A 110862-nucleotide genomic window follows, 5' to 3' on the forward strand; every position below is an offset into this window, starting at 1 on the left:
AGAGAAGCTGCGCTTCGCCATCCGTGAAGGCGGCCGCACCGTCGGTGCCGGCATCGTCGTCACCATCAAAGAGTAATTTGGACTTAAACCGATCTGTCGCGGGCGCTGCCCGCGCCGCGCCAGAACAAGGAAGTGACGCATGAACGGACAGAATATCCGCATCCGCCTGAAGGCGTTTGATCACCGGGTGCTTGACGCCTCGACGCGGGAAATCGTGTCGACGGCCAAGCGCACCGGCGCCAACGTCCGCGGCCCCATTCCGCTGCCGACGCGGATCGAAAAGTTCACGGTCAACCGGTCGCCTCACGTCGACAAGAAGAGCCGCGAGCAGTTCGAGATGCGCACGCACAAGCGTCTGCTCGACATCGTCGATCCGACCCCGCAGACGGTCGACGCTTTGATGAAGCTCGATCTTGCCGCCGGTGTCGACGTCGAGATCAAGCTCTAAGGAACCAGAGCGGCGGGGCGACTCGGAACTCTGAAGGAACAAGAGGCGTGGAGGGGCGACAAGCCCCGACAGGGAACTCTGAAGGAACAAGAGGCGTGGAGGGGCGAAAGCCCCGACAGGGAACTCTAAAGGAATGAACCGATGCGTTCAGGTGTGATTGCAAAGAAGGTGGGAATGACCCGCATCTACAACGATGCCGGGGAACATGTTCCCGTCACCGTTCTCCAGATGGAGAACTGCCAGGTCGTGGCGCAGCGCACGCAGGAGAAGAACGGCTATACCGCCGTCCAGCTCGGCGTTGGCCTTGCCAAGGTGAAGAACACGTCGAAGGCGATGCGCGGCCATTTCGCGACCGCTTCCGTCGAGCCGAAGGCCAAGGTTGCCGAGTTCCGCGTCTCCGCCGACAACATGATCGATGTCGGCGCCGAGATTACCGTCGATCATTTCGTCGTCGGCCAGAAGGTCGATGTGACGGGAACCACGATCGGCAAGGGTTTCCAGGGCGTCATCAAGCGGCACCACATGGGCGGCGGCCGCGCGACCCACGGCAACTCGGTCTCGCACCGTACGCACGGCTCGACCGGCCAGCGCCAGGACCCGGGCAAGGTGTTCAAGGGCAAGCATATGGCCGGCCACATGGGTGACACCCGCGTCACCACGCAGAATGTCGAGGTCGTCTCGACCGATGCCGATCGCGGTCTGATCCTGATCCGCGGCGCGGTTCCCGGTTCGAAGGGCGCCTGGATCCTGGTCCGTGACGCAGCCAAGGTTGCGCTGCCGGCCAATGCGCCGAAGCCCGCCGCAATCCGCGCCATTGCAACCAATGATGGCGCCAAGAACGATGCCCCGGCCACAGTAGATGCCCCGGCCACAGAGGGAGCGGAATAATGGACATCAAGATCACAACGCTTGGCGGCAAGGACGCCGGCAAGGTGAAACTCTCCGAGGAGATTTTCGGCCTTGATCCGCGCGAGGACATCCTGCAGCGCGTCGTGCGCTGGCAGCTTGCCAAGAAGCAGCAGGGCACGCACAAGACCAAGGGTCGCGCCGAGATCTCCCGCACCGGCGCCAAGATGTACAAGCAGAAGGGTACGGGCCGCGCCCGTCACCATTCGGCACGCGCTCCGCAGTTCCGCGGCGGCGGCAAGGCCCACGGCCCGGTCGTCCGCAGCCACGAGCACGATTTGCCGAAGAAGGTGCGTGCGCTGGGCCTCAAGCATGCTCTCTCGGCCAAGGCCAAGAGCGCCTCGCTCATCATCATTGATGAGTTGATGCTGACCGAGGCCAAGACCAAGGCGCTGATCGCGAATTTCGCGACGCTGGGCCTGTCCAACGCCCTGCTGATCGGCGGCGCCGAGCTCGACAAGAACTTTAAGCTGGCGGCGACGAACATCCCGAACATCGACGTGCTGCCCATCCAGGGCATCAACGTCTACGACATTCTGCGCCGCGGCACGCTGGTCCTTTCGAAGGCCGCCGTCGAGGCTCTCGAGGAGCGCTTCAAATGACCGACCTTCGTCACTACGACGTGATCGTCTCGCCGGCGATCACCGAAAAGTCGACCATGGCTTCCGAGCAGAACCAGGTCGTCTTCAACGTCGCCAAGATGGCGTCGAAGCCGGAAATCAAGGCTGCCGTCGAAGCGCTGTTCGGCGTCAAGGTGATGGCCGTGAACACGCTTGTCCGCAAGGGCAAGATCAAGCGCTTCCGCGGCACGATCGGCCGCCAGAGCGACGTCAAGAAGGCGATTGTGACGCTGGCCGACGGCCAGTCGATCGACGTCGCGACGGGTCTCTGAGCAAGACCGCGAGGACAACAGACATGGCACTGAAAAAATTCAACCCGATAACGCCGAGCACCCGCCAGCTGGTCATCGTCGACCGCTCGGGCCTCTACAAGGGCAAGCCCGTCAAGGGCCTGACCCAGGGCCTGACCAAATCGGGCGGCCGCAACAATTACGGCCGCATCACGGCCCGCTTCATCGGCGGCGGTCACAAGCGTACGTACCGCATCATCGACTTCAAGCGCCGCAAGTTCGACATTGTCGGCACGGTCGAGCGTATCGAATACGATCCGAACCGCAGCGCCTTCATCGCGCTGATCAAGTATGATGATGGCGAGCTGTCCTACATCATCGCTCCGCAGCGCCTTGCTGCCGGCGACAAGATCGTGGCCGGCGAAGCGGTCGACGTGAAGCCGGGCAATGCGATGCCGCTGGCCTCGATGCCGGTCGGCACGATCGTCCACAACATCGAGCTGAAGCCGGGCAAGGGTGCCCAGGTTGCCCGTTCGGCTGGCGGTTATGCCCAGCTCGTCGGCCGTGACCAGGGCATGGCGATCCTGCGCCTCAACTCCGGCGAGCAGCGTGTCGTCCACGGCTCGTGCATGGCCACTGTCGGCGCCGTGTCCAACCCGGACCACGGCAACATCAATGACGGCAAGGCAGGCCGCACGGTATGGCGGGGAAAACGTCCGCACAACCGCGGCGTGACCATGAACCCGGTCGACCATCCGCACGGCGGCGGCGAAGGCCGCACCTCGGGTGGCCGCCATCCGGTTTCGCCTTGGGGCAAGCCGACCAAGGGCAAGAAGACGCGGTCCAATAAGGCGACCGACAAGTTCATCCTGCGCTCGCGCCATCAGCGCAAGAGCTAAGAAGAGGTAACGCCAAGTGACTCGTTCGATTTGGAAAGGCCCCTTCATCGACGGCTACCTTCTCAAGAAGGTGGACAAGGTTCGTGAAGGTGGTCGCAATGAGGTGATCAAGATGTGGAGCCGTCGCTCCACCATCCTGCCGCAGTTCGTCGGCTTCACCTTCGGTGTTTACAACGGCCAGAAGCACGTTCCCGTTTCGGTGAACGAGGACATGGTCGGCCACAAGTTCGGTGAATTCGCTCCGACCCGGACCTATTACGGTCACGGCGCGGATAAGAAGGCGAAGAGGAAATAATCATGGGCAAGGCCAAAGCTCCGCGCAGGCTTGCTGACAACGAAGCGCGCGCCGTGTTGCGCACGATCCGTATCAGCCCGCAGAAGCTGAACCTGGTTGCCGCGCTGATCCGCGGCAAGAAGGTCGCGACAGCGCTTTCCGATCTCGAATTCTCGGCCAAGCGGATTTCCGGCACGGTCAAGAAGACGCTGGAATCGGCGATCGCCAACGCGGAAAACAACCACGACCTCGACGTCGATGCGCTGATCGTGGCGGAAGCCTATGTCGGCAAGTCGATCGTCATGAAGCGGTTCCATGCCCGTGGCCGTGGCCGCGCCAGCCGTATCGAGAAGCCGTTCTCGCACCTCACGATCGTCGTTCGTGAAGTCGAAGAAAAAGTGGAGGCCGCATAATGGGCCAGAAAATCAATCCGATCGGTCTGCGTCTCGGCATCAACCGCACCTGGGATTCGCGCTGGTTCGCCAACACCGGCGAGTACGGCAAGCTGCTGCATGAGGACATCAAGATCCGCAACTATCTTGAGAAGGAACTCAAGCAGGCTGCGATCTCGAAGGTCGTGATCGAGCGTCCGCACAAGAAGTGTCGCGTCACCATCCATGCGGCGCGTCCGGGCCTGATCATCGGCAAGAAGGGCGCCGACATCGAGAAGCTTCGCAGGAAGCTGATGGAGATGACGAAGTCCGAGACGCATTTGAACATCGTCGAAGTGCGTAAGCCGGAGATCGACGCGACGCTGGTCGCCCAGTCGATCGCCCAGCAGCTCGAGCGCCGTATCGCGTTCCGCCGCGCCATGAAGCGCGCCGTGCAGTCGGCGATGCGCCTCGGTGCCGAAGGCATCCGCATCAACTGCGCCGGCCGTCTCGGCGGCGCCGAGATCGCGCGCATGGAATGGTATCGCGAAGGTCGCGTGCCGCTGCATACGCTGCGCGCCGACGTCGACTACGGCACGGCCGAAGCACACACCGCCTACGGCATCTGCGGTGTCAAGGTCTGGGTGTTCAAGGGCGAGATCCTCGAGCACGACCCGATGGCTTCGGAGCGCCGCGCCACCGAGGGCGATCATGCGCATGGCGGTGGTGGTGAGCGCGAACGCGGTCGCCGTCGCGAAAACGCCTGAGACAGTTGAGAATTTGGAGTTAGAACGATGCTGCAGCCAAAGCGCACAAAGTTCCGCAAGCAGTTCAAGGGTCGTATCCATGGTGCCGCCAAGGGTGGCACCAATCTGGATTTCGGCGGTTTCGGGCTGAAGGCGCTTGAGCCGAACCGCGTCACTGCGCGTGAGATCGAGGCGGCCCGCCGCGCGATCACCCGCGAGATGAAGCGCGCCGGCCGCGTCTGGATCCGTATCTTCCCGGACGTGCCGGTGACGTCGAAGCCGACCGAAGTCCGCATGGGCAAGGGCAAGGGCGCGGTCGATTACTGGGCGGCGCGCGTCAAGCCCGGCCGCATCATGTTCGAGATCGACGGCGTCAATGAGGAAACCGCCCGTGAGGCGCTGCGTCTCGGCGCGGCCAAGCTCTCGGTCAGGACGCGCTTCGTACAGCGCATCGCAGAATAAGGACGGGCTGATCATGAAAGCCGAAGACATCCGGACCAAAACCCAGGACCAACTGACCGACGAATTGGCCAGCCTGAAGAAGGAGCAGTTCAACCTGCGCTTCCAGAAGGCCACCGGCCAGCTCGAGAAGACCGCGCGCGTGAGGCAGGTCCGCAAGGACATTGCGCGTATCAAGACCATCGCTGCGGAAAAGTCCGCGGCTAAGAAGGCTTAAGGACGAAAACCATGCCAAAGCGCATTCTGCAGGGCACCGTCGTCAGCGACAAAAACGAGAAGACGGTTGTCGTCAAGGTCGAACGGCGCTTCACGCATCCCGTGATGAAGAAGACCGTGCGCATGACCAAGAAGTACAAGGCGCACGACGAGAACAACGCCCACAAGGTCGGCGATCAGGTGTTCATCCAGGAATCGAAGCCGATTTCCAAGGACAAGCGCTGGACCGTCGTATCTTCGGACCAGGCGTAAACAACGAATTTTGGACAGACCGGGGAGGGGCTTTGCGCCCGTCCCGTTAGAAGAGAAGAAGGCGGCCAGTCATGATTCAGATGCAAACAAACCTCGACGTCGCGGATAATTCCGGCGCCCGTCGTGTCATGTGCATCAAGGTGCTGGGCGGCTCGAAGCGGAAATACGCTTCCGTGGGCGACATCATCGTGGTGTCGATCAAGGAAGCCATCCCGCGCGGCCGCGTCAAGAAGGGCGATGTGATGAAGGCGGTCGTGGTTCGCACGGCCAAGGACATCCGCCGCCCGGACGGCAGCGTGATCCGTTTCGACAAGAACGCGGCCGTTCTCGTCGACAACAAGAAAGAGCCGATCGGCACGCGTATCTTCGGACCGGTTCCGCGCGAACTCCGCGCCAAGAACCACATGAAGATCATCTCGCTCGCGCCTGAAGTGCTGTAAGGAGCCGGACCAATGCAGAAGATTAGAAAAGGCGACAAGGTCGTCGTGCTGGCCGGCAAGGACAAGGGCCGTTCGGGCGAAGTCCTCTCGGTACAGCCGAAGGAAGACACCGCGCTGGTGCGCGGCGTCAACATGATCCGTCGTCACCAGAAGCAGTCCCAGTCCCAAGAGGGCGGGATCATCACCAAGGAAGCGCCGATTCAGCTGTCGAACATCGCGCTGGCCGACCCCAAGGATGGCAAGCCGACCCGCGTCGGCTTCATCTTCCAGAAGGACGGCAAGAAGGTGCGCGTCGCCAAGCGCTCGGGAGAAGTCATCAATGGCTAAGGCTCAAACCAAGCAGGCGACTGCCCAGAACACGCCGCGCCTCAAGCAGGTCTACAACGAGACCATCCGCAAGGCGCTGCAGGAGCAGTTCGGCTACGAGAACGAGATGCAGGTTCCGCGCATCGACAAGATCGTGCTGAACATGGGCGTCGGCGAAGCGACCGGCGATTCGAAGAAGCCTTCGATCGCGGCGGAAGATCTGGCGCTGATCGCCGGCCAAAAGGCCGTCGTCACCCACGCGCGCAATTCGATCGCCGGCTTCAAGGTCCGTGAAAAGATGCCGATCGGCGCCAAGGTCACGCTGCGCAAGGAACGCATGTACGAGTTCCTCGACCGCCTCGTGAACATCGCGCTGCCGCGCGTCCGCGACTTCCGCGGACTCAATCCGAAGAGCTTCGATGGCCGTGGCAACTATGCCATGGGCATCAAGGAACACATCGTGTTCCCGGAGATCAACTACGACAAGGTTGATCAGATCTGGGGCATGGACGTCATCGTTTGTACGACTGCGAAGACGGACGACGAAGCCAGGGCATTGCTCAAGGCCTTCAACTTCCCCTTCCGCCAGTAACGGCAGCGAGAAAAGGAAAAATCTGAAATGGCAAAGACCAGCTCAGTCGAGAAGAACAACAGGCGCCGCAAGCTTGTGGACCAGTACGCTGCCAAGCGTAAGGTCCTCAAGGCGATCATCATGGATCAGTCCAAGCCGATGGAAGAGCGCTTCCGCGCTCAGCTGAAGCTTGCGGCACTGCCGCGCAACTCGGCCAAGATCCGCATCCGCAACCGCTGCGAAGTCACCGGACGTCCGCGTGCCTATTATCGCAAGCTCAAAGTATCGCGCATCGCGCTTCGTGATCTCGGCAATAACGGCCAGATCCCGGGCCTGGTCAAGTCGAGCTGGTAAGGAGGACATAACATGTCATTGAGCGATCCTCTCGGCGATATGCTGACCCGCATCCGCAACGCCTATGGCCGCAAGAAGTCGAGCGTTTCGACGCCGGCCTCGCGCCTGCGCACCCGCGTCCTCGACGTGCTGAAGGCGGAAGGTTATATCCGCGACTACAGCCAGACCGACTTCGACAACGGCAAGTCCGAAATCGAGATCGAGCTGAAGTATTTCGACGGTGCGCCGGTGGTGCGCGAAATCGCCCGCGTCTCGAAGCCGGGCCGTCGCGTTTACGTTTCGGCGAAGTCGATCCCGCACGTCGCCAACGGCCTCGGCATCGCCATCCTTTCGACGCCGAAGGGCGTGATGGCCGACCACGAAGCGCGTGAACAGAATGTCGGCGGGGAAATCCTCTGCCAGATCTTCTGATCTGGAGCGCGATCCCGAACCGAACCACGCAGTGAAAAGTGGAACCCGGATTCGGACAAGATCACGCTCGAAACAGAGACCTGAAACAAGAGAAGTGACGAGGACAACAAAATGTCTCGTATTGGAAAGAAACCCGTTTCGCTGCCGCAGGGCGTGACCGCGACCGTCGACGGCCAGACCGTCACGGCGAAGGGCCCCAAGGGTGAGCTGAAGTTCGTGGTCAACGACGAAGTGCTGGTCAAGATGGAAGGCAGCGAGATCGCTGTCCAGCCACGCGACCAGACCAAGACCGCCCGTTCCAAATGGGGCATGTCGCGCACGCAGATCGTCAACATCCTGCAGGGCGTCAAGGACGGTTTCGAAAAGAAGCTCGAGATCACCGGCGTTGGCTATCGCGCCGCCATGCAGGGCAAGAACCTGCAGCTGGCGCTCGGCTTCAGCCATGACGTCGTCTACGAAACGCCGCAGGACATCACCATCACCGTGCCGAAGCCGACGGAAATCACCGTGACCGGCATCGACAAGCAGAAGGTCGGTCAGGTCGCTGCCGAGATCCGCGAATATCGCGGTCCTGAGCCGTACAAGGGCAAGGGCGTTCGTTACGCTGGCGAGAAGATCGTCCGCAAGGAAGGCAAGAAGAAGTAATTTCGTCAATGGTGAATGGTGAATGGTAAAATGGCAGTAGGATAGAGCAGGAGCCGGACGGCACCTGGTTTCTACCTTTCACCATTTTTCCATTCACCATTCACTGCAAATCAACGCCGCGGGGAGCGGTCGCGGGAGGCTTGTCCTACCGCACAGGGTTGCCCCCGTTTTTTGAAGGCAAGGAACTGATATCATGGGCTCGAAAGACTCCACCCAACGCCGCGCTCAGCGCGTCCGCCGCCAGATCAAGAAGGTCGCTGGCGAGCGTCCGCGTCTGTCGGTCCACCGCACGTCGAAGAACATCTACGTCCAGGTCATCGACGACGCCAAGGGCCACACCATCGCTGCCGCCTCGACGCTGGAGAAGGACCTCAAGGGTTCGCTCAAGACCGGTGCCGACACTGCCGCCGCTGTGGCAATCGGCAAGCTGATTGCCGAGCGCGCTTCGAAGGCCGGCGTCAAGGAAGTCGTCTTCGACCGCGGACCGTACATCTATCACGGCCGCGTCAAGGCGCTGGCCGAGGCCGCCCGTGAAGGTGGCTTGAGCTTCTAAAGCATGATCCCGAACCGGAGGTCAGCGCAGCAATAAGTTGCAGACTTTTCGGATAAGATCATGCGAAGGGAAAAATGAGTTTCGCTCCCGGCAACCCATAGAGGGAACCGGATATCATCATCAACCGTGCTTCCGGAAAAAAACAAGGAACAGGATATGGCACAGGAACGTAGGGATAGCGGCCGCGGCCGTGATCGCGAAGAGCGCGACGACGGCATGGTGGACAAGCTCGTCCACATCAACCGCGTCGCCAAGGTCGTCAAGGGCGGCCGGCGCTTCGGCTTTGCAGCACTCGTCGTCGTCGGCGACCAGAAGGGCCGCGTCGGCTTCGGTCATGGCAAGGCGCGCGAAGTGCCGGAGGCGATCCGCAAGGCGACCGAATCGGCCAAGCGCGACATGATCTTCGTGCCGCTGCGCTCGGGCCGTACGCTGCATCACGACGTCGAAGGACGCTGGGGCGCCGGACGCGTTCTGCTGCGCGCTGCCAAGCAGGGTACCGGCATCATCGCCGGCGGCCCGATGCGCGCCGTCTTCGAGACGCTCGGCATGCATGACGTGGTCGCCAAGTCGATGGGTTCGTCGAACCCCTACAACATGGTTCGCGCCACCTTCGACGCGCTGAAGAGCCAGATGCATCCCAAGGATGTGGCTGCCGCGCGCGGCATCAAGTATTCGACCCTTCAGGCCCGCCGCGGCACCGCCGTTGCGGCCGAAGAATAGTCGCGCTGACCAGGGATATTGACCATGGCCAAGAAAGCAACCAAGACCATCACCGTCGAGCAGATCGGTTCGCCGATCCGCCGGCCGAAGGAGCAGCGCGCGACGCTGGTCGGCCTCGGCCTCAACAAGATGCACAAGCAGCGCACGCTGGAGGACACCCCCTCCGTGCGCGGCATGATCGCTGCCGTCCAGCATCTCGTCCGCGTCGTGGACGAGGGCTGAACCAGAGCGCAGGAGAACTCAGATGAAACTCAACGATCTGCGTGACAAGGACGGCGCGACGCATTCCAGGAAGCGTCTCGGCCGCGGCATCGGTTCCGGCTCGGGCAAGACCGCCGGTCGCGGCGTCAAGGGCCAGAAGGCGCGCTCCGGCGTCGCCGTCAACGGCTTCGAGGGTGGCCAGATGCCGCTCTACCGGCGCTTGCCGAAGCGTGGCTTCAACAACATCTTCGCCAAGAGCTTTGCCGTCGTGTCGCTGGCCCGCATCCAGGCTGCGCTCGATGCCAAGAAGCTCGACGCCAAGACGACCGTGACCGCCGAAGCGCTGGTCGCGGCCGGCGTCATCCGCCGCGTCAAGGACGGCGTGCGCATCCTCTCCGACGGCGAGATCAAGTCGAAGCTTGCCTTCGACGTGGCCGGCGCCTCCAAGGCTGCCATCGAGAAGATCGAAAAGGCCGGCGGTTCGGTGAAGCTGCCGGAAAAGGCAGCAGCCGAGTAACGGCGATTTGAAGCGCGATCGGCAGAGCGGGACACGTTTCGCTTTTGATTGCGCTTTGATCTGCTCAATATGGCGGCCGCGTCAACGCGGCCGCTTGCATGTTTGCAGTCCGGAGCTTATCTCGTGAGCTTCGGTGACACGCGCCGCCTGAGTTGCGGGCCATCGAGCGTGACCAAGCGGAGAATCAGGCATGGCTTCGGCTGCTGAACAACTAGCCTCGAATCTGAATTTCTCGGCCTTCGCCAAGGCGGAGGATCTGAAGAAGCGCATCTGGTTCACCGTTGGTGCGTTGCTGGTCTACCGCCTCGGCACCTATATCCCGCTGCCCGGCATCAATCCCGACGCTTTCGCCCAGGCCTTCTCGTCGCAAAGCAAGGGCGTGCTTGGCATGTTCAACATGTTCGCCGGTGGCGCCGTCGAGCGCATGGCGATCTTTGCCCTCGGCATCATGCCCTATATCTCCGCTTCCATCATCATGCAGCTGATGACCTCCGTCATCCCGTCACTGGAGTCGCTGAAGAAGGAAGGCGAGCAGGGCCGCAAGGTCATCAACCAGTATACTCGCTACGGCACCGTGCTTTTGGCGCTGGTCCAGGCCTACGGCATTGCGGTCGGCCTGGAAGGCGGCAGCGGCATCGTCAGCGATCCCGGCATGTTCTTCCGCATCTCGACCGTCATCACGCTGGTCGGCGGCACCATGTTCCTGATGTGGCTCGGCGAGCAGATCACCGCCCGCGGCATCGGCAACGGCATTTCGCTGATCATCTTTGCCGGCATCGTCGCTGGCCTGCCGCAAGCCATCTCCGGTACGCTGGAACTTGGCCGTACCGGCGCGCTGTCGACCGGCCTGATCCTGGCGATCATCGTTCTGGCCGTCGTCGTCATCGCGCTGATCGTGTTCTTCGAGCGCGCCCAGCGGCGCTTGCTGATCCAGTATCCCAAGCGCCAGGTCGGCAACCGCATGTTCCAGGGCGACACCTCGCACCTGCCGCTCAAGCTCAACACGGCCGGCGTCATTCCGCCGATCTTCGCCTCTTCGCTGCTGTTGCTGCCGGCCACGGTCGCCGGCTTCTCGCAGACGACCAACATGCCAGCCTGGGCCAGCACCGTCCTGGCGGCACTCGGTCATGGCCAGCCGCTCTACATGGCGTTCTATGCGGCGATGATCGTGTTTTTCGCCTTCTTCTATACGGCGATCGTCTTCAACCCGAAGGACACCGCCGACCAGCTCAAGAAGCATTCGGGTTTCATTCCGGGCTACCGTCCGGGCGAGCGCACCGCGGATTACATCGACTATGTCCTTACCCGCATAACTGTCGTCGGCGCCATTTATCTGGTGCTGGTGTGTCTGCTGCCCGAGTTCCTGATTTCAGCGACTGGCGTACCATTCTACCTCGGTGGCACATCGCTTCTGATCGTGGTCAGTGTAACGCTCGACACGGTGGCGCAAATTCAGGGTCACCTGATCGCGCACCAGTATGAGGGCCTGATCAAGAAGTCGAAGCTGCGCGGGGGGAAGAAAGCCAGATGAGGTTGATATTGCTTGGGCCGCCAGGGGCGGGCAAGGGGACGCAAGCACAAAGACTGGTAGAAAAATACGGCATTCCCCAACTCTCGACGGGCGATATGCTGCGCGCTGCTGTCCAGGCCGGCACCGAAGTCGGCAAACGGGCCAAGGCGGTGATGGACGCTGGCGAACTGGTTTCCGACGCCATCGTCAACGCTATCGTCGCCGAGCGTATCGATCAGGCCGATTGCGCAAGGGGATTCATCCTTGACGGATATCCGCGAACCCTGGTGCAGGCGGACGCGGTTGAATCGATGCTCTCGGCTCGCCGCCTCACTCTCGACGCCGTCATCGAACTTGTCGTCGACGACAAGGCGCTGGTTGGCCGAATCGGCAAGCGCGCCGAAGAGGCCAAAGCCGCGGGTCTGCCGGTGCGCAAGGACGACAATCCGGCGGTGTTCGAAGAGCGCCTGAAGGAGTACTACAAGAAGACGTCGCCGCTGATCGGCTATTACTATGCCAAGGGCAAGCTGAGAGGTGTCGACGGCATGGCCGACATCGATGCGGTGACGCGGCAGATCGAAGCGGTGCTCACGGCTGCGATCCCAGCGGCGGCGCAACGGTCTGCGAACGGAAAATAAACGATTGCGCTTGACTGGAGCGGTTCGCTGGGGTATGGCGGCCCGTCTTCCTATCAGGCATGAGGCTTGCTTGCCCGCAAGGGCAAGGCAGCCGCTTTGAACTGGAAACTCCCGCATGGGCCGGCCTCCACCGGACGCGGGGCAACTTTGACAGCGCCGGCTTGTCCGGCCCACATGGAGAAGAGAAGAACATGGCTCGTATAGCCGGCGTCAACATTCCGACCAACAAGCGCGTCGTCATTGCGCTTCAGTACATTCACGGCATTGGCAAGAGCTTCGCTCAGGAGATCGTCGACAAGGTCGGCATCCCGGCCGAGCGTCGCGTCAACCAGCTGACCGACGCGGAAGTGCTGCAGATCCGCGAGACGATCGACCGTGACTACCAGGTCGAGGGCGATCTGCGCCGAGAAGTGTCGATGAACATCAAGCGGCTCATGGACCTCGGCTGCTATCGCGGCCTACGTCATCGCCGCTCGCTGCCGGTTCGCGGCCAGCGCACGCATACCAATGCGCGCACCCGCAAGGGCCCGGCCAAGTCGATCGCCGGCAAGAAGAAGTAATTTAGGGCAGTACGGGAGTAGGGCAGTAAGGCAATAGGATCGGCAGACATACTGCCCTACTGCCGTATTCCCCTACTGCCTTCTCCCTGGTGGAGCCGCTGGCATTACGGCGGTGTAGAGATCAACTGAAAGGACCATCATGGCCAAGGAAGCCACACGTGTTCGCCGTCGCGAACGCAAGAATATCTCGTCGGGCGTTGCCCACGTCAACTCGACCTTCAACAACACGATGATCACCATCACCGACGCGCAGGGCAATTCGATTGCCTGGTCGTCGGCGGGAGCCCAGGGCTTCAAGGGATCTCGCAAGTCGACCCCGTTCGCTGCCCAGATGGCTGCCGAGGACGTTGCCAAGAAGGCCCAGGAACACGGCATGCGCATGCTTGAGGTCGAGGTCTGCGGACCCGGCTCCGGTCGTGAATCGGCGCTGCGCGCATTGCAGGCAGCCGGCTTCACCATCACCTCGATCCGTGACGTGACGCCGATCCCGCACAATGGCTGCCGCCCGCGCAAGAAGCGCCGCGTCTAATGCCTGTTGCCCAAAACGCGCAGCGGTTTTGGGCAACGACATGCATAAAAACAGAGACCTGAAGCGCTACGCGCTTAGGGAAAAAATTACCGAACGCCGCGCGAACGCCATTAGCGTTCCTCCACGGCATTCCAGGTCGCCCGCCACGATTGGATGGTGGCGGGTCAACGGAAGGAAAGCATCATGATCCAGAAAAATTGGCAGGAACTGATCAAGCCGAACAAGATCGAGTTCTCTTCGAAGAAGAAGACGCTGACCACGCTGGTCGCCGAGCCGCTCGAGCGCGGCTTTGGCCTGACCCTCGGCAATGCGCTGCGTCGCGTGCTGCTGTCTTCGCTGCGTGGCGCGGCTGTGACCGCCGTGCAGATCGACGGCGTTCTGCATGAATTCTCGTCGATCGCCGGCGTGCGCGAGGACGTGACCGACATCGTCTTGAACATCAAGGAAATCGCCATCCGCATGGAAGGTGACGGCCCCAAGCGCATGGTCGTGCGCAAGCAGGGACCGGGCGCTGTTCTGGCCGGCGACATCCAGACGGTCGGCGACGTCGAGATCCTCAATCCCGACCACGTCATCTGCACGCTGGACGAGGGCGCTGAAATCCGCATGGAGTTCACCGTCGATACCGGCAAGGGCTACGTGCCGGCCGACCGCAATCGCGCAGAAGACGCGCCAATCGGTCTCATCCCGGTCGACAGCCTCTACTCGCCGGTCAAGAAGGTCTCCTACAAGGTCGAGAACACCCGCGAGGGCCAGGTTCTCGACTACGACAAGCTGACCATGACGATCGACACCGACGGTTCGATCTCGGGCGAGGATGCGGTGGCTTTCGCCGCCCGCATCCTGCAGGACCAGCTTGGCCTGTTCGTCAATTTCGACGAGCCGCAGAAGGAAGTCGCCGCCGAGCAGGTGACCGAGCTTGCCTTCAACCCGGCGCTGCTCAAGAAGGTCGACGAACTCGAGCTTTCGGTGCGTTCGGCCAACTGCCTGAAGAACGACAACATCGTCTATATCGGCGACCTGATCCAGAAGACCGAAGCCGAGATGCTGCGCACCCCGAACTTCGGCCGCAAGTCGCTGAACGAGATCAAGGAAGTGTTGGCGGCGATGGGCCTGCACCTCGGCATGGAAGTGCCGGATTGGCCGCCGGAAAACATCGAAGACCTCGCCAAGCGTTACGAAGATCAATACTGACCGGTGAATTGAGAATGGTGAAATGGTGAATGGTCGTCGGTCGGCGACTTCGGAGAGCTTCCATTCACCATTCACTATTGACCATTCACAAAACGAAACAGCCGGGCCAACCGCCCACAACACCAGGAGAAGAGCCATGCGCCACGGATTTAAAGGCCGCCGGTTCGCCCGCAGCATAAGCCACCGCAAGTCGATGTTTGCCAATCTTGCCGTGTCGCTCATCGAGCATGAGCAGATCCTCACCACCTTGCCGAAGGCGAAGGATCTGCGTCCGATCGTCGAGAAGCTGGTGACGCTAGGCAAGCGCGGCGACCTGCATGCCCGCCGCCAGGTGATTGCCCAGATCGGCAATGAAGGCGTCGTCAAGCGCCTGTTCGACACGATCGCGCCGCGCTACGCCACCCGCAACGGCGGCTATCTGCGCATCATGAAAGCGGGCTTCCGCCACGGCGACAATGCCGCCATGGCGGTCATCGAGTTCGTCGATCGCGACACCTCGGCCAAGGGCGCCGGCGACCGTGCCCGCATCGAGGCAGAAGGCACCGACGAGGAAGCCGCAGCCGCATAAGCTTCGGTTTTTCTAAGAGAGTTCAAAGGGGCCTGTGGGCCCCTTTCGTCTGCCGATCTTTGCCGCCTATCGAAGAATGGTCAGGTAGTCGCGCCCGCTTAGCAGCTTCCAATTGAAAGCACCCGGTATCTCTTCGACCTTCGGGTAGGGATAGGAATAGATACTGTCGAGGGTGGCTCGGGAATCGATATCGCTGACCAATTGCGACATCTCGAAATTGTTCAAGTACCTTTGTGCGTTTTGATCCTCGATGAAGTCGGTATTCACCCGGAAATGTATCTGAATCTGGCCGGCGCAGATGTTGAGCAGGATGTCGTCGCTCACAGCGGCATAGAACACTTTGGCGTCTTCTGAAGCCCACAGGCCTGCAGCCAGGAACTTCGAGGGCTGCGTACCCCCGCTCAACCCATCCAGTGACAGCACAAGGTGATCGGTGAGAACTTCGAAGTCGCCTTCGAGATAACCGGCTCCTTCGATCTGCAACCAGTTCATCTGGTGAGGCGCTTCGTCATCAAAGGAGATTTCGAGCTTTCCGAAAGTCCAATAGACCGGATCGGCGTGCTCAGGTGTGCCGAGTGCGCTGGCAACGTCGGTCATTCTCATAGAAGGGGAAACCGGCCCCAAAGTGCCGGTCTTCAGAAAATCACGGAATGAAACGAGTTGTTTTTTCATGAGGGCCGACGAGGCTTTCCGGTTTCAAACTGACCTATAGCTGCTTTGCTACCCAAAAATAATTCGATTACATCGACTTAGCCTTTCATTTTGCACAATCGTCGGGACAATGGCGCCCGACCCCGGAGGATTCGGAATGCGTGTAAAACGGCTGTCCCTTGTTCTACTCTGCGCCTTGATGGCGGCGGCAGTCGTGCCGGCCGCCAGGCAGGCGCTGGCTCAGGACACCAAGGCCGATCCCGGTCTGTCCGACGTGCTGACCGACATGTTGCGCGGCGCCGAAGGCGAAAATGCCACCTCCGGTCCAGACAAGCGCGTGCCGTTCGGCCGCGAGGAGATGCAACTGTCGTTTGCGCCGCTGGTCAAGCAGACGGCGCCGGCCGTGGTCAATGTCTATGCCTCGCAAACGGCCAGGCTGAGGTCGCCCTTCGACGGCGATCCGTTCTTCGAAGAGTTCTTCGGCCGTTCGCAGCCGCGTGCGCAGTCCTCGCTCGGCTCCGGCGTGCTGGTCGACCCGACAGGCATAGTGGTCACCAATTTCCACGTCATCAAGGACGCCGATCAGGTCAAGGTCGCCACCGCGGACGGGCGTGAATTCGACAGCAAGGTGCTGCTCAAGGACGAAACGCTTGACCTCGCCGTGCTCAAGATCTCCGCCGACAAGCCATTTCCGGTCGTCGCCATCGGCGATTCCGACGCGCTCGAGGTCGGTGACCTGTTGTTGGCCATCGGCAACCCCTTCGGTGTCGGCCAGACCACCACCAGCGGCATCGTTTCGGCGCTTGCCCGCAGCCACATCGGCGTTTCCGATTCCAGTTTCTTCATCCAGACCGACGCCGCGATCAATCCCGGCAATTCCGGCGGTGCGCTGATCAACATGGGTGGCCAACTGGTCGGCATCAACACGGCGATCTACAGCCGCAGCGGCGGCTCGATCGGCATCGGCTTTGCTATTCCCTCCAATATGGTTCGCGCGTTTGCCGATGCGGCCAAGGCCGGGCGCGACTTCTTCGAGAGGCCGTATATCGGCGCCGAATTCGAGCGCGTGACGCCGCAAATCGCCGAATCGCTCGGTCTCGAGACGCCGACCGGGGCACTGGTTTCGTCCATCGACGAAGCCGGGCCGGCGGCCAAGGCGGGGCTCAAGGCCGGTGACGTCGTGCTGTCGCTCAATGGCACGCCGGTCGAGAGCATCGAGGCGCTGGATTACCGGATGGCGACGCTGTCGATCGGCACCAATGCCAGCTTCGCCGTTCTGAGCAAAGGCCAGCAAGCGGCGATGGACATCGCGCTGGAGCGTGCGCCGGAAGGTGCGAAACTCGCGGAAGTGACGCTGCGCGGTCGCAGCCCGTTCTCCGGTGCCAAGGTTGCGGAACTGTCGCCGCGGCTCGCCCAGCGGCTCGGCATTCGCACGGACGTCAAGGGTGTTACGGTGATCGACATCAATCGCGGTTCGCCCGCAGCCGGTTTCGGCTTCCAGCCGGGCGACATCGTTCGCGAAGTCAACGGCTTGACCATCGATACCGCCGCGACCCTGGAGCAGGCAGCCATGCAGGAGACGCGCTGGTGGCGCTTTACCGTCGAGCGCGGCGGGCAGATACTGCGCCAGGTGTTGCGTTACTGAGCCCGAGCGTCGATCCTTCGGACGAGATCGCGCTCCAACGAAAAGACGTGCATGGCCGATCTGTTCAGTGTCGATGAACCGGAAAAGGCGCCGCCCGGCAGGCCGCTGGCCGACCGGCTGCGCCCGCAGAACCTCAGCGAGGTCGTCGGCCAGGAGCATCTGACCGGACCCGACGGCGCGCTGACGCGGCTGATCGGCTCCGGCTCGCTCGGCTCGATGATCTTCTGGGGGCCGCCCGGGACGGGCAAGACCACGGTCGCGCGGCTGCTTGCCGGCGAAACCAGCCTTGCGTTCCAACAGATATCGGCGGTGTTTTCCGGAGTCGCCGACCTGAAGAGAGTGTTCGAGGCGGCGAAGCTGCGCCGCACCAACGGCCGTCAGACGCTGCTCTTCGTCGACGAGATCCATCGCTTCAACCGCGCCCAGCAGGACAGTTTTCTGCCTGTCATGGAAGACGGCACCGTCGTGTTGGTTGGCGCCACCACCGAAAACCCCTCCTTCGAGCTGAATGCGGCGCTACTGTCTCGCGCGCGTGTGCTGGTCTTTCATTCGCTCGGTGAGGACAGCATCGCAAAACTGCTGGCGCGTGCCGAGGAGACCGAGGGCAGGGCGCTGCCGCTCGACGACGAGGCGAGGGCGATGCTCGTCCGCATGAGCGATGGCGATGGTCGTGCGGCGCTGACGCTGGCAGAAGAGGTCTGGCGCGCCGCCAAGTCAGGCGAGGTGTTCAGCGCCGAGGGCCTGCAGCGCATCGTCCAGCGCCGCGCGCCGATCTACGACAAGGGCCAGGACGGCCATTACAATCTGATCTCGGCGCTGCACAAATCGGTGCGCGGCTCCGACCCCGACGCCGCCCTCTATTATCTCGCCCGCATGTTCGATGCCGGCGAGGATCCGCTCTATCTCGGCCGCCGCCTGGTGCGCATGGCGATGGAGGATATCGGGCTGGCAGACCCGCAGGCGCTGGTCGTCGCCAATGCCGCCAAGGATGCCTACGACTATCTGGGCTCGCCAGAGGGCGAACTCGCCTTCGCCGAGGCCACGGTCTATCTCGCCAGCGCGCCCAAATCCAACGCCGTCTACACCGCCTTCAAGGCCGCCACACAGGCGGCTAAGGAGTTAGGCTCATTGCTGCCGCCCAAACACATCCTCAACGCCCCGACCAAGCTGATGAAGGAAGAAGATTACGGCGCCGGCTACCGTTACGACCACGACGAGCCGGACGCTTTTTCCGGACAGGATTATTTTCCGGAAAAGATGGGCCGCCGTAAATTCTATGATCCGCCCGAGCGCGGTTTCGAGCGTGATATCAGGAAGCGGCTCGACTATTGGGCGAAGCTGCGCGGCGAGCGGAAAAAGTAGGCTCGCGCTACTTTCCCGCTCAGGGGCAGGGATTGACCGAGCCACCCTGTAAGGGCAGTAAACGGCGATGATCAATCTCCTCCTCGTTGCTGCGGGCGGCGCTATTGGTGCCGGGCTCCGGCACGTCGTCAATTTCGTTGCGCTGCGTCTTGTCGGCCCGAGTTTTCCCTGGGGCACGATGGCGATCAACATTGTCGGCTCCTTTGCCATGGGCATGTTCATCACGACCCTGGCGCGGCGCTACGGCGGATCGAACGAGCTTCGGCTGTTCGTCGCCACCGGCATCCTCGGCGGCTTCACCACGTTCTCCGCCTTTTCGCTCGATTTCGCGACGCTGTGGGAGCGCGGCGCGACGCTGCCGGCGTTCGGATACGCCCTTGCCAGCCTCATTGGCGCGATCATTGCCCTGTTTCTGGGTCTTTGGCTCGCAAGAAGCCTGCCTTAATGCTATTGCCCCCGCTTGCAGCGCCGCGTGTCCCTCAGGGCGCGCCAAGGACGCTGCAGCTTTTTGATTTGCGCATGACCCTTTCCGAAGATCGATTTCAGGTCATGCGCTAGAAACGGGTAAAAACGAGACAATGGCAGGCGTAGAACAGATCACGGTGGAGGCCGGCGAGGCGGGCATGCGGCTCGATCGCTGGTTCAAGACCCATTTTCCGGGTCTTGGCTTCGGCCATCTCCAAAAGCTGCTGCGATCCGGCCAGATCCGTGTCGATGGCGGCAGGGTTAAGGCCGATACCCGGGTCGAGCCGGGCCAGACGGTTCGCATCCCACCGCTCGAAGTGGACAAGAAGGGCGAGAGCCCGCTCACCGGTCACTCGATCCGCAACCAGGGCGACGCCGACGTTCTGGCCAAGATGCTGATCCATGAAGATCCGAAAGTGTTAGTCTTCAACAAGCCTGCCGGCCTCGCCGTCCAGGGTGGCTCAGGTGTCACCCGCAATGTCGACGACATGCTGGAAGCCTGGCGCAGCCAGAAGGGCGAGAAACCGCGTCTGGTGCACCGGCTCGACCGCGACACGTCTGGCGTGCTGGTCGTCGCCCGCACCAGGCTCGCCGCCATGAAGCTTGCCGAGGCGTTCCGGGCGCGTGAGACCAAGAAGACCTACTGGGCCCTGGTCAAGGGCGTGCCGCCGAAGCGCGAGGACAAGATCTCGACCTGGCTGATCAAGGAACCGACGCCCGACGGCGATCGGGTGCGCGTCGCCAAGCATGGCGAAAAGGGCGCCGACCACGCAGTGTCTTATTACCGGATCGTCGAGCAGGCGGCGCAGACCCTGTCCTGGCTGGAGATGGAACCCTATACCGGCCGCACCCACCAGCTTCGCGTCCATGCCGCTCACATCGGCTGCCCGATCATCGGCGATCCCAAATATTTCGAGGCCGATACCAATTGGGATTTTCCCGGCGGCATGCAGAACCGCTTGCATCTGCACGCGCGCCGCATCGTCATCCCGCATCCCGACAAGGGTTTCATCGACGTCACCGCACCGATGCCGCCGCATATGCGCCAGAGCTGGAACCTGATCGGCTTCGACGACGCCAGCGCGGAGGACTAGGTCCAGTGGGCATGGCCACAGATACGCTCGACCGTCGCGACAGGGTCGACATGGCCGCCGCCGCCATCATGGTCGGGCTGACCTTTTCCTGGGGGCTGAACTACGTCGCCGCCAAGATCTCCTATGCCGGCTACGATCCCGTTTTCCTGTCGATCGCACGGTCGGTCATCGGCGGGCTGTGCGTTCTCGTCTGGTGCCGCTGGCGCGGCATTGCGCTTTTTACCCGCGACGGAACCCTTGTCGCCGGCATTCTGGCAGGCGCGCTTTTTGGTCTCGAGTTCCTGTTTCTCTATGTCGGGCTCGAACAGACGACCGTCGCGCGCAACACCTTGCTGGTCAACACCATGCCGTTCTGGGTGCTGGTCGGCGGGCATTTCCTGCTCAACGAACGCATCACCGCGCGCCGGCTCGTCGGCCTTCTGCTCGCTTTCGCCGGATTGGTCGCGGTGTTCTCCGACCAGTTGAGCGCCGATAACGGTGCGACCCTGATTGGTGATCTGCTCAGTCTCGGCGCCGGCATTCTGTGGGCCTTGACCTACATCGTCATCAAGCGCACGAAACTGGCGGAAACGAGCGCCGAGAAGTTGCTGCTCTACCAACTGGCCGGCGCTGCGATGGTCGGCGCCTTGGTGCTGCCTTTCGCCGGGCCGCCCGTCCGCGACTTCGCCGCTTTGCCGACCTTGGCCTTGCTTTTCCAGGCGGTCTACATCGTCGCCTTCACTTATGTGCTCTGGTTCTGGTTGCTGCGGCGCTATCCGGCATCGGGCCTGTCGAGCTTCACCTTCCTTTCGCCGGTGTTCGGCGTCCTGTGTGGCGCCATCTTCTTGAACGAGCCTCTGACCATCCGTATTTTCCTGGCACTCGGCCTCATCGCAGCCGGTCTGATCATTGTGAATCGGCCGGCCCGAAAACAGATCCCCGGATGAAAGGCTCCGGCATGCGCGATATTCTCAACGACCTCGAAGCGGGAAAGCAGCTTTCCGATCCGGATCCGGTGCGCCGTGCCCAGATCCAGATGAAGACGCACCTGCCGAAACGCTTCTACAAAACCGTCTCGGTCGCACCGGCCGAAGCTGGTTTTGCGGTTCATCTCGATGGCAAGCCGGTCCGTACGCCGGGCAAAGCGCTTCTGATCCTGCCGACCGAAAAAGCCGCCGCTCTGGTCGCCGGCGAGTTCGCCGCGCAAGGCGAGACGATCGACCCGATGACGATGCCGGTCATGCGTCTGGTCAACACGGCCATCGACGGCGTCGCCAGCGACCCGCAGGCGGTTTTGGAAGACATCCTGCGCTTTGCCTCGTCCGACCTGCTCTGCTATCGCGCCGACGCCCCCCAAGGGCTCGTCGATCGGCAGAACGAATATTGGGACCCCGTCATCGATTGGGCGCGGAGCGCGCTCGGCGCCCGGTTTCAACTCGCCGAAGGGGTGATCCATGTCGAGCAGCCGCGCGAGAGCATCGCGGTGCTCGGCGTTCATCTTGCCCAGCGTGCCGACGCGCTCCGGCTTGCCGCCATCCACGTCATGACGTCGCTGACGGGATCGGCACTGCTGGCGCTGGCCGTCGATTTCGGCGAGATCGACGGCGAGGCAGCCTGGGCCGCCGGCCATGTCGACGAGGACTGGCAGGCCGAGCACTGGGGCCATGACGCGGAAGCCGTCGCCCGCCGTGCCCACCGCAAGCGCGACATGATGGCCGCCGTCGGTCTCCTCGAGGCGCTCAAGGGCTGACGGCAATCGCCCCCCCTCAATTCGTTTCGTCTTGCCCATCAGAGCGACGCGCGTCCAGTCGGGCGCACTATGCATCGTGCTTTCCGAACATCGATTCCGATGTTCGGGCCGATGCATTGGACCAAAGTCATAATCCCAAAGACGGGCTGCCTCTGGGCGGCGCTTTCTGTCACTTCTCGCGGCGATGGCTGCCCGAGTTCGTGTCCAGAGGCGACACCGCGCAGCATCAAGCACAGCGAGATGTCACGGGAGGACGAATTCATGGCAATGGCAGCGACCGCCGGCAGAGCAAGCCGCGGAATGACGCGGGAAGAGAAGAAGGTCATCTTCGCTTCCTCGCTCGGCACGGTTTTCGAATGGTACGATTTCTATCTCTACGGCGCATTGGCGGCGGCGATCGGCTCGACATTCTTCAACTCGTATCCGGAAGCGACGCGCAACATCTTTACGCTGCTGGTTTTCGCCGCTGGCTTCCTCGTGCGCCCGTTCGGCGCGCTGGTGTTTGGCCGCATCGGTGATCTCGTAGGTCGCAAATACACCTTTCTCGTCACCATCATGATCATGGGCCTGTCGACTTTCCTGGTCGGCCTGCTGCCTGGTTCGGCAAGCTGGGGCATTGCAGCACCCATTATCCTGATTGCGCTGCGCATGCTGCAGGGCCTGGCGCTCGGCGGTGAATATGGCGGTGCGGCGACCTATGTGGCCGAGCATGCGCCCGACGACCGCCGCGGCTTCTACACATCGTGGATCCAGACGACGGCGACACTTGGCCTGTTCCTGTCGCTGGTCGTCATCCTTATCGTGCAAAATTCGCTGAGCAAGGAGGATTTCGAGGCCTGGGGCTGGCGCGTTCCATTCCTGCTCTCAGCCATTCTGCTCGGCATATCGGTCTGGATTCGCCTGTCGCTTGCTGAATCGCCGACCTTCCAGCGCATGAAGGATGAGGGCAAGGGCTCCAAGGCGCCGCTTACAGAAGCCTTCGGACAGTGGAAGAATGCCAAGATCGCCATTTTGGCGCTTTTCGGCCTTACTGCCGGCCAGGCCGTGGTTTGGTACAACGGCCAATTCTACGCGCTGTTTTTCCTGCAGAACGTGCTCAAGGTCGACGGCCAGTCGGTCAACATCATGATCGCCATCGCGCTGGCGCTCGGCACGATGTTCTTCGTCGTGTTCGGCTGGCTCTCCGACAAGATCGGCCGCAAGCCGATCATCATGGCGGGCCTGGCGCTGGCGATCGTCACCACCTTCCCGCTGTTCAAGGCGCTGACCTGGGCAGCCAACCCGGCGCTCGCCACCGCGCAGCAAAACACCCGTGCCACGATTACCGCTGCGCCTGGCGACTGCAAGTTCCAGTTCAATCCGACCGGAACGCGCAAGCCTCTGACGTCGTGCGATATTGCGACGGACTTCCTTGCCAAGAGCTCGGTGCCCTATGACATTGTCACGACAGCGGCACCGGGGACCGCGGCCAGTGTCAAGATCGGCACCGCAACGGTGGCGTCCTATGATGCCGTGGCAGCCGCAGACAAGGCCACTTCAAGCGACGCCGCGTTCAAGAAGGCAATCAACATCGCATTGCGGGACGGCGGCTATCCGCTGAAGCGTGCTGCGGCCAAGGTCGCCGACCAGAAGCTTGACGCCTTCGTCGCGGCCAATCCGGAACTGAAGCTCGACGCCGCCGCAATCCGCGCCGGCGACAAGACGACGGTTGCGGCCGACCGGGCGGTCAAGGACAAGCTGCTGACGGCCGATGAGGCCGCGGCGGTGCCCGAGATCACCGTCTACAGCGTGCCGGCGGCAGGCGCCTTTGCGATGTTTGCCGACCCTGAACAGGTCAACTGGGCAAAGGTCATCGGCGTCCTGTTCATCCTGGTCATTTACGTGACCATGGTCTACGGACCGATCGCCGCGATCCTGGTAGAAATGTTCCCGACCCGCATCCGCTATACCGGCATGTCGTTGCCCTATCACATCGGCAATGGCTGGTTCGGCGGCCTGCTGCCGGCGACGGTGTTCGCGCTCAGCGCCTACAGCGGCGATATCTATTACGGCCTCTGGTATCCGGTGGTGATCGCGGCGATGTCGCTGGCCATCGGTACGATCTTTGTCAGGGATACGCTGGGAACGGACTTGCACGCCAAGACCTGATCCTTGCCTGACGGCAAAATGAAAAGCCCGGCGCGAGCGATCGCGCCGGGCTTTGCAATTCGTCAAAAGCGATGCGGAGGAAAGGTTAGCTGTTCCGGTCCTGTTTTTCTTCCTCGATGGCCGCTTCGTGATACCAGCCGCTTCCGAAATCCGTACGGTTGCGCAATGAAGCAAGTTCTGCCGCGAACTTAGCCTTTCCGCTTAAATTTAAGGCAGAAGCGCGCGTTGCCACCGGGAACATCAGGATTTTGGCCGACTGACGGGTAGGAGTGATTTCCATTGTCGGTCTCCCTTCTTGAGCAGAGCCTTGCCGATTCAATCTTTCCCCAAGATAAGTTCTGCAATCCAGTTAGGCAATATGATTATAAAAAGATCAGTATCTGCCTGTTATTTATGCAGAGCATGCTTGTGATTGATCCGGACGCATTGCGATTACGCGGCAGCGGATTTGTCGGGATGCGGCGTCAGTTTTGTCGCATCCTTCGCCGGCGAAAATGGCACACGAATTGCTTTTTGATAATCCGGCAGGTCGGCTGCAGGGTGGCTGGCATGCCGGCGCCGTCCAGGTTCGGTGATCAAAGCAACGAGAGGCTAGAATGACGAAATACAAGCTCGAGTACATTTGGCTCGATGGATACACCCCGGTTCCCAACCTTCGCGGAAAGACGCAGATCAAGGACTATGCCGAATTCCCGACGCTCGACCAGCTTCCGCTGTGGGGCTTCGACGGTTCCTCGACCATGCAGGCCGAAGGCCACTCGTCCGACTGCGTGCTAAAGCCGGTCGCCATCTATCCCGACCCCGCGCGCAGCAATGGCGTGCTCGTCATGTGCGAAGTCATGATGCCGGACGGCGTGACGCCGCACGCATCCAACAAGCGCGCCACCATCCTCGACGACGAGGGCGCCTGGTTCGGCTTCGAGCAGGAGTATTTCTTCTACAAGGATGGCCGCCCGCTCGGCTTCCCCGAGAGCGGCTACCCCGCGCCGCAAGGCCCGTACTACACCGGCGTCGGCTACAGCAACGTCGGCAGCGTCGCCAGGCAGATCGTCGAGGAGCATCTCGACCTCTGCCTTGCCGCCGGCATCAACCATGAAGGCATCAACGCCGAGGTGGCCAAGGGCCAGTGGGAATTCCAGATTTTCGGCAAGGGCTCCAAGAAGGCCGCCGACCAGATGTGGATGGCCCGCTACCTGATGCAGCGCCTCACCGAGAAATACGGCATCGATATCGAATACCACTGCAAGCCGCTCGGCGACACCGACTGGAATGGTTCCGGCATGCACGCCAACTTCTCGACCGCTTATATGCGCGAAGTCGGCGGCAAGGACTATTTCGAGGCGCTGATGGCAGCCTTCGACAAGAACCTGATGGATCACATCGCCGTCTACGGCCCGGACAACGACAAGCGTCTGACCGGCAAGCATGAGACCGCGCCATGGAACAGGTTCAGCTATGGCATCGCCGACCGCGGCGCCTCGATCCGCGTGCCGCATTCGTTCATCAACAACGGCTACAAGGGCTATCTCGAGGATCGCCGCCCGAACTCGCAGGGCGACCCCTACCAGATCGCTTCTCAGATCCTGAAGACGATCGCCTCCGTGGACACGGCTGAGAAGAAGGCCGCTGCCTGAGCAATCCACGGCGTAGACGCCCTGCGTCTGCGCCGTGACCGCTCTCCGTCGCGTCGGCGTTCTGCCAGGCGACAACACCAGCTGCTAAGTTGAGTGTTCGCCATCCCAAACAAAACCCCGCCGGAATCGCTCCGGCGGTGTCTCGCGCGTCGGCAGTTGACGGCGATGCCGAGGAAGGATCGCACCTATCGGCATGATTGCATTGCCCTGCGATCGCCCGTGGCAGCGTGGCACATACCGGGATGTTCTCGCCTGCACGCGATCCGTCTTAGTCTAGACGCCAGGTTTGCAGCAACTCTTCCGCGCTGGCGAAAGTTGTGTCGGCCTCGCCATTCGACTTGTCCCGGACTGTGAGCGGCGCGTCGGGAAAGATTTTGGCAAACTGCTTGCCGAACAGCTCTGTCACCCAAGGCTGAGTGATGAGGCCGAAGTGCGGAAGTTCCCAAATGTTCGGATTGCGGATGATTCTCGCGTCATATGCGATGTCTTTTCTAAGTCCTTCGCGCCTGACGCGGCCACGCTCGCTAATGAGCTGAGACAGCTTCACCACGGGGTTACGTGAGTGTTTGAGTTCCAGTGTCAGCTCGTGGACTTCCTGGGGCGACAGGCGGCCGCACCAACGCACATCGCGCTCGATTTGCACTCGGCTCCAGATTTCGTTCTTGGTCATGCTGGTATCCCCTTCGGTCCGGGATGCTATGTCGTCCACTGCCCCGCAAGGCGCCAGGCCACTTAGTGGGCCCCAAAGATTCTAGGCGATCAGCCCTTGTTCGCAATTTCTTTGGCGATGTCCTCGAAAGAACGCTGCGTCGGATCGTCACCGAATTCGATCACGATATAGTCGTCATCGAACTCGTCACCTTGGCTTTCCAAGCGCACGTCACGAATGCAGCGTCCCCCGGTCGAAAGTTCGTCTCTCATTCCGTCTCTGAGTAACGCGATTCGATCGGTCTCAGTGATGTCCCCGGTGAGTAGTTCGACCAACGTGCGGGCAGGCAGTTTCATCCCCGTGACTCCGTTATGTGAAAACCATTTTATGTTTAGTCGAGGCGTCCATGTCTTCTGCCATCGCCGGTCCTGCTCCATTATCGATCGCACCGAATGGGGTTTTCGGAACGTCGGCGGTATCTGGTCCAACGCCCGCGCAAAGCCGGTGACGATTGCAGTCTCGACATCAAAGGGGAGACCCGCGCGAATAAAAGGTTCAACCGACGTGGCGGGGACGTGGTTTGCGTTGGCTGTGAGAGCTATCAAACCTGCCGAGTTCGGCGCAGGCACATCTTTACAGCCGAGCGCAAACACAAAGTCTACGCCGGATTCCTCTACAACGTAGTGAAACATGTCGGCCGCAGACGGTTCAAGTCCTCTATATCGGCGGGGTTCAGAGAACATCGAATTTCCACCGTCACACAAAATCATCCCTATGTAATGCGACGTTTGATATGGGTTCAGTTGCTTACCGCCACGCTTTATCAAATCGACGCTCTGATTGTTTTCGATCGTTTGAAGGATAGCCGGAATAGAGCAAGTCCAATCAAAATAGGGGCGGTTCCAGTTACGTTTCTCGAATTGTGCGCTGATTACTTCTGGAACTTGGATCGTCAGCTTTTCGACGGAACTGTCGAGGAGAAAGCTTGTGAGCTTTTTTCGGAAAGATACGCTCGTGGTCGGATCGTCTGTCGTTGCTGGCTGACGTGGGATAAATTCTTTCGTGCTCCATTCGAAGTAGCGCACATTAACGGTACCGCTTAGCGCCGGTGCAATCGTCCGGGCCAAATCCTCGATCTTCTGTGTGGTCTTGTCCAAGCGTTTCTTGAAAGAGAACGCAACGCCGGACAGCGATTTGACATCGAACATAATGGGCCGATCGAGTCCCAGGTCCACCTCGCCGTCCGGCTGCTTTTGACGTTTGGCACGAATTGGATGGGGAGTGGCATTTAAGGTCGTCACAGTGGCCCAAAGAACGGCGAGTTCCCACGTTGCGGCAATGGCCGTGTCCACATTGCCGTGATCGAGTCTCTCCGCCAATTTTTTGCATTCGCCTGCCGGCAGTTTCGGCCCAAGCTCGCGGAGCATCGATATGATTCTTCGGCGTGGGAATAGCATGGCGGTGACTAACTGTTCCGAGCGAATTCCTTGCTATAACATCGCGCGCGATGCTCTCATATTTTTCGCGAGGGATGCTTTGGGACAATGCCAGGCACCCGGCGCTATCCAGTGTCATGACGCATGTGACGCTTGGAGATGACGACATCAGCTCCTTGATCAAAGAGAAACCCCGGCGTCTCCGCCGGGGTTTTTCTTGATCCCTCGTCCAATCAGACCGAGTAATACATGTCATACTCGACCGGATGCGGGGTCATTTCGAAGCGCATCACTTCGGCCATCTTGAGCTCGATGTAGCTGTCGATCTGGTCGTCGTCGAAGACGCCGCCGGCCTTCAGGAAGCCGCGGTCCTTGTCGAGGCTCTGCAGCGCTTCGCGCAGCGAACCACAGACGGTCGGGATTTTCTTCAGTTCCTTAGGCGGCAGGTCGTAGAGATCCTTGTCCATCGGCTGTCCCGGATGGATCTTGTTCTTGATGCCGTCGAGCCCGGCCATCAGCATGGCGGCAAAGGCGAGGTAGGGGTTGGCGCCCGGATCGGGGAAGCGGACCTCGACACGCTTGGACTTCGGCGACGAGCCGAATGGGATGCGGCAGGAGGCAGAGCGGTTGCGGGCCGAATAGGCGAGCAGCACCGGCGCTTCATAGCCCGGCACCAGGCGCTTGTAGGAGTTGGTCAGCGGGTTGGTGAAGGCGTTGATGGCCTTGGCATGCTTGATGATGCCGCCGATGTAGAACAGGCAGCTCTCCGAGAGGCCGGCATATTCATTGCCTGCGAAGGTCGGCTTGCCGCCCTTCCAGATCGACTGGTGGACGTGCATGCCCGAGCCGTTGTCGCCGAAGACCGGCTTCGGCATGAAGGTGGCCGTCTTGCCGTAGGCGTTGGCGACCTGGTGCACGACATATTTGTAGATCAGCATCTTGTCGGCGTTGCGGACCAGCGTGTCGAACTTGATGCCGAGCTCGTGTTGGGCAGCGGCGACTTCGTGGTGGTGCTTTTCGACACGCACGCCCATTTCGGCGAGCACGGTCAGCATTTCGGAGCGCATGTCCTGCGCCGAGTCGATCGGCGGCACCGGGAAATAGCCGCCCTTGATGCGCGGGCGGTGGCCGAGATTGCCGGTCTCGTAGTCGGTGTCGTCGTTGGACGGCAATTCGGTGGAGTCGAGCTTGAAGCCGGTGTTGTACGGATCAGCCTTGTACTTGACGTCGTCGAACACGAAGAACTCGGCTTCCGGGCCGACGAAGATCTGATCGCCGATGCCTTCCGCCTTCATATAGGCTTCAGCCTTCTTGGCTGTGCCGCGCGGGTCGCGGTTGTAGGATTCTCCGGAGATCGGATCGAGGATATCGCACAGGATGACCATGGTCGACTGCGCGAAGAATGGGTCCATATGCACCGTCTCGGTGTCGGGCATCAGCACCATGTCGGACTCGTTGATCGCCTTCCAGCCGGCGATGGAGGACCCGTCGAACATGACACCGTCGGCAAACATGTCTTCCTCGACCTCAACGACATCCATCGTCACGTGCTGCAGCTTGCCCTTCGGATCGGTGAAGCGCAGGTCAACGAATTTCACGTCGTTGTCCTTGATCTGCTTCATGATGTCTTTGGCTGTCGTCATGTCATGTTTCCCTGTCTGATGACGTTTTTTTCGAGGAGATGATCTGAAATCAGAATCCTCAGACCGCGTCCATCCCTGTTTCGCCGGTGCGGATGCGCACGACTTCCTCGATGTTGGAGACGAAGATCTTGCCGTCGCCGATGCGGCCGGTCTGGGCCGCCTTGCGAATGGCTTCGATCGCGCCTTCGACCGCGTCGTCGCCGAGCACGACCTCGATCTTCACCTTGGGCAGAAAATCCACGACATATTCAGCGCCGCGATAGAGTTCGGTATGGCCCTTCTGCCGGCCAAAACCCTTGGCCTCCGTTACGGTGATGCCTTGCAGCCCGGCCTCCTGAAGCGCTTCCTTCACTTCGTCTAGCTTGAACGGCTTGATGATCGCTTCGATCTTTTTCATGTAAAAAGTGGCCTCCACTGTCAAAAAAGACGGGTTGTGAGCCCCGCTTGCGCCTCTTTCAAGCACGAACTGTGCCAATTTGAGGGGATTCGAAGCGGTATCACGCGATTTCGATGCCACGCCGCGTTGAGGGCTAGATTCGCGTCATTCGCTGCATTGGCTGCGTCATGGATACTGGGAACCTACACATTGTCGGCGCTACCGTCCGCACAATAATTGGGCAGATAGAGCATTTTGCGGGCAATTGTGCTTCGAGGACGCCATTGTCCCTAACGATGTGCTTACAGATCGTGCCATTTCATCGCCGTTTGCTTCGAACCGAAAACTGGACAATGTTTGACTACAGGGATCGGGGTTTGACCACAAGGATCGGGTTTGACCACAGGGATCGGGCTTGAGCCAATGCGGATCGGCATCCATGAGCAATGAAATTCTGTCTCCGGCCGAAATGGCTGAGGCCGACCGGCGGACGATCTCGGCCGGACCATTCGACGGCATTGGCCTGATGCGCAATGCGGGTGGCGCAGTCGCTGCCGTGGTGCTCGCCCATTTTCCGGCTGCCAGGCGTGTCCACGTGCTGTGCGGGCCTGGCAACAATGGCGGCGATGGCTATGTCGTCGCCCGCATTCTTGGGGACAGCGCCGTCGACGTCTTGCTGTGGGCATCCGGCTCGCCCAAAGCCGGCAGCGACGCGGCGCTCGCCGCGTCGGAATGCCCGGTAAGACCCCGGCCGCTGTCGGAATTTGCTGCCGATAAAGGTTCGATCCTGGTCGATGCGCTTTATGGGGCAGGGCTGTCCAAGCCGCTGTCCGGTGATGCCGCCAGGGCGGTCGAGGTTGCGACAGAACTGAACCTGCCTGTCGTCGCGGTCGATCTGCCCTCAGGCGTGTCAGGCGACAGCGGCCAGATTCTCGGCCAGGCATTCCGCGCCCAATTCACGGTAACATTCGCGCGAAAAAAGCCCGGCCATCTGCTGTTGCCTGGGCGCGAGATGTGCGGCGAACTGGTGCTTGCCGACATCGGCATTAGCGACGATATCGTTGCGCAGCTTGAACCGCTCACCTTCGAGAACATCCCGCCGATTTGGCTCGAAAATTTCCCGGTCCCAGCCGTCGACGCGCACAAATACAGGCGCGGCCATGTCGGCGTCTTTTCCGGCGGGCCATCGGCGACGGGTGCCGCACGGCTATCGGCGCTTGCCGCGGCCAGAAGCGGGGCAGGGGCGGTGACCGTGCTGTCGCCGGCGAATGCCGTGCAGGTGAATGGCGCGCATCTGACTTCGATCATGCTGCAAAAGGCCGACAGCATCGCGGACGTGCAGGAATTCATCGACGGCCGCCGGCCATCGGCGTTCGTCCTCGGACCCGGATTTGGCGTCGGCAAAAAAACACGCGATTTTGCCCTCGGCGTGCTGGCCGCCGGAGAGCGGCAAGACGGCAGGGTCGACGGGCTGGTGCTCGATGCCGATGGTATCAGCTCGTTTCGCGATACGCCGAACGTTCTGTTCGAAGCCGCCCGTCGCCCGAACGCACCGGCGCTGGTGCTGACGCCGCATGAGGGCGAATTCGCCAGGCTGTTTGCGGACATCGCCGGAGCCAGGAACCTGTCCAAGCTGGCCAAGGCGCGCTCTGCCGCCGCGCGCGCCGGCGCCATCGTCGTCTACAAGGGCGCGGACACGGTGATCGCGGCGCCCGATGGCAGGGCGGCGATCAACGGCAACGGCGCGCCATGGCTGGCCACCGCCGGTTCGGGCGACGTGCTGTCGGGCATCATCGCCGGCCTCCTGGCGCAAGGCATGCCGGCTTTCGAAGCCGCCTGCGCGGCGGTCTGGGTCCATGCTGAGGCCGGCAGCCGTTTCGGACCTGGGCTGATCGCTGAAGATCTGCCGCTGGCGCTGGTGCCGGTGCTGCGCGAGCTTGCCGAAAATCGCAACGGGATGACCGCTGAATGAACCGTCGGCTCGCCTTGATCGCTGTGATTTTCGCCAATTTATTCTTGGCCAGCCTGGCGCGCGCCGAAGGTCCGGTGATGATCGTCGACGATCCGGCCGTGCTCGCCGCTCTCGACGCCAGGGGTTTTGATTTCGCCGGCATTTTCGATGTCGACGGCAAGGGCGACCTGAAGACGCTCTATGACAAGGCGCCGGCCTATCATCAGATCGTCGAAACGATTGCCGGCGATGTCGCCGCGCTGCGCGCCGAGATGAAGGCTGGCGGGCGGTCGCTCTACGAAGTCACCGACGGCAATGTCGGCCGCATCATCGACATGCGCTGGCTGAAGACCGACGCCGCGCGCTTTCGGCTGGTCGGTGTCGTCAACCGGCTCGATCGGCGTGATTTCGCCGAAATACGAGGCGACGGGGGCTGCGGCGAGGTCCGTTTCATCTACCGTCTTGCCTACAGCTTCAAGAAAAACGGCAAGGTTCTGGCCTCGCGCTTGCCGTTCAATTTCAATGCCATCTATAGCGTCGCGCCGGACGCCGATGGCGGCTGCGTCGGCGTTGCCGGACGCTGGACGCCGCAGCTCGATGAGACCGTCGATATCGGCTGGCTCATCGGCGGGCCGCTTGAAAGGGCCGGGCTGAGCTTCAAGCAGCTCGAGCTCAACGCACAAATGGTGCGCTTTCCCTCCGGCCAGGAGACCGAATTTGGCGGGCAGGCTGCCTACCTCCTGCGGATTTTTGGCATCGATGGAGAGACGGTCAGCGAAAAGCCGCTGGAAAACACGCCGGATGTGGCGCTGCTCTCGGAAGACGCCGCGCTGAAAGCAAAACTCGCCGACTATCTCAGCGCCAATCTCGCGGCGGTCGATCTCGGCGTCTACGAAATCCCCAATGAATTCCTGGCGAAGAAAGTCGTCTCATGGTCGACTTTCGGCAGCGCAAGGCAGGCCAATCACCCGTTCACGCCGCTGTTCCAGCCCGCGGATTTTTCCGGGCTGGACTATTCCGCGCTGAAGCTGCTGCGCACACCGGAAGCGCTGGTCGAGCGGCTCGACAATGGCGCCTGCCAGGGTTGTCATCAGGCTGGTTCGACCGCCGGTTTCCATTTCATCGGCCTCGACGACAAGACGACATCGCCGCTTAACCGCATCGAGGTCGGCATCTCGCCGCATCTTCATGCCGAGATGCCGCGGCGCGAAGCCTGGCTGCGTGCGACCGCCGACGGCAAGGAGCCGAACCGCCTCCGCCCGCTGTCCTTCGCGCCGCCGGCCGCATGGAAAGACGCCGACGAGGTCGCTTATGCACCGGCCGAGATGGCGATGCCGTGTTTGATACCGGAGGATGCGGCCCGCTTCGGCGCGACCTGGCAATGCGGCGGCGGCACCGTCTGCACGGCGCTGGCGACGGCATCGGGGGTGCGGACGAAACTGGCGCAATGCCTGCTGCCCAAGGACAGCGAAAAGATGTTCTCCGGCCATCCATGCCTGACCGGCTCGATCGCCAGCAACGGCACGCAGCCTTTCAATGACCGCTACAGCATTACCGGCCAGTTCGCGGCCTTCGCCACCGACATTTCGCGCACCGCCTACACCTGCCGGCCGCCGAAGATCGGTGTGCCGGCCGGCATCGCCTATCGCGGATGCAATGACAAGGACCGTGCCTTCGCCGGCTTCAAGCCGGGCAAGCCGATGCCGAACGAGATCTGCGGGCTGGTCGGCGGCAAAAAATTCGACATCTGCGTGGCGACCAATAATTTCGACCAGTGCCTGGGCGGCGCCGTCAATCGCGGGAACCGGCCGGCTTGCTCGGCCGATCATTTCTGCCGCGAAGATTACATGTGCCAATCGCTGCCGCCCGACACGCCTGGTATCGGCAAGGTGAAAGGTGTCGGCTTCTGCTCGCCGACCTATTTTATCTTCCAGATGCGCATCGACAATCATGCCACGCCGTGGTCGGGCGCCGTCCGCGCGACGATGGGCGCAGGGTTCGGCGCGGCGGAAGCGGAGTGAGCTTTTGCTGTGGTCGCTTTCGCGACATCAGCGCTTCACAACGGAATGTTGTCGTGCTTCTTCCAGGGGTTTTGCATGTCCTTGTTGCGCAGCATGCGCAGCGCACGCGCAACGCGGCGGCGGGTCGAATGCGGCATGATCACCTCGTCGACATAGCCGCGCTCGGCGGCGACGAAGGGCGACAGGAAGCGATCCTCGTAAGCCTTTGTATGTGCTGCGATCTTCTCAGCATCGCCGATGTCCTTGCGATAGATGATCTCGACCGCGCCCCTGGCGCCCATCACTGCGATCTGCGCCGTCGGCCAGGCATAGTTCATGTCGCCGCGCAGATGCTTCGACGCCATCACGTCATAAGCGCCGCCATAGGCTTTTCGGGTGATCACGGTGATCTTCGGGACGGTCGCTTCGGCATAGGCGAACAACAGCTTGGCGCCGTGCTTGATCAGCCCGCCATATTCCTGCGCGGTGCCGGGCAGGAACCCTGGAACGTCGACGAAGGTGACGATCGGAATCGAAAAACAGTCGCAGAAGCGTACGAACCGCGCCGCTTTGCGGCTGGCATCCGAATCGAGCACGCCGGCCAGCACCATCGGCTGGTTGGCGACGAAGCCGACCGTGCGCCCTTCGACGCGCCCGAAGCCGGTGACGATGTTTTTTGCAAAATCCTGCTGGATCTCGAAGAAGTCACCCTCATCGGCAACTTTAAGGATCAACTCCTTGATGTCGTAAGGTTTGTTGGCATTGTCGGGGATCAGTCGGTCGAGCGACAGATCATGATCGGTGACCGACTGATAACATTCGATCTCGGGGATTTCAGCCGTGTTGGAGGCAGGCAGCAGATCGACCAGCCGGCGCATCTGCAGCAGCGCCTCGACGTCATTGTCGTAAGCGCCATCGGCGATCGACGACTTCGTCGTGTGGACCAAGGCGCCGCCGAGGCTCTCGGCGGTTACCGTCTCGTTGGTGACGGTCTTCACCACGTCCGGCCCGGTGACGAACATGTAGGAGGTGCCGCGCACCATGAAGATGAAGTCGGTCATCGCCGGCGAATAGACGTCGCCGCCGGCGCAAGGGCCCATGATCACTGAAATCTGCGGGATGACGCCGGAGGCGAGCACATTGCGCTGGAAGATCTCGGCATAGCCGCCAAGTGCTGCCACGCCTTCCTGGATGCGGGCGCCGCCGGCGTCGTAGAGGCCGATAATCGGCGCGCGGTTGCGCAGCGCCATCTCCTGCACCTTGACCACCTTTTCGGCGTGGGCCTCGGACAGCGAGCCGCCGAACACGGTAAAGTCCTTGGCAAAGACATAGACCGGCCGGCCATTGACGGTGCCCCAACCGGTGACGACGCCGTCGCCGGCGATCTTGGTCTTCTCCATGCCGAAATCGGTCGAGCGATGCTCGACATACATGTCGAACTCCTCGAACGAGCCTTCGTCGAGAAAGACGTCGACGCGTTCGCGCGCGGTGAGTTTGCCCTTGTTGTGCTGAGCGTCGATACGGGCCTTGCCGCCGCCCATGCGCGCCATGGCGCGGCGGCGCTCGAGTTCCTTCAGCACGTCCTTCATCGCTCGGTCCCCAAAACGGAAAGCTGATTTGTGGTAATCGTGGCGGTAAGCGAGCGCAAGCGCCGCTTTTCGCGTCGGTCTCGATAGGCTGGCGGGCACCCGGATCGAACGGGGAACAAACAGCCTTCAACAGCGAAACTTCTTGGCAGGCATTCGCCGGATATGGCAAACTGAACTCATGAAGAACAGCATAGAAATATCCGAGGATTTGAACCGCCGGATCGACATGTTGGCCTCGCGCTCAACCGTGACTCGCGATCAGATCATTGAGGACGCGCTGTCCCATGGCCGTTCTCTGGCGTGGCAGGAAAAGTGGATCGCCGGTGTTCAGGCGGGGATCGAGGCCGCCGACCGCGGAGACTTCGCAAACGAAGAAGAGATCGCGGCGGTTCTCAACAAATATGGGCAGGCATAGCGGTCGGTGCGAATTGTCTGGACCCGACAGTGATTTTGACAGATCGGGGACCCGATCGGCAGCGAATATAGATAACCCCGCAAACGGCCGTCTCAGTGGCAGCGCGCAAAATTTCGAGCTTAGCCAAAGCATCCCTCCACTTCGTCATCCTAGGGCGGAGCAAAGCGCGAAGCGACGCGGCGCAGACCCTAGGATCCATTCCGTGACATCAGCCGAAGAATGCAGCGGCTCAGAATGGCGCTTGTATCCGCAACGGTGCCAGCTACCCTTCTAACCATGACCGGCTATGCCTACATGACCGCGAGCCAGAAGCGTGGCACGATCTACATCGGCGTCACCAACGATTTCGGCCGCCGCATGCCGGAGCACAGATCCTGCCAGGGCTCGCTCTTCACCAGCCGCTACGGCGTGCAGCGTCTGGTCTGGTACGAGGAACATTTCGACATTCGCAATGCCATCCAGCGCGAGAAGTCGCTGAAGCGCTGGCCGCGCCAGTGTAAGATAGAGTTGATTGAGAAGACCAATCCGGAGTGGTTCGAGCTTTTTCGCGGGACCGGATGGTAGCATTCGGTTCTGCTCCGCTGCATTCTTCGGCGGATGTCACGGCATGGATCCTAGGTTCTGCGCCGCGTCGCTTCGCTCCTTGCTTCGACCTAGGATGACGAAGGCGTGGGTGGCTTACGGCTAATCGCAGACGTTGGAGATTGGCGGTTGCATACCGGTCGTCAGCGGCCGTCAGTCAAAGAACCAAATCCTCTGTGCTGAGGAACTGGTGTCGTTGCGTATCGGGTGAAAGACACTCAAATAGAAGTTCTGTTCGTCCAGCATGGGGCGAGGGAATGGCCGGGAGAAGTTTGAGCAGACCTTCACGGCTGCTCGTCGTGGCTGTTTTTGCTGCGCTGCAACATGACGGCCCTTGCATTTCGCGGCGAACTGGGCCATATGCGGCGGCATAGGCGCTTGGGCCGGGACCTATCCGGCCTTCTCGACGAATGAGACTGGTTGCGTCTGTTTTCCCTCTTTCCGGTACATCGGCAAGGCGGCGAAAAAGCCCCGTGGCATGATGCCTGCGGGCACGACAGCGCAGCCGTGCGGACGATAACGTCCGCCCGCCTTGTCGTTTCATGACAGTTTTTCGACGGCAGGTTGCGCCCTGCCGCCATCGATGTTTGCGGCCAGGAGCCGCGTGAAAGAAGAATATTTTGAACAACGAAAACACTTTGACCGGTAACGACAATCTGACCGGTAAGGACACTGGCGAACTTTCGGGTTTCGCAGCACTTGGAATTACGGGCGCGCTGCTCAAGGCCACCCATGGCGCAGGCTTCACCGATCCGAAGCCGATCCAGGCCCAGGCGATCCCGCCGCAGCTGGAGGGCCGTGACATTTTCGGCATCGCCCAGACCGGTTCGGGCAAGACCGCGGCGTTCGCGCTGCCGATCCTGTCGAAGATCATCGCGCTCGGCACCAAGCGCCGGCCGAAGACCGCTCGTGCGCTGATCCTGGCGCCGACGCGTGAGCTCGCCGTGCAGATCGAAGAGATGATCAAGCTGCTCGCCAAGGGCGCGCATGTCTCGACAGCACTCGTGCTTGGCGGCGTCTCGCGCTTCAGCCAGGTGAAGAAGATCGCTCCCGGCGTCGACATTTTGATTGCCACGCCCGGCCGGCTGACCGATCTGGTGCGTGAGGGCGACCTCGTGCTTGCCGACACCAAATGGCTGGTGCTCGACGAAGGCGACCGCATGCTCGACATGGGCTTCATCAACGACGTCAAGCGCATCGCCAGGGCGACCGCGCCGGACCGTCAGACGGTGCTGTTCTCGGCGACCATGCCAGCCGAAATCGCCGAGCTGGCCAAGGGTCTGCTGAAGAACCCGATCCGCGTCGAAGTGGCGCCTCACAGCACTGCGGCGGCCGAGATCGTACAGGGCGTCGTCTTTGCCCGCACCAAGCAAAAGCGCCAGGTTCTGGCGACGATGCTCGCCGACGCGGCGATGAAGTCGGTCATCATCTTTTCGCGCACCAAGCATGGCGCCGACAGGGTGACCAAGGATCTCGAGCGCGATGGCTTCAAGGCCGCCGTCATCCACGGTAACAAGTCGCAGAACGCCCGCCAGAAGGCGCTGAACGATTTCCGCGAGGGTTCGGTGCGCATTCTTGTGGCGACCGATATCGCGGCGCGCGGCATCGACGTGCCCGGCATCAGCCATGTGGTGAATTTCGACCTGCCGGACGAGGCGGAGAGCTATGTCCACCGCATCGGCCGCACCGGCCGTAACGGCATGGACGGCATCGCCATCACGCTTTGCGACCCGTCCGAGAACAGCAAGCTGCGTCAGGTCGAGCGCATCATCCGCACCAAGCTGCCGATCGTTGCCGATCATCTCGGCAGTCCCGACCCGCAGCGCAATCCTGCCGAAAAGAACGAGCGCAGCTTCGAGCCGGCCAACGACCGCAACGGTCGTCGCGACGGCAGGCGGCCGGGCGGCCACAACAACGGCAACAAGCGCTTCGGCGACAAGCCGGCCTTTGCCGGCGAACGCAAGCCGGAGGGTGCCAAGACGTTCAAGGGCAACAACAAGCGTCGTTTCGGCGGCAAGCGGCCAGCAGCGCGGGCTGCGTAATCAGATAGCGCATCCGGCCCGCGCCTGTCGGGTCGGCTGCTCACAATGAAAAAGGCGATCGGAGCGATGCTTCGGTCGCCTTTTTCGCCAGAAATCTACTTCACCACCGCCTGTACCCAGACGACAATGCGCCGGGCGAGGAAAGCTGTTGTTGCTGGCGACAGCGCGTCTCCGGCAATGACATGGTTGTCCCGATCGCCGGTATCGTCGACCGGCACCAGTTCGTGCGCCGCGCCCCAGCGCCCGGCGATGTCACGGGTGCGGTCCGGCCGCACGATCCTGTCCGAATCGGAAAGGATGAAGAGGGCAGGGATGGTCGCCTTCTCCACCGGCGCGCCATAGGCCAGCTCGGTCAGCGCCACCATCGGCAGGGTCGCCGCGATCGGATAGCGCCAGGTCCAGAATTTCTCGTGCAGCGCATTGCGTGGCACGAAGCTGCGCTCCTTGCCGGCGACCAGCTCGGCGATCTCTCGGCCCCACGGCATGGTCAGAAGTTCGGCGCCGGAAGCCTTGACGCCGAAATTCGGCGAGATGACGCTATGGCCGCCACCCCGTCCGATGCGCCAGGCTGCGTCGCAGCCCAGGCTGCCAGCGAGCCGCCGGTCGAGGTGGCGATGACGATCACTTTGTCGCCGATCGCTCGGCCGATGGCGAGCGCTTCCTCATAGTCGTTGATCCAGGCGTTGACGCTGCCGTCGGCCATTGCGGCACCGCCCTGTCCGTGGCCGGTGAGACGCGTATAGTAAAGATTGGCGTCGAGCTGGTCGGCCACCTCGTCGGGAAGCGGACGAACCTCGCCCTTCGACGCCGAAAAGCCGTGGATATAGACGATTGACAGCGGCGTCCTGGCGTGAACCATCGGATTGGCCCAGATGATTTCCTTTTCCAGCCCGTCGTGGATATCAGGTACGGCCGCCTCCTTGCGTGCCAGATAGGCTTGCGGGTCATCGCCGATCACCGAAGGATCGAAGCGGATCGTGGTGTCGGCTGGGACGCGCGGGCCAAAGACGTAGGCAAGGACGAGAATGACGGCGAGACCCAATACCGCAAGCACGATCCGTCGCCCCATCGCAGACTCCACGCAATAAATCTCAACCTAATGGCCACGATGGCAAACAGGCAACGACGTCCCGCCGGCGGCGGGATCGCCAACTTTGATGGCCGGTCTATTCGCTCGGCGGCTTGCGGTCGAAATTAAGCGGACGCGCCTTCCAGCGGGTCGCGGTGCTGATGACCCATCGGCAGAACGGTCTCGGCAGGATTCTGAGCAGCTTCAGGCCCCAGCTCAAGCGCCGCGGGAAGGTGACTTCGAAGCCGCCGGACTTGATGCCGCGCGCCATGCGGCGCGAGGCGCGATTGACGGGCATCAGCCCGGGCATCGGCAGCAAATTCTTCTCGGTCAGCGGGGTGTCGACGAAGCCCGGGTTTATCACCTGGATGCGGACGTTCATCTTGTCGAAATCGTACTTCAGCGATTCGGCGAGGATATTGATCGCCGCCTTGGTGCCGCCATAGGCGGCCGTGGTCGGCCAGCCGAAATAGGCAGTGACCGAACCGACCAGGACGATATGGCCGCGCGCGCGGACGCGCATGCGCTCGATGACCGGCACCAGGCCGTTGATGATGCCGAAATAATTGACATCGAAGGACTGGCGAAATCCACGGACGGTGAGGTCTTCGCCGGCGGTCGCAATATAGCTCCCGGCATTGAACACGGCCAAGACGATCGGGCCGAGATCCTTCTCGATCGCCGCGACCGTCCTTGCCATGCGGTTCTCGTCGGTGACGTCGCAAGGATAGGCCGTGACTTGGCCCGGCATCTGCGCCGTCTCGACAACAAGCGTGTCGATCGGATCGTCGTCGAGCGCCGTCACCGCGACGACATAGCCTTGCGCCGCAAGGTCCTTGGCCAGTGAACGGCCGATGCCGCTGCTGCCGCCGGTAATCCAGGCGACGCCGTGCTTCGGGTCGGCCCGATAGAGTGTCATGCTATGCCCTGCGACTTTTTCTTAGCCTGTGCTCTAGCGGTGAAGAAATCGGATGAAAAGAGCGCTTTTCAATGGTGAGCTTCAATGATTGGCGCAACGCAACGTCTGTTTTAGGAAATTGCAGCCCGGAAATGCTGCTGGACCAGGCAAATTCTTGCCTTGAAACCCAAGCTTCGGGTTTCTAGGGTTCGGCCGCAAGCATAAAGGAATCTCCATGCCCCGTTCTGTGATCGAAGCGATCGGCAATACGCCTCTGATCCGCCTCAACAAAGCCTCGGAAGAAACCGGCTGCGAGATCCTGGGCAAGGCCGAATTCATGAATCCGGGCCAGTCGGTCAAGGACCGTGCCGCGCTGTTCATCATCCGCGACGCCGAGCAGCGCGGACTTTTGGGGCCGGGCGGGGTGATTGTCGAGGGGACGGCCGGCAACACCGGCATCGGATTGACGCTGGTCGCCAAGGCGCTTGGCTACCGCACCGTAATCGTCATCCCGGAGACGCAAAGCCAGGAGAAGAAGGACACGATCAGATTGCTCGGCGCCGAGCTGATCGAGGTGCCTGCCGTTCCCTACAAGAACCCCAACAATTATGTGAAACTGTCGGGCCGTCTGGCCGAGCAGATGGCCCGGTCCGAGCCGAACGGCGCGATCTGGGCCAATCAGTTCGACAACGTCGCCAACCGTGATGGCCATACCCGCACCACGGCGGAAGAAATCTGGGCCCAGACCGGCGGCAAGGTCGACGGTTTCGTCTCGGCGGTCGGCTCCGGCGGAACACTGGCCGGCGTCGCCTTCGGGCTCAAGGCCAGGAGCAAGGACGTCAAGATCGCGCTCGCCGATCCGCTCGGTGCGGCGCTCTATAGCTTCTACACCACCGGCGAGCTGAAATCCGAAGGCAGCTCGATCACCGAAGGCATCGGGCAGGGGCGGGTCACCGCCAATCTGGAAGGGTTCACGCCGGATTTCTCCTTCCAGATTCCGGACGAGGACGCGCTGCCTATCGTCTTCGACCTGATCCAGGAGGAAGGTCTGTGCGTCGGCGGCTCGACCGGCATCAACATTGCCGGCGCGATCCGGCTGGCACGTGAGATGGGTCCCGGCCACACCATCGTGACTGTGCTTTGCGACTACGGCACGCGCTATCAGTCGAAATTGTTCAACCCGGAATTCCTGCGTCAGAAGCAGCTACCGGTGCCGGGCTGGATGGAACAGCCGAGCACAATCTCGGTGCCGTTCGAAAAGGTTGCGTGATGGCTTACAGGACGGATGCCCTGTTTCGCGACGACCCCTATCTCAGGACGGCTGATGCCGTGGTTGTCGCCGTCAACGACCGTGGCGGCATCATTCTGGACCGGACGATCTTCTATGCCACGTCGGGCGGGCAGCCTGGCGATACGGGCACCCTCGAACGCGCCGACGGCAGCCTGATCGCTGTTGCCGCCACCATCACCGGTGAGACCAAGGATGACATCATCCATGTGCCGCCGCCTGAGCAGGCGGTGCCCGAGGTCGGTGAGCCGGTAAACCTTGCCCTCAATTGGCAGAGGCGGCATCTGCTGATGCGCATGCACACAGCCTGCCACTTGCTTACCGTCGTCTGCCCGTTCCCGATCACCGGTGCCTCGGTTTCCGAGGACGACAGCCGTATCGATTTCGATATTCCGGATGCCGGCTTCACCAGGGAAGACGTGACGGCCCGGCTGATGGAATTGGTGCGGGCCGACCACCCGGTCTTTGTCAGGCTGATCACCGACGAGGAACTGGCGGCCAATCCGGGACTGGTGAAATCGAAGAATGTTCGGCCGCCGGTCGGCACGGGCAAGATCCGCTTGGTCTGCATTGGCGAGAACGCCTCGATCGACAGCCAGCCTTGCGGCGGCACTCATGTGAAGAGCACTGGAGAAGTCGGCGAGATCCATATCGGCAAGATCGAGAAGAAGGGTCGCGAGAACCGGCGCTTCCGAATACGCTTTGGACCAATGCCGCCGGCCTGATAAACAGCCGGCCTGATAAACAGATTGTCGAAGGCGGGCAGGAGAAGAACAATGGCCGAAGACAGCCCTTTCACCGTCGATGCGGACTGGTTGCAGAAGCGCCTCGGCGAGCCTGGCCTGACCATCGTCGACGCGTCCTGGTATTTGCCGGCGCAGAAACGCGACGCGCGCGCCGAATATGACGCAGCGCACATTCCGGGCGCCCGTTTCCTGGATCACGATGCGATCTCGGATCCTGATTCCCCACTGCCGCACACACTGCCGTCGCCGCAGCATTTCGCCCAATATGTCGGCGCCATGGGCATTTCGGCCGACGACACCATCGTTGTCTATGATGGCCCGGGCTTCTTCTCGGCGCCGCGCGCCTGGTGGATGTTCCGTGTCATGGGGGTGTTCCAGGTCTACATATTGGACGGCGGCTTCGATCGCTGGAAAGCGGCTGGACGGCCGGTGACGGCGGAGCCGACGAAGATCGCGCCTTGCGTGTTCCATGCCGACTTCGATGTCGCTCGCGTCGCCAGCCTGGCCGACATGCGCCGGATCGTCGAGACCGGAGAAAGCCAGATCGCCGACGCGCGTTCGCCTGGCCGGTTTGCCGGTACCGAGCCGGAGCCTCGCGCCGGCGTCCGCTCGGGTCATATGCCCGGCGCGCGCAATGCGCCGTTTTCGGCGCTTGCCGAGGATGGCGAGTTGCTGTCGAAAGACCGGTTGCGCAAGGTGATCGAGGACGCCGGCATCGACCTGTCAAAGCCGGTCGTCACCTCTTGCGGCTCAGGCGTTACGGCGGCGGCGATCACGCTGGCGCTCGAGACGCTAGGCCACACCGACAACAGGCTCTACGACGGTTCATGGACCGAATGGGGTGGGCTTGTCGATACGCCCGTCGTGACGGGCAAGGACTGACTGCGATGGAAAACGGCGCGCTTGAAGACATCGAGGTCACGGTGACGTTTCTCGAAATGCATGCGCCGCCGCCCTATTCGCCGGCGCTGCCGTACAACCGCCAGATCGCATTGCTGAAAACCAAGGACATTCCGCTGCATTTCTACCGCTATTTGATGGATCGGGTGGGCCGCAAATGGCACTGGGTCAATGTGCTGAGGCTGAGCGACGAGGAGCTTTCTGCCGGGATCCACCGCGAGGACCGGGACATCAGGGTGCTGTATCTCGACGGCTCGCCGGCCGGCTTTTTCGACCTGAAGCCGCATCTGCCGGGAGAAGTGGAACTGGCCTATTTCGGCATGATGGAGCACGCCACCGGCCAAGGCATCGGCCGCTGGTTCCTGGGTGCGGCGATCGACGCCGCCTGGTCGCACGGACCAAGGCGGGTGACGGTGCAGACCTGCACGCTCGACCATCCAGCGGCATTGCCGCTCTATCAGAAGCTCGGCTTTGAACCGGTCGCGCAAAAGAAGGAGATGGTGCATCCAATGACCTTCGCCGAACGTGCGGCCAGCGTCATGCGGCCATGATTTTCTCGGCAAGCTGAACCTTCATCGATGTTTCAGCTTGCACTCAAACTGTTCCAGCGTTCGTCATGCATCTAAGGCCGGTGCGCTCAAATAGCGATGGGAGGATCAAACGATGACGATTCGGGTGGTGATGGCCGGTGCGACCGGCTGGGTCGGCAAGGCACTGGTTCCGGCGATCGGGGCGCAAGGCGACATGGCGCTGGCCGCGGCCGTGTCACGCAGCGGCGCTGGGCAGGATTCCGGCCTGCTGGTCGGCCTGCCGGCAAACGGCATCATCGTTGCCGCCTCGCTGGCCGAGGCAATGGAGGTGCCGTCGGACGTGCTGGTCGACTACACCAAACCGCATGTCGTGAAGGACCATGCGCTGCTGGCCATCGAAAACGGACGGCACGTGGTGATCGGCACCTCGGGGCTGGGTGCGGCCGATTTCGGCGAGATCGATGCTGCAGCCCGCGCCAATCGTGTCGGCGTCATTGCCGCCGGCAATTTTTCGATCACCGCCACGCTGATGAAGCGGTTTGCCCTGATGGCGGCGAAATACGTGCCGGATGTCGAGGTCATCGACTATGCCAGCGCCAGGAAACCCGACGCGCCGTCCGGCACGGCGCGCGAGCTTGCCGAAGCGCTGGCCGATGTCCGCAAGGCTTCGACCGCGCGGCCGGTCTCGGAGGTCTCCGGTGTGCCGGGAACGCGCGGTGCGGCGGTTGGCACGGGTGAGGGGGTGCAGGTGCATGCGCTTCGCCTGCCTTCCTACATCCTGTCCTGCGAAGCGCTGTTCGGCCTGCCCGACGAGCGGCTGACCATCCGCCACGACGCCGGCTCGTCCGCTGCCCCTTACGTGGCCGGCACGCTGCTCGCCATCCGGCGGGTACAGGAGATCACAGGGCTGGTGCGCGGTCTCGACGCGCTGATGGACTGATCCGAATTGGCAGGAATCGGGTGGGAGGCGCTGGCACAGCGACGTAATTTCCGGTCGACGACATCGGAGATTTCACCATGACCATCCAGTTCAAGGCCTTACCCACGGAAGGTGTCAGAGCCTTGCAGCGCGGCGGGCCGGACGCCTATGGCCTGATCCCAGAGCGGAAAATATCCGACGGTGACGGCGTGCCTTGCCGCCACTGCCTGAAGAACGTCGCCGCTGGAGAAGCCTACCTTGTCCTGGCTTATCGGCCATTTCCGCAATTGCAGCCTTATGCCGAGACCGGTCCGATCTTCCTGCATGCCGAGCCCTGCGAGCGCGCTGCCGAAGCCGAGGCGCTTCCCGAAATTCTCGAAAGCAGCGACTACATCGTGCGCGGCTATGGCAGCGACGACCGCATCGTCTACGGCAGTGGCGGCGTCATCCCAACGGGCGCTATCGCGGCGCGGGCCGAGAGTTTGTTCGAGCGCGACGACATCGCCTATGTGCATGTCCGCTCGGCACGCAACAATTGCTACCAGTGCCGGATCGAGCGCGCGTGACCGGATCGGTCGCAGCTGTCGCGCGCCTGTCGCAATGTCGCGTTATGGAATGATTGTCGATCGATTTGCCGACCGCGGATGAACCGGCGGGAGATCTCGATATCAGAGGAAGCGGGGCTTTGGCTCCGCTTTTTTGCTGCCTGCATTGTCCCGCCCCCGTATTTCTTCACCCGAAGTATTTCGTCACCCGAAGAAAAAGCCCGCCGGAATGACCGACGGGCTTTGACTGTTGTCTGGACGGCTCGAAAATTAGTTGAACTTGTACTTCGCACCGATGCGAACGGTGTGGAACGAAGGCGTGGAGGTGAGAGTGTCGTCCGGCAGCCCAAGTTCCGAGGAAAAATCCTCCTCGGAGAACTGCGAGTAGCGGTATTCGAGGCCGACGGTCACGTTGCTGGACATGGCCGTTTCCAGACCACCACCCACCGAGAAGCCGCTGGAGTCCCAGTCGAGGATGTCGCCGATGGGCGAGGACGCATTCAGATCGAAATGCTGCCAGCTGTAACCGCCGAGCACATAGGCAAGTGTCGATTCGTTGACTTTCATACCGACGCGGGCAAGCACATCGAAGCCGTAATCGGTGTCCAGATTGATCGATCCGCCTGGAACTTCCAACTCGGAAGTCATGCCGGAGTAGCGGGCATCCACCATGACACCTGCGACCCAGCTGCCGAAATCATGGTCATAGCCGACGTTCAATTCGCCGAACACACCTTCGCCGCCGAGCCCGTTGAACTCGAGCCCGCCAAGCGGCGGAACCTCGATCTGATGCACCGACGCACCCGCGCCGGCGGCGCCGCCGACGTAGAAGCCGGTCCAGTTGTAGGCAGGCGCTTCAAAGGAGGCGACGCCGCCATTCTGGGCGCCAAAGCGATAGTTGGCCCCGACTTGGAACGTATGCCGCGACGTGTCGATATTGAGGGCGCCATCCGGCAAACCGAACTCGGAAAGCAGATCATCATTGGTACCGAAGCGGGTATAGCGATATTCTGTCTTGATGGTCCAGTTGCTGTTGATGGCCGTTTCAACGCCGGCTCCGACGAAGTAACCGCTCTGGTCCCAATCCAGGTCAAAACCAGCGTTGGTGTCGAGTTCGTATTTCTGCCAGGAATAGCCGCCGAGCACATAGCCCAAAGTGTTCGGCGTGAACAGGTAACCGGCTCGCAAACCAGCGTCGAAGCCGTAGGTCTCTTGGACCGAAGCCTCTAGTCCAGCTACATCGAGCTTGGTTTCAATGTTGCCGATATGGGCGTCCAGGAGTCCGCCGATCAGGAAGCGCGGCGACACCATATAGTCGTATCCAACGGTCAATTCACCGTATACGCCTTCACCACCAATGCCGTTCAACGAGAAGCCCGGAATGAAGTCGCTGCTGAGCTCGTGGACATTGGCGCCGGCGCCAACGCCAAAGCCGACATAGATGCCACTCCAGTTGAAGGCCGACGTTTCCACCACCGGCACAAGCGCGTCGGCGGCATGAGAAGCCGATCCAAGCGCCAGAACGGAAACTGCGCCAAGTAGAAGAGATTTTGCGAATCGTTTGCTGGTCATTGCCCCTGCCTTTTGAAAAACCCGTCAGCCGTCTAGCACCTGCCCATGCTGGCGGATGTAACAAAAAAGCCACAGTAATGACACATTGCAAGCAAAGCGGGTAAAGCCGGCCAGTTGATCGCAAACCGTGAAATTTTCTTGTGGAAAAAAAAGCCGCCGGGGCGCCGGCGGCTTTGTCGGGAGAGAATCAGCGGCAGGTTCAGGCGGCGAGAACGGCCTTCGGCTCGACCAACTCATAGCCGAGTGATTCGGCCACCGCGCGGTTGGTGATCTTGCCCTTGTGGACATTGAGGCCGTTGCGCAAATGATGATCGTCGACCAGCGCCTTCAGGCCTTTGTCGGCAAGCTGCAGGCCGTAATGCAGCGTCGCGTTGTTCAACGCCTGGGCCGAGGTGACCGGCACCGCGCCCGGCATGTTGGCGACGCAATAGTGAACGACGCCGTCGACCTCATAGGTCGGGTCGGCATGAGTTGTGGCGTGCGAGGTCTCGAAGCAGCCGCCCTGGTCGATGGCAACATCGACCAACACCGAGCCTTTTTTCATTCCCGACAGCATTTCGCGCGAAACGAGTTTTGGCGCGGCGGCACCCGGGATCAGCACGGCGCCGACGACGATGTCGGCCGAAAAACATTCCTCTTCCAGCGCCTCGACCGTCGAGTAGCGGGTGTGGACGCGGCCGCCGAAGATATCATCGAGCTGGCGCAGACGCGGGATCGAGCGGTCGATGATGGTGACGTCGGCGCCAAGGCCGGCCGCCATCCGTGCGGCATGCAGGCCGACGACGCCGCCGCCGAGCACAGTGACCTTGCCAGGCAGCACGCCGGGCACGCCGCCGAGCAGAACGCCGCGGCCGCCATTGGCCTTCTGCAGCGCGGTGGCGCCCGCCTGGATCGACAGGCGGCCCGCGACTTCCGACATCGGCGCCAGCAGCGGCAGGCCGCCGCGGTCGTCCGTGACCGTCTCGTAGGCGATGGCCGTCACGCCCGAGGCCAGCAGGCCCTTGGTCTGCTCCGGATCCGGAGCGAGATGGAGATATGTGTAGAGGATCTGGCCGTCACGGAGCTGGACCCATTCGTTGGGCTGCGGCTCCTTGACCTTGACGATCATGTCGGACTTGGCAAACACGTCGGCGGCCGTCTTGGCGATGGTGGCGCCGGCGGCGCGATAGGCGTTGTCGTCGGCGCCGATGCCGGCGCCGGCGCCGGTCTCGACCAGCACTTCGTGGCCATGCGCGACATATTCGCGGACCGATCCCGGCGTCAGGCCGACGCGGTATTCGTGGTTCTTGATTTCCCGGGGGCAGCCGACGCGCATCTTCTTCTCCTCCTGATCCAGCCTTTTGGGGCATGTTCGCTGTTGAGAGACAGTGAACCACGAATCGTCGCGTAGGTGTTTGCGAATACGCTTGCGCAAGACGGTGCGGTTCGATAATTGTTGCGTAAAACAGCTGGATTGTCGCAGGAATCCCGAAAAATGCCGCTCGACAGGATTGATATCGCCATCCTCGAAACGTTGCAACGGGATGGGCGGATACCCAACGCGGCGCTTGCCGAGAAGGTCGGCCTGTCACAGTCGGCCTGCTCGCGGCGGCTGGACAATCTGGAGAAATCCGGAACCATCCGCGGCTACCACGCCCGGCTGTCCAATGCCGCTCTTGGCCACCAGATGACGGCGATTGTGCATATATCGCTGTCGGGGCAATTCGAAAAGACACTGTCGGATTTCGAGGCGGCGATAAAGCGCTGCCCGAACGTGTTGTCCTGCCACCTGATGTCGGGTGAATACGATTATATCCTGCGCATCGCGGCAAAGGACCTCGTCGACTATGAGCGCATCCACAAGGAATGGCTGTCGGCAATGCCGCATGTGACGAAGATCAACTCGTCGTTCGCCTTGCGCGAGATCGTCGACCGGACGGCGGTCGGGATGAAGCCGGAACTTGCCTAGGCTTTGAAAGCCTCCGTTACCACCCGGTCCATCGGGATGTCATGCGGCTGCGGGTAGATGGTGGCGATGCGCTGCAGTTCGTAGCCGACACCGATGACCAGCGGCTTGAACGGCATCGCCGCCAGCGTGCGGTCGAAGAAGCCGCCGCCATAGCCCAGCCGATACTGTCTCGGATCGATGCCGACGACAGGCGAGATGACGATGTCGGGCAGCACCGGATCGCCTCCAGCCGGGATCGGGATGTTCCAGACACCCTTCTCAAGCCGGTCGCCCGGTGCGTAGGCGCGAAAGATAAGCGGGCGGGCTTTTTCGACGACAACGGGCAGTGCGGTACGGCCGCCGCGCTCATTGACGGAAGCTATCCAGGCCCGCAAATCCGGCTCGCCGCGGAACGGCCAGTAGAGGCTGACCATGCGGCCGGCAATGTCGCCGATCACCGCGTCGAGGTTTTCGCCGATGCGCTGCGACATTGCCGTCCGCACCTCAGCCGGGACAGCGAGGCGCGCCGCAATCAGCCGCTCGCGCTCGGCCTTGCGCCATCGTTTCACGTCGTTCCAGTCGGATAGGGGCGGCCGGAATTCCGGGTCGAGCTCGTGCATGAAGCAAGGCGGCGAGGAATATTGCCCCGGACCGTCGTCATGATCGCTATGCAAGTTCCTCTCCTTTCGTCTGCTTCGATGAAATTATACTCGGCGGCAGGATGGGGGCATGTACAACAGCGACATCTCAGGGCGTGCAGTCGGCAAAGTCGGATGTTGTTGCGTGCACAAAAGTCGCTACATCAGCCTTGGCGAAATTGCTGTCCAGTCTGCGCTCCCGCCCCACCTGCTCTCCTGGCCCAACCTGCTCCCGGAGTGAATGAGATGAACGAAACCAGCCATCATGTCGTCGTCGTCGGGGCGGGCTTCGGGGGTCTCGAATTCACCCGCGCGCTTGACGGCGCGCCGGTGCGCATCACCATGATCGACAAGCGCAACCATCATCTTTTCCAGCCGCTGCTCTATCAGGTGGCGACTACGGCGCTGGCGACCTCGGAAGTCGCCTGGCCGATCCGCCATCTCCTGCGCAAGCGCAAGGATGTGACGACACTGCTGGCCACCGTCAGCGGCGTCGACCGCGCCGGCAAAAACGTGCTGCTCGATGATGGCGGTGCGATTGGATACGACACGCTGCTGCTGGCCACCGGCGCCCGCCACGCCTATTTCGGCCATGACGAGTGGGAGCCTTTCGCACCGGGGCTGAAGACGCTGGAGGACGCCACCACCATTCGACGGCGCATTCTGCTCGCCTTCGAGCAGGCCGAGCGGGAAAGTGATCCCGCCAGGCGCCAGGCGCTGCTGACACTTGCGATCGTCGGTGGCGGACCAACAGGCGTGGAACTGGCCGGCACCATTGTCGAACTGGCGCACGAGATGCTGCGCGGAGAGTTCCGCAACATCGATACGCGGCAGACGCGCGTGGTGCTGATCGAGGCCGGTGACCGTATCCTTCCTAATTTCGCGCCTGAACTCTCCGACTACGCCAGCAAGGCGCTCGAGCGGCTTGGCGTGACGGTCGAACTCGGTCGGCCGGTGACACGTTGCGACGCCGACGGTGTCGTCTTCGGTGAAACGCATCTGCCGGCCAGGACTATCCTGTGGGCAGCAGGCGTCGCCGCTTCGCCGGTCGCCGAATGGCTGGGGGCGGCAGCGGACCGCGCCGGCAGGGTGCTGGTCGAGCCCGATCTGACCGTGCCGGGCAGCCCGGAGATTTTCGTCATCGGTGACGCTGCACACGTCCTGCGGCCGGATGGCCGCATGGTGCCCGGCGTAGCACCCGCCGCCAAGCAGCAGGGCCGGCATGTCGCCGCGACGATCAAGGCCCGGCTTGCCGGCGACGCAACCCCGCGGCCTTTCCGCTACAGGCATGACGGCGATCTGGCGACGATCGGCAAGCGCGCCGCCGCGATCGATTTTGGCTGGATCAAGCTCACCGGCCGGCTGGCCTGGTGGCTATGGGGCCTGGCGCACATCTATTTCCTGATCGGCTTCCGTAACCGGCTTGCGGTTTCGCTGAGCTGGCTATGGATCTACCTGACAGGGCAGCGCAGCGCGCGGCTGATCACCCAAGGCGACGACGACAGGAACTGACGTCTCCGCCCGCGCACATGCATCCGCACGTCATCTGTTCCCTTATGGACTCGACCGGATTCAGGCGCGAAGCTCTGCTTCGGTCAGGACTTGGCACGCTGTTGAAGGCTGGCACGCCATTGAACAGCAGCCGGCTCGAACCGCATCATCGACTTGATGTTCGACGGAGAACCAATTGATCCCATGCGGAAATTAGTCGTCGCCACCCTAAGCTCTGTAAACCACCTGGCGGACATCGATGTAGCTGGCGCGGAAGCCGGCTTCGCAATAATGCAGGTAAAACTCCCAGAGCTTCTTGAAGCGGTCGTCGAAACCGAGCGGGACGATCTTTTCCCATGACCCACAAAAACGGTGGCGCCATTCGGCGAGCGTGCGGGCATAGTCGTCCGGGAAAATGCGCTCGCGCAGATGAGCAAGGCCATGGTCTTTGCCGAGCGTTTTCAGGATCGACGGCGTCGGCAGCATGCCGCCCGGGAAGACGTAACGCTGGATGAAATCCGGCCGGGCGCGATAGGTATCGTAGGCTTTCTCGTTGATGGTGATGATCTGCAGGCCGGCGGTACCGCCAGGCCGCAGGCAATCCTTCATCTTGCCGAAAAACACGGGCCAGTACTTTTCGCCGACCGCCTCGAACATCTCGATCGAGGCGATGCGGTCGTAGGAACCGGTTTCGTCGCGGTAGTCCTGCAGCTTGATGTCGATCTTGTCGGCAAATCCAGCCTTCTGGACGCGTGCTCTGGCGAAATCATGCTGCTCGCGGCTGATCGTCAGCCCGGTGACGCGGCAGCCGATCTCGCGCGCCGCGAATTCGGCAAAGCCGCCCCAGCCGCAACCGATTTCAAGCACGTGGTCGTTCGCGCCGATGCCCGTGTCCTTGGCCAGCGCGCGATATTTGGCGGCTTGCGCGCTTTCCAGATCGTTGGCGCCAGCCGCATAGAGCGCCGACGAATAGGTCATGCTCGGATCCAGCCATTCCTTGTAAAAGGCGTTGCCGAGATCGTAGTGCGCCGAAATGTTGCGCTTCGAGCCGGTGCGGGTGTTTTGGTTGAACCAGTGGCGGACACGCTGGACGGCGTTGATCAGCCAGTTGGCGCCGCCGGCGATGCGCTCTCCGATTTCTGAATTGACGACGAACAGTTCCAGGAAACTGGTCACATCGGGACTGTCCCAATCGCCGTCGATGTAGGATTCGGCGATGCCGATGGTGCCGCCGGTGAAGGCGCGGCCGGGCAGGCGCCAGTTCTTGAGCACCAGTTCGGCGTCCGGACCCGGGCCCTTGCCGCCGACGAGGACGGCGCGGCCGTCCGGCATCCTCACCTTGAGCGAGCCACGCGGCAGGTTCATCGCCGCCGACAGCACCATGCGCGCCTTGGCCGGCAGGCCTTTGACGGTCTCGGCGAAATTGAATTCGTCCAATCTGACCGCGTCGCCCGACGCAACGCTGGTGTCTTCCTTGTGAGCCATGTCACGCCCCCGGGACTTCTGCGGCGCCGGCGCAAAATCGCCGGTTTCCAACTCTCTCGCAGTTCATCGGCAGGGCGCGAACGCCGCTTCCCGATGAATCCCCGGCAGCAATCTTTCATGCGATCAAAGGGAACTTCAAGAGCCAAGGCAAGCGAACACGGATCAATCGAAAGATTTTGCGGGAGGGCGCTGATCAACGCCGGAATCACTATGGTTGCAGCCACCCGGATGCAGTAGTTTTAGCCATGCGTTATGTCATCGTCATCTGCGCCGTCACGTTCTTCCTGATCTGGGACGGGCTCTACAATCAGGGCAGCTATCTGGACACCACGGTCAGGGAGATTAACCGCATCGTGCGCTACATCACCAGCATGATGTAGTTTCCTCTCCCCGCCCAACGCGTTGTTGCCGCGACATCGTTGCCGGTTGACGCGCCCGTGTTGCCCACACAAAACACGGTCGCGCAAACAAACACGCCTGCACATCGATCGAGGAGGCTGGGGTTGATCCGGCATATCGTTTTCTTCAGCGCACGGCACAAAGAGGACGTCGAGGCCGTACGCACGGGCTTGCTGGCGCTGGGCAACATCCCCCATTCCCGTCTGTTCGAGGTGACGCTCAACAGCAAGGTCGACCCGCTTTCGGACGAGATCGACGTGGTCGTTTATGCCGAGTTCGAGGATGACGCCGCTCTGGCCGCGTACAAGGCGCATCCGCTCTATGCCGAGACGACCAGCCAGGTCAAACCGCTGCGTGAATTGCGCTATTCGGCGGACATTGTGGCTGCGACTTGAAGGGAAAACTGACCGAAGCAGGAGCGCACCCGTCTGCGGCCGTTGGTTCGGTCGGATCAGCGCCCTGCCGCTTTCGCGCGTCGCCAAGGCAGCGTGGCCAAGGACAGCCATCGCGACGACCGCTGCCGCCATGAAATCCCTGCGCATCAGGCGAGGGCCCTTGAACCAACTTCCGGAATGATGCACACCGCGCCGACATGACCGTGACGATGCCAGCACGCCCACATTCGCCCGGCGCTTATCCGCCCGGCGCTTGTCCGCTCGACCATCTTGTGCTGCCGACCGCCAGCCTCAACGTGGCGCGGGCGCGGCTGGTTTCGCTTGGCTTTGTTGTGGCGCCGACCGGCATCCATCCTTTCGGCACGGAAAACTGCTGCGTCTTCCTTGAGGACGGCACCTATCTCGAGCTGCTGGCAGTGGGCAATGCGCAAGCGGCGGCGAAAGCGATCGCCGACGGTAACGCCCTCGTCGCGCGCGATCGCGCCTATCGCGACAGCTGCGGCAATGAGGGATTTTCCGCCCTTGTCCTGGGCACCCAAAGTGCGGATGCCGACCACGCACGCTTTGTCGAAGCCGGCCTGTCGGCTGGAGACATGCTGAGCTTTTCGCGCGCCTTCACCGACGCGGCGGGAAACAGCGACACGGCATCGTTCAAACTGGCCTTCGCCTCCGGCAGCGGGGCGACGGACGCATTCCTGTTTGCCTGCGAGCGGATCAATGCGCCGAAAGTGGACCGCAGCGCGTTGCAGGTCCACGCCAATGGCGCAAACGGCATTGTCGAGGTCGTGGCGGTCAGCACCGAGCCATCCGAACAGCGCCGTTTGATTTCGATCGCGACGCACAGTCCGGCGACCGTGCCGGGGAGCAGCACTGCGTTTGAGCTGCCGAACGCGACCTTGACCCTGCTTGACCCCGTCGCTTTCGAATCGCGCTTCGGCATATCTGCCGGCGCGCCATCGGAACTCCGCTTCGCGGCGATCGTCTTTTCAGTTGGTTCCGCCGACACGGTCGCCAAGCTGCTTGCAGCAAGTTCCGTAGAACATGACTTACGCGGCGATGATATTGTCGTGTGGCCGGCATCCGGGCAGGGTGCGGCCTTCGTTTTCCAGGAGAAAGCATGAGCAAGCCAAATTCGTCCGTAACCGTCGGCAATGTCGTCTTCGGCAACACCGCGCCGCTGTCGCTGATTGCCGGCCCGTGCCAGCTTGAATCGCGGCAGCACGCCTTCGACATGGCTGGCGCGCTGAAGGAACTGACCGAGAAGCTCGGGCTGGGCCTCGTCTACAAGACCAGTTACGACAAGGCCAACCGCACCTCGCTTGGCGGCACGCGCGGCGCCGGGCTCGATGCGGCGCTGCCCGTCTTCGACGATTTGCGCAAGGCGTTTTCGCTGCCGATCCTGACCGATATCCACACCGAGGAACAGTGCGCGCTCGTGTCGCCGCATGTCGATATCCTGCAGATTCCGGCTTTCCTCAGCCGCCAGACCGATCTGCTGATCGCGGCGGCAAGATCCGGCAAGGTCGTCAATGTGAAGAAGGGCCAGTTCCTCGCGCCATGGGACATGAAGAACGTCGTCGCCAAGGTCACCGGTTCCGGCAACGCCAATGTGCTGGTCACCGAGCGCGGCGCGTCCTTCGGCTACAACACGCTGGTGTCCGATATGCGCGCCCTGCCGATCATGGCCGAGATCGGCGCGCCGGTGATTTTCGACGCCACGCATTCGGTGCAGCAGCCGGGCGGGCAGGGCGGCTCGTCAGGCGGCGATCGGCGCTTCGTCGAGACGCTGGCGCGCGCCGCGGTTGCGGTCGGTGTCGCCGGCGTCTTCATCGAGACGCATCAGGATCCCGACAACGCCCCCTCCGACGGTCCCAACATGGTGCCGCTGAAGGACCTTCGGGCGCTGCTTGAGAGGCTGATGGCATTCGATCGCGTCGCCAAGGGCTGAGCAAGTTCAGCGGCCCAGCCCTAAGTCCGACCCGAAACTTGTGATCAACAGGCGCCGGTTGTACGCTGCCCAGGCAACCGAGTGCCTTGGAGGAGGAAGCCATGTCCGTCGCCCGCGTCACCGAAATCACATCATCGTCGAATAAGAGCTTTCAGGACGCCATCGAACAGGGGATTGCCCGCGCCGCAAAGACATTGAAGAACGTCGAAGGCGCCTGGATCCAGGACCAGAAGGTCGTCGTCGAGAACGGCACGATCTCCGCCTACCGCGTCAACATGAAGGTCACCTTCATCCTCGCTGAGTGATCAGCCCTGCATGTATGACCGCGTCCATAAAAGTCTGGAACCTTCGCAGCCCTCTCCTCATTGTCGAAGCTGAAGTGAACGACAAGAGGAGCACATCATGACAACCCAGACAGGACACACTGAAGCCATCGCTGCCTCGCGGGTGATCGGCACTTCCGTCTACAACACGGAAGGCACGCACATCGGCGACATCGAGGATGTCATGCTCGACAAATTGTCGAATGGAATCATGTTTGCCGTGATCGGCTTTGGCGGATTTCTCGGCATCGGCGAGAAATACCACGCCATTCCGTGGGCGAGCCTCGACTATGACGAGAACAAGGGCGGCTATGTCGTGCCGTTCACCAAGGAGCAACTGAAGGCAGCTCCCGCCTATTCGATCAACGAATTGACGGGCGCCGACGGCGAGGCCGCGCGTGATGCTTCATACAGTTACTACAGGGTCGAGCCTTATTGGCATTGATCTTGCTCTGCCGGAATCAAAAGGCCCCCGGTTGAACCGGGGGCCTTTTCTCTGGGATATCTACTCCGCTGCAATGGTCGACAACTCTACCGCGCCCTGTTGAGGCTGCTGAGTGTCACACGACGTCAAAAACGCCGCCGCGATCAGGAACAAACTCACAATACCGCTCAACTGAGACATGGCGAAACTCCTCCTGTTTCGCCCCGCGCAGCTGTGAGCATAAACCAGAAAGCCGCATGCCGCCAAGGCCTATGACTGACATGACTTATGATGACAGCAATTTGTGCTTCGTGATTCGATGTGGCGGAAGTGGCGGCACTATTTGCGGACGCCCCGATTGCGTTTTGCGGCACTTTGGCTAAGACGTGCGCGACGCTTCGTCAGATCAATCGGGGACATCGCAATGACTGCCATCATCGACATTGTCGGGCGCGAAATCCTGGACAGCCGCGGAAACCCGACCGTCGAGGTCGACGTCGTTCTCGAAGACGGCTCGATGGGCCGCGCTGCGGTGCCTTCCGGCGCCTCGACCGGCGCGCATGAGGCGGTCGAACTGCGCGACGGCGGCGCCCGCTACCTCGGCAAGGGCGTCCTGCGGGCGGTAGAGGCCGTCAATGGCGAACTGTTCGAAGCGATCGGCGGGATGGAAGCCGAGAACCAGATCCACATCGACCAGACCATGATCGAGCTCGACGGCACACCCAACAAGAGCCGCCTCGGCGCCAATGCGATCCTTGGCGTGTCGCTGGCGGTGGCCAAGGCTGCGGCGGAAGCGGCTGGCCTGCCGCTCTACCGCTATGTCGGTGGCACCAAGGCGCATGTGCTTCCGGTGCCGATGATGAACATCATCAACGGTGGCGCCCATGCCGACAACCCAATCGATTTCCAGGAATTCATGATCCTGCCGATCGGTGCGCCGACACTGCGTGACGGCGTACGCTGGGGTTCGGAAATTTTCCATACGCTGAGGAAGCGGCTGAAGGACGCCGGCCACAACACCAATGTCGGCGACGAGGGTGGCTTCGCGCCTAACTTGAAAAGCGCGCCCGCAGCGCTCGATTTCATCATGGAATCGATCGAGAAGGCCGGCTTCAAGCCGGGCGAAGAGGTTGCGCTCGGCCTCGACTGCGCCGCGACCGAATTCTTCAAGGACGGCAACTACGTCTATGAAGGCGAGAAAAAGACCCGCGATCCGAAGACCCAGGCCAAGTATCTGGCCAAGCTCGCCGCGGACTATCCGATCATCACCATCGAGGATGGTCTGGCCGAGGACGACTGGGACGGCTGGAAAACGCTGACCGACCTCATCGGCAACAAGACCCAACTGGTCGGCGACGATCTGTTCGTCACCAATACGGCCCGGCTGCGCGACGGTATCCGCATGGGCGTCGCCAATTCTATCCTGGTCAAGGTCAACCAGATCGGCTCACTGACCGAAACGCTCGATGCCGTCGAGACCGCGCACAAGGCCGGCTACACCGCGGTCATGTCGCACCGCTCGGGCGAAACCGAAGATTCGACCATCGCCGATCTCGCCGTCGCCACCAATTGCGGGCAGATCAAGACGGGTTCGCTGTCGCGCTCGGATCGCATGGCCAAGTACAACCAACTCATCCGTATCGAGGAAGAGCTCGGCAAGCAGGCGCTCTACGCCGGCAAGTCGATCGTGAAGGGCTGAGCCGCAGAAAATCCTAAAACCCAGAAAATCCGAAAACGAAAGGGCGGGGCATTCTCGCCTTTTTTGTTTCAACACCGCCAGATCCGGTCGTCCGTAACCGTCCATTAAGCACAATCGGGCGAGAAAGGGCTAGGTCGCAGAGTGGTTAGAGCGCCCTATGCGCGCGTCCAGGCGCGCGCGGCGCTCTAAGGGATTTGGGTCATGTGGACACGTCAGCACAAGCAGAGAAATACCGGTCGGCTGATCATCCCCTCGCTCTGTGTGGCGTTCCTCGCCTATTTCGGCTTTCATGCCTACCACGGCGAATTCGGCATCTATTCCAAATACCGGTTGCAAGCCGAAGCCGTCGACCTGCAAGGTAAGCTCGATGCCGTCAAGGCGCGCCGGCTCGATCTGCAGCGGCGTGTTCAACTGATGCATCAGGGCACGCTGGAGAAGGACATGCTCGACGAGCAGGCGCGCAAGGCGCTCAATGTGTCCCACGCCGACGAAATCACCATCATGCTACCGGCCACGGCAAGATAACCAAATTCAAGTTAATCGCCGATATTTTCAACGATTTTAATCGCTTAGACGCATGTCAGCCATGCATTTTTCGGCATGGCGAAACGCTTTCTCGCGTGTTAGCCTTTGCCAAATCGGTGGGGAGAACTGATCTCCCTCAGTGTCCGCAAGAGACGCCAACAGGGAGTGATGCATGGCCACCGCCGCCAGAAAAGCGCCTGCCAAAACCAAACCCAAATCCGACGGCAAATCGGCAGGGCTTTCAGCCCCCAAACCTCTCGACTTCACCAAGGATGAGGAGCTTGACGCCTACCGGCGCATGCTGCTCATTCGCCGCTTCGAGGAAAAGGCCGGCCAGCTCTACGGCATGGGCTTCATCGGCGGCTTCTGCCACCTCTATATCGGCCAGGAAGCAGTTGTCACCGGCATGAAGATGGCGCTGATCGACGGCGACCAGATGATCACCGCCTACCGCGACCATGGTCACATGCTGGCGATGGAACTGTCGCCGCGCGGCGTCATGGCCGAATTGACCGGGCGCCGCGGCGGCCTGTCCAGGGGCAAGGGCGGCTCCATGCACATGTTCTCCAAGGAGAAGCATTTTTACGGCGGCCACGGCATTGTCGGCGCGCAGGTCTCGCTCGGCACCGGCCTCGCCTTCGCCAATCGCTATCGCGGCAACAACAATGTGACACTGACCTATTTCGGCGACGGCGCCGCCAATCAGGGCCAGGTCTATGAGAGCTTCAACATGGCCTCGCTATGGAAGCTGCCGGTGATCTTCATCATCGAGAACAACCGCTATGCCATGGGCACCTCGGTAACGCGTTCGTCGGCCGAGACGGATTTTTCGCACCGCGGCGCCTCCTTCAAGATCCCCGGCATCCAGGTCGATGGCATGGACGTCCGTGCAGTCAAGGCAGCCGGCGATCTCGCCACCGAATGGTGCCGTGACGGCAAGGGGCCGCTGATTCTCGAAATGCAGACCTATCGCTACCGCGGACACTCGATGTCCGATCCGGCAAAATACCGCTCCAAGGAAGAAGTGCAGAAGATGCGCTCCGAGCGCGACCCGATCGAGCAGGTCAAGGCGCGCCTGCTCGACAAGAAGTGGGCTGATGAGGACGAGCTCAAAGCCGTCGACAAGGAGGTCCGCGACATTGTCGCCGACGCCGCCGAATTTGCCCAGAACGACGCAGAGCCGGATCCGTCCGAGCTCTGGACCGATATCGTACTGTAACGAGAGGGCAAGGCCATGCCGATCGAAATTCTCATGCCCGCTCTCTCGCCGACCATGGAAGAGGGCAATGTTTCCAAATGGTTGAAGAAAGAGGGCGATAAGGTTGTCGCTGGTGATGTCATCGCCGAGATCGAAACCGATAAGGCGACGATGGAAGTCGAGGCCGTCGACGAAGGCACGCTAGCCAAGATCGTGGTTCCTGCCGGCACCGAAGGTGTCAAGGTCAACACGCTGATCGCCGTGCTCGCCGTTGATGGTGAAGATGTCGACAAGGCAGGCGAAGGCATCGGCGAGGAACCTGCCAAGGCGGAAACTGCAGCGCCAGCGCCTGCTGCGGCCAAAAGCGAGGGCGCAGCACCTGTCGCCGCGGCGCCGAGAACCGAAATCGCCGCCGATCCCGACATCCCGGCCGGCACGGAGATGGTCTCGACCACGGTGCGCGAAGCGCTGCGTGACGCGATGGCCGAGGAAATGCGCCGTGACGCAGACGTCTTCGTGATGGGCGAGGAGGTCGCCGAGTACCAGGGCGCTTACAAGATCACGCAAGGGCTGCTGCAGGAATTCGGGGCGCGTCGCGTCGTCGACACACCGATCACCGAGCACGGTTTTGCCGGCGTCGGTGTTGGCGCGGCGATGGCCGGCCTGAGGCCGATCGTCGAGTTCATGACCTTCAACTTCGCCATGCAGGCGATCGATCATATCATCAACTCCGCCGCCAAGACGCTCTACATGTCCGGCGGCCAGATGGGCGCGCCCATCGTCTTCCGCGGGCCAAACGGCGCGGCCGCCCGCGTCGCCGCCCAGCACTCACAGTGCTATGCCGCCTGGTACAGCCACATTCCCGGCCTCAAAGTGGTGATGCCCTACACCGCCGCCGACGCCAAGGGATTGCTGAAGGCCGCGATCCGCGACCCGAACCCGGTCATCTTCCTCGAGAACGAAATCCTCTACGGCCAGTCCTTCGATGTGCCGAAGATCGACGATTTCGTGCTGCCGATCGGCAAGGCGCGCATCCACAAGTCGGGCAAGGATGTCACCATCGTCTCCTTCGGCATCGGCATGAGCTACACGGTGAAGGCCGAGGCCGAATTGCGCGGCATGGGCATCGATGCCGAGATCATCGACCTCAGGACCATCCGCCCTCTCGATTTCGACACCATCATCGCCTCGGTCAAGAAGACCAATCGTCTCGTGGTGGTGGAGGAAGGATTTCCGCAGAGCTCGGTCGGCGACCATATCGCCAGCCAGGTGTCGCAGCGCGCCTTCGATTTCCTCGACGCGCCGGTCATCACCATTGCCGGCAAGGACGTGCCGATGCCCTATGCGGCAAACCTCGAAAAGCTGGCGCTGCCCAATGTCGGCGAGGTCGTCGAGGCGATCAAAGCCGTCACATATCGCTGATGAATGGAGAGGATCCGGTGGCGACTGCGAGAGAGACTCTTTCGCTATCTGTATAGCGCTGCTGACACGGTGAACGCATTTCGCTTGGGAGAAGAATACCTATGCCGATCAACATCACCATGCCGGCCCTGTCGCCCACGATGGAAGAGGGCAATCTTGCCAAGTGGCTGGTCAAGGAGGGCGACAAGGTTTCGCCGGGCGATGTGATCGCCGAGATCGAGACCGACAAGGCGACGATGGAAGTCGAAGCTGTCGATGAGGGCACTGTGGCCAAGCTGGTGGTTCCAGCCGGCACAGAAGGCGTCAAGGTCAACGCGCTGATCGCCGTGCTCGCCGCCGAAGGTGAAGATGCGGCGGCTGCCGCCAAGAGCGGTGACGGCGCTGCCGCTCCGGCAAAAGCCGAGGCACCAAAAACAGAAGCCCCCAAAACTGAAGCACCAAAGGCGGAAACCCCAAAGCCGGAAGCGCCGAAACCTGCGGCCGCACCGGCGCCCCAGGCGGCTCCGATTGCCAATGGCCATGCAAGCGGCGAACGTATCTTCGCCTCGCCGCTGGCCCGTCGCATTGCCCGGGAAGCCGGTGTCGATGTCTCCGCGGTGACAGGCTCCGGCCCGCATGGCCGCGTGGTCAAGGCCGATGTCGACGCAGCGATTTCCAGCGGCGGCGCCAAGGCGGCACCCGCCGCGAAAGCGGCACCTGCCGGCGCTCCGGCTCCGGCGGCCGCAGCCAAGCCAATGTCGGACGACCAGGTGCTGAAACTGTTTGCCGACGGCTCTTACGAGCTTGTCCCGCATGACAACATGCGCAAGACCATTGCGCGCCGGCTGGTCGAGGCCACGACCACCATTCCGCATTTCTATCTGACGCTCGACTGCGAGCTTGATGCGCTCCTGGCCCTGCGCACGCAGGTCAATGCGGCCGCCCCGGTGAAGAAGACCGACAAGGGTGAGGCGCCGGCCTACAAGCTGTCGGTCAACGACATGGTCATCAAAGCGATGGCAATGGCGCTGATGGCGGTGCCGGATGCCAATGCGTCATGGACCGAGAGCGCCATGGTCAAGCACAAGCATGCCGACGTCGGTGTCGCCGTGTCGATCCCCGGCGGGCTGATCACGCCGATCATCCGGCGTGCCGACGAAAAGACGCTGTCGGTCATCTCCAACGAGATGAAGGATCTTGCCAGCCGCGCGCGCAGCCGCAAGCTGAAGCCGGAAGAATACCAGGGTGGCACCACGGCGGTGTCCAATCTCGGCATGTTCGGCATCAAGGACTTTGCCGCCGTCATCAACCCGCCGCATGCGACGATCCTGGCGGTCGGCGCCGGCGAGGAGCGCGCGGTGGTCAAGAACGGTGAGATCAAGATCGCCACCATCATGTCGGTGACATTGTCGACCGATCACCGCGCTGTCGACGGCGCGCTCGGCGCCGAACTGCTCGTCGCCTTCAAGCGCATGATCGAAAACCCGATGGGCATGCTGGTCTAGAGGGAAAAGAAGGCGGTGCGGGAACTCTTCACCAGCCTTCTTGCCTTCAGCCCTTCCAGCGTTGCAACGATCGTCGTGCATTGGCTGTTCGTGGGCTGGCGGGTGAGGCGCGCGCAGGCAGATTTCGACCGGAGTGGGGCAAACGCATGAAAACAGTCCTTTGCTACGGCGATTCGCTAACCTGGGGCTATGATGCGGCAAGTCTGGATCGCCACCCGCTCAAGGACCGCTGGCCGAGTGTGCTGCAGGCGACGTTGGGAGCCAGCGTCGAGGTCATCGCCGAAGGCTTGAACGGCCGCACAACGGCTTTCGACGACCATCTGGCCGGCGCCGACCGTAACGGCGCAAGAGTGCTGCCGACGATCCTGATGACGCATGCGCCGATCGACCTGGTTATCCTCATGCTCGGTGCCAACGACATGAAGCCGTGGATTCACGGCAATCCGGTCGCCGCCAAGCAAGGCCTGCAGCGCCTGATCGACATCGTGCGCGGTCACGACTACCCGTTCGATTGGCCGTCGCCGCAAATCCTGATCGTCGCGCCGCCCGCCGTCAGCCGCACGGAAAACGCCGAATTCAAAGAAATGTTCGCCGGCGGCGATGAAGCGTCGAAGCGGCTGGCGCCACAATATTCCGTCCTTGCCGACGAGGTCGGCTGCGGCTTCTTCGATGCCGGCTCGGTGGCCGAGACCACGCCACTCGACGGCGTCCATCTCGACGCAGAGAACACGCGCAAAATCGGGCAGGCATTGGCGCCAATCGTGCGCGTGATGCTGGAACTCTAGAGAATCATGGGAGAAATCCGTGGCTGAGAACTACGACGTCATCATCATCGGCTCCGGCCCCGGCGGCTATGTCACGGCGGTGCGTTCCGCCCAACTCGGGTTCAAGACAGCGATCGTCGAGCGCGAGCATCTCGGCGGCATCTGCCTCAACTGGGGTTGCATCCCGACCAAGGCGCTGCTGCGTTCGGCCGAGATCATGCACTATTCGGATCATTTGAAGGACTACGGCTTGAAGATCGACGGCAAGGTCAGCGTCGATACCGCTGCCGTGGTCGACCGCTCGCGAAAGGTCTCGCTGCGGCTGAACGGCGGCGTCGCCTTCCTGATGAAGAAGAACAAGGTCGATGTCATCTGGGGCGAAGCCAAGCTGTCCAAGGCGGCTTCCGGCGACAGGCCGGGCGAGATCGTCGTGTCGAAATCGTCGAAGAAGCCGATGGAGCCACAGCCGCCGGCGCCCAAGGGCGTCAAGGGCGAGGGCACATACACTGCCAAGCACATCATCCTGGCGACCGGGGCCAGGCCGCGGGCGTTGCCCGGCATCGAGCCCGACGGCAAGCTGATCTGGACCTATTTCGAAGCGATGGTGCCGAAGGAGATGCCGAAATCGCTGCTGGTGATGGGTTCGGGCGCAATCGGCATCGAATTCGCCTCATTCTACCGCACCATGGGCGCGGAGGTGACGGTGGTCGAGCTATTGCCGGCGGTGATGCCGGTCGAGGACGCAGAGGTCTCGAAATTCGCGCAAAAGCAGTTCGAGAAGCAAGGCATGAAGATCATCCTCGATGCCAAGGTCACCAAGGTCGAAAAAGCTGCGAACTCGGTAACCGCGCATGTCGAGATGAAGGACGGCAAGGTCGAGAAGATCACCGCCGACCGGATGATCTCGGCCGTCGGCGTGCAGGGCAATATCGAGAATCTCGGCCTCGAAGCGCTCGGCGTGAAGACCGAGCGCGGCTGCGTCGTCGTCGACGGCTACGGCAGCACCAATGTGCCCGGCATCTATGCCATCGGCGACGTTGCCGGCCCGCCTATGCTCGCGCACAAGGCCGAGCATGAAGGCGTGGTCTGCGTGGAAAAGATCGCCAACGTCCCCGGCGTGCACGCCACTGACAAACTGAAAATTCCGGGCTGCACCTATTGCAACCCGCAGGTTGCCTCCGTCGGGTTGACCGAAGCGAAAGCCAAGGCCGAAGGCAAGGACATCCGCGTTGGCCGCTTCCAGTTCGCCGCCAACGGCAAGGCCATTGCGCTCGGAGAGGACCAGGGGTTCGTCAAGACCATCTTCGACAGGAAGACCGGGCAGTTGCTCGGCGCACATATGGTCGGCGCCGAAGTGACCGAGCTGATCCAGGGCTTTGTCGTGGCGATGAACCTGGAGACCACCGAGGAAGAGCTGATGCACACGATCTTCCCGCACCCGACGCTGTCGGAGATGATGAAGGAAAGCGTGCTCGACGCCTATGGCCGCGCGCTCAACGCGTGATAAATTGACCGCGTGAGACTCAAAAGGTGAGAGCCAAGGAACTCAACCGTAAGGTAATTCGTTTCCGGATGCATTTATCACCAGAGGAGAGGGCATATGGACGTGAATGGCGTGGGCTGGATCGCAGCCATCATCATCGGCGGGCTGGCGGGCTGGCTTGCCGAGATGTTCATGAAAAGCAACATGGGCATCTTGATGAACATCGTTCTGGGCATCGTCGGCGCGATCGTGCTGAATGCCATCCTGCAGGCGCTCAACATCGGCGCCTTCGGCACCGGCTGGATCGCCTATCTGATCACCGGTTTCGTTGGCGCCTGCCTGCTGATCTTGGCAGGGCGCATGGTGCGCCGTTAGTTGCTGAACTCTTGCCATGCGAAAACGGCTGTGGCGGCATGCGCTGCCCCGGCCTTTTTCTTTGCAGCGAAAAGTCCTAGATGACTTGCTAAAGCGAACGCCGGAAGGCGATCGCGAATGAACTGGATTTCTGATGGTCACCGTCCTCGACACGATCGCCAATGCGCCGCGCCTGCGGCATCCTGAAAAGGCGCACAAGCCTGACCAGGATGTGCTGCGCAAGCCCGACTGGATCCGCGTCAAGGCGCCGATGTCGAAAGGCTATGCCGAGACGCGCGACATCGTGAAGTCGCACAGGCTGGTGACGGTGTGCGAAGAGGCCGGGTGCCCCAATATCGGTGAGTGCTGGGAGAAGAAGCACGCCACCTTCATGATCATGGGCGAGATCTGCACGCGCGCCTGCGCCTTCTGCAACGTCGCCACCGGCATTCCGACCGCGCTCGATCCCGATGAACCGGCGCGCATCGCCGACGCTGTCAAGCAAATGGGTCTAACCCATGTCGTCATCACCTCAGTCGACCGCGACGATCTCGCCGATGGCGGCGCTCAGCACTTTGCCGAGGTCATCCGCGCCATCAGGGCGGCAACGCCTTCGACGACGATCGAAATCCTGACGCCCGACTTCCTGCGCAAGGACGGCGCGCTGGAGATCGTGGTGGCGGCCAAGCCTGATGTGTTCAACCACAATCTGGAGACCGTTCCGTCGAACTATCTGACGGTCCGGCCGGGCGCCCGCTATTTCCATTCGATCAGGCTGCTGCAGCGGGTCAAGGAACTCGATCCCTCGATCTTCACCAAATCCGGCATCATGGTTGGCCTTGGCGAGGAGCGGAACGAGATCCTGCAATTGATGGACGATCTGCGTTCGGCCAATGTCGACTTCATGACCATCGGTCAGTATCTGCAGCCATCGAAAAAGCACCATCCGGTGATCCGTTTCGTCACGCCGGAGGAATTCAAGTCTTTTGAGACGATCGGCAAGACCAAGGGCTTCCTGCTGGTGGCATCGAGCCCGTTGACGCGTTCGTCGCATCACGCCGGCGACGATTTCGCCAAGCTGCGCGCGGCACGGGACGCGTTTCTCAAGAAGTCCGCCTAACACACTGGTTTCATGCCACAATTCGAAGCCCATCGCCGCGTTGCGCATACGCCGGAACAGATGTTCGCTCTGGTCGCCGATGTCGAATCCTATCCGCAATTCCTGCCGCTTTGCGAGGCGCTGACGGTTCGCTCGCGCAAGGAACGCGACGGACGCACCCTCCTCGTCGCCGACATGAGCATTGGCTACAAGGCGATCCGCGAGACTTTCACCACGCAGGTGCTGCTAAAGCCCGACGAGAAGGCCATCGACGTCAAATACATCGACGGTCCGTTCAAATATCTGAGCAATGCCTGGCGTTTCGAGCCGGCCGACGGCGGCTGCAATGTCTGCTTCTTCATCGACTACGAATTCAAGAGTCGTATTCTGGGTGCGGTGATGGGAGCGATGTTCGATCGCGCCTTCCGCATGTTCTCCGAGGCGTTCGAGAAGCGCGCCGACGTCATCTATGGCGCAGCGCCGGCAGCCTGATCCGCAGCGAGCGCGCGCAAGCCCAGTTCAAGCGCGTGTCTGACGGTCTCCCGGCGGATGAACTTGCGGCCTTTGTCGGCAAACAACTGGCATTCGCTGACGACCGGCCGGCCGGTCAAGGCGATACCGAACCAGACCAGGCCGACGGGCTTTTCCGTCGAGCCGCCGCCAGGACCGGCAATGCCGGTGACGGCAAGGGTTAGCCCGGCGCGCGAATGGTCCAAGGCGCCGGCCGCCATCTCGACCGCCGTTTCCCGTGAGACCGCGCCGTGCGCCTTGAGCGTGGCGGCGGAAACGCCGAGCATCTCCGTCTTGGCCTCGTTGGAATAGGTGATGAAACCCCGGTCGACCACCGTCGATGAGCCGGCGATGTCGGTCAAGGCGGCGATGATCATGCCGCCGGTGCAGCTCTCGGCTGTCGCCAGCATGATGCCGCGCTGTTGGCAGGCTTGAAGCAGGGCATCTGCGAGATCGCTGTTGCTCATTCGGGGACATCACCTGGAAACACGACACTGGCGGTCGCGATGGCGGCTATGCCTTCCTCGCGTCCGACAAAGCCGAGCTTTTCGTTGGTCGTCGCCTTGATCGAGATGCGGTCCCGGGAAATCGCCAGCATTGCCGAAAGGATTTCGGTCATTGCTTCGCGATGCGGGCCGACGCGCGGCGCCTCGCAGATCAGCGTGATGTCGGCATTGGCGATACGCCCGCCGCGCGCGCGCACCAATCCTGCCGCATGCTCGACGAAGATCCGCGAGGCCACGCCTTTCCACTGCGGGTCCGATGGCGGGAAATGCGTGCCGATGTCGCCGGCGCCGCAAGTGGCGAGCAGCGCGTCGGTCAAGGCGTGCAGGCCGACATCGGCGTCCGAATGGCCGGACAGTTTCTTGTCGTGCGGGATCGAGACGCCGCACAGGACGACATGGTCGCCGGGCTCGAAGGCATGGACGTCGTAGCCATTGCCGGTGCGGATGTCCGGAAAACGCGGCCGTTCGCCGGAAAGCCGCTGATCCGCCATCGAGATATCCCTTGCCCAGGTGAGTTTGACATTGTCCGGCGAGCCCGGGACGATTTTCACTGGAATATGTGCCCATTCGGCAATCGCGGCATCGTCGGTGAAGACCGCCTTGCCCAGATGATGGGCCTTTTCATGGGCGGCCAGGATCGGCCAGAACGGGAAGCCCTGCGGCGTCTGCGCGGCATGAAGCCCGTTCCTGGAAACCGTCTCGCCGATCATGCCCGCGGCCGACTCGCGTTTCAGCGTATCGGCGACGGGCAGGGCAGGCAGCGCTGCCTGACGCTCGCCGATGGCGGCGATCGTGCGGTCTATCAATTCCGCGTCGACGAACGGGCGGACGGCGTCATGGACCAGAACCCGGCGCGGCGCATGGCCTCTCAGCGCAAGCAATCCGAGCCGGACGGAGTCCTGTCTAGACGCGCCACCGGTCACCGTGACCACCCGGTCGGCGTTGGCGCCAGCGGCGCTGCGAAAAAGCCCGCTGTCGTCGGCATGAATGGCGACGACGACAGGACCGATTCCCGGATGCGCCAGAAACACGTCCAATGTGCGCGCGATGACGGCACGGCCGCCGATCCTTTGGTATTGCTTCGGCCCGTCGGCCTGACCGGCGCGCGCGCCGCGGCCGGCGGCGACGATAACGACGGCAACCTTGTCGTCCGCAGCCAAAGCCTGCTTTTCGCTTGCGTCTGTCATGCCGAGACGCTTAGCGCATCATCCCAAAAAGTGGAATCGCTTTTCGGAAGAGATCATGCGCAGATGCAAAGTGCCAATAGCGTCCCCAACACGCACCGCACTTTGGCTAGTGCCAGCATTTTCCCAAATGCGCCTTAATGCGACGTCATTGCGCGTTGCACATTGCCGCCATTCTGGCTAGTGATTGTGCAGCTATTAAAAATGCTTGGTTTTTGTGCATGCTTGACCTGACCAAATTGGCATCTCCGCTGGATGTGGGTCGTGTGAGAATCCGCAATCGCGCTTTTCTCGCGCCCATGTCGGGCATAACAGATGAGCCGTTCCGGCAGCGTGCCCATGCGCATGGCGCCGGGTTGGTGGTGTCGGAGATGGTGGCGAGCGGCGAACTTGCCAGGGGCAGAGCCGGTTGCGGCCTGCGCATCCGCCATTCCGGGCTGCCGGTGCACATGGTCCAGCTTGCCGGCCGTGAGGCGGTGCATATGGCAGAGGGCGCCCGTATAGCCGCGGGCGAGGGCGCCGACATCATCGACATCAACATGGGCTGCCCGGCCAAGAAGGTGACGGGCGGCTATGCCGGTTCGGCGCTGATGCGCGATCTCGATCACGCTTTGTCGCTGATCGAGGCGGTGGTCGGCGCCGTCGAGGTGCCGGTCACGGTCAAGATGCGGCTCGGCTGGGACGAAAGCGCGCTCAATGCGCCTGTTCTGGCGCGCCGCGCCGAGCAGGCGGGGGTTCAGATGGTGACGGTGCATGGCCGCACGCGCTGCCAGTTTTACCAGGGCAAGGCCGACTGGCGCGCCATCGCACGCATAAAGCAGGCTGTTTCGATCCCGGTCGTTGCCAATGGCGATGTCGGCTCGCCGGCGGAAGCAGCAATGATCCTCGACCAGTCGGGCGCCGACGCGGTGATGATCGGCCGCGCGCATTACGGCGTGCCATGGACGGCAGGCAGCATCGCGGCAGGCGCGGCAAAAGAGGCGACGCCCGGTGTGCCGGAAAGCCCGCAAGCGCTGGCCGACTACGTCGTTGCCCACTACCAGGACATGCTGTCGCTCTACGGCATCGAAAGCGGCGTGCGCCAGGCGCGCAAGCATCTTGGCTGGTATCTCGACCGCCACGCCGCTGGCGTCGTCGATGAGCAGCGAAAGGCCATCCTTACCTGCTTCGAGCCCGTCCGCGTCATTGCCGCGTTGCGCGAGGTGTTTTCAAGCGCTGCCGAGGCGATGAACCTGCGGAGCGCAGCATGAATGCCACCGTTGCACAGAACATGGACATGGCGGACGCCGCACACATCGTGCTCAACACCATCCGCCGCCCGGTGATCATGCTCGATGCGGAAGGATTCATCACCTTCGCCAACGCCGATGCCGAGGATTTCTTCCGCTCGAGCGCGACCATGCTCGCCCGCAACACATTATCCAAGCTCATTCCCTTCGGCAGCCCGTTGCTGACGCTTGTCGACCAGGTCCGCGAGCGCCGGGCACCCGTCAACGAATACCGGGTCGACGTGTCGTCGCCGCGCCTCGGCATCGAGAAGGTCGTGGATCTCTATGTCGCGCCGGTGTCGGAATTCCCGGGCTCCGTCGTGGTGATGTTCCAGGAACGGTCGATGGCCGACAAGATCGACCGGCAGATGACGCACCGCGGTGCGGCACGCTCGGTGACCGGCCTTGCCGCGATGCTTGCCCACGAGATCAAGAACCCGCTATCCGGCATCCGGGGCGCCGCCCAACTGCTCGAATTGTCGGCTTCCGACGAGGATCGCGCGCTGACCCGGCTGATCACCGACGAGACCGACCGCATCGTCTCGCTCGTCGATCGCATGGAGGTGTTTTCCGACGAGCGGCCCGTCGATCGCTATCCGGTCAACATCCATATCGTGCTCGACCATGTGAAGGCGATTGCCAAGAACGGTTTTGCCAAGCGGATCAAGATATTGGAGGATTATGATCCATCATTGCCTCCGGTTTTCGCCAACCGCGACCAGCTCATCCAGGTGTTCCTCAACCTGGTCAAGAATGCGGCCGAGGCGATTGGCGGCGATCCGCAAGGCGAGATCACCCTGTCGACCGCGTTCCGGCCGGGCATCCGTGTTTCCGTTCCGGGATCGCAGGGCCGCGTGTCGCTGCCGCTGGAATTTTGCGTGCGCGACAACGGTTCTGGCGTCTCCGAAGATATTCTGCCGATCCTGTTCGACCCCTTCATCACCACCAAGCCGAACGGGTCGGGGCTTGGTCTGGCGCTGGTCGCGAAAATCGTTGGCGAGCATGGCGGCATCATCGAATGCGATTCTACGCCGCGCGCAACCACCTTCCGCATCCTGATGCCAGCCTGGAAAGAAACGCCGTTCGGCACAGACGACGATGGCGAAGGAGACCGCAAATGACGGTTCGCGGCAATATTCTCGTCGCCGACGACGATGCGGCCATCCGCACCGTCCTCAATCAGGCGCTTTCGCGCGTCGGCCATGAGGTGCGCGTGACGTCCAACGCCTCGACGCTGTGGCGCTGGGTGGCGGCGGGCGAGGGCGATCTCGTCATCACCGACGTGGTTATGCCCGACGAAAACGCCTTCGACATGCTGCCGCGCATCAAGAAGGCGCGACCGGAACTGCCCGTCATCGTCATGAGCGCCCAGAACACGTTCATGACCGCGATTCGCGCTTCCGAAACCGGCGCCTACGAATATCTGCCGAAACCGTTCGACCTGACCGAGCTTCTCAACATCGTCAACCGGGCGCTTTCCGAGCCCCGACGGCCGAAGATCGATGCGCGGGCGGACGAGCCGCCGGAAACGATGCCGCTGGTTGGCCGCTCGGCCGCCATGCAGGATATCTACCGCATGCTGGCGCGCATGATGCAGACCGACCTGACGGTGATGATTTCAGGCGAATCGGGCACCGGCAAGGAACTGGTCGCGCGCGCGCTGCACGAGTATGGCCGCCGCCGCGGCGGCCCCTTCGTCGCGATCAACATGGCTGCGATCCCGCGCGACCTGATCGAATCGGAACTGTTCGGGCACGAGAAGGGCGCCTTCACCGGCGCGCAGAACCGCTCCACCGGCCGTTTCGAGCAGGCCGAAGGCGGCACGCTCTTCCTTGACGAGATCGGCGACATGCCGATGGAGGCGCAGACCCGCCTGCTGCGTGTCCTGCAGCAGGGCGAATACACCACCGTCGGCGGCCGCACGCCGATCAAGACCGACGTGCGCATCGTCGCCGCCACCAACAAGGATCTGCGCACGCTGATCAATCAAGGGCTTTTCCGCGAGGATCTGTTCTATCGCCTGAATGTTGTGCCGCTAAGGCTGCCGGCGCTGCGCGAGCGGTCCGAGGACGTTCCGGATCTCGTCCGGCACTTCTTCAAGCTTGGCGCCAGCGAAGGCCTGCAGACCAAGCGCATTTCCACGGGCGGCATCGAGCTGATGAAGCGCTATCCGTGGCCGGGCAACGTGCGCGAGCTCGAAAATCTTGTCCGCAGACTTGCCGCGCTCTATTCGCAGGACGAGATTTCTGCCGAAGTCATCGAGGCGGAACTGAAGACCGGCGAGAGGCCGGTCGTTCCCGGCGGCGGCAACCTCATTCCCGACGACCTGTCCATCGGCCAGGCGGTGGAACATTTCCTGCAGCGCTATTTTGCTTCGTTCGCCGGCGACTTGCCGCCCGCCGGCCTCTATCAGCGTATCCTTTCCGAGGTCGAATATCCGCTGGTGCTTGCTTCGATGACGGCAACCCGCGGCAACCAGATCAAGGCTGCGGAGCTCCTCGGGCTCAATCGCAACACGCTGCGCAAGAAGATTCGCGAACTCGGCGTCAACGTCTACAAATCGACCAGGCAAGCTTAGAGCGCCGTTTTCTTTCAACAAATCGATCCCGAATTTCGGGCCGGTGTGACAGAGCGAAGCCTTTTCCGGGGGATCGAGCGCCGAAACAGTTCCGTCCAGGCCACACTTGTTGCATAATCGCCACAATGCGTTGCATACATCCGACGCAATCACTGGCTCTAGACGGCGACATGGCTCCACGGGCATCGAGACTGAGCGAAACGCTTTTCAGCGAACCCCGCACAAGTGACGGGCGCCGGCTGCTTGCGCTGCCGGGCGTGGTGGCAATTGCCGGTGCGCTGGTTACGGCGGCGATCTCCTTTGCCATCCTCGTCGGTGCCACGCCGATCACGCCGGACGAGAGCACAACCCTGGCGCTAATCGCCGTCAATGCGGCGTTCATCCTGTTCCTGATCGCGCTGGTTGGCCGCGAAGTACATCGTATCGTGATGGCGCGCCGGCGCGGCAAGGCGGCGTCGCGGCTGCATGTGCGGATCGTCGCGATGTTCGCGCTGGTCGCCGCGATTCCCGCCATCATGGTGGCGATCATCGCCTCGATCACGCTCGATATCGGTCTTGATCGCTGGTTCGAAATCCGCACCAAGACGATCGTCAATTCGTCGCTGTCGATAGCCGATGCCTATGTGCAGGAGAACGCGCGCAACCTCCAGGGAACGACCCTGTCGATGGCTTACGATCTCGACGCCTCCCGCACGCTCTACGGCCTCGATCGAACCGGCTTCCTCGATCTGATGAACAAGGAAGCCGTTGGACGCTCGCTGGCCCATGCCGCACTGATCAGGTCCGACGGTTCGTTCGTCATGAGCGCCAAGACCGACGCCGATTTTGCCATGCCGGAGCCGCCGGAAGGCGCCATGAGCGGTGCCGCTGACGGCAGGCCGGTGCTGATCGAGCCGAAGACGCGCAACATCATGGGCGCCATCGTCAAACTGCGCGAGATCGAAGGGCTCTATCTCTACACCATCCGGCTCGTCGATCCCGAGGTGATCAAGGCGCGGCAGATTGTCAGGTCCAACACCGACGAATATCGCGGCCTCGAAGACAGTCGCCGCACCTCGCAGGTGGCCTTTGCACTTCCCTATTTGTCGCTGACGCTGATCATCATCCTGTCCGCCATCTGGACCGGCATCGCCGTGGCCGACCGCCTGGTGCGGCCGATCCGCCAGCTCATCGGCGCGGCCGACGAGGTCGCGACCGGCAATCTCGACGTTGCCGTGCCGGTTCGGCCCTCCGACGGCGACGTCGCCTCGCTCGGCGACACCTTCAACAAGATGCTGCTGGAACTGAAATCGCAGCGTAACGAGATTCTGTCCGCCAAGGATTTGATCGACGAGCGGCGGCGTTTTTCGGAAGCCGTGCTTGCCGGTGTCACCGCCGGCGTTATCGGCGTCGATCCGTATGGCATCGTCACCATCGTCAACCGGTCGGCCGAAACGATGCTGGCCATATCCGCCACCGCCGCACTCGGGCAAAATCTCTCCGCCGTGCTGCCGCATGTCGGCCGCGTCTTCGAGATCGGCCGCAAGTCGGGCAAGCCTGTCCATCGCGAACAGGTGACCTTCTATCGCGCCGGTGCGGAGCGCACCTTCAACGTGCAGATCACGGTCGAGGCCGGCGACGACGGTTCGGAGGAGAAATCCTATGTCGTGACGGTGGACGACATCACCGATCTGGTCCAGGCGCAGCGTTCCTCGGCCTGGGCGGATGTGGCGCGGCGCATCGCCCACGAGATCAAGAACCCGCTGACGCCGATCCAGCTTTCGGCCGAGCGCATCAAGCGCCGCTACGGCAAGGTCATCACCGAAGACCGCGAGGTTTTCGATCAGTGCACCGATACGATCATCAGGCAAGTGGAGGACATCGGCCGCATGGTCGACGAGTTCTCCGCTTTCGCACGCATGCCCAAGCCCGAAATGAAGGCCCTCGATTTGCGCGAATCGTTGCGCGAAGCCTCGTTCCTCGTCGAGGTGAGCCGCTCCGATATCACCTTCGAGCGCGTATTCGGCAACGAACCGCTCAAAGGCACGTTCGACAGCCGCCTGATGGCGCAGGCCTTTGGCAACGTCATCAAGAATGCAGCCGAGGCGATTGACGGACTTGATCAAAAGGACCGCTCGCACGGCATAATCCGGATTCAAGCCGGGCGCCAGAATGGTACGATTCGCATCGATGTCATCGACAACGGCAAGGGCTTGCCGCGCGAGAACCGCCAGCGATTGCTCGAGCCTTACATGACGACACGCGAGAAGGGCACCGGGCTCGGCCTCGCTATCGTCAAGAAGATAGTGGAGGACCATGGCGGCCGGCTCGAATTGCATGACGCGCCGGCGGATTTCCACGACGGGCGAGGCGCGATGATCAGCATCATCCTGCCGCTCGCCGCCACCGTGCCGTCGCGCGGCGAAGGCAGGACAGAACCCGAAAGAGAAACTGAAAAGGTCGATAATGGCGTCTGACATTCTCATCGTCGATGACGAGGAAGACATCCGCGAACTTGTCGCCGGTATCCTGAGCGACGAAGGTCACGAAACCCGCACGGCATTCGATGCCGACAGCGCCCTGGCGGCGATCGCCGACCGGGCGCCGAGGCTGATTTTCCTCGACATCTGGCTGCAAGGCTCGCGTCTGGACGGACTGGCGTTGCTGGACGAGATCAAGACGATGCATCCGAGCCTGCCGGTGGTGATGATCTCGGGCCACGGCAACATCGAGACGGCGGTCTCGGCCATCCGCCGCGGCGCCTATGACTTCATCGAAAAACCGTTCAAGGCCGACAGGCTGATCCTCATCGCCGAACGTGCCATTGAAACCTCGAAGCTGAGGCGCGAGGTTTCGGATCTCAAGCTGCGCAGCGGCGAAACCTTCGACCTGATCGGCATGTCGTCGGCGATGAGCCAGTTGCGCCAGACCATCGAGCGCGTCGCGCCGACCAACAGCCGCGTCATGATCATCGGCCCCTCCGGCTCGGGTAAGGAACTCGCGGCACGCGCCATCCACACGCTGTCGGCGCGCAAGGGCGCCCCGTTTGTCACGCTGAGCGCCGCCAACATCACGCCCGAACGCATGGAGGTCGAGCTGTTCGGCACCGAATCAAACGGTGTCGAACGCAAGGTCGGCGCGCTTGAGGAAGCCCATCGCGGCATTCTCTACATCGACGAAGTGGCCGACATGCCGCGCGAAACGCAAAACAAGATCTTGCGTGTGCTGGTCGAGCAGCAGTTCGAGCGGGTAGGGGGCACCAAACGGGTCAAGGTCGATGTCCGCATCATTTCGTCGACGTCGCAGAACCTGGAGGCGATGATCGCCGACGGTCGTTTCCGCGAGGATCTCTATCACCGCCTGGCGGTGGTTCCGGTCATGGTGCCGGGATTGGCCGAGCGGCGTGAGGACATCCCCTATCTTGTCGACAATTTCATGAAGCAGATCGCCCGTCAGGCCGGCATCCGGCCGCGGCGCATCGGCGACGACGCGCTGGCGGTGCTGCAGGCGCACAACTGGCCAGGCAACGTTCGCCAGTTGCGCAACAACGTCGAGCGGCTGATGATCCTGGCGCGCGGCGACGATATCGACGCACCGATCACCGCCGATCTCTTGCCTGCCGAGATCGGCGATGTCATGCCGCGCACCCCGAACCAATCCGATCAGCACATCATGGCGCTGCCGTTGCGTGAAGCGCGCGAACAGTTCGAGAAGGACTATCTGATCGCCCAGATCAACCGTTTTGGCGGCAACATCTCGAAAACGGCCGAGTTCATCGGCATGGAGCGCTCGGCGCTTCACCGAAAGCTGAAATCGCTGGGCGTCTGATAGCCAATCCGGTCGTGGCCTACGCAATTATCGATTACGGCGGCGGCGGAATCGCATAAGAAGCGCTGCCGCGCGTCTTTTGGGACGCGCAACGACGCTGTAGCATTTTGTTTTTTGCGCATGCTCCTTCCCGAAAATAGAGTCCGATTTTCGGGGTCATGCGCTGACTTCTTCAGGGGTGACCCATGCCGCGCATTGCCTATGTGAACGGGCGCTATATCGCTCACGCCGACGCTTTCGTGCATATCGAGGACCGTGGCTATCAGTTCGCCGACGGTGTCTACGAGGTCTGCGAGGTGGCGCGCGGCTTCATCGTCGATATGCCTCGCCATCTCGGACGGCTGAACCGCTCGCTGGCCGAATTGTCGATCGACTGGCCGGTCACGCCGGGCGTGTTGCCGATCATCCTGCGCGAGGTGGTCCGCCGCAACCATGTCGCCGATGGCCTGGTCTATCTTCAGGTGACGCGCGGCGTCGCCGGCCGTGATTTTGCTTTCCCGGCCGGCACGAAGCCGTCGCTGGTGGTTACCGCCAGGAAAGCCGACCCCGCTGCTGCCGCCAGGAGGGCCGAAAGCGGAATCAAGGTCATCACCGTGCCGGAGAACCGTTGGGACCGGGTCGACATCAAGTCGGTCGGCCTGCTGCCAAATGTGCTCGCCAAGCAGAAGGCCAAGGAAGCCGGCGCCCAGGAAGCCTGGTTCGTCGATGCCGACGGCACCGTCAAGGAAGGTGGGTCGTCGAACGCCTGGATCATCACCAGGGACGGCGTGCTGGTGACGCGTCCGGCCGAGCACGGCATCCTGCGCGGCATCACCCGCACCACGCTGTTCGACGTGGCCGCCAAGCTCGGCCTGAAGATCGAGGAGCGGGGCTTTTCGGTCGCCGAAGCCAAGGCCGCGCGCGAGGTTTTCATCAGCTCCGCGACCACAATCGCCATGCCGATCGTGGCGATCGACGGTGCTCCGGTCGCCAACGGCCATCCGGGCTCGATAACACTTTCCTTGCGGCACGCCTTTTTTGACGTTGCGGAAAAAAGTCCAGCCTGATAACCGCACAGGTGGAATGAACATCAATATATCTCGTTCTGCTTGTCGTTATTGACGGCAAGACGGTGTTTGCGCGCTTGACATGTGCCAGTTAATTTGGCGCAGTGGCCTGCAAACCGAAGGGGATCGGCGAAAGACAAGAACAATGGCGGAACGATCGCAAAATCTTCAGGACCTGTTCCTGAATTCAGTTCGCAAAAGCAAAAACCCACTCACCATCTTCCTCATCAACGGCGTGAAGCTGACCGGCGTGGTCACTTCCTTCGACAATTTCTGTGTTCTGCTGCGTCGAGACGGCCACTCCCAGCTCGTCTACAAGCACGCCATTTCCACGATCATGCCGAGCCAGCCGGTTCAGATGTTCGATGGCGAGGAAAGCCAGGGCGCCTGATTGGCACGTAAGAAAGACGCGGATCGCAGCGTTCGCGAAAAACCAGCATATCAGCCGGGGGCGGAGGCCGAAGGCCCGACCCGGGCCGTGGTCATCGTGCCGGTGCTTACCCGCCAGCCGCGCGGCGACGAGGACACCAATCGCCCGCGTCTGACGCGTTCTGCCGAGGCCCGCCACGACGAGGCGGTTGGTCTTGCCCAAGCCATAAACCTCGACCCGATCCATACCGCGGTTGTGACCGTCAACGATCCCCGGCCTGCAACCCTGCTCGGCAGCGGCAAGGTCGCGGAGTTCGCCGAGATCGTCAAAGAGGGCCGTGCCGAACTGGTCATTGTCGATCATCCGCTGACGCCGGTGCAGCAGCGCAACCTGGAAAAGGAATTGAACGCCAAGGTGCTGGATCGCACCGGCTTGATCCTGGAAATTTTCGGCGAGCGCGCGCGGACCAAGGAAGGCACGCTGCAGGTCGATCTGGCGCACCTCAACTATCAGAAGGGCCGGCTGGTGCGAAGCTGGACTCACCTCGAGCGCCAACGCGGCGGTGCCGGTTTCCTCGGCGGCCCTGGCGAAACGCAGATCGAGTCGGACCGCCGTGTCCTGCAGGACAAGATCAACAAGCTCAAGCACGAGCTGGAAACAGTGCGACGCACCCGTGACCTGCACCGCGCCAAGCGCAAGAAGGTGCCGTTCCCGGTCGTGGCCATTGTCGGCTATACCAACGCCGGCAAGTCGACGCTGTTCAACAGGCTGACCGGAGCTGGGGTGCTGGCCGAGGACATGCTGTTCGCCACGCTCGACCCGACACTGCGTCGGGTGCGGCTGCCGCACGGCACGCCGGTCATCCTTTCGGACACCGTCGGTTTCATTTCGGACCTGCCGACGCATCTGATCGCGGCCTTCCGGGCAACGCTCGAAGAGGTGGTCGAGGCCGATCTCGTCATCCATTTGCGCGATATTTCGGATCCCGACACGGCCGCCCAGGCCGAGGATGTCGAGCGCATCCTCGCCGATCTCGGCGTCGATGCCGGCGACGGCAGGCGCGTCATCGAAGTGTGGAACAAGATCGACCGGCTCGATGAGGGCAACCGGGAGCGGTTGCTCGCCGACGGGATCGACGGCAGCAAGGCACCGCCGATTGCCATATCGGCCGCCACCGGCGAGGGCATCGATGTGCTGAAGGCGATCATCGAGACACGAGTTTCAGGCGAACTGGAAACGCAGACCGTCACGCTCAAGCCTGACCAGCTTGGGTTCGTCGACTGGCTCTACCGCAATGGCGACGTGGTCTCGCGCACCGACAATGAAGATGGCGGTATAACCGTGTCGCTCAAAGCGACGCGAAGCGCACACGAAGAGATAGAAACCAGATTGCACCGTAAAAACAACGGGTAATTTCTGTTACTTCGCGCTTTTAGCTTGCTGCCAAAGCGCCTCCATCTCGTCGAGCGTCGCCTTTTCCAGGGTGTTTCCGGACCTTTCCAGCGCGTGCTCGACATAGTGGAACCGCGAGCGGAATTTCTCGTTGGTGCCACTGAGCGCCGCTTCGGAATCAACCTTGAGATGACGCCCGAGATTGACGACGGCAAACAGCATGTCGCCGAACTCGTCCTTGATCGAAGCCGTATCGCCCTTGGCAAGGGCCTGGCGCAACTCGCCGATCTCTTCATCGATCTTGTCGAGGATCGGCGTGGCCTCGCTCCAGTCGAAACCGACGCGGGCCGCCTTTTCCTGCAGCTTGAGCGCCCGCGTCAAAGCGGGCAGGGCGACCGGTACGCTGTCCAGAAAACCCTTGCCATGATCCTCCGGATCGTGCCCGCGGGCGAGGCGGGCGTTTCGCTTTTCGGCTTTTTCCTCGGCCTTGATCTTCTCCCACATGCCCTTGGCCATGCCGGCGCTGCGCGCCTCATCGTCGCCGAAGACATGCGGATGGCGGCGGATCATTTTTGTGGTGATGGCCTGGACCACGTCGCCAAAGGCGAATTCACCGGCCTCCTCGGCCATCTGCGCATGGTAGACGACCTGCAGCAGCAGGTCGCCGAGCTCGTCGCGCAGATCGTCCAGGTCGCCACGCGCGATGGCGTCCGCCACCTCGTAGGCTTCCTCGATCGTGTAGGGCGCGATGCTCGAGAAATCCTGCTCGACGTCCCACGGGCAGCCGGTTTCCGGCGCCCGCAGCGCCGCCATGATCTCGATCAGCCGGGAAATATCTTTCGAAGGTTTCATCGGTCGCATGCTAGCCTGCGTCCGACGGTGCAGCCAACGCCGTCGCAAGGCGAGGGGCGATTGTCCACAGCGCTGCTGCTCAAAACCTCAGTCGAGCACAGAGACGATCGCCTTGGCGAGCGCGTCCATGCCGTCCTCCGGCAGGCCGGCGACGTTGATGCGGCTGTCGCCGACCATATAGACGCCGTGCTCGGCGCGCAGCCGCTCGACCTGCGCTTCGGACAGGCCAAGCCGGGAAAACATGCCGCGATGGCTGGCGACGAAATCGAAGCGATCGGAATTGGACTGCCGCCGCAGCGCTTCGGCGAACTGCACCCGAAGCCGCAGCATGCGCAGGCGCATCTCCTCGAGCTCCGCTTCCCAGTCGGCGCGCAGCGTGGCGTCTTCAAGCACGATGCGCACCGCGGCCGCGCCATGGTCCGGCGGCATCGAGTACATGGCGCGCGCCGCCGACAGCATCTGGCTCATTGCGACATCCGCCTGCGCGCTGTCTTTTGCCAGGATCATCGCCGCGCCGACGCGGTCGCGATACACGGCAAAGTTCTTCGAGCAGCTCGAGGCAACGACCATTTCCGAGACTTTCGCCGCCAGCAGGCGCAAGCCGGCGGCGTCAGCGTCCAGGCCCTCGCCAAACCCCTGATAGGCAATGTCGACAAAGGGCAGCAGGCCGCGCTCGACGACGAGGTCTGCTATTTCGGTCCACTGCGCGGTGTCCAGATTGGCGCCTGTCGGATTGTGGCAACAACCATGCAGCAGCACCACGTCGCCGCTCCTGGCGGTCGCCAGCGCGCTCATCATGTCGGCGAAGCGAACAGCACCTGAGGCGGCGTCGAAATAGGGATATTCGCGTATCTGCAGGCCGGCGGCGCGCATCACCGGCATGTGGTTCGGCCAGGTCGGGTCCGACAGCCAGATCGTCGCGTCGGATCGCGTCCTCTTGAGCAGCTCGGCCACCAGCCGCAGCGCGCCCGAGCCGCCGGGCGCCTGCGCCGCACGGATGCGCGTCAGCTCGGCCGCAGGGCCAAAAACCAGCCTCGCCATCGCCGTGTTGAAGCCGGCGTCGCCGGCAAGGCCAAGATAGGTCTTGGTATCCTGGCTCTGCAGCAATCGCTTTTCGGCTTCGCACACGGCGCGCATCACCGGCGTCTTACCATCGCGATCCTTGTAGACGCCAACGCCGAGGTCGACCTTGCCGGGGCGGGGATCGGCACGATAGAGGCCGATCAAGGCGAGGATCTTGTCGGCTGGGGCAGGCTGGAGGTCTTCGAACATCGGCGCGGTTTCCGTTGGCGGCGGAGTGATACGCAAATCGGCTGTGCTGCGCCAGCGGTTTTCAGTTGCGCCAGGCGGAAAACCGCCAACCGGGCGACAGGACACAGCAATCCAAAGCGTGGCCTGGAGGCGAGGCTGGCACCGTCGAAAGACCTTGATCGCACGGCGAGTCGCGCCGTTCTATCATGCCGGTTTGAGAGCAGCAGACGGCAAGGCGGCTCCAGATTGCCGCTTCGTGCCGCCCCAACCGATCCGCGGCAACCATTCGAGGTAGTAGGCGAAGCCGAACTGCAGCGCGATGCCTGTCGAGATCAGGATCGCGTCGTAGAGGAGGCCGCCTGGGCTGACGACCTTCATGACCTGCGCGATCATGGCGAGGATCGTTCCGGCGATGAAGACCGGCAGCGAATGCTTGCCGAGAACCGCGAGCGGGTGTCCGGGCCTCGTCTTCGCCAGGTTGGAAAGCGCCGGGATTGCCACGATCAGATAGGCGATCGCCAGAATGTGCATGAGGCGCGACAGCGACAGGAACGTCTTGTCGAAGCCAGTCAGCACGGTAGGCAGGCCGGAGGCCGTCTCGATGCCCCACAGCGGCAACCGCACCCAGATCAGCGCGCCGACCAGATACAAGACGGCCGCGCTCGCCATCATCCAGTTGAAGCGGATTTCGCCGCCGCGCTTGATATGCAGCATGCCGGCGATGCCGATGACGAAGAGAAACTGCCAGGAGAGCGGGTTCAGGAACCAGAAGCCGTCGCCGGGAAAATTTGAAGGCGCGATCTGGAAAATGCCGGCGATGAGCCAGAGGAGAGCGGACGCAGCGAGCATCAGGCGCAGGCTGAAAGTGCCGATCCACAGGAAAACCGGCATCATCAGAAGTACGACGGCATACATGGAAAGAATGTTGTTATAGCCGATCTGATGCCCGAGCGCCGCGATGCCGAGCAGCGCTTCCGGCGTGTCCTCGATGATCATCTGGATGTTGATCAGCTTCAAAAGATCGGGCCGCGAGAAATGCAATGCAGCCGCCGAGAAGATCGCCAGCGTCGCGACAGTGGTCATGACGTGGGTGACATAGAGGACACCGGCACGCCGCCAGGCCTTCAGGGTGATGAGCAACCGATTCCCCGGCTGGAACTTCAGTCCGTAGGCGAGCCCAACGGCAATCCCCGAAATCAGCACGAAGGCTTCGGCCGAATCGGAAAAGCCGAAATTCTTGTGCGTGACATACTCGAAGATCGTCCCCGGCACGTGGTTGACGAAGATCGTCAGCAGCGCTAGCGCGCGGAAGACATCGATGCGGGTATCCCGCTGGGCTGGCACATTGCCTGTCATGTCGGGGCTTGTCATGTCGGGTCGATAATTCGTTGAACAAAAGCGGGCCCAAAGCGCCGTCGGCGAAGGGAAGATTCGGCGGTGAATGTTTCCTGCCTATAACTCGCAAGTGCCCCGAAAAAGATGACACTTTCGCGATATTTCGCGTCACAAATTAATTCAGGGATAAACATCGAAATCCCCGGTGGCGCTAAAACCGCGCGGCGAATTGAGGCGGCTGCGGGGAGGGCCGCTCGTTCCCGGACAAGGAATCGTACGCGCGCTGGTGGCGTAGTACCGGCTGTGCCTGACATCCCGGATCGCAAAAAACTCAAAAAACGCAAAGAGCGGGATTAAAAGCCTGCCATGCTCCGTAAACAGGACGTGAGAGGGTCGATGCCACGCTTCGATATCGTAGGACAGCTTGGTTCTTTGCGCCGCTACGCGCGTTCTCTGACGCGCGACAGCGCGGAAGCAGAGGATCTTGTGCATGACGCGCTGGTGCGTGCCTATGAGCGGCGCGGCACCTTTCGATCCGGCGGAAACCTGCGCGCATGGCTGCTGTCGATCGTCCACAACGCTTTCATTGACGGCTTGCGGTCCCGCAAATCCGAAGCGGCGCGCGTCGAGCAGGCCGGATATCTTGCCGACGCCAGTATGCAGGCACCCCAGGAGCATTCCGTCCGCCTGGCACAGGTACGCGAAGCTTTTTTCAAATTGCCGGATGAGCAGCGTTCGGCGCTGCATCTCGTCGCCATCGAGGGACTTACCTACAGCCAGGCGGCAGAGGCCAGCGGCGTACCGCTGGGTACGCTGATGTCGCGCATCGGCAGGGCGCGCGCAGCGCTTCGCGAGATGGAGGACAAATTGCCGGCACATGCGAAAAGCCACCTCAAGATCGTGGGAGGCCCGTGATGTCCATGATGAGCGAACTGCGCGACCCGGTGACCGATGCCGACCTCGACGCCTATGTCGACGACCAGCTGGACGTTGCCCGCCGCATTGAGGTCGAGGCGTTTCTGTCCGCCCGTCCGGAGGCTGCCGCCCGCGTGATGTCCGACCTCAGGACGCGCGACGAACTGCGCGTGGCGCTTGCCGGATGCAAGGGCATGGCGCGGCCGGCGACGGCTGATGCGGCACGGCGGCTGGAACGGGGACTGGCTCGAGGGCGCGCCTTGCGCACGTTGCAGCGGGCTGCAGCGGTCGCAGTCCTGGTGGCTGCGGGCTGGTTGGCCAACGGGATCGTCGGGCCGATATCGGTGACGAAAGTCGTCGCCTCGACCCAGCCGCCCGTCTATCTGGAAGAGGCGATCCGGGCACATAGGACGACGATCCTGCGCGAGGCGATGTCATCCCAGCCCGAAGCGCCGGACTACGATGCGGACGAAATCCGCGCCGCCACGGCGATCGTCATGCCGTCGCTGCCGAAGGACTGGAAAGTCCGTGACGTCCAGATCTATCCATCACAGTTCGGCCCGAGCGTCGAGATGGCTGTCGAAACAACAGACCTGGGGCTGGTCTCGCTGTTCGCGATCAGGCCCGGAACGTTCGACGTGGTCCAGCCGACCGTCGCCCCGTCGGGCGAAATTTCCTCGGCCTATTTCCAGATCGGCGAAGTTGCTTACGCAGTCGTCGCCCGAAGCGGTGTCCGCGATCTCGATCGCACCGCAGAAACGCTCGCCAACACGCTTTACTGACCTTCACAAAGGAGAAGCCGCATGAACACCCCCAATCTAGGATACCGCACCGGTGTCGGAGCCCAGGCCGGCGCCGTCTATGACGAAGGCCTGCGCCAGCACATGCTGCGCGTCTACAACTACATGGGAGTTGGCCTCGTCGTTACCGGCGTGATCGCCTTCGTCGTGGCTTCGACGCCAGCCCTCTACGTGCCGATCTTTTCCACTCCGTTGAAGTGGGTGGTGATGCTGGCACCGCTCGCCTTCGTGCTGCTGTTCTCGTTCCGGATGCAGACGATGTCCGCGGCCGGCGCTCAGGCGATGTTCTGGGCATTCTGTGCGGTCATGGGCCTGTCGCTGGCATCCGTGTTCCTGGTGTTCACCGGGACCAGCATCGCGCGCACCTTCTTCATCGCCGCCACCATGTTCGGCGCGACCAGCCTTTACGGCTACACGACCAAACGCGACCTGACCCAGTTCTCGTCCTTCCTGATCATGGGTCTGATCGGCGTGGTGATCGCCAGCATCGTCAACATCTTCCTCGGCTCGACCGCGCTCCAGTTCGCCATCTCGGTGATCGGCATCGCCGTGTTCATCGGCCTCACCGCCTGGGATACCCAGACGATCAAGGAGCAATTTGCTGAAAACTTCGGTGCGGAATCGCAGCAGAAGCTCGCCGTCTTCGGTGCATTCTCGCTCTATCTGAATTTTATCAACATCTTCCAGCTGCTGTTGAACTTCACCGGCGAGCGCGAATAGCCGCGTCAAATCCATGCATGTCGCGGCAGCATTTTTGGAGCAGCGACATGCATAACAGAGACTTGAAGCGCGTCGCGAAAATCTTTCGGAACGCGGCGCGCCTGGATATCGGAGTTGCTTGCCATGGACAGGAACGACCAGCAGGCGATCGCCAATCTTTTCGAGAAACTTGCGAATGTCGAGCGGCAGACGCCGCCGCGCGACGCCGAAGCGGAACGCTTCATCAACGATCAGATTGCCCGGCAGCCCGGCGCCCCATACTACATGGCGCAGACGATCGTTGTGCAGGAACAGGCGCTGAACGCGGCACAGTCCCGCATAGAAGAACTGGAACAACAGGCACAGCAGCCTGCCGGCGGCGGATTGCTTGGCCGCCTCTTTGGCAGCAGCGGCGCCAGGCGCTCGGGTTCGGTGCCGCGGGTCGGGCGCACCGCTGCCGCTCCGCCGCAGGAGCCGCTCTCGGGCAATGATCGGCGCAGGGCAGACGGCGGTTTCCTCGCCGGAGCCGCGCAGACCGCGATGGGCGTTGCCGGCGGCGTGCTTCTCGGCAACGCCATCGCAGGCATGTTTGGCGGAAGCCAAGCGCAGGCAACCGAGCCGGCGGCGTCACAGCCAGACGAAGCCGCTGCCGACCAGGCAGGCGACGCCGGCTCCGATGGCGGCGGCGATTTCGGCGATATTGACTTCTGACGAGGAGCGGCAGGCGCGCAGGGCGGTCTGCCCAGGAAATCGGCCTTCGCGCGAGTCTACGGTGTCGTAGCAGATACTGCTCAGCAATTCCCGGCGTTGGTTTTGAGTGTCTGGCAGCGACAAGGCGAAGGGCAGGGTGCGGCCCTAAGCCGCCATGTCATCAACCTAAAGTAAACGATGCGGTGCAATCATAGCGGCAGGGCGATGACGACTTTGGGGTCGGATATACGATGGGTGATTTGCTCCAATTTCTCGGTGACGTGCTGAGTAACTTGATATCGGGCAATCCTTCAAAGTCGAAATTCATGCGATGGTTGGAACGCGCCGTCATTGCAATTGTAATGGGCCTGATCCCGCTGGTGCTTTATCGGATGTACTCGTGATGATGACCGCAGTCGGCGCCTTTCAGACGTTCATTAGATTGCGCCGAGAGCTTTAACGATCTCAGAAACAGTCGCTATTTTGGCTATCTTGCCGTTCATGTAATCCAGGGAGACGCGCGCGTGCTCTGCGTCGTAGGAGCCGACGCATTCCTCGGCCAGGACCACCCGGAAATCTTGTTGATAGGCGTCCACCGCAGCCGTGCGGATGCAGGCGTGCGTATTGACGCCGCATAGAACCAGTTCATCGATGCCCATTTCCGCCAGTAGCTCGTCAAGTCCGGTCTTGAAGAACGCGCTGTAACGCTTCTTGATGATCGTCGCATCCCTTGGCTGCCAATCGAGCCCCGCGTGAAGCTGGGCACCTCTCGTGCCCTGAATTGTAACGGCGATACGTTTGTCGCGCATCTCAAGGAATGCGTCGCTGAGATCCGGCCGGAACTCCTGCCGCACCCAGATAACCGGGAGCTGTAAACTTCTGAAAGCGCCGACCAACCGGTTGGTATTCTGAACCAGTCGATTGGCCCTATCTGCGTCCCACAGGTCGAGATATTCATTCAGCAGGTCGATGATGATGAGGCAGCGTTTGACCATCGTCGAGCTGTATGAATCGTTGAATGCAGTTTTGTGACAGGCAAGGGCGGTCACATTCCCTGCAAGTAGACATGTCATCAAACGACGACGAGGCCCTCCTGGCACTGACCGGAGCGCCCGACCGGCGTCAGGCGGATGAAACCTTGTCGGCCATCATGCTACGAGAGGAAGCTGGGCTTCAAATCTGCCGGACGATGGTGCCGATCACATTGACGAGAAGGCGCGCGGCGGTCAGGGCCGACAGGCCGTCAATGTCGGCCGGAGGATAGAGCTCGACGAGGTCGAATCCGGCGATCCTGGCTCGCTTGCCGAGGCCCGCGACCAGGTCGATCACCTGAGTGTAGGTGAGGCCGCCGGGCGTACGCGCCGCCACGCCCGGCATGATGCCGGGATCGAGGCCGTCGCAGTCGAGGGTGACGACGACCCGCGCTCCTTCCGGAATATGCTGGAGAGCGGCTTCGACGCCGTGGGCGTGAATTTCGCGGGCGGTCACCAAGCGGCTGCCATAGTGCCTCGCCGCTTCGATTTCGCTGAGGCGTGCGCTGCCGACGCCACGGATGCCGACCTGCACGATGCCGGCGACATGCGTCATCTCGCTCGCCCGGCGCATCGGGTTGGAATAGCCGTAGCGTTCGCCATGCAACTCGTCGCGCCAGTCGATGTGGGCGTCGATCTGCAGGATCCAGACCGGCCCGTGATCCGCAAAGCCGGCGAATAAGGGAATGGGCACGGAATCGTCGCCGCCGAGCAGGATCGGTACGGCCGGCAATGCCAGAATCTCGCGCGTCTTCGCCTCGATCCGGGCCCGGTTGCCGGGATTGTCATGCATGGTTGTCGGGATGTCGCCGGCGTCGATGCAGCAGACCGGCTTACCGTCGAACAGCGGGCCGCCGAGATCGAAATCCCAGTGCTCGACGAGTTCGGCATCGACTTGGCTCGCATCGCGGATGGCGTCGGCGGCCAAGGCATAACCGCTGCTGTCCTTGCCGGGATAGGTGCTGCCGTGACCGGCTCCGAAGATTACCGCACGGGGCGTGTGGCCATTGGCGAGGCGATCGGGAAAGCCGAGAAAGGGAGGCGAGGCGGTCATTTCATGATTGCCGTTTGCTGTAGGAGCGAAATCCTACGCTAAGCCCATCGACGCAAAAATCAGAGAGGCTTTCCGTCGGTTCACGCTGAGAATTCCACCCATCAGAAAGTCGCATAAGATAGATTATGGAACTGATGTGCGTTGTGATTGCGTTGCTTTTCGGCCCAACCGCAGTTCCTTGTTCCTTTGGAACCAGCGGAACTGCGGTTGATAGCGTTGCGTCTCCTGCGACGCACACAAGTTCCTACGCCGCCTGTGGCACGCAGGCCTCGCAGATCGCCGCGACGTGCCGGTGGTCGGTGCCGCAGCAGCCGCCCAGGATGCGCATCGTCGGAAACGAGGCTGTCAGCCTGCTGTAGCGCCGCCCGAGATCGTCCGGGTCGCCCGCGTCGAGCGTTTCCGATTCGTCCAGTTCGGCATGGCTTTTGGTTGAAGCGTTCGCCTTCACGCCATAGACGCGATCGAGCCAGCGCTCGCCCTTGTTCAGCGCCTGCATGAAATGCGTCGGATGGGCGCAGTTGATCATATAGTAGGCCGGCGCACCGTCTGTCGCGTCGTCGACCCTGTCGATCGCCTCGCCGAGCGTCGTGCCGGTCACCAGCTTGCCGTCCGTCTCCACCGTGAACGAGATCATGCACGGCATGGCATGCGCCTTGGCAGCCCGCGCCACGCCGATTGCCTCGTGGAAATTGGTGAGCGTATAGGCCGCAACCATGTCGGCCTCGGTCCGCGCGAAACTCTCGATCTGCGCCGCGTGATAGGCTTCCGCCTCGCTGGCGTCCATCTTGCCGGCTTTGTAGCCGTCGCCGCGCGGCCCGATCGCACCGCTGATGACGCACGGCGTTTCGGCGGTCTCGAACTCATTGCGCAGGTCGAGAAGAAGCTCGATCGAGGCCTCGTTGACGGCCCGCAACGCTTCCGGCCCGTAGCCGAGCAAGGTTCCCCAATCGGCGTTGGCTCGCCACGTCGGCGTGTCGAGGATGAAGCCGGTCCCATTTCTGCGCGCAATGGTCAGATAACGGACAAAATATTCCCTCAGCTTCTGCCGGCCTTCAGCCGTTGCCATCAGCGTGAATGAAGCAAAGTGCGGAAGGTCGAGGCCTTCGTGAAAGATGAGGGTCGTTTCCATGCCGCCATCGCTCAGGAATGTTCTGTTGGCGAGTTGCGGCAGATTCTGGCGGTACTTGGCCATGTTTGTCTCCAGTGGTAAGATGACACCGTGCCGACCTGATGGCGGCCGGTTCGCAATAGCCACGTTTTAGCAGTACGTGCCGCCGGTGCGGTAGAAGGCTTGTGGTCCGGTACTCCACCGAAGCGGAAACCGCAGCAATTACAGACGGATAGCCGCGCTGGGCCGGTCATATTGCTATCGGTGCCGATGGTGGCGGGTGTGAAAACCATACCGCCGGTACAGTAGATCTGAGGGCATTCGGCCATGCGCAAAGGTGCGGAAACGCGCGAACGCATTCTGGAGATCGCCGAGGCCTCGGTGCTCGCCAAGGGCTTCGGCGCGACGTCCATCGAGGAGGTGATCGCCGAAGCCGGCATCACCAAGAGCGGCTTCTTCTATCATTTCAAGGACAAGAACGAACTCGCCCGCGCCTTGATGCTGCGCTACGTCGAGGAGAACGACCGCATCTTCGATGATGTGTTTCACCGCGGCCGGCAATTGTCCGATGATCCGTTGCAGTCGTTCCTGATCACGCTCAAGCTGCTTGCCGAGCTGATGGGTGACTTGCCGAACGGCCACCCAGGCTGCCTGATCGCGACGTTCACCTATCAGGAGCGCCTCTTCGACCGCACCGTTCGCGACATCGCCGCCGCCGCCGTCCGCTCCTGGAACGGGCGGTTTCGCGACGCGCTGAACGAGATCGCGGCCGTTTATCCTGCCCGCAAGGGCATGGACCTCGACGACGTCGCCATCATGTTCTCCTGTGTGATCGATGGCGGCATCATCATGTCGCGCGGGCTCGGCGACCCGCGTGTCCTCGAACGCCAGATCCTCGCCTTCCGCAACGTCGTAAAGATGTTGTTCGCGCCGGCGGCGCCCGAAATCATGCAGCCGCCCACCGCAGTCGCCGCCGAATAGAGTGCGCCAGTCGGCTCGCTGCAGCCTCGAGACTGCGTATCAGGCGCGTTCGATTCAGACTGCCAGTGTCGCCACGACAGCTTGCGCTGCCTGGACCATCGCCTGTGGTTCGGCGGCGAACACCGCGTCGTGGGCGCCGGCCGCAGCCCAAACGCGATCGAAGCCGAGCAGCGTTTCGTCGGCGAACGCCGAGATCGCAATCAGATGGCCGATCGGCGCCACGCCGCCGATGGCAAAGCCGGTCTCGTCGCGGATCTGCCGCGGGTCGGCGCGCTTCAGCGGCTCGCCGGCCAGTGCGGCAGCCCTGGCCAGATCGAGCTGGTTGGAGCCGGAAACCAGGAAGAGAAACAGCTTTCCGCTGGTTTCTCCCTGGAACACCAGGGATTTGACGATCTGGGCGACTGTGCAGCCGCATTGCGCGGCGGCTTCCTCGGCGGTGCGTGTCGAGGCGCCCATGCGCCTGATTTCGATGTCGAGGCCGGCATCGGCCGCTGCCCTGGTCACACGATCAATGCTTCCAGCCATGAAGAACCGAACCTATCATGCAGATTCATAAGGGATTTCGATCGTCATGCCGTCATAGGCCGGGTCGACGTCGGCCGGCGTCTCGGCCATCACCGCAGCGTAGTCGAGCGGCACATGCATATGCGTCAGTACGGCCTTTTTCGGCGCCAGTTTTTCGATCCAGCCGAGTGCCTGGCCGAGCGACAGATGGCTCGGATGCGGCCTGTATTGCAGCGCATCGATGACCAGCACGTCGAGATCGCGCAGCCGTTCGGCGGTGGCGTCGGGGAAATCACTGACATCGGGGCAATAGGCGAGGCCGCCGATGCGAAACCCAAGCGATATGATGTCGCCATGGATCTGCGGCAGCGGCTCGAGAGTCAGGGCACCCCCCTCACCTTCGATCACCACCGGCCTGGCATGGTCGATGATATGGGGCTCGACAATGGGCGGATAGGAACTGCCTAACGGTGTTTCGAAACAATAGCCGAATGCTTCCCGTAACCGCAGCATGGTCGGCTGGTCGGCGTGGATATCGATCCGATGACGCTGCTCGAGCACGAAGCCGCGCAAATCGTCGATGCCGTGGATGTGGTCGGCATGCGGATGCGTATAGACGACCGCATCTATGCGCCTGACTGAAGCCAGCAGCATCTGCGCGCGGAAATCCGGCCCGGTGTCGATGACGACTGTGGTCCTGTCGCCGTTTGCCGCGATCCGCTCGATGAGCGCTGCGGTGCGCATGCGCCGGTTCCTCGGATTGGCCGGATCGCAATTGCCCCAGTCGCCGGTGATGCGCGGCGTGCCCGGCGATGAGCCGCAGCCGAGAATGGTGAGGCGCAGCCGGTCGCTCATGCGTCAAACGCTCAGCGCGGTCGGGCGCGGCATCTTGCTGAACAGCCGGAAGAAATTGTCCGTGGTGACAGCGGCGATGTCAGCCTCGCTGACGCCGATCATTTCGGCCAGCACCTTGGCCGTATGCGCGACATAGGCAGGCTCGTTGCGCTTGCCGCGAAACGGTACCGGCGCAAGGTACGGCGCGTCGGTTTCGACCAGCAGGCGGTCATGTGGCACATCGGCGGCGATGGCGCGCAGCTCGGCTGAATTCTTGAAAGTCACGATGCCGGAAAAGGAAACATAGCCGCCGAGCGCCACGCCGATTTCGGCCAGCCTGCGCCCTGACGAAAAACAGTGCAGGATGAACGGGAAGGCGCCCTTCCCTGTTTCCTCCTCGAGGATATCAGCCATGTCGCTGTCGGCATCACGCGCGTGGATGACCAGAGGCAGGCCCGTCTCGCGTGCTGCGGCGATGTGCGTGCGAAAGCCCTGCGCCTGCGCATCGCGCGGCGCATGATCGTAGAAATAGTCGAGCCCGGCCTCGCCGATCGCCACCACTTTGCGATGAGCGGACAGCCGGACAAGCGCCTCGACAGTCACGTCCAGCTCCTCGGCGGCGTTGTGAGGATGGGTGCCGACAGAGCAATAGACTTCGTCGAAAGATTCAGCGATCTCAAGCACTTGTTGGAACCGCTTCACACGCGTCGAGATCGTCACCATGCGACCGATTCCAGCGGCCAAGGCGCGGGCGACGATGGCCGCCCGCTCCTCTGCGAAATCCGGAAAGTCGAGATGGCAGTGACTGTCGACCAACATCAGATGTTCGCGTCCGGTTGCTCGACGTAACGCGGAAACACGCCCTCCGGCGCGGGCAGAGTAACCCCCGATACCAGCGCATGGTCCGCGTGGACATGCACGAAATCGCGGCTGTCCGCCGGTACGGCCAGCAGGTCGAGCAGCTTGGCGGCCGATCCCGGAATGAAGGGCTGGCACAGCAGCGCCACGCGTCGGACGACTTCCGCAGTCGTCCACAGCACCGTTTCCATGCGCGCCGGATCGGTCTTTCTGAGCGCCCAGGGTTCCTGCGAGGCGAAGTAGCGATCGGCCTCCGCCACGACGCCGAAGATCGCCGCCAGCGCTAGATGGATGCCCTGCTCCGCCATCATCTTGCGAGCAGTAGCAAGCGCCTCCACCGTCTGGTCGAGGATCGCCCTGTCGGCCTCCGCCAACTCGCTGCGTTTCGGCACTACGCCGCCGCAGTTCTTGGCGATCATCGACAGCGAGCGCTGCGCCAGATTGCCAAGGCCGTTGGCGAGGTCGGCATTGGTCCGGTTGACGATGGCGTCGTGGCTGTAGCTGCCGTCCTGGCCGAACGGCACTTCGCGCATGAAGAAATAGCGCACCTGGTCGAGACCGTAATGCTCGATCATCGCGAACGGATCGACGACGTTGCCGACCGATTTCGACATTTTCTCGCCGCGGTTGAACAGGAAGCCGTGACCGAAGACACGGTTCGGCAAGGGGAGTCCTGCCGACATCAGGAAGGCCGGCCAATAGACTGCGTGGAAGCGCACAATGTCCTTGCCGATGATGTGTGCATCGGCAGGCCAGAAGCGCCAATTGTCAGCATTTTCATCGGGATATCCGGCAGCGGTGATGTAGTTGGTCAGCGCGTCGACCCAGACATACATCACATGCTTCTCGTCGCCCGGCACCGGAACGCCCCAGTCGAACGTGGTCCGCGAAATCGAAAGATCCTTCAGGCCCGACTTGACGAAACTGACCACCTCGTTGCGCCGTTCGGCCGGGCCGACGAAGTCGGGCTGGTCTTCGTAGAGTGCCAGCAGCTTGTCCTGATAGGCCGACAGACGGAAGAAATAGCTCTCTTCCTCAACCCATTCGACCGATGTTCCCTGCGGCCCGTAGCGGAGATCGTCGGCGCGGACCTCAGTTTCTTCTTCACCGTAATAGGCTTCGTCGCGTACCGAATACCAGCCGGCATAACCGCCCTTGTAGATGTCGCCATTGGCGGCCATCGCCTTCCAGATCGCCTGAGAGGCTGCGTAGTGCCGCTTTTCGGTGGTGCGGATGAAATCGTCATTAGAGGCGTTGAGCGCAACGGCCATGCGCTGGAAGTCGGCCGAATTGCGGTCGGCCAGTTCACGCGGCGAAATACCTTCCTTCTTCGCCGTCTGCAGCATCTTGATGCCGTGCTCGTCGGTGCCGGTGAGGAAGAAGACTTGTTTGCCGTCGAGCCGCTGAAAGCGGGCGAGTGCGTCGGTGGCGATAAGCTCGTAGGCATGGCCGATATGCGGCTTGCCATTGGGATAGGAAATCGCCGTGGTGATGTAGAAGGTGTCGCGTGACATGAATTAACCGTCATGAATGTCTGAATGAAAGATGTCGGTGGATATCGCATCGAAACGGCGATTGCCATCCCGATGGGCCGTCACATTCGCATTGCAGAATTCAGGCGGTCGATCATGGTCAAGGCATGCTGCTTCTTGTCGAGATTGTAGGTGTCGGTTTCAGATATAGCGTTCAAAGCCTCGTGCCAAGTATCGGACAGCGTTTTGGCCCGCGCCAGATCGCCCGCCAGCGCGGCCTGGCTTGCGCCGGTCGAGAGCAGGTCGAGCGCCCGGCGATTGAAAATCTCGAACTGGATCGCCCGGTCGCGCCCGGCGACCGCCTCCGCGAGGCGATAGGCGCCGGCAACATCGCCCTTTGCCGCTGTCGCCAGGGCGTCGAGCGCCTCGGCGATTTCCAGCCCGCCATACTGCGTCAACAGGATTGCGGTGCGCGCGCTGCCCCCTGCCCGCTTGGCCAGTGCCGCGCGCGCCGCGGGATCGTCCGGTGGCGGTGGTTCGACGCTCTCCAGAACCGTCATCAGGCTCTCGGCATCGAGCGGCGTGAGCCGCACCATCTGGCAGCGTGAGCGGATCGTCGGCAACAGGCTGCCCGGCGCGTGGACGATGAGGATGAACAAAGTGCGTGCCGGCGGTTCTTCAAGATTCTTCAGCAAGGCGTTGGCCGCATTGGTATTCATGTCGTCGGCCGGGTCGACGATCACCACCCGGTAGCTGCCGTCATGCGAGGTCAGCGACAGGAAACGGCTGACCTTGCGGATCTCGTCGACAGTGACGACCGTCTTGAAGCTTTTCGTCTTGTCGTTCGGTGGGCGGGTCAGATGCAGCACCGAGGGATGCGCGCCGGTGGCGATCTGGCGAAACAGCGATGACGCCGGATCGGGAACGGCAAGGACCTCCGGGGCCTGTTCGAACGCCGGATGCTTCAACAGATGATGCGCCAGATGAAAGGCGAGCGTCGCCTTGCCGATGCCGACCGGCCCGACAAAGATCAGCGCATGCGGCAGCTTCCCGGAGCGATAGGCTGATGCCAGCATATTCGCTGCCTGGTCATGTCCGACCAGGCGCGGCGTCTCGGATGGCTCCGGTACGCCGTCAAGCGTGTCGTGCTGTTCTGGTGCGATCCGTTCGAAAATCATCCCGGCGCCTGCTTCCTGTGTCTCGGCGTCATCGTCTCCAGCGCCGCGAACACGGCGCCGGCGACGACATTCTCCACCGTGTCGGGGTCGGCGGAGGCGTCGACGACGATGCAGCGCTCGGGTTCTGCCGCGGCGATCGCCAGAAACGCTTCGCGGCGGCGCTGATGGATATCAAGCGTTTCCTTTTCGAAGCGGTCGGCGCCGGCATCGGTGCCCCGCCGTACCGTGGCGCGCCGCAGTCCTTCGGCCGGGTCGAGATCAAAGATCAGCGTCATGTCGGGCACCATGCCGTTGATGGCGACCTTTTCCAGCGCGTCCATGAAGGCTGGATCGAGGCCGCCGGTGACGCCCTGGTAGACGCGCGAGGAGTCCATGAAGCGATCACAAAGCACGATCGAGCCGCGCTCGACCGCCGGCCGGATGACCTGCTCGACATGGTCGGAACGCGCGGCGGCGAACAGCAGCGCCTCCATCCTGGGGCCGAATGGCTCGGCAGCGCCGGAAAGCAGCACATGCCGGACCGCCTCCGCGCCTGGCGAGCCGCCCGGCTCGCGCGTGACAACGACATCGTATTGCTTGGCGCGCATCTTGCCGGCCAGGCGCTCGATCTGCGTCGACTTGCCTGCCCCTTCTCCGCCTTCGAAGGTGATGAAGAATCCGCTCACCAAAGCCTTTGTCCATGCTGCGGGACCGTAATAGTCCTGACTTGAGAAAAGGTCCACGCCGCGGCTGCTAACGCAGCCAGCCGACCGCCAGTTCCTTGGCGGCATCGAGCGCGCGTTGCGGCAGCGAGCCGACGCCAACCGTTTCGGCGGCGAAAAGCGGCGTTTCCTGGCTCAGCGTGTCACCGATCCAGACCCGCAGCGCACCCACCGGTTGCCCCTCCTCCACGGGGGCTGCAACCGGTCCCTCATAGACGATCCTGGCGGTCAGCTTGTCGCGGTTGGCGATCGGCAGGAAGATGACCACGGGCGCTTTTGCCTTCAGCGCCACGCCGGATTTCGCGCCGCCGAAAACCTGGGCCTCGCCGACCACCTCGTCCTTGGCGAAAATCTCGGTTTTCTCAAAGGAACGAAGGCCCCAGTCGAGCAGCTTTCGCGCTTCTTCGGCGCGCTCGCGGTCGCTTGCCAGGCCGCTCATCGCCGCAATGACCCGCCTGCCACTGTGGCTGACCGAGCCGACGATGCCGAAGCCGGATGCCTCGCTCCTGCCCATCGCCAGGCCGTCGGCGCCGATATCCATCGCCAGCAGCGGGTTACGGTTCCTCTGGGTGATCTTGTTCCAGGTGAAGTCCTTCTGGCCGTAGTAGCGATAAAGGTCCGGGTACTCGCGCCAGATATGCAGGGCCAGGAGCGCAAGCTCTCGAACCGTCGTCTGCTGACCATCGGCCGGCAGACCGGTTGCATTGACGAATGTCGATTTCTCGAGGCCAATCTGCCTTGCACGCTCCGTCATCTCAGTCGCGAAATTCGCCTCCGACCCGGCAAACCCTTCTGCGATGATGATGCAGCCGTCATTGGCTGCCTGGACCGTCACGCCCTGGATCAGGTCTTGAAGCCGGATCGTCGACTTGAGTTGGGCAAACATCGTCGACGTTCCGGATGGCGCGCCGCCGGTGCGCCATGCGTTCTCACTCACCACGTATGTATCGTCGAGCGTCACGCGCCCCGATTTGATGGCGTTGAACACCACTTCCATCGTCATCAGCTTGGCCAGCGACGCCGGCTGAATCGGCCTGTCGGCATCCTTGGAAAGCAGCACCGTTCCGGTTTCGGCATCGATCATGAAGGCCTGCGCGGCCTTGGTTTCGAAAAGCTGCGCCGTGGCCGGAGCCAGCGAAAGCAGCAGGAGGCCAAAACCCAGAAGCCCGGCGAGAGGCGCGGCGAAGCGAAATTTCATGAGAAGTTCGACCTGTCAGCCGGTAGTTCCGGGCAAGCCTAAAGCGCGTCGCCTTCGACGACCTCACGCGACGTGCTTTAGGCTGTTGTTTTATGCATGTCGTTATCGCAAAACCGCTGCACACTTTTGCGCGACATGCATTATCAGGCTTTGTCCCGGCCGAGCAACCGTGCGATGGAGAACTGGCCAAAACTTCAGATTTTGCCGGTCAATTCCGAACCACGAGCGCGTCCGGCGCGCCATGCGACCATGCCGCCTGCAGCATCTCGTCCAGGCTGCCATGGCCGTCCGGGTAGAGATTGACCGAATACCAATCCTTGCCCTCGAATTCGGAGCGCTGGATTTCGGTCTTGCCAAAGCCGGAAAGCTGGGTTGCCACCTGCTGCGCCTCGGCGGCATCCTCGAACGAGCCCGCCGCGATATAGTCCGTGGGCGAAGCGGCCGAAGGACCTTGCCGCTTCCACGATTGAAGGATTTCGGCGGGCGACATGCCGGCGCCATCCAGCCCGGCAAAAACAACGGGGGCGCGCTGCACGCGTTCGCTCGCATAAGACAGCGTCGCTACGGCGAACGGCGATTGCGGCGGCAGATTGATCTGCGGCCGTTCCGGCACGATCGGCCCGAAATCGGGCAGCGTCACGCTGCCGGCGGCCGGCGTCTGCGCCGCCACGACCGGCTGTGCCGATGCGGAATTCGTCAACTGACCGGGAAAGGCAGCGGCGGCGGCCAACGCCGTGCTCGGCGATGGTCCGTTCATGGCGATCATGACGCCGGTGGGCAGGCCGTCCGACGGATCCGGCGCCCTGTTGCCGGGATGGTAAGAGGCCATCAGATAGTGTTCGTCATTGCCGTGAAGCGGCGCCCGTCCGACATATTCGACCTTCACCTTGGCCGTGCCGATATTGGCATAGTCGAGCATTTCGGCGGCGCGCTTCGACACATCGATGATGCGCCCGTCATGGTAAGGGCCGCGATCGTTGACGCGCACGACGACCGAGCTGCCGGTCTTCAGATTGGTGACCCGCGCATAGCTCGGCAGCGGCATTGTCGGATGCGCGCCGGTCAGATGTGTCATGTCGTAGACTTCGCCGTTGGCGGTCAGCCTGCCGTGGAAGGCTTCGCCATACCAGGAGGCGAGACCCTTCTTGGCGTAGCGCTTGTCTTCCTTCGGATAATACCACTTGCCGCGCACTTGATAGGGCTTGCCGAGCTGATCGCGTCCGCCGCCACGCTGCAGGCCCGACATCTTGAAGGTAACGCGCGGGCTGGCTTTTACGCCATATTCGGATTCGGCAAAATATTCCTTGGAGCGAGGCTTCTTGTTGACCATTGCCTTCGGCTGTGGCGGCGCCGCGCAAGCCGCCAGCAAGGCAGCCGACAGGGCACACAACGCGAAAGCGGAAGCGCGACGAAGACGCGGGCGCGTCGTGCTTGGCATTTTTCGATTGTCCCCTCTCAACAAAGGCGTCGCCACTTGAAGGTCGGCAAGGCCAAAACCTACCCGACAATGCCAGCGCCACCTTGATTCGCAATCCCTTGTGCACAGGAATTGTTTATCACCGTATTAACCGATTATGGTCGGAACCGGGCGAGATTGTGGCGCAAGCCGCCCCGGCGATGCTGGGAAAAATCACGGCGTTTCGAGCTTCGGCGCAGCGCTGCTCGTCCTGCTCAAGCCCCGCCGTCAAGCACCCGTGCCCTGCCCCTGGCAGGAACCGGCAACAGCCGGTTGACAGGACTTCATAGGGCGCACTAGAGCAATGAAGCGCGAACGATCTCCGAGGCGTGCCCACGGGGTACGCGTTAAGATCAGGACGAGCATCCAGGTGGTTGAAAAATCACGATGGAGGGATGGCCGAGCGGTTTAAGGCACCGGTCTTGAAAACCGGCGTGGGTGCAAGCCCACCGTGGGTTCGAATCCCACTCCCTCCGCCAATAACTTTAAAAAAATTAGTAATAACAAGTACTTATGGAAATGTAATTTTAAAATCTACAAACATGCCCACAAACGCTTACTCGGCGGGGACATGATTGCCAATTCGCCGTCGGCGATGGACTTGGCGCACATTTTGTAAACCGAAGGTCGGCGGTTTGATTCCGTCCGGGGGCACCAGTTAATCCGGAAAAGCGATGTTAAATCATTAAGTTAGTGTTTTCCAGATAGGCGCTTTACACACTTCAATATACACTTAGATCGTCGCTGGACGCCCTTTTGCCGCCCGCCAGAGAGGGGTCGCGCCATGACGGAGCTCAGCGCTTCCCGCAGGTAGCTTTATCCGTATCTGCTCCACCGCTCCCCTGTCCGCTTCCGGCAAGCCCTCCAGGTCTTGCAGAGCCGTCAAAATCTCTGAGGTTGGAGAGCTCAAATCCGGTCCGTCGAAGCCCGTCGTGTAGGTAGTCATTTTCGCCCTCGAAAAATTGATCAGTCGGAATGCGCTGATCAATCGTATTTGGGGACCCTTACCGCGAAGGACAATGAGCCGTACATGTCTTGCCCTCAACAGTCAGGCGGATAGCTATTTTGCCTGCTCACCTGGAGACAGAGCTTCCCGACGCACCTGGCGAATGGAGGCATGGTCGCCGCGTCCCTCCCTGCGCCAGCGCGCGGTCCAGCGGTTGTGGACCATGCCGTTCAGTTCCGGTCGCAAGGCAGCGGTACAAACGGAAGTGTCAAGCGGGTTCGGTGCGTCAGCCATCCTCGTGAACAGCCGTGAGATGTCGAGATGGGTTGCATCCTTCTCACTGTGCCACGCAGCCGCCGCTTCACTGTCCTCCCGGCCGGTCCCTCTCACATGGATCACGCCGAGAAGCTCTGCCTCCAGGGCGGCGTGATCGACGGCTGTGCCCCGTGCCGCCCGGCGCAGTATCTCGGCCAACCCAGCTATCGATGCAGGTTGATAACCCGAAAATATCAGGGGTCGAGTTGGCGTGGGAATGCGTCACCTTCCGACCATCAGCATAACTTGACAGTCCAATACTAAGAGCGTCTACTAGCGTTCTCGCGCCAAATTGTGGGAGCATACAATGGTAGAGATCGATCGTAGGTCGGTCATTCTGCTTGGTGCTGCGCTTTTGGTTCCCAGCATCTGGCCACCGCACTCCGCGATCGCTGCGGATCACGGTGCAGGACCGAGGGCGACAGCCAACCCAGAAATCGACATTTCTGACGTGTTCGCCTTTCCCAGCCCTGAGCGTCCTGGGCACCTAGTGCTGATAATGGACGTTTACCCTTTCAAACAGATCGAAGCTACACGCCTCCTGTTTTCCGACGCTATCGACTACCGGATCCGCGTTCGTCCAGCGCGAATCGCTGCTACGGGCCCGGGGGCCGCATTCGTGGCCGGCGAACAGGAATGTCTCTTCAGCTTTACCTTTGCCGTGCCTAGGCAAAAAGGCGATAAGCCGATGCAGACCGGTACCTGCCATAGCCCCTTCGGTGACTTCGCAGTCCGTGTGGGGGCTGAATCTGGTACGCGGGGTGACGGCATTCATATCTTTGCTGGTTGCCGGCTTGACCCATTTTTCGTCGACCAGCTGTTTTCAGGCGGTCTCAGAATGACCCGCAAAATCCCCAAAATTACGGGAATCAACTCAGTCGAGGGACAGAATGTCCTGAGCATCGTCATCGAGGTCGAGCACGCCAAGTTGTTTGGTTCCGATGCTGGACCATTCGTTGCGGTCGTGGCCGAAACTGCCACAAATGGATCACTCAGCGCACGGCTCGATCGTGTCGGCCGCCCCGAAATAAAGAACTTCATCATGATGGACAAGGCGGCCGATACGGTGAACCGCGATCTGGACGTGCGCGACCTCTATAGCGAGGAGGATGGGTTTAAACTTCGCCCAGATTATGCTGGAGCGTATCGCGCACGCTTCAACGGCAGCATGGCCGTCTACGACAGTCTAGACGACAAAATCGACTGGCCGCTCGACGACAAGGGCATCCACCCGTTGACCGAGATGCTGCTCGCCGACTTTCTGATCGTAGATATGTCCAAGCCGTTCGACGAGGATGGATATCTTGAGATTGAGAGAGCGGTACTTCGGGGCGTACCACACAAGACCTGCGGCGGCCGTTGGCCCAACCACGACATCGTCGACTCGTTGCTCACGATCCTGATCAACAACGGCAACGGTCCCCGTATATCGGACGGCGTCGATCAGACGGCGGCGCCCGCGTCGCGCAGTTTCCCCTACCTGTCGAAGCCAAATCCGATTCCCCCGAAGCTTGCGCCACTTGTCGGAATACCGATGTGATGAATGCGTGCTTGTTTTCCGTATCGCCCCGGACGACGGATGGCACGATCGCTCTGTCGAACTTAGAGGCACATATCGATGGGCTCGAGCAAGGCGCTAGCCGTGGGGACCTGGAGAGCGACGCATGGGCGGGACTGATCGATCTTATTACTCTGCGGGCCCAGATTCTTGGCCGCATAGCAGATTACGAACGCGCGTCAGCATTTGCTGAACAGTGGGCTCTTGAAGCGCCGGCCGTCGGACTTGCCTTCCTTGCGCGCGCGCGAACGCGGTCCAGTCTGCATCGATTCGATGAAGCGCTGGCCGATCTCGATACCGCGGAGCGCCTTGGTACAGATCTTGAAACCGATGTCGAGAGGGCGTCGATCCTGCAGGCCGTAGGACGCTATGAGGAGGCGATGGCGCTTCGCCGGAAGGCAATAGAGTCCCACGCCGATTTCGAAAGTCTGGCGGGTCTTGCCTCTCTCTATGCTGAACTTGGGGAGATTGCGGCTGCGGAAACTTGGTTCGACGAGAGCTGCAGACGCTTCCGAAGCGTCTCGCCGTTTCCGATTGCCCAGCTTGAGTTTCAACGCGGCCATATGTGGTTGGTTGATGGTAACCTCAACTGCGCCCGCCGCTGGTTTGAAGCGGCATGGCGAAGATTGCCGACCTATGCGCAAGCCGATGGCCATCTGGCCGAAGTTAAGTATGAGCTCGGCGACCGCAGAGGGGCGGTCGCTCGGCTTCGCCGCCTTGCGTTCGGCGCCGACGACCCGGACTATGCAGCGCAAACTGCGCGGATGCTAACTGAAATGGGCGAGGTGGAAGAGGCCACTCGCTGGCGCAAATATGCTGAAGAGCGGTATGAAGAACTTGTCGCGCGCCATCCCGCCGCCTTTGCCGACCACGCTGCGGAGTTCTGGTTGTACGTGGGGGGTAATCCTCATCGAGCGCTAGCCCTTGCCATGCTCAACCTAGAGACCCGCGACACTCCACGAGCAAATTTGCTCGTGTCTAATGCTCGAGCCGGTCTTGTTCATTGAGGGTCGGATGCTAAACGGTTTCTAATTCAAACTTGCGACGCGCTGGGCCTGCTGGTTTCGCTTGCCGAGCGGCTCGGCATACGATCGGATCCCGATGGGGTGTAGCCCCACGAAAAATGCCTAACGATCGTGGCCCAATGCGGCGAGGTAGTGAAGCGCTCTAATGCCCGGAAGGAAAAAGTAGCTGCCTCCCTTGACTGTTGTAAAGGAAGGGAGGCCTGTTATCTTTCGACGAAGCGGGCGCTTCGGAATTGTCATATCGAAGGTACCATCCTGATTGCCGATTATTGGGTCGCGCTCGTTGCCAAGTTCGTGAAAACGGGGATCGTTTATCCATACATTCTGGGCGAACTCGAATTGACGAATGAGACTTGCACACAAGATGAACGAAGCTACGCCGCGATCAACACCATCGTCGGGCACGCCTTCCGGCAAAGCCGGGCCATAGGTTGCGCCACGGCGGATCATTCTGCGCCGTTGGATATTCACTGCAGTGTCTCGCGGGTTCATTCGCCTGATATGGGATCCGAGCGGAACGGCGTAGCCGTATGGGTCCATTTCGCCGTAATTGAAATCGTTGTTGCGCTGAGGGTCCTTGGCGAGAGCTGGATCGTCTTTCTCGGGCGCGAAAATGAGTGGGGCGCCGCTACGCCAGCGCCCCATCAATTTTGCTGCGATCCATTCCTGCTCCTCCGGCGTCTTGCCGTTCTGGCGCAAGAACTCGCGAAACGCGCCTACATGTTCCTGCAGCCTCCGATAGGCCATATAAGTGCCGTGTCGGGATAAGATCTCCGGATGAGGCAATCCGACTGGCGGTCCGTTCTCGTCGGGGTAGCCGAGAATGAATTCGCCCGCTTTGATGTACCCGCCTGAACCCGGTGTCGGTTCGACGCCGGCACCCTCGATCGCGACCTCGGTAAGTCGATCGCGATAGCCAAAATGATCGCGCGCATGATCGGCAGAGATGGCATCCACAGCGAGAGATGAAAGAACTTCCACGGAAGGCGTTCGCGCCAAAAGAGCCTGATGCTCACGCGTGCTCCGTTCGCGCTGCGAGACATCACGAGTGAACAAAATGGCGATGGCGTGCAATGCCGGACTGGAGAGGCCGCCGATCCAGTGATTAGGATGGTTCCTACCGGTATCGCCAAGTACTTCAGCACGCGCGACCATGCCCTGCCGGAATTCTTCCGGGAACGTTGCCAGTGCCTGTTCGTCTACCCCAAGCGCGCGAAGGCCCTGCCAGGTAAAGGCAACGGACACCCATCGTTGCTCTCGTTCGATCGAATCCCTGGCCTGCTGAACGGAAGCCACTTGGTCGAGAATTCCCGCAAGCCACAACCGCCCCTGGGCAGCCTGGCGAAACGAAAGGAATTCGTAACGACCCGTGAGCGCAGGCACACGGGCCAAAATGATATGCTGGAGATCATCGAGCTCAAGCGTGACGCCTCGCCGCAGCTCCTGTGCCAAGGCTTCTGTTTGCCCGAGTAGTGGAGCATTTGCCAGTATCGGGCTAAGACCAATTCCTAGCGCCAGTCGGTTAAATTCCCGACGTTTCATCATCGTTACTCCTACTTCGGAGTGGAGATTCGATTATCCGGAGGTCTTGGCCTATGCATCCGGATCACTGCATCTGATCGAGCATGGCGGATAGCGCGCTCTTTACTCTGAGCGCTTTTTTGACTTCGTCCCCGCTGACATACGGATACTCTGCGTATTCCAGAAAGCTTGGCCAGTGATGGTCGCGCACGAACTTTATGAACGCCGGCGCATTTGTTTGCCAATCCAACGGGAAGCCCTCCAGATTCTCGAACACGGTGGTTAGCCCTGAGCCGCCGAAAATCGCCACGGCATCTTCGGTGTACTTGTCAAAATCCGTGTCGAAAATTCCCTGATACATGAAGTAGGGCCCGCCACCGACGTCAAAGACCACCCATCGCAGGTAATGCAGTTTGAGAACTGCAAGAAGAGAGGGATTTTCGGCGACTCCCTTCTCAATTACCATTCCATGGTCGCGGACCACTTGCTCTCGGCCGGGCTTGATCTTTGCAATGATCGTGAAGCCATAGTTGGCCGGCGTCTTGGCAAACACCGGACCATAGCGGCCTTGCTCAAGTTTGAAGTATCCCTCTTTCGGAATCGCCATGGCTGCCGGCTTTGTCCAGTCTCCGGTGACGGTCGCGGCGGCTTCGACATTTTGTCCAGTCGTCGTCAATTGCGCGGTCATGATTTCGTTGCCGGAGTTGACCGCAGGCTGTGCCTCAGCGGCAGGCGGAGCGGTCAACGTCAGTGCGCTGACTGCGGTCGCCGCTCCAAGAAACTGCCGGCGTGTCGTTGTTGCAGATTGATCTTTCGACATGTTAGCTCTCCGCATTTTGACGCTATCAGCCGGTCTAGCAGCGTGTAGCAAGGTTAAACCAGAAACGGTTTAAGCTCTCGTCACCGCCGAAAAGCGTAGTGAAGATCGTACTGTCCGCTAATCGTACTGTCCGTTAGGAGGACGTCGCCGGCCCGAGTTCGGTCTCGGCCATCCGCGCGTATCAAGGTCCCCAACCGGCCAATTGACTGCGATCCGATCCATGGAGGTTGGATCAAGGCCCTGAATGCACTAAAGATGCTGGCAGAGGATCGAGCTCGACAACGTGGCACGAAACTGGGTGTCAAACAAGTGAATTTTACACAGGTAAGTGTCTCAGCTTTAAATTTTGTTGGTCTGGGGCCTATCGGCTTCTGTGGCCGAGCATTGCGAAGAGATTGTTCAACTGCTCGTGACCTGCCGCTGAATTTTCATCCAGCGGCGATTTTAGCCTTGGCGGTTAGTGTTACCGCCATAGGGCGCGGAACAAGCAACGGACGATCGGCGGAGCTGGTCGGGTTTGCGCAGCCGATCGTCCGTTACGGTGAGAATTGGCCTAGCTTATTGATCGCCCGCATGTTCCGCGTCCTCTCACCCTGCAAGGTATCCGTCGAACCCGGCCGGCCGACAAATCTACCCACAAAGAAAGGTTGGAATATGCTGCAATTCTCTGGAACAGTCCAGAACAGAAAACGGAAATAACCTACAGAGTTAATTGATGATTCTGGAATCTATCGGAATGTGCTGGGAGTACGGCGGAAGGACACTCCCTCCGCCATCCGCCGTTGATTTATCTAAGTAATTCATCGATTTGCCAGAGTTACGCACTAAGCTGCGGACAGTGATTTGCAGGCCACCGATGAAATTCAGCCCAAGATGGACATATGCTGCTTCGTTAACCCGAACTAGGCTCCCGCAATTTGCGAGCCTCGTTCCGATCTTAGGTTATGCCGTAATCTGGGGAAACCAGTTCCAAGACTGGATTATGAGATTTGACTCTTTTGGGGGAGCACTTCTGGCTACTTCCTCTCCAGCGAATCCATTTTCTGTATATGGGCAGCGTGATTATCCTCATTGGTTTGCTTATTTTTTGGGTCTTTTGTCCGTTCCAAATCAAAGCAAATCCCACACGACGAAGCTATATTGTGGCTGTTCAAGGTGACTGGGATCACGACGAAATGAAGCGGGCAGGCGCTATGGTGACAGAGGCTTCAATCCCGGCACCAGACTAACCAGGAAGAGTAATCTTGCTTGGGCGTGTACTGGAGAGGGACTGGCTTCTCGGCGCGTCTGCGGGAAACGCCGGAGCTCCTGTGCTCGCCGCGTATTTCGAGCTTTTGGACCGAAGGTCCCCCGCCCTTTCAGCGTTTTGTCTTGCCCTGTTACTGCTGGGCGGAGTGATATTCCTAATTCCCAGCGTGGAAGGGCTAGTACTGGCTCTGAGTAGAGTTGGGCGCATCTTCTTCCAGTAGAGAAGGGCCCGCCACATGAGGCCGGCGAAGCGAAGTGAGCTACGACCTACCGCCCAGGAACACGGGAGCCTTCGATCTGCATTTGACAGACTTGGAGTTCGAAGGACTACTGGCTTTCCTTAGATCTCAACAGAGAATAGGCCGAGCCTGGATTTTCGGCTCCCGGCGGTCTGGTCGGCGCCGGTCAAAGGATGTCGTTAAGCCCGCTGATATCGACGTTGCCATCGAACTCGTGGACGTTCCTGAAGCAGACACGCTACTGGCGATGTTCGATGTCCTGTTCGCTGCCAACGATTTCTTCGTGCATGGGCACCCGCAATATGGCCTCTCGACTACGGAAGGTCAGGCTGGCTTTGTTCAAATCGAGTTCCTGGCAAAGAAGGCCCGACCGTCGCGGCGTTCATCACCGCCGACGGCGCCACCCTGATCTTTGAGCGGGCCGGCTTGCTGCCGGGGTAGCTTGCGCGATCAGGCTTGACGCTCTGCCCTGCCGCGCGATGCTGAGTACGGCTTGGGGGATCATTTGCTTACCCGCAGTGGGAGGGGAACATGACTCCTGAGTTCTTTGGGAGTTGGCTGCTCCAAGCAGCCGTGATGCTTTGCGTCGTTGCGGGATTGGCAATGACCATCGTTGCGGTTCGCACTGGATGGAGCTCCATTGGTTTCGTGATGATCGGCTTTGCCAGGCGAGGCCGACACGAGTACATGCGGTCTGTGTCATCGATGGTCGAGAGATCCTGACCACGTATCTGCGGGAAAAGGGCTACCTGCCGAAAGGCGCAGCAGAATAGCTATGCTCGTCACCGTCAGCCGGGAGGAGTGTAGAGCGGCTCTCTGCATCGATGAACCAAGCACTGGCCATCGAGCGTCGGCACAAACCCTACCGCTGGGATTTCCGACCAGTCGCACGCATTGCTGTACCGGCGGACGTAGAGGGCATAGGTGTTCGGGCCGGTGGTCAGCACCGCCGAGCCATGGCTCTGGATTAGCGCCTGCGTCTGTTGGCAGGTCATGGCGCGGGTGTCCGGCCTGGCCTGGGCGAGGTTGGTGAAGGCAAGCATGACCGCTGCCGAGGTCAACGCAATTCGGCGAATGGACATGACGAGACTCCCATGATGAGCCATTTGGTTGACAAACTCGCATGTCGCAGGGCAGCTGTGCAATGGCGGCCTCCAAATCGGAATTTCCGGACTGGAGCAAACCGCCCGCCCCGTGCGAATTGACGGCGTGCCGCTGGAGCCCGCAACCGAGGTTTCGATTGCATTAGCTTTAACTCACGTATTCACCAGCCACGTGAGCACGCCCCCGAAGGCTCGCCAGGCCCAGCGACCTCCCCCGCAACCAAAGCCGCTGGGCCGCCCCGCTCCGCCAGTCCGGCTAGAGCTTCCCTTTGAACCGATCTCCATCCATGGGGCTGGGCAGCACATCACAGGCGAACGAATCCTATAAGCGGCAGATGATCGGAGGCGACCCGCGAAAGCGGCGTGTCATGGGCTTCGACGGATGAGATCATTCCGTGTCGATTTGCCATGATCCGGTCGAGCGACAGCAGCGGCAGACTTGATGGAAAGGTGGGGACCGCCGGTGGCGCGGGACCGAAAGTCGTGTGCAGCGTATTCAGCGCGGAACGGGTTCCGAGTCGCCATTCGTTCAAATCGCCGAGCAGCAGTGTTGGTTTTTCGTCCGGTCTGTTCATGATTTCGAGCACGACACGGGCCTGTTCGGAGCGCGATCGGCGCAGCAAGCCGAGATGGGCTGCGATAATGCGCAGAGTTCGTTTCTCGTCCAGATCGATTTCGGCAACCAGGGCTCCGCGCGGCTCCAACCCCGGAAGCTTTATCTGATGGACATTGCGAACGATGCCCCGTTTGAAAAGCAGGACGTTGCCGTGCCAGCCGTGTCCTTTGCCGTTTCCGGACACCGGCACCGGCACCAGGCCTGTTTCCAATTCGAGACGCAGCAGATCCAGAAGGCCGGCACGATCTCCAAAGCGATTGTCCGCTTCCTGCAACGCAATGACATCCGGGCCGATTTCCCGGATGACGCGACCGATTCGTTCGGGATCGAACTTTCTGTCGACGCCCACGCATTTGTGAACGTTGTAAGATGCGACCAGAGTCTCCGCGGGGCGTGTCCCTTCGGACGGCGCAGTCTTCGCCTTCTGCTTCTTTCTGTCGCGAATGGATTTGAGCACACTTGCAGGAAAGCTCTGTCCAGTTCTTTGCATGAGTCTGCTGTTCGTCCTCACTACCTTCAAGACTTAGCTTTGTCTCACTCAAACAGGATCTGCAATCGCTGCTTCCTGCCCTGACGAGATGCGGCGCTCGAAAGGAGCGATGGCTGCGTCGCCCGAATTGCCCCGGCCAGAACGAGAAAGCCTCTAAAGGTAGGGCGATCCCAGCCACAACACTCGGTCGAACAGGCGGACGATGAATGGCCGGGCTCTCAAGGTTTCGATCGTTACAGACGTGGCGGAGGCGATTGCCGATCCGATCCGCGCTTCAATCTCCGCGGCAAAGCCTGCATCAAGAACCTCTACATCAATCTCAAAATTCAGCCGCAGGGACCGGGCGTCAAGATTGGAGGATCCTATAAAAGCCCAAACTCCATCGACCGACAGCAGCTTCGAATGATCGAACGAGCCCTGCGTGCGCCATACGCGGCAATAGTGCTTCAGGACCTGATCGAATTGCGCCGTCATCGCCCGGTCAATAAGGAAAAGATTGTTTATCGCCGGTACCACGATGTCGATCTCGACGCCTCGCCTGGCTGCGGTCGTCAGCGCGCTGATCAGTTCCCGATCCGGCAGGAAATAGGGCGACATGATGCGGATCGATTTGCGGGCGACGGAAAATGCCCCGATCAGCAAGTTGTGGTTCGTTTCGATGCTGGCATCCGGCCCGGATGCAACCGCCCGCGCCAGCATTGGTTGACCGGGAGCCGCGGGAAGCGCGGCCACTTGCCAGGTGTCGCCTTTCAGGAGCTCGCCGCTCACGAAGCGCCAATCTTCGGCGGCAACCGAAAAAAGGTCGGCAACGACCGGTCCGGTGACCTGAAAATGCGTGTCCCTCGCGCTGGAGGAGCCGGCGAACTCGGCTGAGAATCCCTTTCGGATGTTCATCCCTCCGGTGAACGCAATCGTGCCGTCGACGACCAGGATCTTCCGGTGCGTTCTGAGGTTGGCGTAGGGAAGACGCAGGCCCATGACAATGTTGCCGTTGAAGAGGTCTGCTGTGATTCCTGCCTCTCGCAGGCGCCCAAGAATGCTGGGGACGGAGTAACGCGCCCCGACGGCATCGATCAGCACGCGAACGCTGACACCCCGCTGGACGGCTCCGGCGAGAGATTCCACGAAAAGCCGCCCGACATCGTCATTGTCGAAGATGTAGGTCTCGAGAAGGACAGTGCGTTGAGCGCCATCAATCGCTCGGCACATTGCGGCATAGGCCTCGTCACCTGTCTCCAATATCGCAATCGCGTTTCCCGAGGTCAGGGCACGCCGGGCCACCCTGTCGCCCAATGTCTTCAGGCCGGTGAAGCGTTGGCCGTACCGCTCGGCAATCAATTCCTCGGCGGCAAAGTTGCGCTCATGTTTTGCGGAAGCCGCCTCGCTGGAAAAGGGCCGCATGGCGCTGATCGTTGCACGACGGATGCGGTTTATGCCGGCAACGGCGTAGATGATCGCGCCGAGGAATGGCGACAGGAACATTACGCCGACCCAACCTGTGGCGGCGCGGACGTCTTCCTTCGTCATTATGGCGTGGACGATCCCGATGGCCGCCATCAGCACCGAAATGATCGCGAGGATCTGGGGCCAATGAGTCAATAAGGTCTGCAACATCGCCAAGACTATCCAGCGAGCGGTTGCAGAACGCAATGCAGCTCATTCCCGGCGTTGATACTCGACAGATCCAAAAGCGAAGAGCGCTGTCTCCTATGGTGGTAATCTTGCACGATCCTCAAATCGGTGAGGACGCCCCATGAGCAGCGATCAGGGCCATTGGAGCCGTACCTGGCTCGTAAACGCCCGCAACTCGGGAGTCGGCTTCTTCGAATTATTTGGCCTTCAGCCATATGTTCGACAGTCCGCTCCTGAAGCGGCTGTCGGCACGCTTCGAGATGATTCCCTTGAGCCCGATCTTCTCGACGGTGCGGAAGAGCGCCAGCGCACTGCCCTCGAAGTGCTCACTGTATTGGATCTTGCCGAGGCCAGGCTCAACCAGTTGCCATAGCGCCTGCTTGCGCTGCAGCAGCGGCAAGGAGACTAGATCGCGGCCGTCGAGATGGAGGATATCGAAAGTGACGAACACCAGCCGGCTCGGCTCGTTCCAGATCGCGGCTTCCAGCGCAGGGCAATCGGAAGCGCCCTGCTCGCCGGGAACAATGACTTCGCCGTCGAGAATGGCAGTCCGGCATGGCAGATCGACGGCTAGTGCGATGGGCCAGTATTTCGTGGTCCAGTCACGGCCGTTCTTGCTGTAAAGACGCACGCCGCCATTATCGATGATGATCTGGGTTCGATAGCCGTCGAGATTGGCCTCGTGGATCCAGCCCTCATCTTCAGGCGGCCGCTCGACCCGAGTCGGGATCTGCGGCGGAAGAAACTCCAGCCGGCCGCCATTGACTCGGCCGCCATCGACCTTGGCACGCTTGCTCAATGACGCCACCCTTGACCGTGCAGCGGCTATCGGCACAGGCAGCACGACATCACCCCAACATGATGCCTGCCACCTGTGCCGAGCCCCCGCCAAGCCGCCGAGCCCCCGCCAAGCCATTGCAGCATCTACGCACGAGGCCGATCTGTCGTTAGCTTTGCATCCTAATACTTATCCTGGCGTACATATCTTGCTCGGCGAGGCGCTCTTGCACCGTTCCGACCGGCTTATTGCTGTCCGCCGCCAGTCTACGCAGCCCTTTGCTGGGGAGATAATCCGGGCTGGAGCGGTTCGTCATTTCAAGGAACCGCAGAACCGCTCTATCTCCTTGTTTCTTGACTTGGCAAACATACGACTAGCGGTCTCAACAAGTGTCTTATGCTGCGTAGTTGCAATGCATGCTCCGCCGTGATGCGCGGCGACATCGATGAACAGTCGGTTGATAAATCGGGGATCGGCTATAATTGATGGCGCGGTGAACGCGACACGAAAATAAAAATATTCTGGTTCATGAGGCGGCTGATCTTCCCCGCCCTGTTTTAAGCCCGCCCCACTTCAACCATTCCCGATCTTGTACTCAGCTTCCGAGCGCTTTGAGCCAATGTTCAAAGGAAGAGGCCTCCTCGTGTCCGGCATGCGAAACAGAATGGGCGGGGCGCGGCAACACCACGGAGCTTCGGACTTCGCGGGGGCTGTAGCCGAATTCCTTGCTAAAAGCTCGGCTGAAATTAGCCGCTGAACTAAACCCGACGGCTTCGGCAATATTAACAATGCGCCGGCTGTCCGCCGGATCGCTAAGCGCAACATGGGCTGCCAGAAGTCGGCGACTTTGTATGTAGTGGAGAACACCACCGCTCGGTTCGAACAACTGATAAAGACGAGTGCGCGAGACGCCGAGCGC

The 110862-nt window shown here is 61.6% G+C and carries 118 protein-coding genes, 1 tRNA gene and 1 pseudogene (1 of these 120 only partly in view); 83 read left to right on the forward strand and 37 right to left on the reverse strand.

From position 1 onward, the window contains the following. The 28 genes from AC0L17_RS06385 to rplQ all read left to right on the forward strand — a co-directional run. A partial coding sequence (locus AC0L17_RS06385) for an EF-Tu C-terminal domain-related protein (protein ID WP_454589835.1) occupies positions 1–76 on the forward strand: 76 nt, incomplete at its 5' end. 63 nt (positions 77–139) lie between these two features. After that, the gene (gene rpsJ, locus AC0L17_RS06390) at positions 140–448 is read left to right on the forward strand and encodes a 30S ribosomal protein S10 (RefSeq protein ID WP_006205468.1); all 309 of its coding nucleotides are present in this window, start codon (positions 140–142) and stop codon (positions 446–448) included. A gap of 141 nt (positions 449–589) precedes the next feature. After that, entirely contained in the window at positions 590–1336 is a 747-nt protein-coding gene (rplC, locus tag AC0L17_RS06395; RefSeq protein ID WP_091591200.1) for a 50S ribosomal protein L3, read from the forward strand. Next, positions 1336–1956: a 50S ribosomal protein L4 gene (rplD, locus tag AC0L17_RS06400; protein ID WP_287178498.1), complete on the forward strand. Its 621-nt coding sequence runs from the start codon at positions 1336–1338 to the stop codon at positions 1954–1956. The genes rplC and rplD overlap by 1 nt, the downstream gene beginning before the upstream one ends. After that, a complete protein-coding gene (locus AC0L17_RS06405) occupies positions 1953–2246 on the forward strand; it encodes a 50S ribosomal protein L23 (RefSeq protein ID WP_473515207.1) in 294 nt (97 codons plus the stop codon). Before rplD ends, AC0L17_RS06405 begins: the two co-directional genes overlap by 4 nt. 23 nt (positions 2247–2269) lie before the next feature. After that, entirely contained in the window at positions 2270–3103 is an 834-nt protein-coding gene (rplB, locus tag AC0L17_RS06410) for a 50S ribosomal protein L2 (RefSeq protein WP_027154041.1), read from the forward strand. A 16-nt stretch (positions 3104–3119) separates the two neighbouring features. Further along, positions 3120–3398, forward strand: coding sequence for a 30S ribosomal protein S19 (rpsS, locus tag AC0L17_RS06415; protein WP_006205463.1), 279 nt, complete (start codon positions 3120–3122; stop codon positions 3396–3398). 2 nt (positions 3399–3400) lie between these two features. Further along, positions 3401–3790, forward strand: coding sequence for a 50S ribosomal protein L22 (gene rplV, locus AC0L17_RS06420; RefSeq protein ID WP_023799292.1), 390 nt, complete (start codon positions 3401–3403; stop codon positions 3788–3790). After that, positions 3790–4515, forward strand: coding sequence for a 30S ribosomal protein S3 (gene rpsC, locus AC0L17_RS06425; RefSeq protein ID WP_091591196.1), 726 nt, complete (start codon positions 3790–3792; stop codon positions 4513–4515). Before rplV ends, rpsC begins: the two co-directional genes overlap by 1 nt. 27 nt (positions 4516–4542) lie before the next feature. Further along, positions 4543–4956, forward strand: a complete 414-nt coding sequence (gene rplP, locus AC0L17_RS06430) for a 50S ribosomal protein L16 (RefSeq protein ID WP_023799290.1) — start codon at positions 4543–4545, stop codon at positions 4954–4956. 13 nt (positions 4957–4969) lie between these two features. Further along, complete coding sequence (gene rpmC, locus AC0L17_RS06435; RefSeq protein ID WP_023799289.1) at positions 4970–5170, forward strand: 50S ribosomal protein L29; 201 nt, start codon at positions 4970–4972, stop codon at positions 5168–5170. 11 nt (positions 5171–5181) lie between these two features. Further along, complete coding sequence (gene rpsQ / locus AC0L17_RS06440; RefSeq protein WP_023799288.1) at positions 5182–5421, forward strand: 30S ribosomal protein S17; 240 nt, start codon at positions 5182–5184, stop codon at positions 5419–5421. 71 nt (positions 5422–5492) lie between these two features. Beyond that, a complete protein-coding gene (rplN, locus tag AC0L17_RS06445) occupies positions 5493–5861 on the forward strand; it encodes a 50S ribosomal protein L14 (protein WP_006205457.1) in 369 nt (122 codons plus the stop codon). A gap of 12 nt (positions 5862–5873) precedes the next feature. Next, the gene (gene rplX / locus AC0L17_RS06450; RefSeq protein ID WP_013531428.1) at positions 5874–6188 is read left to right on the forward strand and encodes a 50S ribosomal protein L24; all 315 of its coding nucleotides are present in this window, start codon (positions 5874–5876) and stop codon (positions 6186–6188) included. Continuing rightward, the gene (rplE, locus tag AC0L17_RS06455) at positions 6181–6759 is read left to right on the forward strand and encodes a 50S ribosomal protein L5 (protein WP_023799287.1); all 579 of its coding nucleotides are present in this window, start codon (positions 6181–6183) and stop codon (positions 6757–6759) included. Before rplX ends, rplE begins: the two co-directional genes overlap by 8 nt. A 27-nt stretch (positions 6760–6786) precedes the next feature. After that, positions 6787–7092, forward strand: coding sequence for a 30S ribosomal protein S14 (rpsN, locus tag AC0L17_RS06460; RefSeq protein ID WP_023799286.1), 306 nt, complete (start codon positions 6787–6789; stop codon positions 7090–7092). A 12-nt stretch (positions 7093–7104) separates the two neighbouring features. Further along, positions 7105–7503: a 30S ribosomal protein S8 gene (gene rpsH, locus AC0L17_RS06465; protein WP_006205453.1), complete on the forward strand. Its 399-nt coding sequence runs from the start codon at positions 7105–7107 to the stop codon at positions 7501–7503. Between the two features lie 111 nt (positions 7504–7614). Next, positions 7615–8148, forward strand: coding sequence for a 50S ribosomal protein L6 (rplF, locus tag AC0L17_RS06470; protein WP_023799285.1), 534 nt, complete (start codon positions 7615–7617; stop codon positions 8146–8148). Between the two features lie 193 nt (positions 8149–8341). Further along, on the forward strand, positions 8342–8701 hold the full coding sequence (rplR, locus tag AC0L17_RS06475; RefSeq protein ID WP_023799284.1) for a 50S ribosomal protein L18: 360 nt from the start codon (positions 8342–8344) through the stop codon (positions 8699–8701). A gap of 156 nt (positions 8702–8857) precedes the next feature. Continuing rightward, on the forward strand, positions 8858–9421 hold the full coding sequence (rpsE, locus tag AC0L17_RS06480; protein WP_352766666.1) for a 30S ribosomal protein S5: 564 nt from the start codon (positions 8858–8860) through the stop codon (positions 9419–9421). A 24-nt stretch (positions 9422–9445) separates the two neighbouring features. Further along, on the forward strand, positions 9446–9643 hold the full coding sequence (gene rpmD / locus AC0L17_RS06485) for a 50S ribosomal protein L30 (protein WP_006205449.1): 198 nt from the start codon (positions 9446–9448) through the stop codon (positions 9641–9643). A 22-nt stretch (positions 9644–9665) separates the two neighbouring features. Further along, the gene (rplO, locus tag AC0L17_RS06490; protein ID WP_027154037.1) at positions 9666–10139 is read left to right on the forward strand and encodes a 50S ribosomal protein L15; all 474 of its coding nucleotides are present in this window, start codon (positions 9666–9668) and stop codon (positions 10137–10139) included. 190 nt (positions 10140–10329) lie between these two features. Then, a complete protein-coding gene (secY, locus tag AC0L17_RS06495; RefSeq protein ID WP_023799282.1) occupies positions 10330–11670 on the forward strand; it encodes a preprotein translocase subunit SecY in 1341 nt (446 codons plus the stop codon). Then, the gene (locus AC0L17_RS06500; RefSeq protein ID WP_473515208.1) at positions 11667–12287 is read left to right on the forward strand and encodes an adenylate kinase; all 621 of its coding nucleotides are present in this window, start codon (positions 11667–11669) and stop codon (positions 12285–12287) included. Before secY ends, AC0L17_RS06500 begins: the two co-directional genes overlap by 4 nt. 191 nt (positions 12288–12478) lie before the next feature. Then, positions 12479–12847, forward strand: a complete 369-nt coding sequence (rpsM, locus tag AC0L17_RS06505) for a 30S ribosomal protein S13 (RefSeq protein WP_023799280.1) — start codon at positions 12479–12481, stop codon at positions 12845–12847. 139 nt (positions 12848–12986) lie between these two features. Beyond that, entirely contained in the window at positions 12987–13376 is a 390-nt protein-coding gene (gene rpsK, locus AC0L17_RS06510; RefSeq protein ID WP_023799279.1) for a 30S ribosomal protein S11, read from the forward strand. Between the two features lie 183 nt (positions 13377–13559). Continuing rightward, positions 13560–14570, forward strand: coding sequence for a DNA-directed RNA polymerase subunit alpha (locus tag AC0L17_RS06515; RefSeq protein WP_023799278.1), 1011 nt, complete (start codon positions 13560–13562; stop codon positions 14568–14570). Between the two features lie 136 nt (positions 14571–14706). Beyond that, positions 14707–15138: a 50S ribosomal protein L17 gene (rplQ, locus tag AC0L17_RS06520; RefSeq protein ID WP_023799277.1), complete on the forward strand. Its 432-nt coding sequence runs from the start codon at positions 14707–14709 to the stop codon at positions 15136–15138. A 66-nt stretch (positions 15139–15204) separates the two neighbouring features. Here rplQ and AC0L17_RS06525 read toward each other — a convergent pair whose 3' ends face one another. Continuing rightward, entirely contained in the window at positions 15205–15810 is a 606-nt protein-coding gene (locus tag AC0L17_RS06525) for a hypothetical protein (protein ID WP_473515209.1), read from the reverse strand. A gap of 136 nt (positions 15811–15946) precedes the next feature. Here AC0L17_RS06525 and AC0L17_RS06530 point away from each other — a divergent pair, with 136 nt between their 5' ends. The 7 genes from AC0L17_RS06530 to AC0L17_RS06560 all read left to right on the forward strand — a co-directional run bounded on the left by AC0L17_RS06530 (position 15947) and on the right by AC0L17_RS06560 (position 24232). Then, positions 15947–17434 carry a DegQ family serine endoprotease gene (locus tag AC0L17_RS06530; RefSeq protein WP_473494214.1) on the forward strand — a complete coding sequence of 496 codons (1488 nt, stop codon included), beginning with the start codon at positions 15947–15949 and terminating at the stop codon, positions 17432–17434. Positions 17435–17485: 51 nt separating this feature from the next. Continuing rightward, complete coding sequence (locus AC0L17_RS06535) at positions 17486–18796, forward strand: replication-associated recombination protein A (protein WP_473515210.1); 1311 nt, start codon at positions 17486–17488, stop codon at positions 18794–18796. Between the two features lie 67 nt (positions 18797–18863). Then, positions 18864–19241 carry a fluoride efflux transporter CrcB gene (gene crcB, locus AC0L17_RS06540; protein WP_473515211.1) on the forward strand — a complete coding sequence of 126 codons (378 nt, stop codon included), beginning with the start codon at positions 18864–18866 and terminating at the stop codon, positions 19239–19241. Between the two features lie 133 nt (positions 19242–19374). Next, entirely contained in the window at positions 19375–20355 is a 981-nt protein-coding gene (locus AC0L17_RS06545) for an RluA family pseudouridine synthase (RefSeq protein WP_473515212.1), read from the forward strand. An 11-nt stretch (positions 20356–20366) separates the two neighbouring features. Next, the gene (locus AC0L17_RS06550; protein ID WP_287067831.1) at positions 20367–21281 is read left to right on the forward strand and encodes a DMT family transporter; all 915 of its coding nucleotides are present in this window, start codon (positions 20367–20369) and stop codon (positions 21279–21281) included. Between the two features lie 11 nt (positions 21282–21292). Then, the gene (locus tag AC0L17_RS06555) at positions 21293–22084 is read left to right on the forward strand and encodes an ATP12 family chaperone protein (RefSeq protein WP_287067816.1); all 792 of its coding nucleotides are present in this window, start codon (positions 21293–21295) and stop codon (positions 22082–22084) included. 261 nt (positions 22085–22345) lie between these two features. Continuing rightward, entirely contained in the window at positions 22346–24232 is a 1887-nt protein-coding gene (locus AC0L17_RS06560; protein ID WP_473515213.1) for an MFS transporter, read from the forward strand. An 85-nt stretch (positions 24233–24317) separates the two neighbouring features. Here the strand turns inward: AC0L17_RS06560 and AC0L17_RS06565 are convergent, their stop codons facing one another. After that, complete coding sequence (locus AC0L17_RS06565; protein WP_473515214.1) at positions 24318–24512, reverse strand: DUF2735 domain-containing protein; 195 nt, start codon at positions 24510–24512, stop codon at positions 24318–24320. 316 nt (positions 24513–24828) lie between these two features. Here AC0L17_RS06565 and AC0L17_RS06570 point away from each other — a divergent pair, with 316 nt between their 5' ends. Further along, entirely contained in the window at positions 24829–25866 is a 1038-nt protein-coding gene (locus AC0L17_RS06570; protein WP_473507625.1) for a glutamine synthetase beta-grasp domain-containing protein, read from the forward strand. 268 nt (positions 25867–26134) lie between these two features. On the opposite strand, the gene AC0L17_RS06575 is transcribed toward AC0L17_RS06570, so the two are convergent. The 4 genes from AC0L17_RS06575 to AC0L17_RS06590 all read right to left on the reverse strand — a co-directional run bounded on the left by AC0L17_RS06575 (position 26135) and on the right by AC0L17_RS06590 (position 29991). Next, positions 26135–26536 (reverse strand): hypothetical protein, encoded by a 402-nt coding sequence (locus AC0L17_RS06575; RefSeq protein WP_473515215.1) that lies wholly within the window; start codon positions 26534–26536, stop codon positions 26135–26137. Positions 26537–26625: 89 nt separating this feature from the next. Continuing rightward, positions 26626–27942: a hypothetical protein gene (locus AC0L17_RS06580; protein WP_473515216.1), complete on the reverse strand. Its 1317-nt coding sequence runs from the start codon at positions 27940–27942 to the stop codon at positions 26626–26628. Positions 27943–28184: 242 nt separating this feature from the next. Next, positions 28185–29594: a type I glutamate--ammonia ligase gene (gene glnA / locus AC0L17_RS06585; RefSeq protein ID WP_023799265.1), complete on the reverse strand. Its 1410-nt coding sequence runs from the start codon at positions 29592–29594 to the stop codon at positions 28185–28187. 58 nt (positions 29595–29652) lie between these two features. Next, positions 29653–29991, reverse strand: a complete 339-nt coding sequence (locus tag AC0L17_RS06590; protein WP_006205430.1) for a P-II family nitrogen regulator — start codon at positions 29989–29991, stop codon at positions 29653–29655. Between the two features lie 418 nt (positions 29992–30409). Between AC0L17_RS06590 and AC0L17_RS06595 the strand changes: the two genes are divergently transcribed. After that, positions 30410–31942 carry an NAD(P)H-hydrate dehydratase gene (locus AC0L17_RS06595; protein ID WP_473515217.1) on the forward strand — a complete coding sequence of 511 codons (1533 nt, stop codon included), beginning with the start codon at positions 30410–30412 and terminating at the stop codon, positions 31940–31942. Next, positions 31939–33942: a hypothetical protein gene (locus tag AC0L17_RS06600; protein ID WP_473515218.1), complete on the forward strand. Its 2004-nt coding sequence runs from the start codon at positions 31939–31941 to the stop codon at positions 33940–33942. The genes AC0L17_RS06595 and AC0L17_RS06600 overlap by 4 nt, the downstream gene beginning before the upstream one ends. A 35-nt stretch (positions 33943–33977) precedes the next feature. Here the strand turns inward: AC0L17_RS06600 and AC0L17_RS06605 are convergent, their stop codons facing one another. Further along, a complete protein-coding gene (locus AC0L17_RS06605) occupies positions 33978–35510 on the reverse strand; it encodes an acyl-CoA carboxylase subunit beta (RefSeq protein ID WP_473515219.1) in 1533 nt (510 codons plus the stop codon). Positions 35511–35688: 178 nt separating this feature from the next. On the opposite strand from AC0L17_RS06605, the gene AC0L17_RS06610 reads away from it, so the two are divergent. The 3 genes from AC0L17_RS06610 to AC0L17_RS06620 all read left to right on the forward strand — a co-directional run bounded on the left by AC0L17_RS06610 (position 35689) and on the right by AC0L17_RS06620 (position 38549). Further along, entirely contained in the window at positions 35689–35925 is a 237-nt protein-coding gene (locus AC0L17_RS06610; protein WP_473515220.1) for a transcriptional regulator, read from the forward strand. 276 nt (positions 35926–36201) lie between these two features. Continuing rightward, on the forward strand, positions 36202–36489 hold the full coding sequence (locus tag AC0L17_RS06615) for a GIY-YIG nuclease family protein (RefSeq protein WP_473515354.1): 288 nt from the start codon (positions 36202–36204) through the stop codon (positions 36487–36489). A gap of 638 nt (positions 36490–37127) precedes the next feature. Next, positions 37128–38549, forward strand: coding sequence for a DEAD/DEAH box helicase (locus AC0L17_RS06620; RefSeq protein WP_473515221.1), 1422 nt, complete (start codon positions 37128–37130; stop codon positions 38547–38549). A 95-nt stretch (positions 38550–38644) separates the two neighbouring features. On the opposite strand, the pseudogene AC0L17_RS06625 reads toward AC0L17_RS06620, so the two are convergent. Together AC0L17_RS06625 and AC0L17_RS06630 are read right to left on the reverse strand one after the other, a co-directional pair. Beyond that, a pseudogene (locus AC0L17_RS06625) lies at positions 38645–39618 on the reverse strand (alpha/beta hydrolase). Positions 39619–39715: 97 nt separating this feature from the next. Next, positions 39716–40537 carry an SDR family oxidoreductase gene (locus AC0L17_RS06630; protein ID WP_473515222.1) on the reverse strand — a complete coding sequence of 274 codons (822 nt, stop codon included), beginning with the start codon at positions 40535–40537 and terminating at the stop codon, positions 39716–39718. 214 nt (positions 40538–40751) lie between these two features. Between AC0L17_RS06630 and AC0L17_RS06635 the strand changes: the two genes are divergently transcribed. The 6 genes from AC0L17_RS06635 to AC0L17_RS06660 all read left to right on the forward strand — a co-directional run bounded on the left by AC0L17_RS06635 (position 40752) and on the right by AC0L17_RS06660 (position 45465). Next, on the forward strand, positions 40752–41786 hold the full coding sequence (locus AC0L17_RS06635; RefSeq protein WP_473515223.1) for a cysteine synthase A: 1035 nt from the start codon (positions 40752–40754) through the stop codon (positions 41784–41786). Further along, complete coding sequence (locus tag AC0L17_RS06640) at positions 41786–42529, forward strand: alanyl-tRNA editing protein (RefSeq protein ID WP_473515224.1); 744 nt, start codon at positions 41786–41788, stop codon at positions 42527–42529. Before AC0L17_RS06635 ends, AC0L17_RS06640 begins: the two co-directional genes overlap by 1 nt. A 51-nt stretch (positions 42530–42580) precedes the next feature. Beyond that, a complete protein-coding gene (gene sseA, locus AC0L17_RS06645) occupies positions 42581–43432 on the forward strand; it encodes a 3-mercaptopyruvate sulfurtransferase (protein ID WP_473515225.1) in 852 nt (283 codons plus the stop codon). 5 nt (positions 43433–43437) lie between these two features. Then, a complete protein-coding gene (locus AC0L17_RS06650; RefSeq protein ID WP_473515226.1) occupies positions 43438–44001 on the forward strand; it encodes a GNAT family N-acetyltransferase in 564 nt (187 codons plus the stop codon). A 112-nt stretch (positions 44002–44113) separates the two neighbouring features. Continuing rightward, complete coding sequence (dapB, locus tag AC0L17_RS06655) at positions 44114–44920, forward strand: 4-hydroxy-tetrahydrodipicolinate reductase (RefSeq protein WP_473515227.1); 807 nt, start codon at positions 44114–44116, stop codon at positions 44918–44920. 77 nt (positions 44921–44997) lie between these two features. After that, positions 44998–45465: a DUF1203 domain-containing protein gene (locus AC0L17_RS06660; RefSeq protein WP_473515228.1), complete on the forward strand. Its 468-nt coding sequence runs from the start codon at positions 44998–45000 to the stop codon at positions 45463–45465. A 249-nt stretch (positions 45466–45714) separates the two neighbouring features. On the opposite strand, the gene AC0L17_RS06665 is transcribed toward AC0L17_RS06660, so the two are convergent. Both AC0L17_RS06665 and ald read right to left on the reverse strand, forming a co-directional pair. Then, positions 45715–47016: an outer membrane protein gene (locus AC0L17_RS06665; RefSeq protein WP_473515229.1), complete on the reverse strand. Its 1302-nt coding sequence runs from the start codon at positions 47014–47016 to the stop codon at positions 45715–45717. Between the two features lie 199 nt (positions 47017–47215). Then, positions 47216–48331 (reverse strand): alanine dehydrogenase, encoded by a 1116-nt coding sequence (ald, locus tag AC0L17_RS06670; RefSeq protein WP_091591151.1) that lies wholly within the window; start codon positions 48329–48331, stop codon positions 47216–47218. A 159-nt stretch (positions 48332–48490) separates the two neighbouring features. Between ald and AC0L17_RS06675 the strand changes: the two genes are divergently transcribed. Further along, positions 48491–48964 (forward strand): Lrp/AsnC family transcriptional regulator, encoded by a 474-nt coding sequence (locus AC0L17_RS06675; protein ID WP_023799250.1) that lies wholly within the window; start codon positions 48491–48493, stop codon positions 48962–48964. Here AC0L17_RS06675 and AC0L17_RS06680 read toward each other — a convergent pair. Further along, positions 48961–49563: a 5-formyltetrahydrofolate cyclo-ligase gene (locus AC0L17_RS06680; RefSeq protein WP_473515355.1), complete on the reverse strand. Its 603-nt coding sequence runs from the start codon at positions 49561–49563 to the stop codon at positions 48961–48963. The genes AC0L17_RS06675 and AC0L17_RS06680 overlap by 4 nt on opposite strands. Positions 49564–49827: 264 nt before the next feature. On the opposite strand from AC0L17_RS06680, the gene AC0L17_RS06685 reads away from it, so the two are divergent. Continuing rightward, on the forward strand, positions 49828–51093 hold the full coding sequence (locus AC0L17_RS06685; RefSeq protein ID WP_473515230.1) for an NAD(P)/FAD-dependent oxidoreductase: 1266 nt from the start codon (positions 49828–49830) through the stop codon (positions 51091–51093). A gap of 207 nt (positions 51094–51300) precedes the next feature. Here the strand turns inward: AC0L17_RS06685 and AC0L17_RS06690 are convergent, their stop codons facing one another. Continuing rightward, entirely contained in the window at positions 51301–52557 is a 1257-nt protein-coding gene (locus AC0L17_RS06690) for a class I SAM-dependent methyltransferase (protein ID WP_473515231.1), read from the reverse strand. A 245-nt stretch (positions 52558–52802) separates the two neighbouring features. Between AC0L17_RS06690 and AC0L17_RS06695 the strand changes: the two genes are divergently transcribed. From AC0L17_RS06695 to AC0L17_RS06770, 16 genes are all read left to right on the forward strand, one after another. Next, positions 52803–52937, forward strand: coding sequence for a hypothetical protein (locus AC0L17_RS06695; protein WP_023799246.1), 135 nt, complete (start codon positions 52803–52805; stop codon positions 52935–52937). A 123-nt stretch (positions 52938–53060) separates the two neighbouring features. Further along, a complete protein-coding gene (locus tag AC0L17_RS06700) occupies positions 53061–53351 on the forward strand; it encodes a Dabb family protein (protein ID WP_027154007.1) in 291 nt (96 codons plus the stop codon). A gap of 209 nt (positions 53352–53560) precedes the next feature. Further along, positions 53561–54472, forward strand: a complete 912-nt coding sequence (locus tag AC0L17_RS06705; RefSeq protein WP_473515232.1) for a VOC family protein — start codon at positions 53561–53563, stop codon at positions 54470–54472. Continuing rightward, positions 54469–55299, forward strand: coding sequence for a 3-deoxy-8-phosphooctulonate synthase (kdsA, locus tag AC0L17_RS06710; RefSeq protein WP_473515233.1), 831 nt, complete (start codon positions 54469–54471; stop codon positions 55297–55299). The genes AC0L17_RS06705 and kdsA overlap by 4 nt, the downstream gene beginning before the upstream one ends. A 101-nt stretch (positions 55300–55400) precedes the next feature. Then, complete coding sequence (locus AC0L17_RS06715) at positions 55401–55604, forward strand: dodecin family protein (RefSeq protein ID WP_023799242.1); 204 nt, start codon at positions 55401–55403, stop codon at positions 55602–55604. A gap of 97 nt (positions 55605–55701) precedes the next feature. Beyond that, positions 55702–56067, forward strand: coding sequence for a PRC-barrel domain-containing protein (locus tag AC0L17_RS06720; protein WP_023799241.1), 366 nt, complete (start codon positions 55702–55704; stop codon positions 56065–56067). A gap of 403 nt (positions 56068–56470) precedes the next feature. Next, positions 56471–57745, forward strand: coding sequence for a phosphopyruvate hydratase (gene eno / locus AC0L17_RS06725; protein ID WP_027154001.1), 1275 nt, complete (start codon positions 56471–56473; stop codon positions 57743–57745). Positions 57746–57946: 201 nt separating this feature from the next. Continuing rightward, positions 57947–58270: an FtsB family cell division protein gene (locus AC0L17_RS06730; RefSeq protein ID WP_023799238.1), complete on the forward strand. Its 324-nt coding sequence runs from the start codon at positions 57947–57949 to the stop codon at positions 58268–58270. Between the two features lie 172 nt (positions 58271–58442). Continuing rightward, the gene (gene pdhA, locus AC0L17_RS06735; protein WP_027153999.1) at positions 58443–59489 is read left to right on the forward strand and encodes a pyruvate dehydrogenase (acetyl-transferring) E1 component subunit alpha; all 1047 of its coding nucleotides are present in this window, start codon (positions 58443–58445) and stop codon (positions 59487–59489) included. Between the two features lie 15 nt (positions 59490–59504). Beyond that, complete coding sequence (locus AC0L17_RS06740) at positions 59505–60890, forward strand: pyruvate dehydrogenase complex E1 component subunit beta (RefSeq protein WP_473515234.1); 1386 nt, start codon at positions 59505–59507, stop codon at positions 60888–60890. A gap of 101 nt (positions 60891–60991) precedes the next feature. After that, the gene (locus AC0L17_RS06745) at positions 60992–62374 is read left to right on the forward strand and encodes a pyruvate dehydrogenase complex dihydrolipoamide acetyltransferase (protein ID WP_473515235.1); all 1383 of its coding nucleotides are present in this window, start codon (positions 60992–60994) and stop codon (positions 62372–62374) included. 146 nt (positions 62375–62520) lie between these two features. Next, positions 62521–63159, forward strand: a complete 639-nt coding sequence (locus AC0L17_RS06750; protein WP_473515236.1) for an SGNH/GDSL hydrolase family protein — start codon at positions 62521–62523, stop codon at positions 63157–63159. Between the two features lie 19 nt (positions 63160–63178). Continuing rightward, positions 63179–64642, forward strand: coding sequence for a dihydrolipoyl dehydrogenase (gene lpdA / locus AC0L17_RS06755; RefSeq protein WP_287072310.1), 1464 nt, complete (start codon positions 63179–63181; stop codon positions 64640–64642). A 96-nt stretch (positions 64643–64738) separates the two neighbouring features. Next, a complete protein-coding gene (locus AC0L17_RS06760) occupies positions 64739–64996 on the forward strand; it encodes a GlsB/YeaQ/YmgE family stress response membrane protein (RefSeq protein WP_023799232.1) in 258 nt (85 codons plus the stop codon). Between the two features lie 133 nt (positions 64997–65129). After that, entirely contained in the window at positions 65130–66095 is a 966-nt protein-coding gene (gene lipA, locus AC0L17_RS06765) for a lipoyl synthase (protein ID WP_473515237.1), read from the forward strand. Positions 66096–66107: 12 nt separating this feature from the next. Then, complete coding sequence (locus tag AC0L17_RS06770; protein ID WP_023799229.1) at positions 66108–66566, forward strand: type II toxin-antitoxin system RatA family toxin; 459 nt, start codon at positions 66108–66110, stop codon at positions 66564–66566. Here the strand turns inward: AC0L17_RS06770 and AC0L17_RS06775 are convergent. Then, on the reverse strand, positions 66542–67051 hold the full coding sequence (locus AC0L17_RS06775; RefSeq protein ID WP_473515238.1) for a CinA family protein: 510 nt from the start codon (positions 67049–67051) through the stop codon (positions 66542–66544). The genes AC0L17_RS06770 and AC0L17_RS06775 overlap by 25 nt on opposite strands. Then, a complete protein-coding gene (locus AC0L17_RS06780) occupies positions 67048–68277 on the reverse strand; it encodes a bifunctional 2-C-methyl-D-erythritol 4-phosphate cytidylyltransferase/2-C-methyl-D-erythritol 2,4-cyclodiphosphate synthase (protein ID WP_473515239.1) in 1230 nt (409 codons plus the stop codon). The genes AC0L17_RS06775 and AC0L17_RS06780 overlap by 4 nt, the downstream gene beginning before the upstream one ends. Positions 68278–68495: 218 nt before the next feature. On the opposite strand from AC0L17_RS06780, the gene dusB reads away from it, so the two are divergent. The 8 genes from dusB (at position 68496) to hflX (ending at position 78756) form a co-directional block, all read left to right on the forward strand. Then, positions 68496–69524 (forward strand): tRNA dihydrouridine synthase DusB, encoded by a 1029-nt coding sequence (dusB, locus tag AC0L17_RS06785; RefSeq protein ID WP_473515240.1) that lies wholly within the window; start codon positions 68496–68498, stop codon positions 69522–69524. Beyond that, positions 69521–70663, forward strand: coding sequence for a two-component system sensor histidine kinase NtrB (locus tag AC0L17_RS06790; RefSeq protein WP_473515241.1), 1143 nt, complete (start codon positions 69521–69523; stop codon positions 70661–70663). The genes dusB and AC0L17_RS06790 overlap by 4 nt, the downstream gene beginning before the upstream one ends. Further along, a complete protein-coding gene (gene ntrC / locus AC0L17_RS06795; RefSeq protein ID WP_023799224.1) occupies positions 70660–72120 on the forward strand; it encodes a nitrogen regulation protein NR(I) in 1461 nt (486 codons plus the stop codon). Before AC0L17_RS06790 ends, ntrC begins: the two co-directional genes overlap by 4 nt. Positions 72121–72290: 170 nt before the next feature. Beyond that, positions 72291–74576 carry a sensor histidine kinase NtrY-like gene (locus AC0L17_RS06800; protein WP_473515242.1) on the forward strand — a complete coding sequence of 762 codons (2286 nt, stop codon included), beginning with the start codon at positions 72291–72293 and terminating at the stop codon, positions 74574–74576. Beyond that, positions 74566–75927: a nitrogen assimilation response regulator NtrX gene (gene ntrX / locus AC0L17_RS06805; protein WP_027153990.1), complete on the forward strand. Its 1362-nt coding sequence runs from the start codon at positions 74566–74568 to the stop codon at positions 75925–75927. The genes AC0L17_RS06800 and ntrX overlap by 11 nt, the downstream gene beginning before the upstream one ends. A 185-nt stretch (positions 75928–76112) precedes the next feature. Beyond that, positions 76113–76973 (forward strand): D-amino-acid transaminase, encoded by an 861-nt coding sequence (locus tag AC0L17_RS06810; protein WP_473515243.1) that lies wholly within the window; start codon positions 76113–76115, stop codon positions 76971–76973. A gap of 145 nt (positions 76974–77118) precedes the next feature. Next, on the forward strand, positions 77119–77364 hold the full coding sequence (gene hfq / locus AC0L17_RS06815; protein WP_006202172.1) for an RNA chaperone Hfq: 246 nt from the start codon (positions 77119–77121) through the stop codon (positions 77362–77364). Next, entirely contained in the window at positions 77365–78756 is a 1392-nt protein-coding gene (gene hflX, locus AC0L17_RS06820) for a GTPase HflX (protein ID WP_128174488.1), read from the forward strand. It abuts the gene before it with no gap. A 6-nt stretch (positions 78757–78762) separates the two neighbouring features. Here hflX and mazG read toward each other — a convergent pair whose 3' ends face one another. From mazG to AC0L17_RS06835, 3 genes are all read right to left on the reverse strand, one after another. Continuing rightward, the gene (gene mazG / locus AC0L17_RS06825; RefSeq protein ID WP_473515244.1) at positions 78763–79587 is read right to left on the reverse strand and encodes a nucleoside triphosphate pyrophosphohydrolase; all 825 of its coding nucleotides are present in this window, start codon (positions 79585–79587) and stop codon (positions 78763–78765) included. 87 nt (positions 79588–79674) lie between these two features. Further along, positions 79675–80859: an amino acid aminotransferase gene (locus AC0L17_RS06830; RefSeq protein ID WP_473515245.1), complete on the reverse strand. Its 1185-nt coding sequence runs from the start codon at positions 80857–80859 to the stop codon at positions 79675–79677. 183 nt (positions 80860–81042) lie between these two features. Beyond that, positions 81043–82209 (reverse strand): OpgC family protein, encoded by a 1167-nt coding sequence (locus AC0L17_RS06835; protein WP_473515246.1) that lies wholly within the window; start codon positions 82207–82209, stop codon positions 81043–81045. A 360-nt stretch (positions 82210–82569) separates the two neighbouring features. Here AC0L17_RS06835 and AC0L17_RS06840 point away from each other — a divergent pair, with 360 nt between their 5' ends. The 5 genes from AC0L17_RS06840 (at position 82570) to AC0L17_RS06860 (ending at position 85681) form a co-directional block, all read left to right on the forward strand. Then, positions 82570–83088 (forward strand): sigma-70 family RNA polymerase sigma factor, encoded by a 519-nt coding sequence (locus AC0L17_RS06840; RefSeq protein ID WP_287066635.1) that lies wholly within the window; start codon positions 82570–82572, stop codon positions 83086–83088. Between the two features lie 8 nt (positions 83089–83096). Next, the gene (locus AC0L17_RS06845; RefSeq protein WP_473515356.1) at positions 83097–83870 is read left to right on the forward strand and encodes an anti-sigma factor family protein; all 774 of its coding nucleotides are present in this window, start codon (positions 83097–83099) and stop codon (positions 83868–83870) included. A gap of 21 nt (positions 83871–83891) precedes the next feature. Then, the gene (locus AC0L17_RS06850) at positions 83892–84608 is read left to right on the forward strand and encodes a Bax inhibitor-1/YccA family protein (RefSeq protein ID WP_473515247.1); all 717 of its coding nucleotides are present in this window, start codon (positions 83892–83894) and stop codon (positions 84606–84608) included. 123 nt (positions 84609–84731) lie between these two features. Beyond that, positions 84732–85298 (forward strand): DUF2076 domain-containing protein, encoded by a 567-nt coding sequence (locus AC0L17_RS06855; RefSeq protein WP_473515248.1) that lies wholly within the window; start codon positions 84732–84734, stop codon positions 85296–85298. A gap of 230 nt (positions 85299–85528) precedes the next feature. Then, the gene (locus AC0L17_RS06860; RefSeq protein ID WP_473515249.1) at positions 85529–85681 is read left to right on the forward strand and encodes a hypothetical protein; all 153 of its coding nucleotides are present in this window, start codon (positions 85529–85531) and stop codon (positions 85679–85681) included. Positions 85682–85714: 33 nt separating this feature from the next. Here AC0L17_RS06860 and AC0L17_RS06865 read toward each other — a convergent pair whose 3' ends face one another. From AC0L17_RS06865 to AC0L17_RS06875, 3 genes are all read right to left on the reverse strand, one after another. Next, positions 85715–86326, reverse strand: coding sequence for a cysteine hydrolase family protein (locus AC0L17_RS06865; protein ID WP_473515250.1), 612 nt, complete (start codon positions 86324–86326; stop codon positions 85715–85717). 124 nt (positions 86327–86450) lie between these two features. Beyond that, entirely contained in the window at positions 86451–87362 is a 912-nt protein-coding gene (locus AC0L17_RS06870; RefSeq protein WP_473515251.1) for an agmatinase, read from the reverse strand. Between the two features lie 244 nt (positions 87363–87606). Continuing rightward, a complete protein-coding gene (locus tag AC0L17_RS06875; protein WP_473515252.1) occupies positions 87607–88554 on the reverse strand; it encodes a homocysteine S-methyltransferase family protein in 948 nt (315 codons plus the stop codon). A gap of 243 nt (positions 88555–88797) precedes the next feature. Here AC0L17_RS06875 and AC0L17_RS06880 point away from each other — a divergent pair, with 243 nt between their 5' ends. Continuing rightward, positions 88798–89451, forward strand: a complete 654-nt coding sequence (locus tag AC0L17_RS06880; RefSeq protein WP_091591074.1) for a TetR/AcrR family transcriptional regulator — start codon at positions 88798–88800, stop codon at positions 89449–89451. 54 nt (positions 89452–89505) lie between these two features. Here AC0L17_RS06880 and AC0L17_RS06885 read toward each other — a convergent pair whose 3' ends face one another. The 8 genes from AC0L17_RS06885 to AC0L17_RS06920 all read right to left on the reverse strand — a co-directional run bounded on the left by AC0L17_RS06885 (position 89506) and on the right by AC0L17_RS06920 (position 97634). Beyond that, positions 89506–89976 (reverse strand): YbaK/EbsC family protein, encoded by a 471-nt coding sequence (locus tag AC0L17_RS06885; RefSeq protein ID WP_473515253.1) that lies wholly within the window; start codon positions 89974–89976, stop codon positions 89506–89508. 15 nt (positions 89977–89991) lie between these two features. Then, the gene (locus AC0L17_RS06890) at positions 89992–90810 is read right to left on the reverse strand and encodes an MBL fold metallo-hydrolase (RefSeq protein WP_023799206.1); all 819 of its coding nucleotides are present in this window, start codon (positions 90808–90810) and stop codon (positions 89992–89994) included. 3 nt (positions 90811–90813) lie between these two features. Further along, positions 90814–91608, reverse strand: coding sequence for a TatD family hydrolase (locus tag AC0L17_RS06895; protein WP_473515254.1), 795 nt, complete (start codon positions 91606–91608; stop codon positions 90814–90816). Then, positions 91608–93161, reverse strand: coding sequence for a methionine--tRNA ligase (metG, locus tag AC0L17_RS06900; protein ID WP_473515255.1), 1554 nt, complete (start codon positions 93159–93161; stop codon positions 91608–91610). Before metG ends, AC0L17_RS06895 begins: the two co-directional genes overlap by 1 nt. Positions 93162–93241: 80 nt before the next feature. Beyond that, complete coding sequence (locus AC0L17_RS06905; protein WP_473515256.1) at positions 93242–94297, reverse strand: DNA polymerase III subunit delta'; 1056 nt, start codon at positions 94295–94297, stop codon at positions 93242–93244. Continuing rightward, on the reverse strand, positions 94294–94965 hold the full coding sequence (gene tmk / locus AC0L17_RS06910; protein ID WP_473515357.1) for a dTMP kinase: 672 nt from the start codon (positions 94963–94965) through the stop codon (positions 94294–94296). Before tmk ends, AC0L17_RS06905 begins: the two co-directional genes overlap by 4 nt. Positions 94966–95029: 64 nt before the next feature. Then, on the reverse strand, positions 95030–96196 hold the full coding sequence (locus tag AC0L17_RS06915) for a D-alanyl-D-alanine carboxypeptidase family protein (protein WP_473515257.1): 1167 nt from the start codon (positions 96194–96196) through the stop codon (positions 95030–95032). 208 nt (positions 96197–96404) lie between these two features. Next, the gene (locus AC0L17_RS06920) at positions 96405–97634 is read right to left on the reverse strand and encodes a septal ring lytic transglycosylase RlpA family protein (RefSeq protein ID WP_473515258.1); all 1230 of its coding nucleotides are present in this window, start codon (positions 97632–97634) and stop codon (positions 96405–96407) included. 407 nt (positions 97635–98041) lie between these two features. Between AC0L17_RS06920 and AC0L17_RS06925 the strand changes: the two genes are divergently transcribed. Beyond that, positions 98042–98131: transfer RNA gene (locus AC0L17_RS06925), tRNA-Ser, on the forward strand. Positions 98132–98712: 581 nt separating this feature from the next. Here the strand turns inward: AC0L17_RS06925 and AC0L17_RS06930 are convergent. Beyond that, positions 98713–99072 (reverse strand): hypothetical protein, encoded by a 360-nt coding sequence (locus tag AC0L17_RS06930; protein WP_473515259.1) that lies wholly within the window; start codon positions 99070–99072, stop codon positions 98713–98715. A 148-nt stretch (positions 99073–99220) separates the two neighbouring features. Between AC0L17_RS06930 and AC0L17_RS06935 the strand changes: the two genes are divergently transcribed. After that, positions 99221–100453: a DUF4331 family protein gene (locus AC0L17_RS06935; RefSeq protein WP_473515260.1), complete on the forward strand. Its 1233-nt coding sequence runs from the start codon at positions 99221–99223 to the stop codon at positions 100451–100453. Positions 100454–100464: 11 nt separating this feature from the next. Continuing rightward, positions 100465–101478 carry a tetratricopeptide repeat protein gene (locus AC0L17_RS06940; protein ID WP_473515261.1) on the forward strand — a complete coding sequence of 338 codons (1014 nt, stop codon included), beginning with the start codon at positions 100465–100467 and terminating at the stop codon, positions 101476–101478. 120 nt (positions 101479–101598) lie between these two features. Here AC0L17_RS06940 and AC0L17_RS06945 read toward each other — a convergent pair whose 3' ends face one another. Beyond that, positions 101599–103041: a Dyp-type peroxidase gene (locus tag AC0L17_RS06945; protein ID WP_473515262.1), complete on the reverse strand. Its 1443-nt coding sequence runs from the start codon at positions 103039–103041 to the stop codon at positions 101599–101601. Positions 103042–103102: 61 nt separating this feature from the next. Next, positions 103103–103837 carry a twin-arginine translocation signal domain-containing protein gene (locus AC0L17_RS06950; protein WP_473515263.1) on the reverse strand — a complete coding sequence of 245 codons (735 nt, stop codon included), beginning with the start codon at positions 103835–103837 and terminating at the stop codon, positions 103103–103105. A gap of 1503 nt (positions 103838–105340) precedes the next feature. Here AC0L17_RS06950 and AC0L17_RS06955 point away from each other — a divergent pair. Beyond that, positions 105341–105733, forward strand: coding sequence for a hypothetical protein (locus AC0L17_RS06955; RefSeq protein ID WP_473515264.1), 393 nt, complete (start codon positions 105341–105343; stop codon positions 105731–105733). A gap of 379 nt (positions 105734–106112) precedes the next feature. On the opposite strand, the gene AC0L17_RS06960 is transcribed toward AC0L17_RS06955, so the two are convergent. From AC0L17_RS06960 to AC0L17_RS06980, 5 genes are all read right to left on the reverse strand, one after another. Then, positions 106113–106406 carry a hypothetical protein gene (locus AC0L17_RS06960; RefSeq protein WP_473515134.1) on the reverse strand — a complete coding sequence of 98 codons (294 nt, stop codon included), beginning with the start codon at positions 106404–106406 and terminating at the stop codon, positions 106113–106115. A gap of 326 nt (positions 106407–106732) precedes the next feature. Next, entirely contained in the window at positions 106733–107533 is an 801-nt protein-coding gene (locus AC0L17_RS06965) for an endonuclease/exonuclease/phosphatase family protein (protein ID WP_473515358.1), read from the reverse strand. A gap of 153 nt (positions 107534–107686) precedes the next feature. Further along, positions 107687–109147, reverse strand: a complete 1461-nt coding sequence (locus AC0L17_RS06970) for a phospholipase D-like domain-containing protein (RefSeq protein ID WP_473515265.1) — start codon at positions 109145–109147, stop codon at positions 107687–107689. 214 nt (positions 109148–109361) lie between these two features. Next, positions 109362–109973: an ATP-dependent DNA ligase gene (locus AC0L17_RS06975; protein ID WP_473515266.1), complete on the reverse strand. Its 612-nt coding sequence runs from the start codon at positions 109971–109973 to the stop codon at positions 109362–109364. A 565-nt stretch (positions 109974–110538) separates the two neighbouring features. Further along, a protein-coding gene (locus AC0L17_RS06980) for a helix-turn-helix domain-containing protein (RefSeq protein ID WP_473515267.1) crosses the window boundary here: on the reverse strand, positions 110539–110862 show its 3' end. The gene runs 819 nt beyond the window's last position; the window shows 324 of its 1143 coding nt (coding positions 820–1143); its start codon lies off the right edge, out of view; the stop codon is at positions 110539–110541.

The sequence above is a fragment of the Mesorhizobium sp. WSM4829 genome (assembly GCF_055811475.1).

What these genes read in the sequence shown, in the direction of transcription:
- rpmC (WP_023799289.1), top strand. Translation starts at nt 4,970, where the DNA reads ATGAAAGCCGAAGACATCCGGACCAAAACCCAGGACCAACTGACCGAC.
- AC0L17_RS06895 (WP_473515254.1), bottom strand. Translation starts at nt 91,608, where the DNA reads ATGTTGGTCGACAGTCACTGCCATCTCGACTTTCCGGATTTCGCAGAG.
- sseA (WP_473515225.1), top strand. Translation starts at nt 42,581, where the DNA reads ATGGCCGAAGACAGCCCTTTCACCGTCGATGCGGACTGGTTGCAGAAG.
- rplV (WP_023799292.1), top strand. Translation starts at nt 3,401, where the DNA reads ATGGGCAAGGCCAAAGCTCCGCGCAGGCTTGCTGACAACGAAGCGCGC.
- AC0L17_RS06970 (WP_473515265.1), bottom strand. Translation starts at nt 109,147, where the DNA reads ATGTTGCAGACCTTATTGACTCATTGGCCCCAGATCCTCGCGATCATT.
- rpsN (WP_023799286.1), top strand. Translation starts at nt 6,787, where the DNA reads ATGGCAAAGACCAGCTCAGTCGAGAAGAACAACAGGCGCCGCAAGCTT.
- AC0L17_RS06770 (WP_023799229.1), top strand. Translation starts at nt 66,108, where the DNA reads ATGCCACAATTCGAAGCCCATCGCCGCGTTGCGCATACGCCGGAACAG.
- rplN (WP_006205457.1), top strand. Translation starts at nt 5,493, where the DNA reads ATGATTCAGATGCAAACAAACCTCGACGTCGCGGATAATTCCGGCGCC.
- AC0L17_RS06950 (WP_473515263.1), bottom strand. Translation starts at nt 103,837, where the DNA reads ATGTCGAAAGATCAATCTGCAACAACGACACGCCGGCAGTTTCTTGGA.
- AC0L17_RS06780 (WP_473515239.1), bottom strand. Translation starts at nt 68,277, where the DNA reads ATGACAGACGCAAGCGAAAAGCAGGCTTTGGCTGCGGACGACAAGGTT.
- AC0L17_RS06595 (WP_473515217.1), top strand. Translation starts at nt 30,410, where the DNA reads ATGAGCAATGAAATTCTGTCTCCGGCCGAAATGGCTGAGGCCGACCGG.
- mazG (WP_473515244.1), bottom strand. Translation starts at nt 79,587, where the DNA reads ATGAAACCTTCGAAAGATATTTCCCGGCTGATCGAGATCATGGCGGCG.
- AC0L17_RS06565 (WP_473515214.1), bottom strand. Translation starts at nt 24,512, where the DNA reads ATGGAAATCACTCCTACCCGTCAGTCGGCCAAAATCCTGATGTTCCCG.
- AC0L17_RS06570 (WP_473507625.1), top strand. Translation starts at nt 24,829, where the DNA reads ATGACGAAATACAAGCTCGAGTACATTTGGCTCGATGGATACACCCCG.
- AC0L17_RS06600 (WP_473515218.1), top strand. Translation starts at nt 31,939, where the DNA reads ATGAACCGTCGGCTCGCCTTGATCGCTGTGATTTTCGCCAATTTATTC.
- AC0L17_RS06560 (WP_473515213.1), top strand. Translation starts at nt 22,346, where the DNA reads ATGGCAATGGCAGCGACCGCCGGCAGAGCAAGCCGCGGAATGACGCGG.
- dapB (WP_473515227.1), top strand. Translation starts at nt 44,114, where the DNA reads ATGACGATTCGGGTGGTGATGGCCGGTGCGACCGGCTGGGTCGGCAAG.
- AC0L17_RS06860 (WP_473515249.1), top strand. Translation starts at nt 85,529, where the DNA reads ATGGGTGATTTGCTCCAATTTCTCGGTGACGTGCTGAGTAACTTGATA.
- AC0L17_RS06605 (WP_473515219.1), bottom strand. Translation starts at nt 35,510, where the DNA reads ATGAAGGACGTGCTGAAGGAACTCGAGCGCCGCCGCGCCATGGCGCGC.
- AC0L17_RS06745 (WP_473515235.1), top strand. Translation starts at nt 60,992, where the DNA reads ATGCCGATCAACATCACCATGCCGGCCCTGTCGCCCACGATGGAAGAG.
- AC0L17_RS06650 (WP_473515226.1), top strand. Translation starts at nt 43,438, where the DNA reads ATGGAAAACGGCGCGCTTGAAGACATCGAGGTCACGGTGACGTTTCTC.
- AC0L17_RS06715 (WP_023799242.1), top strand. Translation starts at nt 55,401, where the DNA reads ATGTCCGTCGCCCGCGTCACCGAAATCACATCATCGTCGAATAAGAGC.
- AC0L17_RS06875 (WP_473515252.1), bottom strand. Translation starts at nt 88,554, where the DNA reads ATGGCCAAGTACCGCCAGAATCTGCCGCAACTCGCCAACAGAACATTC.
- ntrC (WP_023799224.1), top strand. Translation starts at nt 70,660, where the DNA reads ATGACGGTTCGCGGCAATATTCTCGTCGCCGACGACGATGCGGCCATC.
- AC0L17_RS06500 (WP_473515208.1), top strand. Translation starts at nt 11,667, where the DNA reads ATGAGGTTGATATTGCTTGGGCCGCCAGGGGCGGGCAAGGGGACGCAA.
- rplE (WP_023799287.1), top strand. Translation starts at nt 6,181, where the DNA reads ATGGCTAAGGCTCAAACCAAGCAGGCGACTGCCCAGAACACGCCGCGC.
- lipA (WP_473515237.1), top strand. Translation starts at nt 65,130, where the DNA reads ATGGTCACCGTCCTCGACACGATCGCCAATGCGCCGCGCCTGCGGCAT.
- AC0L17_RS06610 (WP_473515220.1), top strand. Translation starts at nt 35,689, where the DNA reads ATGAAGAACAGCATAGAAATATCCGAGGATTTGAACCGCCGGATCGAC.
- AC0L17_RS06790 (WP_473515241.1), top strand. Translation starts at nt 69,521, where the DNA reads ATGAATGCCACCGTTGCACAGAACATGGACATGGCGGACGCCGCACAC.
- AC0L17_RS06530 (WP_473494214.1), top strand. Translation starts at nt 15,947, where the DNA reads ATGCGTGTAAAACGGCTGTCCCTTGTTCTACTCTGCGCCTTGATGGCG.
- AC0L17_RS06615 (WP_473515354.1), top strand. Translation starts at nt 36,202, where the DNA reads ATGACCGGCTATGCCTACATGACCGCGAGCCAGAAGCGTGGCACGATC.
- AC0L17_RS06870 (WP_473515251.1), bottom strand. Translation starts at nt 87,362, where the DNA reads ATGACCGCCTCGCCTCCCTTTCTCGGCTTTCCCGATCGCCTCGCCAAT.
- AC0L17_RS06630 (WP_473515222.1), bottom strand. Translation starts at nt 40,537, where the DNA reads ATGACACTCTATCGGGCCGACCCGAAGCACGGCGTCGCCTGGATTACC.
- AC0L17_RS06740 (WP_473515234.1), top strand. Translation starts at nt 59,505, where the DNA reads ATGCCGATCGAAATTCTCATGCCCGCTCTCTCGCCGACCATGGAAGAG.
- rplD (WP_287178498.1), top strand. Translation starts at nt 1,336, where the DNA reads ATGGACATCAAGATCACAACGCTTGGCGGCAAGGACGCCGGCAAGGTG.
- AC0L17_RS06665 (WP_473515229.1), bottom strand. Translation starts at nt 47,016, where the DNA reads ATGACCAGCAAACGATTCGCAAAATCTCTTCTACTTGGCGCAGTTTCC.
- pdhA (WP_027153999.1), top strand. Translation starts at nt 58,443, where the DNA reads ATGGCCACCGCCGCCAGAAAAGCGCCTGCCAAAACCAAACCCAAATCC.
- AC0L17_RS06915 (WP_473515257.1), bottom strand. Translation starts at nt 96,196, where the DNA reads ATGAAATTTCGCTTCGCCGCGCCTCTCGCCGGGCTTCTGGGTTTTGGC.
- rplX (WP_013531428.1), top strand. Translation starts at nt 5,874, where the DNA reads ATGCAGAAGATTAGAAAAGGCGACAAGGTCGTCGTGCTGGCCGGCAAG.
- AC0L17_RS06580 (WP_473515216.1), bottom strand. Translation starts at nt 27,942, where the DNA reads ATGCTCCGCGAGCTTGGGCCGAAACTGCCGGCAGGCGAATGCAAAAAA.
- AC0L17_RS06890 (WP_023799206.1), bottom strand. Translation starts at nt 90,810, where the DNA reads ATGAGCGACCGGCTGCGCCTCACCATTCTCGGCTGCGGCTCATCGCCG.
- AC0L17_RS06515 (WP_023799278.1), top strand. Translation starts at nt 13,560, where the DNA reads ATGATCCAGAAAAATTGGCAGGAACTGATCAAGCCGAACAAGATCGAG.
- AC0L17_RS06635 (WP_473515223.1), top strand. Translation starts at nt 40,752, where the DNA reads ATGCCCCGTTCTGTGATCGAAGCGATCGGCAATACGCCTCTGATCCGC.
- AC0L17_RS06690 (WP_473515231.1), bottom strand. Translation starts at nt 52,557, where the DNA reads ATGGCTCACAAGGAAGACACCAGCGTTGCGTCGGGCGACGCGGTCAGA.
- AC0L17_RS06835 (WP_473515246.1), bottom strand. Translation starts at nt 82,209, where the DNA reads ATGACAAGCCCCGACATGACAGGCAATGTGCCAGCCCAGCGGGATACC.
- rpsE (WP_352766666.1), top strand. Translation starts at nt 8,858, where the DNA reads ATGGCACAGGAACGTAGGGATAGCGGCCGCGGCCGTGATCGCGAAGAG.
- AC0L17_RS06830 (WP_473515245.1), bottom strand. Translation starts at nt 80,859, where the DNA reads ATGTTCGAAGACCTCCAGCCTGCCCCAGCCGACAAGATCCTCGCCTTG.
- AC0L17_RS06640 (WP_473515224.1), top strand. Translation starts at nt 41,786, where the DNA reads ATGGCTTACAGGACGGATGCCCTGTTTCGCGACGACCCCTATCTCAGG.
- kdsA (WP_473515233.1), top strand. Translation starts at nt 54,469, where the DNA reads ATGAGCAAGCCAAATTCGTCCGTAACCGTCGGCAATGTCGTCTTCGGC.
- rpsK (WP_023799279.1), top strand. Translation starts at nt 12,987, where the DNA reads ATGGCCAAGGAAGCCACACGTGTTCGCCGTCGCGAACGCAAGAATATC.
- rpmD (WP_006205449.1), top strand. Translation starts at nt 9,446, where the DNA reads ATGGCCAAGAAAGCAACCAAGACCATCACCGTCGAGCAGATCGGTTCG.
- AC0L17_RS06810 (WP_473515243.1), top strand. Translation starts at nt 76,113, where the DNA reads ATGCCGCGCATTGCCTATGTGAACGGGCGCTATATCGCTCACGCCGAC.
- AC0L17_RS06845 (WP_473515356.1), top strand. Translation starts at nt 83,097, where the DNA reads ATGAGCGAACTGCGCGACCCGGTGACCGATGCCGACCTCGACGCCTAT.
- AC0L17_RS06405 (WP_473515207.1), top strand. Translation starts at nt 1,953, where the DNA reads ATGACCGACCTTCGTCACTACGACGTGATCGTCTCGCCGGCGATCACC.
- rpsH (WP_006205453.1), top strand. Translation starts at nt 7,105, where the DNA reads ATGTCATTGAGCGATCCTCTCGGCGATATGCTGACCCGCATCCGCAAC.
- AC0L17_RS06535 (WP_473515210.1), top strand. Translation starts at nt 17,486, where the DNA reads ATGGCCGATCTGTTCAGTGTCGATGAACCGGAAAAGGCGCCGCCCGGC.
- AC0L17_RS06685 (WP_473515230.1), top strand. Translation starts at nt 49,828, where the DNA reads ATGAACGAAACCAGCCATCATGTCGTCGTCGTCGGGGCGGGCTTCGGG.
- AC0L17_RS06920 (WP_473515258.1), bottom strand. Translation starts at nt 97,634, where the DNA reads ATGCCAAGCACGACGCGCCCGCGTCTTCGTCGCGCTTCCGCTTTCGCG.
- AC0L17_RS06720 (WP_023799241.1), top strand. Translation starts at nt 55,702, where the DNA reads ATGACAACCCAGACAGGACACACTGAAGCCATCGCTGCCTCGCGGGTG.
- AC0L17_RS06545 (WP_473515212.1), top strand. Translation starts at nt 19,375, where the DNA reads ATGGCAGGCGTAGAACAGATCACGGTGGAGGCCGGCGAGGCGGGCATG.
- AC0L17_RS06675 (WP_023799250.1), top strand. Translation starts at nt 48,491, where the DNA reads ATGCCGCTCGACAGGATTGATATCGCCATCCTCGAAACGTTGCAACGG.
- rpsM (WP_023799280.1), top strand. Translation starts at nt 12,479, where the DNA reads ATGGCTCGTATAGCCGGCGTCAACATTCCGACCAACAAGCGCGTCGTC.
- AC0L17_RS06840 (WP_287066635.1), top strand. Translation starts at nt 82,570, where the DNA reads ATGCCACGCTTCGATATCGTAGGACAGCTTGGTTCTTTGCGCCGCTAC.
- rplP (WP_023799290.1), top strand. Translation starts at nt 4,543, where the DNA reads ATGCTGCAGCCAAAGCGCACAAAGTTCCGCAAGCAGTTCAAGGGTCGT.
- AC0L17_RS06960 (WP_473515134.1), bottom strand. Translation starts at nt 106,406, where the DNA reads ATGTCCATTCGCCGAATTGCGTTGACCTCGGCAGCGGTCATGCTTGCC.
- rplF (WP_023799285.1), top strand. Translation starts at nt 7,615, where the DNA reads ATGTCTCGTATTGGAAAGAAACCCGTTTCGCTGCCGCAGGGCGTGACC.
- hfq (WP_006202172.1), top strand. Translation starts at nt 77,119, where the DNA reads ATGGCGGAACGATCGCAAAATCTTCAGGACCTGTTCCTGAATTCAGTT.
- AC0L17_RS06750 (WP_473515236.1), top strand. Translation starts at nt 62,521, where the DNA reads ATGAAAACAGTCCTTTGCTACGGCGATTCGCTAACCTGGGGCTATGAT.
- metG (WP_473515255.1), bottom strand. Translation starts at nt 93,161, where the DNA reads ATGTCACGCGACACCTTCTACATCACCACGGCGATTTCCTATCCCAAT.
- AC0L17_RS06880 (WP_091591074.1), top strand. Translation starts at nt 88,798, where the DNA reads ATGCGCAAAGGTGCGGAAACGCGCGAACGCATTCTGGAGATCGCCGAG.
- rpsC (WP_091591196.1), top strand. Translation starts at nt 3,790, where the DNA reads ATGGGCCAGAAAATCAATCCGATCGGTCTGCGTCTCGGCATCAACCGC.
- rpsJ (WP_006205468.1), top strand. Translation starts at nt 140, where the DNA reads ATGAACGGACAGAATATCCGCATCCGCCTGAAGGCGTTTGATCACCGG.
- ntrX (WP_027153990.1), top strand. Translation starts at nt 74,566, where the DNA reads ATGGCGTCTGACATTCTCATCGTCGATGACGAGGAAGACATCCGCGAA.
- ald (WP_091591151.1), bottom strand. Translation starts at nt 48,331, where the DNA reads ATGCGCGTCGGCTGCCCCCGGGAAATCAAGAACCACGAATACCGCGTC.
- AC0L17_RS06680 (WP_473515355.1), bottom strand. Translation starts at nt 49,563, where the DNA reads ATGCACGAGCTCGACCCGGAATTCCGGCCGCCCCTATCCGACTGGAAC.
- AC0L17_RS06550 (WP_287067831.1), top strand. Translation starts at nt 20,367, where the DNA reads ATGGCCACAGATACGCTCGACCGTCGCGACAGGGTCGACATGGCCGCC.
- AC0L17_RS06555 (WP_287067816.1), top strand. Translation starts at nt 21,293, where the DNA reads ATGCGCGATATTCTCAACGACCTCGAAGCGGGAAAGCAGCTTTCCGAT.
- rplC (WP_091591200.1), top strand. Translation starts at nt 590, where the DNA reads ATGCGTTCAGGTGTGATTGCAAAGAAGGTGGGAATGACCCGCATCTAC.
- glnA (WP_023799265.1), bottom strand. Translation starts at nt 29,594, where the DNA reads ATGACGACAGCCAAAGACATCATGAAGCAGATCAAGGACAACGACGTG.
- AC0L17_RS06855 (WP_473515248.1), top strand. Translation starts at nt 84,732, where the DNA reads ATGGACAGGAACGACCAGCAGGCGATCGCCAATCTTTTCGAGAAACTT.
- AC0L17_RS06695 (WP_023799246.1), top strand. Translation starts at nt 52,803, where the DNA reads ATGCGTTATGTCATCGTCATCTGCGCCGTCACGTTCTTCCTGATCTGG.
- AC0L17_RS06705 (WP_473515232.1), top strand. Translation starts at nt 53,561, where the DNA reads ATGCCAGCACGCCCACATTCGCCCGGCGCTTATCCGCCCGGCGCTTGT.
- secY (WP_023799282.1), top strand. Translation starts at nt 10,330, where the DNA reads ATGGCTTCGGCTGCTGAACAACTAGCCTCGAATCTGAATTTCTCGGCC.
- rplR (WP_023799284.1), top strand. Translation starts at nt 8,342, where the DNA reads ATGGGCTCGAAAGACTCCACCCAACGCCGCGCTCAGCGCGTCCGCCGC.
- AC0L17_RS06730 (WP_023799238.1), top strand. Translation starts at nt 57,947, where the DNA reads ATGTGGACACGTCAGCACAAGCAGAGAAATACCGGTCGGCTGATCATC.
- eno (WP_027154001.1), top strand. Translation starts at nt 56,471, where the DNA reads ATGACTGCCATCATCGACATTGTCGGGCGCGAAATCCTGGACAGCCGC.
- rplO (WP_027154037.1), top strand. Translation starts at nt 9,666, where the DNA reads ATGAAACTCAACGATCTGCGTGACAAGGACGGCGCGACGCATTCCAGG.
- rplB (WP_027154041.1), top strand. Translation starts at nt 2,270, where the DNA reads ATGGCACTGAAAAAATTCAACCCGATAACGCCGAGCACCCGCCAGCTG.
- AC0L17_RS06965 (WP_473515358.1), bottom strand. Translation starts at nt 107,533, where the DNA reads ATGCAAAGAACTGGACAGAGCTTTCCTGCAAGTGTGCTCAAATCCATT.
- AC0L17_RS06590 (WP_006205430.1), bottom strand. Translation starts at nt 29,991, where the DNA reads ATGAAAAAGATCGAAGCGATCATCAAGCCGTTCAAGCTAGACGAAGTG.
- AC0L17_RS06850 (WP_473515247.1), top strand. Translation starts at nt 83,892, where the DNA reads ATGAACACCCCCAATCTAGGATACCGCACCGGTGTCGGAGCCCAGGCC.
- AC0L17_RS06800 (WP_473515242.1), top strand. Translation starts at nt 72,291, where the DNA reads ATGGCTCCACGGGCATCGAGACTGAGCGAAACGCTTTTCAGCGAACCC.
- AC0L17_RS06945 (WP_473515262.1), bottom strand. Translation starts at nt 103,041, where the DNA reads ATGATGAAACGTCGGGAATTTAACCGACTGGCGCTAGGAATTGGTCTT.
- AC0L17_RS06760 (WP_023799232.1), top strand. Translation starts at nt 64,739, where the DNA reads ATGGACGTGAATGGCGTGGGCTGGATCGCAGCCATCATCATCGGCGGG.
- AC0L17_RS06525 (WP_473515209.1), bottom strand. Translation starts at nt 15,810, where the DNA reads ATGAAAAAACAACTCGTTTCATTCCGTGATTTTCTGAAGACCGGCACT.
- rplQ (WP_023799277.1), top strand. Translation starts at nt 14,707, where the DNA reads ATGCGCCACGGATTTAAAGGCCGCCGGTTCGCCCGCAGCATAAGCCAC.
- rpsQ (WP_023799288.1), top strand. Translation starts at nt 5,182, where the DNA reads ATGCCAAAGCGCATTCTGCAGGGCACCGTCGTCAGCGACAAAAACGAG.
- AC0L17_RS06905 (WP_473515256.1), bottom strand. Translation starts at nt 94,297, where the DNA reads ATGATTTTCGAACGGATCGCACCAGAACAGCACGACACGCTTGACGGC.
- AC0L17_RS06885 (WP_473515253.1), bottom strand. Translation starts at nt 89,976, where the DNA reads ATGGCTGGAAGCATTGATCGTGTGACCAGGGCAGCGGCCGATGCCGGC.
- AC0L17_RS06775 (WP_473515238.1), bottom strand. Translation starts at nt 67,051, where the DNA reads ATGAGCAACAGCGATCTCGCAGATGCCCTGCTTCAAGCCTGCCAACAG.
- crcB (WP_473515211.1), top strand. Translation starts at nt 18,864, where the DNA reads ATGATCAATCTCCTCCTCGTTGCTGCGGGCGGCGCTATTGGTGCCGGG.
- AC0L17_RS06575 (WP_473515215.1), bottom strand. Translation starts at nt 26,536, where the DNA reads ATGACCAAGAACGAAATCTGGAGCCGAGTGCAAATCGAGCGCGATGTG.
- AC0L17_RS06935 (WP_473515260.1), top strand. Translation starts at nt 99,221, where the DNA reads ATGGTAGAGATCGATCGTAGGTCGGTCATTCTGCTTGGTGCTGCGCTT.
- AC0L17_RS06660 (WP_473515228.1), top strand. Translation starts at nt 44,998, where the DNA reads ATGACCATCCAGTTCAAGGCCTTACCCACGGAAGGTGTCAGAGCCTTG.
- dusB (WP_473515240.1), top strand. Translation starts at nt 68,496, where the DNA reads ATGCTTGACCTGACCAAATTGGCATCTCCGCTGGATGTGGGTCGTGTG.